Below are 115,343 nucleotides of genomic sequence, written 5' to 3'. Positions count from 1 at the left end.
AGGAAGTAAGCCACTTGTGCCATATACAGCTAACTGACCTTTTACTTCAAGTGTGTATGGGTCAATGAAGATGGCTTCATTTTGCAACCCTAATTCATGATCTGAAAAGATAATCCTTGTCGTCTGATTTACTGCTGGTGAAGGACGTACTTCAGTTATTTGTGATGTAGGGGGTAATATCTGTTTAGCTTTTTCAATTTGCAGGCTAAGAAGTTGTTCTTTTGAATTACTTTGCTTGATGTATAGAACATCTTTATAAATACTTTTTTCAATTTGTGGGGTAGCAGCATAAAAAAAACCAGTTAGGGCAGCTATAAAGATAAACGGGGCAATAAAAACACCAGCATACAGGTGTAGTAAACGGAAAAGTGTTGGCCAGAAATTGAAGTTCAAATTTATTCCTTAAAGTTGCTGTTCAACAGTTATAAGTTTAATAATCTTACTTGATGTTTATATATAGATAAATATTGGTCGGCTCTTGGTATATTTAAAATAAAAGTAGTTGTTTGCGATCATTTAGATGGATAGTTACTTTTAGTATTAAATTTTAAATATGGAATTTCATATATATGTTTATTCGTATATAAATATATGCAAAGATTCTGTTGAATTTGAGCAAATGACTGCTACTCCAAAAGTGAAGATCTATCACAACCCTGAATGCGGTACATCACGTAATACATTGGCGTTAATCCGTAATGCCAATATTGAACCTGAAGTGATTGAGTACCTTGAAACACCTCCCTCTAAAAATGAATTGATTCAAATGATTGCGGATGCGGGTTTAACGGTGAGAGATGCGATCCGTAAAAATGTTGCTCCATATACAGATTTAGGAATTGATCAAGAGGATTGGAGTGAAGATCAATTGCTTCACTTTATGCTTCAGCATCCAATTTTGATTAACCGTCCATTTGTGGTGACTGAATTAGGAACTCGTTTAAGTCGTCCGTCAGAACTGGTTTTAGAAATTCTGCCACTCCCACAAAAAGGTACTTTTACTAAAGAAGACGGTGAACAAGTACTGGATGCAAATGGGCAGCGATTGAAATAAAAATTTCATGGATATATGTGAATATTGATATATCCATATGTTTGAGTGAGTAAAAATATGGATCAAATCAATTTCTTTAAATGTTTGGCTGATGAAACGCGATTTAACATCGTCATGTTGGTTCTTGGAAATAATGAACAGTGTGTTTGCGACTTGACTGAAAAGCTAGAGTTGAGCCAACCCAAGATTTCACGGCATTTAGCCTTACTGCGCTCTTCTGGTCTTTTACAAGATCGACGCCAAGGGCAATGGGTCTATTACAGTCTCAATCCCAATTTACCCATTTGGTGCGTAGACGTACTTAACACCCTTAAAAATGCTGATTTACAGCCAAAAGCTGCTCCATCATTTCAACAAATCAATAGTTATTGCGAGTAGAACAAGATGAAATTCCTTTTTTTGTGTACTGGAAATAGTTGCCGTAGCATCCTGTCAGAAGTGCTGTTTAATAGTCGTGCCCCAGAGGGTTGGAAAGCATACAGTGCAGGTAGTAAGCCATCAGGGCAAGTACATCCATTGACCATTGAAACATTAGAAAACCTAGGTCTTTCAACAGATGGTTTGTGGAGTAAAACCATTGATGAATGTGAACAATATCAACCTGACGTGGTGATTACGGTTTGTGATTCGGCAGCGCAAGAAGCGTGTCCACTGTATTTAGGCGGAGCAATCAAGGCACATTGGGGCTTGGCTGATCCTTCGCATTTAGACTTGCCGAAAGAAGAGAAGCTCAAAGCATTCCAAGTGACTGTAGACCATATCAATCGTCGTTTAGATGCATTGTTGGCACTGGATACAGCGCATATGTCTCGTCCTGAATTGATTGCTGCAATCAATCACATCTCAGATATTGAATGAGAACATCATGGCTCAACAAAGACTGTCATTTTTAGATCGTAACCTCACGCTATGGATTTTCATTGCGATGGGGTTGGGAATTGCGATCGGTGTGTTCTTTCCACAAGCCTCAGTGGCATTGGATAAAATGAGTGTGGATTCCGTCAATATTCCAATTGCGATTGGTTTGATTTTGATGATGTATCCACCTTTGGCAAAAGTGGATTATGCAGCGCTACCACAAGTGTTTAAAGACAAAAAAACCTTAACTCTGTCTTTGGTACAGAACTGGGTGATAGCACCAGTATTGATGTTTGCATTAGCTATTATTTTTCTACATAGCTATCCAGAATATATGACAGGCTTAATCCTGATAGGACTAGCGCGTTGTATTGCGATGGTCTTGGTGTGGAATGGTTTGGCCTGTGGGGATAACCAATATGTTGCTGCATTGGTGGCTTTTAACAGTATCTTCCAAATTTTATTCTTTAGTACCTATGCTTGGTTGTTCTTGACCTTCTTACCACCGTATTTTGGTGTTGCAGGGCAAGTGATCAATGTCGATTTCTGGACGATTACCCATGCAGTATTAGTATATTTGGGAATTCCATTTTTCCTTGGCTTTATGACGCGATTCACTCTAGTGAAAGCTAAAGGTTTGGTTTGGTATCAAAACGTCTTCTTACCGAAGATCAGTCTACTAAGTTTGTTGGCGTTATTGTTCACGATTGTGGCGATGTTTAGCCTCAAAGGGAACGATGTGGTGAGCTTACCGATGGATGTCTTGCGTATTGCTATTCCATTGACGATTTACTTTATCGTGATGTTCTTCATCAGCTTCTTTATGAGCAAGTGGATGGGGAATGACTATCCTAAAACCACAGCAATTTCTTTTACTGCTGCGGGAAATAACTTTGAATTGGCACTTGCTGTAGCGATTGCAACTTTTGGTTTAGCTTCACCTGTGGCGTTTACTACTGTAATTGGTCCACTGGTTGAAGTCCCAGTATTGATTGCTTTGGTGAGCGTGTCTTTGTGGCTTAGAAAAAAGTTTTTTAAAGCAGAGGTGTAATTTCTATGACTCTCCCAAATGTAGATATGAATCTTCTCGATCAACCGACTTTAGAAAAGGTACAGGCTAAAGCGCTAGATCATCCACCGCGTATTTTGCTGCTGTATGGTTCTAACCGTGAGCGCTCATACAGCCGATTGGCGGTGATGGAAGCAGGGCGTATCTTGGAGCAGTTTGGCGCTGAAGTAAAAATCTTTCATCCTAAAGGTTTACCTTTACCTGAAGATGCGGATATGGAACATCCAAAAGCCAAAGAACTACATGAACTTTTGGCATGGTCGGAGGGCATGGTGTGGTGTTCGCCTGAACGTCATGGCTCAATGAGTTCAATTTTTAAATCGCAAATTGACTGGATACCTCTAGCAGGTGGTGCGATTCGTGCAACACAAGGCAAGACTTTGGCCCTGATGCAGGTAAGTGGTGGTTCGCAGTCCTTTAACAGTGTTAATCAAATGCGTATTCTAGGCCGTTGGATGCGCATGATCACCATTCCAAACCAATCCTCTATTCCTAAAGCTTTTTTAGAGTTTGAAGAGGATGGACGTATGAAGCCTTCAGCTTTTTATGATCGAATTGTTGATGTCATGGAGGAGCTGTATAAATTCACGCTACTGACGCGTGGGCAAAGTCAGTACCTCACAGACCGTTATTCAGAGCGAAAAGAGTCGGCAGCAGAATTATCTAAGCGTGTCAATCAACGTAGTCTATAGGATTAACTGAAAATAAATATGAGCACTGTATTCTAAGCTAACTATAGAATAGGGGCTTAGGAAGTTAAAGAGGGTTGTTATGGAGTAGTTTAAGAAAATCGAGGTATAAATGACCATTTCCTCTACTTCTAAGTCCTTATGGATATTCTACTTATAGAGGCAACTAAGATTTAAAAGGGCTAGTTTAACTAGCCCTTTTATTTGTGCTGAGCCCGTAAACCAGAGAAAAATCACAAAAAATTCATGATCGTATTATTATGCTTTTAGTTGAATTAAAGTTGACTCAAGTTATGTAAATGAGTTGATAGAACTTATTGAAGCTTCATAGTAATTAAAAATGAGAATGGCATGAATCAATTTTCTGAAGAAGACTTATCCAGAATTATCGAAATGGCCTGGGAGGATCGAACCCCATTTGAAGCCATTCAATGTGAGTTTGGTTTGAATGAAGCGGCGGTGATACGCTTGATGCGGCAAAATATGAAACCCAGTAGCTTTAAAATGTGGCGTGCACGTGTGACAGGCCGAAAAACCAAGCATCTGCAGCTGCGTTTACCTGATGTGATACGGGCCTATTGTTCACGCCAATACAAGCGTTTCTAAGTGTTTGATTTTGATTACCGTCTAGACTCACGTTTACATCGTTCAGAACAATATTGTAATTCCTCCCAGCAGCGGTGCCATTTCTTGCGCCAAGTAAAAGGGCGCAAACAGTGGATACAGATTTTTTCAGGGAGATGCTGTTTTTTCATCGTTTATAACTCATTGATCTGGCTAAGAAGTTGCTGGGCATGGCTGATAATCTGCTGCCGATCTTTAAGTTTATCTAGCTGTCGATAGATCATGCCCATACGTGGATGAGTACGAAATTTCGCCTCATTCCGGATCATGAAATACCAGTACAGGCTATTGAACGGACAGCTATCCAGTTCAGTGCGAGTTTTGACATTGTAGCTACAGTGCTTACAGTAATCGGACATCTTATGGATGTAATTGCCTGAGGCGGCATAGGGTTTGCTGGCCATCAAGCCGCCATCGGCATGCATGACCATGCCCAGTGTGTTCGGTAGTTCTACCCATTCATAGGCATCGGCATAGACTGCCAGATACCACTCGCTGATCTGCTGAGGGTCTATACCAGTTAATAAGGCAAAATTGCCAGTCACCATCAAACGCTGGATATGATGTGCATAGGCATGCTGAAAAGTATTACGGAAACACCCAGCCATACAGTTCATCCGAGTACGGCCAGTCCAATAAAATTGTGGCAATAGTGCTGAGTGCTGCAGTGTATTGCGGCTGGCATATTCTGGCATGTACAGCCAGTAAATTCCGCGAACATATTCGCGCCAGCCGAGAATCTGTCGGATAAAACCTTCCACTGCATTCAGTGGTGCATGACCGGCATGGTATGCAGCTTCTGCCGCATCACAGACTTCTTTAGGTAGTAGCAGACCACAGTTCAGATAAGGTGAGAGCAGGCTGTGAAACAGCGTGTCTGCACCCTGCGCCATAGCATCCTGATAATCACCAAAATAAGGCAAACTGTGGGTAATGAAATGCTCCAGTGCAAGCAGAGCATTGCTACGTGTGGTGGCCCAGCGGAAGTTGTTAAGGCTGCCAGAGTGACGGGAAAATTCACGTTCAACCAATTCAAGCACATCCAGATCAATCTGATCGTGTTCAAAGTGAAGTGGTGCAGGCAAAGGGGGATTGCCAGCCCAGGCCTTGCGATTGGCGCTGTCATAGTTCCACTGTTCTCCAAGCGGCTGTTGCCCCTGCATTAAGTAACCGGTCTGCTTGCGCATTTCCCGGTAAAAATATTCCATACGCAGTGTCTGGTAGTGGCTGGCCCAGTGTTGGAACTGCTCCAGACTACAGAAAAAACGTTCATCATTCAGGCACATTACTGGCAGTTGCAGCAGCTGGCTCCAATACTGTTCAATCTGCTGCTGTAAACGATATTCCCCGCAGTGCGTAATGACCAGTTCTGTGACTGGTAAGAGTTGTTGCTGTGACTCTACGAAATCCAGCAGGCTACGAATCGGACTATCAGATTGAAAAGCATGGTAACGTACACGCCAGCCTTCTGCTTTGAGTTCTTTGGCAAAATGACGCATGGCGCTAAAAATCAGGGCAATTTTCTGCGGATGATGGGTGACATAAGTAGCTTCCTCAACAACTTCGGCCATCAGGATCACATCCTGGGTACGATCCAGCGATTTGAGCGTAGTAAGCTGATGATGAAGCTGGTCACCCAGAATTAAACCAAAACGCATAGCCATTCCCGACCCTATGAAAGATAGTGCAGTGTAAGTCAAGACAGTTCAATTTTTTGTGAAAATAAAGATCATCCTGCATGTTGAATCAATCCAACTCGACCAGATGATCCGCTGACATCGCACAGAAATCATGAGTACTGCTATAACAAAATATTCATCCCTACAATGCTAAAGCCAGTTGATGAAACTCGCTTCACATGATTTCTTAATACATGAGTAGTGTGAAAATTATGTGATTTTAATCAAAAAGATAAAAATTATTATGGTTGTAATTCAAGTAGCTCACGCCTAGTATCTGGCTTGAAGTTACTCCATGTGAGCTTCCTTAGTTTTGTCCCATATACCCCTCTGTATGGGATTTTTTTAATCAGGGAATTGTCATGAGCATGCATTCAAAAGCTTATATTTTTAGACAGCAGCAATTACTAGTGGATGAGCATTTTCAGTTGCCGCAGGTAGAAAGACTGCAGCACGACCTAAACCTGTCGGAAAATTGCGAGATCATTGCTCGTGACCTGGAAGAAGACGAACCGGTGCCAGAAGGTTATCAACTGGTTCCAATCCAGCAACTGGTGCAAGTCTGGAGCAGATCGCAGTTTGAACAGGCAAGCCGTGCGGTACAGTTACTGGAATGGCGCCGTAACCACAGCTTTTGCAGTAAATGTGGTCATGCCACCCAGCAGCACGCCAGTCAGTATGCTATGGTCTGCCCATCTTGTGGTTATAACCAATATCCGCGTGTGAATCCTTGCGTGATTACCATCATTACCCGAGGTACAGATGAAATTCTGCTGGCGAAAAATGCCCGCAACAAAACCCAGATGTACAGTTTGATTGCTGGATTTGTTGAAGTCGGGGAAACCTTGGAAGACGCTGTACGCCGTGAGACGCTAGAAGAGGTCGGGCTTCAGATTAAAAATATTCAATATCTGGCCAGTCAGCCGTGGCCGTTTCCCAGCAATCTGATGATGGCCTTCAAGGCGGAATATCACGCAGGGGATATTCAGATTCAGGAAAATGAACTGAGTGATGCACAATTTTTCAAGTTTGATCAATTGCCCAAAATTCCGTTCAAGGGCAGTATCGCCCATGCAATGATTCAGCATGTGAGGCATGGAACACCTGTGGCAGATGATACCCAAGCGTGGCTTTGAAATTTTAAAAAGAGCAGGGTTTGAAAGTTTAGATGAAAATTTCTGGCTGAAATAAGAACGGAAATCTAGCTCATCTAGAAAAGGAACTCTCTCAGTATTTGCCATGGACTTTGCCCGTTTTCACCCTATATGCTGAAATAAAGAGCTAGGCAATGATGGTGCTGCATGGTTTTTAGTACGGTGTCATCGGCTCGATCATATGAATGCGCTGTATTTTACAGACCACTATAAACAGACACCATCCTGAATAGGCAGGGAATATTTAGATATACCTTGAATAACAGCAGGAAAGAGAAACCATTACATGGCTTCATCATTCAGAAGTTTTTTATTTAAATCACTTTATGATTTAACTTAAATAATTGATTCATAGATATATAAAATGTACGACCATCTAAATTTAAATCGACTTCAACGCCAGATTCTAGACGTACTTTTTTACCAACTTCAATCGCTTTAAACCCTTCACGTGTATTTTGCATTTTATTTAAGGGGATTAACGAGACAATAATTTCAGTACCATTTGTAGATTTTGCCACTAATTTATTAATTTTTAACAATGTGTATCCTGTTTTTTATGATTTTTTCGAAGAATATGATTAACAACTTTTTAATTAAAAAAGTACAGCGTCGTACTTTTTTAATTCATCTAATTACTTAGATCGCCGTAATATTAACTGCATTTGGGCCTTTTTGACCTTGAGCGATGCTGAATTCAACTTGTTGACCTTCAAATAAGGTTTTAAAACCTGAACTGGCAATTTCACTGAAGTGGGCAAAAACGTCTGGGCCAGATTCTTGTTGAATAAAACCAAAACCTTTAGTTTCATTGAACCACTTAACCGTACCTTTAACAACATTTGAGTTTGACATAATAAATCCTACTGATTTTTTAATAATTTTAGCCATTTGATTGACTGCTTATAACTTGGAAAATAATAATGAATGAGACTTAAAATCTAAAAAAACGAAGGATTATGAATAAAACGACGATACTTAACAGAGATTGAATGAAACAAGATTTTTTCTAGTTACGCTCACTATACCTTAAAAATAAAATTAATCAAGTTTTTTTTATATGTATATTTAATTATCTTATAAAAGATGACTGGATCGGGAAGGAATCTGTTGATCTGGTTGACTTTTTTTTAAACAAGGCTATCGACAGCACTGATACATTGAAACAGAAAAAACCAATTTACCGCTTTAAAAGGGGATCCAAGAAAAAATGATTTTCCCCATTTTCTCAGGCGGTAAGATTGAAATTTCGCCTACATTCATCCTGCATTTAATCTTCACACTTTGTTCACATCGACTTGGGTTATCTTAATCTTGCAATCAAACAAGGCTTAAAAATGAAAATGCTATTCAAGTCACTTTTTGCTGCTACATCGCTGGTCACCATTAGTTTAAGTATGACCACCCGAGCAGAAATGGTGAGGCCTCAGGCAGTAAATCAGGTGGACATTCAGAAGTATGGGGGTAAATGGTATGAAATTTCTCATTTACCGATGTATTTTCAGCGTAAATGTATAGCTAATATCACGGCACAATATAGCGTCAATGCCGATCAAACTATTGGGGTATTGAATAGCTGCCGAACTGCCAATGATGAGATGGTAAGTTCTGAAGGAGTTGCATATCCGCAAAATAGGGGGAATAGCAAATTAAAGGTCAGCTTTTTGCCTAAAGGTTTAAGATGGATACCCTTTACTAAAGGTCATTACTGGGTACTACGAGTAGACCCGGAATATAAAGTGGCACTGGTGGGTGGCCCAAGTAATAAATACCTATGGATTTTGTCACGTGAACCGCAACTAGATGAAGCAACTTATCAGTCATATATAAACACTGCGAAAGATTATGGCTATGACGTGACAAAACTTATCAAATTGCCACATTAATCTGCTAACCTTTTGCCGAACTGATAAATCTCTCAACAGTTCGGTTTTTTTATTTACTTCACATAAAATTCATACCTGACTGATTACACTCATCAAATAGAATAAATACAATCGCTCGAAAGTAGGATGAGTCCATGTTGAAAACTCTGATGCGATGGATAGACAGCTGGTCCACACCCACAGCGCCCAAAACACTGACAGCTGAAAACAGCAAGATTCAGTGGCAGCGGATTTTACCCTTTATTCTGTTGCATCTGGCTTGTCTAGCGGTGTTCTGGGTGGGAGTGTCGTGGTTTGCAGTGGGCTTTATGTTGCTGTTCTACCTGATTCGTATGTTTTCCATTACGGCTTTTTTTCATCGCTATTTATCGCATAAAACCTTTCAGACCTCGCGTCCAGTGCAGTTCCTATTTGTATTACTAGGCACCATGAGTGCACAGCGTGGCCCCTTATGGTGGGCAGCCCATCATCGTTATCACCACCGCTATACAGATTCTTCACAAGACCCGCATTCATCTACCCACGGTTTTTGGTATAGCCATGTGGGTTGGTTTCTGAATGAATATAACTTTGCCACGCGTAAAGAAGTCATCAAAGACTGGCTGAAATATCCGGAATTAATCTGGCTAGACCGGTTTAGTCTAATTGTGGTGCTGTTGACAGCGGGTGGAATTTATGTGCTAGGAGAATGGCTGGCAATAGCTTGGCCGCAACTGGGGACTTCCGGCTTGCAATTACTAGTCTGGGGATTTGTGGTGTCCACTGTATTGCTGATCCATGCAACCTTATGTATCAATTCACTGGCGCATCATTACGGTAGCCGTGATTTTGACACTGATGATCAAAGCCGTAACAATTTATTCTTGTCTATCATTACTTTGGGCGAAGGCTGGCACAACAATCACCATTATTATGCAGGCAGTACCCGACAGGGCTTTTACTGGTGGCAGATTGATGTGACCTATTACCTCCTAAAAATTATGTCTTGGCTCGGGATAGTCTGGGGCTTAAAGCCAATTCCAAAACGGGTCTATGACGTCAGTAAAATTGCTCAACTTAGAAAACAGAAAAAACTCACCACGACGGGCGCTCACACGATTCAATCGAAGGAATTACAATGAAAATCGCGATTATTGGTTCAGGTATTTCCGGTTTGTATGCGGCCTGGAAATTAAGCAAAGCACATGAGGTCACGGTCTTTGAAAAAAATAATTACTTTGGTGGCCATACCGATACCCATCAGTTGAATATAGATAGCGAACGGGTCGCAGTGGACAGTGGCTTTATTGTATTTAATGAGTATAACTATCCACTGTTCTGTGCAATGCTCAAAGAACTCGGGATTCAATCGCAAAGCAGTGACATGGGCTTTTCGGTCAACAATCAAGTCACTGGCTTGCAGTACAATCCTTCAAAAAAATTCTCGCTGTTGTTCCGACCACAAAACTTCTTTAACGCTGACTTTCGCGTGATGTTGTCGGATCTGTTCCGTTTCTATGCGGCGAATAAAGATATTGATATTGAACAGGTCGATGCACAGCTCAGTATTGATTCATATCTCAATCGACATGACTATTCCGAAGCCTTTCGTCAGGAACATCTCTATCCGATGTGCGGGGCGCTATGGTCCTGTCCAGTAGAGCAAGTTGGACAGATTCCGTATAAATTTGTGGTGAGCTTTTTTCAGCACCATCGTATGTTGCAGCTGAAAGAGCGACCTTCGTGGCTTACGGTCAAGGGTGGATCAGCTGGTTATGTTCGTGCCATTCAGGCCCAATCGAATATGACTTTCCGCAGGACAGGTGTGCTTCATGTATCCCGTAGTGCCAATGATGTAGTGATTGAAACTGGACAGGGCAGTGAACGTTTTGACTGGGTCATTTTTGCCAGCCATGCTGATGATAGCTTGAATTTACTTACAGACCCGTCAGCGCAAGAGCGGGAAGTACTTGGCAAGTTTCGTTATCAGGATAACCATATGGTGGTGCATTCCGATACTCATATCATGCCCAAATCCAGACGCCAATGGGCCAGCTGGCATGTACATGTGACACCTAGTCGTGCAAACGAATCAACTCCATTCCAGCATAGTGGCATGCATTATGGTTTCAGTTACTGGATGAACCAGTTGCAAAACCTGAATTGTAAAACCCAAATCTTTGCCACACTCAATCCTAACTTTAACCTCGATCCGAAAAAAATATGGGTAGAACGATATTACCGTCATCCAGTATTTGATGCTGCCGCGATTGAGGCACAACAACGTTGGGCTGAGGTTAATGGTCAGAACCGGACGTCATACTGTGGTGCCTACTGGGGCTGGGGCTTTCATGAAGATGGGGCGCGTAGTGCTTCATGGGTTGTAAATCAGTTGCTGCAACACACTGAGCAAGTGGCTTAGGAGTACAGAATGCAAATGTATCCACTGGCTATCGCTTCTACCGAAATTCGCCATCGTCGCTATTTGCCCAAATCGCATACTTTTGAGGTGAAGCTTAGCTATTTATGCTTTGATCCGGATCAACTGGCAAATTTTACCCAAAAATCTTGGTTCTGGTCTTCTAGTCGCTGGAATTTATTGACCTTGGATGAACGTGACTTTCTTAACATGGAATATGGCTCGATTCGGCAGAAAGTTGCACGGTTATTGATCAAGCTCGAAAACTATCATTTACCACATGCTGCATCTATTCGTGTACTGGCTTTACCACGCACACTGGGTTTTCGTTTTAATTCTGTGGTGTTTTATTTGATCTTTGATACGACCGATCAACTGATTTTTATACTGAGTGAAATCACCAATACACCGTGGAATGAACGTCAGGTGTACATTCACGATTGTCGGCACAATGTAACTAAACATACGCCTTACCAGAGCCACCAGTTTGACTTTAAAAAGGCCTTTCATGTGTCACCATTCATGCCGATGTCACTAGATTATCGTTGGCGTTTTAGCTTTTCAAAACAGCAAAATGTGATTCACATGCAGCTGTTTGAACAAGAAATATTGCAATTTGATGCCACGATGAAATTTAAGCTGCAAGCCATCACACTTCCTTCACAGCAACATCGATATGCTGTATTAAAAGTTCTTGAGCCCTTTAGGATGGTGAGCGGGATTTATCTACATGCTTTGCGCTTATGGAAAAAGAAAATTCCGTTTTATCGGCATCCTAAAAAAGAAAAAGGAAAGACATGACTATGAAAACCCTGTTAATGGGAGAGCATACCGAACTGCCGATAGTCCTACGCCATATGCTGAAATTGCGTCATGGTCAGCTAATATTTAAAGGTATCTGGAATGGTCTAGTCGGGGAAAATTACAGTGACTTGCATGCAGTAATTCAAGTTCACGACCAACGCCTTATCGATTTGCTGTTCCGTAATGGTGTACTGGGGGCAGCAGAAGGCTTTATTCGTGGTTATTGGAGCAGTGAAGATCTGGTCAACGTAATTCGTATTCTAGCACGTAATCGTGATGTGCTTGATCGGATGAATCAAAATGTAGTGGCAAAAGCTAGCCAGTTGGTACTCAAGGCTTGGTATAAATCCCGCAAGAATTCGATTGATGGTAGTCGTCAGAATATTGCTGAGCATTATGACTTGAGCAATGATTTTTTTAAATTGTTCTTAGATTCCAGCATGATGTATTCCAGTGCGGTGTTTAAAGAACCCTGTATGAGCTTGGAACAAGCTTCAGATTATAAAAAAGAACTGATCTGCCAAAAACTTCAATTGCAACCGATGGACCATTTGGTTGAAATTGGCAGCGGCTGGGGAGGCTTTGCCATTTATGCGGCTCAACATTATGGCTGTAAGGTGACCACCATTACCATTTCCAAAGCTCAGTACGATGAAGCACTCGCCCGAGTTGCTGAAGCAGGGCTGTCTCATCGGGTGTCTGTACAGCTTCAGGACTACCGTTTACTCGAGGGTAAATACGACAAATTGGTGTCGATTGAAATGATTGAAGCAGTTGGTGAGCAATATTTACCAACTTATTTCCGAAAATGCCGCGAGCTCCTCAAGCCGAATGGTCTAGCCTTGATACAGGCGATTACGATTGAAGATGCACGCTATGTTAAAGCTTTAAATACGGTAGATTACATTAAGCGTTATATTTTCCCCGGTAGTTTTATTCCATGTATCAGTGTGATGACGCAAACGGCTTCTGAGCAAAAACTTCGTCTCAAACATCTGGAAGATATTGGTCAAAGCTATGCACAAACCCTGAAGTGTTGGCGCCAGCGTTTTCTGGAGCAGCGTGATCAAGTACTGCAACTTGATTTTGATGAGCGTTTTATCCGCATGTGGGATTTTTATCTGTGTTATTGCGAAGGTGGTTTTAGGGAAGGTGTGATCAGTGATGTTCATTTGCTGTTTGAAGCCAGTGCTTACTAAGCAGAAATAAAACAGGAGGAGGGCGACATGCTGCTAGATTTATTTTTGCTCAATGTCTTCATCATGCTCTGTAGCTGGGTGTTGGTGACCTATAACCGCAGAGCAGGGCTAGTCGATGTCGCTTGGAGTTTCAGTATTGCCCTTAATGTGATTATTGCCGCTTGGGTGATTGACAGTGCGCCGATGTTGGTTCGGTTATTTCTGGGACTGGCGAGTGGGATCTGGTTTTCACGGCTGACTTGGCATCTGTTACGACGCTATGCCAATGAAACCCAAGAAGACACGCGTTATGCAAACATGCGCCGAGCGATGGGGGATTATCAGCATCTTGGTTTTCTGGTGTTTTTTATATTTCAGGCAGGTTTGGCTCTACTGTTTTCTTACCCAATGCTGAAGTTGTTAAGTATCTCGACCGAGCAGTGGAATGACTGGACTTTGGTCACTGTTATTGTGGCGGGCATGATCATGCTATCGGCTTTGATAGGTGAAAGCACTGCCGATCAGCAACTTTACAGTTTTAAGCTAGATCCACAAAGTCAAGGTAAAACCATGGATCAGGGCTTGTGGAAATATTCGCGCCATCCGAATTATTTTTTTGAATGGCTGCATTGGTTTGCCTATCCAGTGCTCGGTCTGGCAGCAGGATGCTATGGATTATGGATTTATCCACTGCTGATGTGGCTATTCCTGTACTACTTTACGGGGATTCCTTTTAGTGAAAAACAGGCGCTCGCCCACCGTGGTGACAACTATAAAGACTATCAACGACGAACTTCAATGTTTATTCCGTGGCCACCCAAAGAGTAGGTAAATACATGGACTTTATGATTCAAAAAACCTTAGAACTGATCGAAAATGGCAAGGTTCCAGACCCAGTGATTCGTGCTGGTATTAAAATCTTGAGCAAAAAACGTTTGGCACAAGAAGGTCGGTTTGACCCCGCATTGGCAGCGCAGCGCTATATGGATGTGCTGACCATGCTGAAAAACAGCGAAATTGCCATTGAGACAGACAAAGCCAATGAGCAGCATTATGAACTGCCGACCGCATTTTTTCAGGCAGTACTCGGTAAGCGTTTGAAATATAGCGCGAGTCTATTTGAACATGCCGATATGACGCTAGACCAAGCCGAAGAAGCTGCCCTTGCATGCTATTGCCAGCGAGCACAACTGAAAGACGGGCAGGATATTTTGGAAATTGGCTGCGGTTGGGGTTCTTTAAGTCTATATATGGCCGAGCATTATCCAACGGCCCGTATTACAGTCGTGTCAAATTCTTCAACGCAGCACGAGTATATTCAGGAACAAGCCCGTTTAAAAAAACTGGATAACCTTAATGTGATCACTTGTGATGTCAATGTGTTGCAACTTGAACCTGCGTCATTTGACCGTGTGGTATCGGTGGAGATGTTTGAGCATGTACGCAACTATCAAAAACTGTTTGAAAATATTAGTATTTGGCTCAAACCAGATGGCTTATTGTGGTGTCATATTTTCTGTCATCGTTTCTTGCATTATCCGTTTGAAGTCAAAAATGAGTTTGACTGGATGTCGCAATATTTCTTTAGTGGTGGTTTGATGCCAGCAGCCTCAACTTTCCTACATTTTCAGCAGCATTTACAGCTAGAACAGCACTGGCAATGGGCGGGTACGCAGTATGAACGTACCGCAAATGCTTGGCTAGAAAATATGGATGGTAAACAGGCCGAGCTAAAGCCCTTATTTGAAAAAACTTATGGCGCGGATGCCGCAATCTGGTGGCAGCGCTGGCGGATTTTCTTTATGGCCTGTGCCGAGCTATTTGGTTATGACAATGGACGCGAGTGGGTCATTGGCCACTTTCTGTTAAAGAAGAAAGCCTTATAATTGAACAGTGGGATTGGCCAGCGGGGAATGCATCAATGTTAAAGCTATTTAGGGATAAACGTGATCATCCTCTGAGTGAGGTGTTTAACCGCTACTACTGGCTGCAAATCGGATTCATTGCCTTGTCTGTGGTGATTGGGATTGGCTTCAGTGCCTGGGTGATTAAAGGTTCTTTGCTCAGAACGGCGCTAGAACAGGAAATGTCACACTACTGGCAGCGATTAGAACGTAATCCTGCTGCAGAATTGCCCGATACCAAAAACCTGTATGGTTACCGCTGGAACACTGTGCCACCCTCCCAATTTAAGAATATGTCACTTGAGCAAGGGGTGAATCGGCATTTTGTCGATGGTAAGGAACGCATGACCGTTTATGGCGAAAAAGATGGGCAGCATGTCCTGTTAGTCTTTGGCGAAAGCAATGTCAATAAACTGGTCTGGCTGTTTGGTCTGGCACCACTGATGGTCAGCTTGTTTGTACTTTATAGTATGTTATGGTGGTGGAACCGTCGTGCCCGGCGCTATTTTTCTCCCATTACAAGGCTTGCCAACGCACTGGAACATATTGATTGGGAAGATTATAAAAATCAGGCTTCACCATTTCATGACATACGGACTGATTCAAATCTGGAAGCGGAATATCTGAAGCAGGCGCTAGAAAAATATCATCAGGTATTAAGCGAGTTTATTCAGCGTGAACGTGAATTTACTGGTGATGTCAGTCATGAGCTTCGCACACCACTTACCATCTTAAAAGGCAATGTGCAGTTGTGTCAGGCACGCTATGGGGACAATAAATCATTTACTCGCTTGAACAACACCATTGAAGACATGCAACTATTAGTTGACACACTACTGGCTATCGCCCGCAATACCACCAATACTTTAACCGCTGAATCGACTATGCTTTCAGAATGTCTGGAGAATCTAGTTCAGGATCTGGATAGTGTTAGCCATAACAAAGGTATGCGGATAAATTTTCAAAAAGATCTAAACGAACAGCCACGTAAAATTTACCCGTCGATGACCAAAATGGTATTTGGCAATATTTTGCGGAATGCACTGAATTATTCACAAGGCACAGAAATTGATGTCATTTTGCAAAAAAATACAGTATTGATTGCAGATAATGGTGTCGGCATTCCTTTACCGAATAACTCAAAGGTGCAAGAACTGTCGGGGCAGCAATTGCAATTAGAGATCAAAGGTCATGGCATTGGACTGCAATTGGTACAGAAGTTGTGCAAGCAGCTTGGCTGGCGAGTGGAATTGTTTGATCGGCAGTATTATCTCAATACCCATCAGGATGTTGATCTGGCGATGACGACTGGACTGATTGTCGTCGTGTATTTAAATTAAGGCTTGGCTTCTAGAGCTTAAGGTTCTAAAGTGATCTTTAACCCTACACCAGATATGGTGTGAATTAGTTTTTGCTCAAAAGGCTTATCGACCATTTTACGCAAATTATAAATATGACTACGCAGGGCATCGCTTTCAGGCTCTTGATCCCCCCAAAGCTCTATCATAATTTCCTGTTTAGTCAGAACTTTAGGCGAATGACGCATCAGTAGTTTGAGCAGTTTGAATTGAATGGGGGGAAGTTCAATGGTTTGTCCTCCACGAGTCAGTTGCTGTGTTGCAGGGTCCAGAATAAGATCATGAATTTGAAGACGGCTAGAGGAGACTTCACCCTGTGAACGCTTGATCAGAGCTTTGACTCGAACCACCAGCTCATTAAAGTCAAATGGCTTGACTAGATAATCATCCGTTCCTGAATTAAAACCTTTAAGTTTGTCATTCAGCGTATCGCGTGCGGTGAGCATCAGCACGGGGAGGTCCATACCTTCTTTATTTCGTAGCCATTCACATAGTTCATAACCCGAACCATCAGGTAAGTTAATATCTAAAAGTAAAATATGATAGCGTTGCTGCTTGAGCAATTGGCGCGCAGCATTTAGGTTTCGAGCATGATCGACCACAAAACCATGCTCTTCTAGAAACTCGCATAGGGTAGATGCCAGTTCGTAATGATCTTCAACCATCAAAATAAAATGTTTAGACATAACTGTAGAGACTACTTTATTAATTGCTGTTTTAATTTAGCACTAAATGGCTGAGGACCTAGCCATATATTAAAATATTGCTGGGCTAATGGGTTCTGGAGTTGTCCCTGTAGTTTCTGGTTTAAGTATAGGCTTAATGTGTGTGTGGCATGGCTATATTTTAGTTGGTATAGATCTCCTGAGTTCACTGGACGATACAGATCGGTGATTGGATTGAAAACAGCCTGAATCTTTTGATCTTTGATATTACGTTGGAGTAGATGTCTGGCTGCACGTTTGAATGCCCATTCTGGAATATTCTGCATATAGGTAAAATCCATCTGCATGTTTTGGCCTTGCCAAGGCTGATTACAGTTTTGCGCAAAGTAACCAGCCACACCGACCTGTTTTTGTCCCACCATTAGTGGGCCATTACCACATTTATTTAAGGTCTGTGCATGCGCCCACGAACCGAAACTCCCGAGCATCAGTACAGTGGTTATGGCTACTTTTTGAAAGGCAGTACCCATGAATAGGTTCCTCCTACATAAGGCAAAGAACGATACAGACCATTGGCCGGATCCCAGAAATCTTGTTGGAAAATAATCTGATGGTTTGGGTTGACCTTTATTTCACTGATTCCAAATGAATCCATTGTTCGTGTCTTGCCGAACATTTTAAAATCATAAACCATATGCCAATGTACATAGGCAGAGTCTTGATGATATGAAGTATTTAATAGACTGACAGTTACATTACTCACCCGCTGGTTCATACCTTGAAAATGTTCAAGCAGTTTTTTACGCGATGAAAATTGCGACAGAGTATCGTTAATAAAAAGCTGATCTGCATACAGTGCTCCAGCATTTTCAACGAATTTAGGTGTGCCCAAGGTATTAAATGCCGAAGTGAAGCGGGTACCGATTTCTAGTGCTTTTGCATCATCTAAGGGTATTCCCTGAATACTCGCTCTGGCATTTGCATAATCAGAGGAATAACGAGGAACACTTTTACATCCTGACAGGAAAAGCACTGGTAAGGATAAGGCAATTGCCATTAACGTTTTGACTTGATTCATATTCACTGTCCATCTTCACAGTTTATCCTCCCACTTTAGAGAGGCTAAAGTGAACAGAATGTGAAGATAGATACTAAAGACAGTACATTGAATAGAATTTTGATGATTAAGGATTAAATTTCACTTTCTCTTTTTTCTTCAGTCATTAGCCAATGAATGATATTCATGACATCACGATTTTCGTTATTTTTTCTGACCATTGCATAAAAATTATAGTCACAATAGATAAAACCAAAAGGGGCAATGACCCTTCCATTTAATATTTCTTTTTCTACTAAAATTTGAGGCGCTATCGCAATTCCTAACCCAGACACAGCAGCTTCTATCATCAAATTGAGACGATCAAAATAACGATCATTCGCTTTTGGGGAAAAGTTAATTTTGGACTGATCAAACCATGTATGCCATGCACTTTTATTTGAGTGGGTATGAAGTAGTGGATAATCTAAAAGATCATGTTTTGTATGGAGAGGATTTATTTCCCGATTACAAATAGGCCCCATGTTATCGGGAAATAAAAGATATTTATTCAAAAAGTTGGAAAGTATATGATTCTCACTGATGCTATTGATCAATATGTCAACTTTCTCTTTTTCTAACAATTTTAAGTCATTACATGTCATTAATTTGATATGGATATTGGGATAAATGACTTCGAGCTTTTCTAATCGAGGAATCAGCCAATTTGCCATAAAACTATGAGAAGCACCTATTACCACCTCTACCTCTGACGTTTTATTTGTTAACTCAAAGACGCATTGTTCTAAACGATTAAAAAGCTGCGTACAAACGAGCGATAATTCTTCTGCGTCCGCCGTCAGAGAGATGGTCGAGGAATGTCGAATAAACAATTTTTTATCTAACCATTCTTCTAGCTGTTTTATTTGATGGCTAATCGCACTATGGGTGACACACAATTCTTCCGCAGCTAAGCTGAAACTTTTACTTCTGGCGACGGCTTCAAATGCTTTTAAAGCATTAAGGGGAGGTAATGTTCTGCGTTTCATGTTGTAAAATTTTCTAACATCATCAGCTCAAAATATATCAATTATCAGAAAAATGAAAATATTTTAAGATCAAACAAATTTTGATAGTAAAAGAGATATGAGATGACAACCCCTTATACAGGTAATGGTCCTGATGACTTGGGATTTTTTGGTAAGTTTGGCGGATGTTACATGCCAGAGAGCTTAATGCCAGCACTTCGAGAATTAGAGCAAGCCTTTAATACTGTTCGGCACAAACCTGAATTTTGGGCTGAACATCAGCAGATTTTAACGGACTTTGTTGGTCGTCCTAGTCCTCTTTTTTATGCAAAAAACCTAACAGCTTATGCGGGAGGTGCTCGAATATATCTCAAGCGAGAAGATTTGAACCATACTGGTGCGCATAAAATCAATAATTGTGTTGGGCAAATCTTATTAGCCAAATTTATGGGGAAAACTAGAATCATTGCAGAAACTGGTGCTGGACAACATGGTGTTGCAACAGCAACTGTTTGTGCACTGTTTAAGATGAAATGTACCATTTTTATGGGAGAAACAGACATTCAGCGCCAACAAGTGAATGTTGAACGCATGAAATTACTCGGTGCTGAAGTCAGAAGTGTTCAAAAAGGTCGTAGGACTTTAAAAGATGCGATGAACGAAGCATTACGTGACTGGATTAGTCATGTTGATACAACCTATTATCTGTTGGGTACTGGTGCAGGTCCTCATCCATATCCCATCATGGTCAGAGAATTTCAAAAAATTATTGGTCTAGAAGCCAGAAACCAAATACTCCTCAAAGAAAATAAACTGCCTGATGCTTTAGTTGCTTGCGTTGGTGGTGGATCAAATGCATTAGGGTTGATGCATCCTTTTCTAGAAGACCTGAATGTCAAAATGTTTGGCGTTGAGGCAGGTGGAAAAGGAACAAATAGCGGTGAACATGCGGCCTCTATTTGCAAAGGTCAAGTCGGTGTGCTACATGGTAATTTAACCTATTTATTACAAGATTTAGATGGACAGATTTTAGAGGGGCACTCTATATCAGCTGGCTTAGATTATCCTGGTATTGGCCCTGAGCATGGCATTCTGTTTGAAACAGGGCGTGTGACATATACGGCTATAACCGATCAAGAAGCTGTAAATGCATTTCAGCTTTTAAGCCAACAGGAGGGCATTATTCCTGCGCTTGAGAGTTCTCATGCCATTGCGTATGCGATTCAACTTGCTCAAGAAATGCAGCCAGAACAGATCATTATTGTCAATTTAAGCGGCAGAGGTGACAAAGACTTAAATACAGTCAAAAAATATCTTGCAGGAGCTACAGCATGAACCGTCTAGATCAAAAATTAGAGCAATTGAAACTGGAAAATCGAAGCGGTCTGGTTTGTTATTTTACTGCTGGAGATCCTAATTTTGCAGAAAGTTGTCGTCTGTTGAGCCAATTGGGTCAAGCTGGAGCTGACATTATTGAAGTTGGCATTCCTTTTTCAGATCCAGTGGCAGATGGCGAGATCATTCAGGCAGCACATATTAGAGCTTTAAGTGCAGGTCAAACGGTAAAACAGACCATTGAGTTGGTGAAAGCAATCAGGCTGCATGATGACAAGACACCAATAATTTTTATGACTTATTTAAATCCGATTATGCAATATGGTTTCGAGACACTTGTCGCCGAAACAGAAAATCTTATAGATGGAATATTGATTTTAGATGCTCCATATGGATATCGAGAAAACTTTGAAGTGCAATTAAATGAAAAAAATATGCATTTCATTGCAATGACAGCGCCGACTACCCCAGTTGAAAGGTTAGAGCAAATCTCAGCGCGCGCGACAGGTTTTTTATATCATGTTGCAGAAAATGGTTTAACAGGAGGAGACTTCAATCTGTCTAATCTTGAGAAAAAGATTGCTGAAATTAAGCCTATTTTTAATATTCCAGTTGCAATTGGCTTCGGGATCAAAAATGAAAGCCACGTTAAAGCCTTAGCCAATAAAGTTGATCTTATTATCATTGGCTCAGCGCTTGTCGATACTTTTTTTAATAAGGGAATGATCGCGACTTTAGAAAAGGTCACAGTTTTTTCGCAGATACTGAGAGAAAATAAATAATATCCTGTTTTTTAATCCGTATATTTAAAGTTAATTTATCAAGAACCATATGTGATAAAACCCTCTCCCGTAAGGGAGATGAAACTTTGTATGTGGATTTTTTCTGAAAGTGATCACTTTTTAAAAATCACTATTATCATACAGATGTGACATACGTTTTTGCTTTGTTTCGAGATAATTCTTATTAAAGCTATTTAAGCCTACTTTCAAAGGAATACGTTCAAGAACATTAATTCCCAAATCAGTTAAAGATTTAATTTTAAGTGGATTATTTGTAATGAGTTTTACATTTTTTATTTTTAAATAATCGAGCATAATGGTACACATATCATACTTGCGAGCATCCGCTGGCAGGTTTAATAATAAATTGGCGTCAAGGGTATCATGTCCTTGGTCTTGAAGTGCGTAGGCTCGAATTTTATTGGTTAGTCCTATGCCACGGCCTTCTTGGCGTAAGTATAAAATGACACCTTGACCTGCATCATTAATCATTTTCATGGTTGAGTGTAATTGTGGACCACAATCACATTTGAGTGATCCAAAAGCATCTCCTGTTAAGCATTCTGAATGTATTCTGACCAGTACAGGTTGATTCGAAATAGTATCCATGCCTTTGGCAAGAGCGATATGTTCTTCACCAGTCTTTTGATCTTGAAATGCTATAATTTCAAAATCGCCAAACGCAGTAGGTAACTTTGATTTGGAAACAAATTCTATAGCCATTTAACTATACCCCTGTATTTTAAGAATTTAGAAACTTGCAATTATTACTTTCCAGCTAAAATAGTTCTCAGATAGTGAAATTTATGTGAAAACACAAGAGTTTTTAGTGTGTGAAGTAAATTTCAATAAAAAATCAATAATTTACTTCTAATTTTAGATTTGACAAGTTTTCTAAAATTGTTTTTTAGTTGGATGTTAAATATACAATTTTTATATGCATAATAACTAAGATCGAAATTAACAGTCATTAGGAACGATATAGACTATTTTAAAAATGGTAACTTTTTTTACTCGTAATTGCTTTCTGAGTAGGTTGGTATGATAGTCTTAATAGTTAAGCTCTACATTCAGCTTGTTCTCATTTTTTAAATTTTTAATATTATGTACTTATTACAAAAGGAAGAGATTCATGGCTAGTCCTAAAAAAGAAGTAAAAGCAATAAAGATTGATATCGGTATTTCGCATAATGATCGAGAAAAGATTGTTTCTGGTCTGTCAAAATTACTTGCAGATAGTTATACCTTATATTTAATGACGCATAATTTTCACTGGAATGTTACAGGGCCTCAGTTTAATAGTTTACACAACATGTTTATGGATCAGTATACTGAACAATGGAATGCTTTAGATACTATAGCAGAACGTATTAGAGCATTAGGTTTCCCTGCCCCTGGTACGTACAAACAGTTTGCTAAATTGACCGCAATTAAGGAAGTAGAGGGTGTTCCAAAAGCACAAGAAATGGTTGGTTTATTAGTTAATGCTCACGAAACTGTTGCAAAAACAGCAAGAGGAATTTTTCCAATTGTCGATGAGGTAAACGATCAGCCATCAGCAGATTTAGTTACACAAAGACTTGAAGTACATGAAAAAACAGCATGGATGTTAAGAAGTATTTTAGAGGATTAATAAATATAGAAACCCTTGAATATATATTTATTCAAGGGTTTGAATAAACTAGAGATTAAGATGATTTTGGTTTATTTAAAACTTCATCTAGTACATCTTTCTCCAAAGCATTATCCCAACGAGCAACAACGATTGTTGCGCAAGCATTTCCTACAAGATTGGTTAATGCACGGCATTCTGACATAAAGCGATCAATACCTAAAATTAATGCCATTCCTGCAACAGGTACTGCTGGTACAACAGACAATGTAGCCGCTAGGGTAATAAATCCTGCACCAGTTACTCCAGCTGCCCCTTTAGAGCTAACCATTGCTACCAGTAAAAGAGCTATTTGTTCACCAATTGATAAGTCTACATTACATGCTTGAGCAATAAATAACGCTGCCATGGTCATATAAATATTAGTACCATCAAGATTAAATGAATATCCTGTCGGGATTACTAGACCCACTACAGACTTTTCACAACCAGCTTTTTCCATTTTTTGCATTAAAGTGGGTAGGGCCGCTTCTGATGAACTTGTACCTAATACAAGCCATAATTCATCTTTAATATATCGAATGAGAGCTAAAATTGAAAATCCATTGTAGCGAGCTACTGCACCTAAAATAATAAGTATAAACAACAACGATGTTATATAGAAAGTCATTATCAGTAATAGCAAATTACCTATAGCTTCAATACCATATGCGCCAATTGTAAATGCCATTGCACCAAAAGCACCAATTGGAGCTAACTTCATTAACATCCCGACTAAATAAAATACAGGGGCTGTCAAATTATTTAGAATATCAACAATTGGGCGGCCACGGTCACCAATTGCAGCTAAAGCAATACCGAATAAAACTGCGACAAATAAGACTTGTAGAATGCTTCCTTCAGCTAAAGGGCTTATTAGTGTCTTAGGAATAATATTCATGAAAAAGTCGACTAAAGTCGCATCATGTGCTTTTTCTACATAATCAGCTACTTTATCATTTGCTAATGTAGTTGGATCAATATTCAAACCTTTACCGGGTTGAATGATATTTGCCACTACCATGCCTACAATAAGAGCTAATGATGAGAAGGTAAAAAAGTACAACATCGCTTTACCAGTCACACGACCAACACGACTCATATTAGTCATGCCAGCAATACCCGTAACAACTGTTAGAAAAATTACCGGAGCAATAATCATTTTAACAATTTTAATAAATGCATCGCCTAATGGTTTTAGGCTTTCACCAAACTCAGGGTAAAAATGACCTAATAATATACCTAAGATAATTGCAAATATTACCTGGACATATAATATTTGATGAAACTTCTGTTTCTTTTTTATAACTTCTGGTTCAAGGGTACTGAATTCCATTATCTATATACCTTTTTAGATCAAATTTTAAATTACGCAACCATGCAACATTTGAAGCATGAAACCACTCTGTTTGAGAAGAGCAGGCAGTTTATAGAAAAAAAGAACCATCAGGTCATAAGATTTCGAAATGTTAATATGAAATCCATATATTAAAGACATGCTAAACAATTAATTATTAATGCACCAAATTGGCGCCAGTTAATAAATAATTATTGCACTATAATGAATCATAAATAGGATAGTATGGCACTAGTATAGTGCATTTTAATATTGGGAAATTACATGGAATATGTAAAATATTGATTTATATTTATTTTGTGTAAATTTTTCTAATGAAAGTAAATACCATAATATATAAAGTGTTTTTTTGTTTATTTTACTTAAATTTAATAAATATTTTATTTAGGATAATCACTATTTAAGAATTTGATTTACTTTTTAGTTGCATAGAGATAATTTGATTATATTAACCCTAATTCTACTTAAGCTGATATTTCCATAATACGAAGCATCGGCTTGTTTTAATGACATATTTCATAAGCAAACAGAGATGCATAAATACCAGCTGAATAGCCTGCAACACTTCTCGCTCTAGTCGTCACTAGATTGTAAGCCCCTTTAAGAAAACTGAATAAAGTTTCTATTTTATTGCGTTGTTTTAGATGGTATTCATCTGCTTTTGTCGTCAAAGTGTGGAATAATCTGGTGCTGTCCAACTTAACCACTGAGTTCAATTAGACTTTGCACAAAACCTGTGACTATACGCAAAGAAAGTCGAAAGATAGATTTGATCATCAAACAGCACTGAATTGCTGTATCAGAATAAGTTTGATTTCTTCCATGCTTAGCCTGTGGCTGAGCATACCATTTAGTCTGAGGATCGAACCAAGTTGAAATATTTCCTCGCTTGATTAGAGTTTGGTTATAAGAGGACCAATTCGTTGTACGATAGATTTTAGATGCAGGCTTCTTCATTTAGAAATTATATTACTGAAGAAGTCTTTAAGAATAGCTTTATACAACAAAGCCGAGTAGTGAACCAATAGATAGTAGACATCGATATTTTTGTGTAAATGGCAAACTAAATTGTAACAAAAAAAATGGGCGAAACATGGGCGCCAATAGTACCTAAATTGTTGATTTTTCATATGTGACCACCCATTGACATCGTAGAGGTCTCCAGTTCGAGTCTGGATATACCTACCAAAATTCGTTGATATTTCAACACATTAAAGCCCACTTAAAAAGTGGGCTTTTTGTTTTCGGGGGATATTCGGGGTATTTTCGGGGAATGGCGTAATTCCCCAATGTGGAAAACTCGCCCATTTAAAGTTAAAACCAATTATTAATGAGAACTAATCTACTCAGGTTTAGGCACTTCGTGACCTTCTAAATACTATACGTCATCTTCACATTTGCATAGCCAGCGAGTGCTTCTACACAGTTCTTTCCATAAATATTTCGATGGCTAAATACGATCCCAGCAAATGGTAGAGCCTAACAACATAGGGGGGATTTAACCGTACTCACATTTTTAATTTTATGCTTGAAAAGTAAACAATTCTAAGTGTAAAAGTATAGATCGCTTAAAAAAAATGAGATATTGAAATGCATCCTGTACATATACTTTTTGTTGCTGGATTTGGACCAATTACCAAAGAAGATCACGCAAGTAAATCTTTCTACCTCGACATTCTTAATCTTCCAGTTAAAGCGATGGAGGGAAATGAATCTTATATGAGTACGAATGATGGTGAGTTGGGTGGTGTAAAACATTTTGCACTTTGGCCTTTGACTCAAGCTGCGAATTCATGCTTTGGGCTAAACGAGTGGCCAGAGGAATTCAATATTCCTCAAAGTTGGATTGAATTTGAGGTAGAAGATATTGTTGTAGCTTCAGCTTATATGGTTTCTAAAGGTTACCAATTACTTGTCAATAATCGTATAGAACCTTGGGGACAATCTGTCACTCGCTTTTTAAGTCCTGAGGGTGTTTTGACAGGCTTAACGGTAACCCCATGGTTACGCTCATCTAAGTAGTGGGATTATGATTATATTCTTTTATTTATCAGTTTCTTGAAAGATAAATTCTTGCATACCGTGTGCATTCAGATGACTTTTATCGCAAAAAAATAAAGAAGTTCATCAGTACAAATGGCACCAGAAGTAGTGGTGGAATTTTTTCTTGATGTAATAAAATTTATGAAAATGAATTTTTCTCACTTATGGGTGAGATTAAATCATTTTTATTCATGTGAAGTTTCGGGTATAAATTACACCAAGCTCTTAATGATAGACATTCTTCATCGTTAATTACTAGCCAGACTATAGATAACACTGGATAGTGGTTAACGAGAAGTGTACCAAAAGAAAATTGGACTGTTTGAAAAGAGCATGAAAGAAATTCAGGTTTTATTGCAAAAATAGGGTAAAGGTCGCCATGAGTACAGAGTTTGCATGTTCAATTAAACGCATTCGTTTTGATGAAAACTATCAACCAGCAGATAGCACACGTCTAACAACTAACTTTGCTAACTTAGCGCGTGGTGAAAGCCGTGAGCAGAACCTACGCAATACACTTCGTATGATTAATAATCGTTTCAATGCTTTAGCACAAACAGATAACCCAAATGGTGATCGCTATTCACTTGAAATTGATATCATTTCTGCCGATTTAGATATTGAAGGTAATGGTAAAGCTTTCCCGATTATTGAAATGTTGAAAAGCACAATTACGGATCATCACACCAATCAACGTATTGAGGGCATGATTGGTAATAGCTTCTCATCTTATGTACGTGACTATGATTTCAGTGTAGTGCTTAAAGAACATAATAAAGAAAACTCAACTTCGTACGCACCTGAAAATTTTGGTGATTTACATGGCAAGCTTTATCAGTACCTCGTCAACTCAGATACTTTTAAAGCAGCGTTCAATCAACAGCCTGTGATTTGCTTGAGTGTCTCAACAGCAAGAACTTATCAGCGTACAACCAATGAGCATCCTATTTTGGGTGTTGAATATAAGCAAGACCAATATTCTCGTACCGATGAGTATTTCCATAAAATGGGCTTACAGGTTCGCTTCTTCATGCCGAAAGGTAGCGTTGCACCTTTAGCATTCTATTTTGCGGGTGATTTATTACGTGATTACACCGATTTTGAGCTGATCAGTGCGATTAGTACGATGGAAACGTTCCAAAAGATTTATCGTCCTGAAATTTACAATGCAAATTCTTCAGCAGCACAGGTCTATCAAGCAAGTTTAGAATACCCAGATTATTCATTAACACGAATTGTCTATGATCGTGTTGAACGTAGTCAGTTAGCGGTAAAACAAGGTAAATGGACGGAAGAAAACTTTATCAAGCCTTATCAAAACATCCTTGAGCAATGGGCTTCGAATTACACTGTAGACAGTAGCGCTGCTTAATTTACCTGAAATAGAGATAGAAGATTTAGAATGGCAATTTTATTACCAACATCAACCGCTGGCAGCTTACCGAAACCTTCTTGGCTTGCTGAGCCTGAGAAACTGTGGTCCGCATGGAAACTTGAAGGTGAAGAACTGCTTCAAGCCAAGCGCGATGCTTTAAGCTTATCGTTACATGAACAGTTGCAAGCAGGTATTGATATTGTTTCTGATGGTGAGCAAACGCGTCAGCACTTTGTGACCACTTTTATTGAACATCTTGAAGGTGTCGATTTCGAAAAACGTGAAACAATGCGAATTCGTAATCGTTACGATGCCAGTGTGCCATCTGTTGTGGGTGAAGTATCTCGTAAGCAACCTGTATTTGTTAATGATGCCAAGTTTTTACGTAGCCAAACTACACAACCAATCAAGTGGGCGTTGCCTGGCCCAATGACCATGATTGACACGTTGTATGATGGTCATTATAAGAGCCGTGAAAAATTGGCTTGGGAATTTGCCAAGATTCTGAATCAAGAAGCACTAGAGTTAGAAGCAGCAGGCGTTGACATTATCCAGTTTGATGAACCCGCATTTAATGTATTCTTTGATGAAGTGAATGACTGGGGTATTGCAACTTTAGAACGTGCGCTTGAAGGTTTGAAATGTGAAACTGCGGTACACATTTGCTACGGTTATGGTATTAAAGCCAATACTGATTGGAAGCAAACTTTAGGCAATGAATGGCGTCAATACGAAGAATCATTCCCTAAACTGCAAAAATCTAAGCTTGATATTATCTCACTTGAATGCCAAAACTCGCGTGTGCCGATGGACTTGATTGAACTGATTCGTGGTAAAAAAGTCATGGTTGGTGCGATTGATGTGGCAACCAATACGATTGAAACACCAGAAGAAGTTGCGGATACGCTACGCAAAGCACTTCAATTTGTTGATGCAGATAAACTTTATCCTTCGACTAACTGTGGTATGGCACCTTTGGCTCGTGAAGTGGCGAGAGGCAAGCTTAATGCGTTAAGTGCAGGTGCGGAAATCATCCGTAAAGAGTTATCGGCTTAGTATTAGTGGCCGAGTGATAAAAAGGGCTACTTTGATTTGTCGGATAGGCTCTTGCCTTGTTGATCAAACGGGTAGTCCTCATTTTCATTATGTCGCAGTTTTAGATATAGCCGATCTGATTGAAGTACGGTATCGCCAAATCTAAACAAAATGTACGGTTCAGTGTAGGAGTAAAATGATGATCGAAGCAACAGACTTTAGAAATGCGATGTCTTTATTGACCAGTGCAGTGAGTGTCGTGACCACGGCAGGTATGTCTGATCGTCATGGATTTACCGCATCAGCTGTGTGTAGTGTCACTGATACACCACCAACATTATTGGTTTGTATGAACAAAGCTTCTCGTTCACATGTACATTTTGTAGATAATAAAATTTTAACCGTGAATGTTTTAGGCGCACAGCATCAGCATATTTCTAACGTCTTTGCATCCAAAATGACTTCTGAAGAGCGTTTTAAACATGGTATTTGGACGGAGCTAGAAACAGGGGCACCTGTTTTAAAGGATGCATTGGTTAATTTTGATTGTGAGATTGATGACATTCAAGATGTTGGGACGCATACGGTGTTTATGTGTCGTATTGTCGCTATTCAGCAAAGCCAACAGGATCAAAGCTTGGTTTATTTTAATCGTGCTTATCATCAGGTGGGACAGACAGAAAATGTTTAAACTTGGTTTTATTGTACATGCAATAAAACGATTTATTCATAAATGAAACTTCTTTTATGTTTTCTACATGAGCCTTTTCTTGTTGTTTTGGTATTTCTTAATAATAGACGGTGGGTTGAGTAATTATCATGATTGAAGTACTCATTAGCTTATTTATATAGATAATGTGTTTTTTATTTGATTGTCTAATATGTATATTTTAAAGGGAAGTTGAACTTTAGAATTGCTATTTAGATAAGATATCAACGTAAAAAAATAGTACCAATACCATATTTTATTTTGTAATTATGAGAAATCTATAATTTATATCCGCATTATGGTATACATTTTCACTTTATTTTTTTCATATAGTTGATTGAAATATATAGATAAACCGTCCTTGTAGGCGGTATTTTTATGACATCAAAAAAAGTATCATTTTTTTTATCAATCATGTGAGGTGGCATTAGCAGTTTACATCACAAATTATAATGATAATAATTATTATTCTCACAAAAGTTAACTCAATCTACATTATGAATTCACAATTTCGAATAAAGACCCTTAGCTTTGCTGTTCAATCCATCTTAATTTATGGAGGAGTAATGCATTTTGCTTGGGCAACTGAGCAGGATCAAGTCACAGATACAGCAACACTTGCGACGATTAGTTCCAAGGCAACAATCACTGATCAAACTGAAGGAACAGGCAGTTTTAAAGCAAATAAATCAAAATCTTCATCGAAGTTAAATCTAAGTTTAAAAGAAACACCGCAGTCTGTGAGTATTGTCACGCAGGAACAGATTGAGCAACGTAATCTTGTGAGCATTGATGATGTATTGGCTGCGACACCAGGTGTCACTGTTAGCAAACAAGATAGTGAGCGTTCAAGTTATTATGCTCGTGGTTTTTCTATTACCAACCGACAAATTGATGGCATGCCAGTGGGCGATAATAGCCCAAGGGCAGACAGTTTTTTCTTTGATCGTGTTGAGGTAATTAAAGGGGCGAGTGGCTTAACGGGTTCAACAGGGAATCCGTCAGCGACGATTAATATGGTACGTAAACGCCCAGATAAAGACTTTTCCGGGAGTGTAAGTTCAACTTATGGAAGCTGGAATAATACTCGTGTAACAGCTGATGTCTCGATTCCCTTGACTCAAGATGGCAGTGTACGTAGTAGGGTAATGGCTGCATATACGGATAAAGAATCCTATATGGATTTCTATGAGCTAAAGTCAACTGCGGCCATGGCCATTGTAGAAGCAGATTTAACCGATAATACAACCGCATCGCTTGGATTTCAGTATCAAGACAATGACCCTAAGGGATCGACGTGGGGAACCGTTCCTTACTTTAATGCGGATGGTAGTCTTGCTCACTTGCCACGAAACTTTAGTTTAACGACAGACTGGAGTGCAATTAAGCATAAAGATGAAACTATTTTTGCAGATATTCAGCATCAATTTGACAACGGCTGGATGGTAAAAGCGGCTGCTGCACATAGTACATCGGATAATAGTTGGTTAGTTGCTTACGGCGGAAGTGGATTCCCAGATCCTTCAACAGGTAAAGGTCTGAGTATATGGACACAGGTAGCACCTTACTCAGAGAGTAAAAAACTCAATTTAGACTTATATGCAACAGGTCCTTTTCAGCTATTTGGTCGTGAACATGAGTTAATTGTAGGTTACAGTGGCTTTAAATCAGAGACGACCTCACTAAAAGTTGATCGAAAGATTGATTATCCAGCGGTGATTCAAGACTATCGTGATTGGACGGGGGATTTACCAAAGCCGACCTATGTAAAAACAGGGGCTGGGAGTAAAACCACCACTGAACTATTTGGTTATTATTCAACCCTGCGTTTAAATTTGGCCGATCCACTCAAGTTAATTCTAGGCGGTCGTTTTAATACCTATGATTATAAAACCAAGACATGGTTGATGAACCAAAAACCTGAAAAACCTCGGAGTTTTGAGCAGTTTGTTCCTTATGTGGGGTTACTTTATGATTTCAATGATCGCTACACAGCTTATGCAAGTTATACCGACATGTTTACACCTTCAAGCAAAAGGGATAGAAACGGTAATTATTTGGACCCAGAGATTGGTAGTAGTACAGAACTTGGACTTAAAGCTGAATTTTTTGATGCTCAATTATTAACAAGCGCTGCAGTATTTTGGTCATCAGTCAAAGATCTTGCCGTTACAGATGTTGAATATGACCAAGGCAAAGTTCCGAAAATAGATGATTTAGACACAGCCTATATGTCATCGGGTAAAGGATTAAAAATAAATGGTTTTGAAACGGAAGTTATTGGTAAGTTACAAGACAATTGGAATGTAAGTGCGGGTTATACCTATGTGAATAGTGTGAGTTCAGCAATATCAAACTCAACGACCACAATTCCACAAAACCAAGTTAAGTTTTTTACCAGCTATACATTGCCAGAAAATTGGTGGAATGGGGCTAATAAACTTACTGTTGGAGGCGGAGTCAATTGGCAAAGTGAAATTTTTCAAAACTGGGGAACCGCACCACAAAATGCTTATAATGGCGGAACAGTCGTACAAAAATCGTATTATTTAGCAAATGCCTTTGCGAGTTATAAGTTTAGTGATGAGTTGTCTGCAAGCTTAAATATTAATAACTTGTTTGATGAAAAATACTATCTCAATGTGGGCTTCTATAATGGCGTATATTGGGGGGAGCCAAGAAACGTAACGTTTACAGTCCGCGCAAAATTTTAAATTTTATTTAGTAAAAATAACCGCCTGGAAAGGCGGTTTTTTTATACAAAAATATTGCAAAATATTTACCAATCAATATAATTGCGAACGATTATCACTTATAATTATGAGCTTAATAATATGTTAAATAAAATTTTTTTTAATCGGGAAGTTTTGAGTGTTGCGATTCAAAGCATTTTAGGGGTGAGCATTCTTTCTACTACGGCTTTTGCAGATGAAGTGATCGCAGAGAAGTTAGCTACAATTACAGTCACAGCCAGTCAAACAGAGCATGACCAAAAAAGTGCACCAGCAACGATTAGTGTTATCACGCAAGAAGATTTAGCAAAACGTCCTGTTTATGACTTAGCAGATGCTTTACAACAGAGTGCGGGTATCCATATTAATACGTCCTCTGCGTATGGTCGTAAAGAAATAAAAATTCGTGGTCTAGACTCAGATTACACATTGATATTGGTCAATGGACGCCGTGTGAATTCTAGAGATGCATTAACCCCTAATTATTCAAATGATTTTGATTTGTCATCTATTCCTTTGGCTGCAGTAGATCGTATTGAAGTGGTGCGTGGTCCAATGTCATCCATATATGGTGCAGATGCCCTCGGCGGCGTCGTTAACATTATTTTAAAGAAACCAAGTGAGCAATTAGAGACCGCGTTTAACTATAGTTATGAGCTACCAACTGAAGGGGATGATGGGGCAATTCATAAAGCAAGTGCCTATATTGGTGGCAGCCTGATAGAAAACAAACTCTTGGCAAATTTGGTGCTTGAGGGTGTCGATCAGCAGGCTTGGCGTTCTGAACAAAGCATCTATAAAAATACAGATGCTGCTGAAAAACGTAAAGGCTTTAGCATCCTTTCAAATGTCAGTTGGCTGATTAATGATAACCAGACTTTAGATGTTGATTTAACCCATCGTTCAGATGACCGTAAAGCGGTATGGAACAACTACGGGTTGTCATTTCCGACCAATATTCAAGAAATGGACCGTACCAGTGTTGGGCTGACTTATTCTGCAAATTGGAATGATATTAACAGCAGACTGCGTTATTACTATGAAAACGTAGACTTGATGGATAACTCAGAAATCATCACCAATTTGTATAAAAAGACGGGAGATATTCAGCAGATCAATCATACGGTTGATGCCCAATTGAGCGGTCATATTGGAGAACAACACTTAGTGACTGGCGGAGCCGAGTTCCGTAAAACAGAGTTAGAGCATAATCAAAACTTGAATGGATCTGCATCGGTAAATCAAACAGCATTTTATTTACAAGATGAATGGAAACTTGACCGACTCGCTCTGACCTTTGCTGGACGCTTTGATGACTATGATAGTTTTGGCAGTGAGTTCAGCCCACGCTTTTATAGCGTTTATCAAGTCACGGATCAATTTAATTTAAAAGGGGGAATTGGTAAATCATTTAAAGCACCGAGTCTGTCACAATCCGATCCTACATATTCAGTATTGGCCTGCCGTGGCATGTGTCAGGTAGTGGGGAACCCGGACTTGGAACCAGAAACGGCAACAAGTTATGAGTTTGGTGGTGTGTATGAAAATGACCAGTTTTATGCAAGTTTAATGTACTTCGATAATGACATTAAAAACATGATTGTAAGCGATGGTTGGAGAGTAGGATACCGTCCTAAAGTCATGACTTATACCAATGTGCATTCAGCATCAGTCAAAGGTGTAGAACTTGAGAGCCAGTATGATGTGAATGATGCTTTAGGTATGAAGTTTAATTACACCTATTCAGATGCTAAAAATAAAGATACAGACAAAGAACTCGACTATAGCCCGCGTCATACAGGCAATATGGCTTTGGATTGGCGTGTGAATGATGCGTTGGGATTGAACCTCAACTATCAATATATTGGAAGTCAAATGCTTTATGTGCCTGCCATTTCTAAGAGTAAAAAATCAGATGATTACCATGTTTTAGGCCTAAGTGGGCAGTATCAATTTAACCCAAGTTTTACTATGCAAGCGGGGATTAAAAACTTAACCAATACCAAGCGCGATGATGTCGCACGTTCCATTGATTACATTTTAATGGGCCGAACGGCTTTTGTCGGGTTTAATTTTAAGTATTGATTTAAACGGTTATGAGCTAAAGAAGCGCATTAGGTGCTTCTTTAGCTCCATTTGATAAGAGGAATTATCTATAAAAGTGTTGAGCTAATAGCCTAGAAGTATTTGATTGATAAGATCAAATGAGTAGGCAATAGAACTTAGTTGAGAAATTACTTAAGATAAAAAGCTTGTATATGTAAATGGGTCTGTTATAGATGGTTTAGTACAACGTATAAAAAGTGATATCCGTGAAAATTGGGGTTATTGGTGGAGTTGCTGCTGGAAAAGTAAGGGAAAGTATTGCAGTGGGTTTTAATTCAACAGAATTAGAATGGGCATGTGAATACGAAAAACCCACGGCTCCTGTGATCTACAGTGCTGGATTTCAAAGAGTCATTGCTCGACCTGGGCTTGCAGAATTTGATAAATACAAACTCATGATTCTTGAAAGAGAAGGGGTGTTAAAACTCTTTTATGTTCTTGAGGGTATCTGTGAAGAAGAATTGAATCTTCAACTGAATCAGTACTGGGATAGGTCTGACCCTCTTGGGTATCATTATTGATAGACCACTGAACTTAATAAAATTATATGCTTGTGCCTGAAATATTGAGGGGATTGAAGATCAGTTGAGATACTCCATTTTTTAGATTAATCATTGTTTTAAGGGGAATTATTAAGCCTATTATTTGATATGTTTTTTTATTGTATTTCAAACTTAATGCATTGATTAATAAATAATATTGTAAAATTTTTCTTCATGGGTTAAAAACCCCACAATCGTTTGAAAAATGCACTTCCAAATTTTGTAATATTATAAGGTTTTTATAAATGAAAAAATCTGTGCTCTCATTTTTGCACTTATCTCGATAACATCATTTGCACAAGATTTAGAGTGCCCAAACCATTTAGTGCTATTCAAACAATTTATGCAAGAGGAACTGGATCTTCTCAAGCATGGTGATGTTCAGCAACTCATTAAATAAAATCAGAAATATAATTATTCTTCTCGTTTTAATAGGCTGCATAACGACCAATATTATGTGAATGGTAAATGGATTGAACGGGAGGTATATGAATCGCGGTTGGCCGATGTGTTGGATTTCGTTAGGGAGGGAAACTACTCTGTAACTGGATTTAAACTACAGCCTATAAAGGCGAATAGGCTGATTTCGGTGGGAGAGATTTGTGTGATTCCTGTAGAAATTCAAACGCGAATTTCTGGAGATATTGAGTTAAGTACGAATGATTGGATCTTCTTGAGAAGTCTAAAAAGTAACAAGTGGCGAACATTCACTTATTTAGCGACTGTTAGTGCAGAAGATTTTAAAGTTTTTTTCCCAGATTTCCCGTCTGATATTCAATTGAAATAACACTTAGTAAGTGAAAGATTTATATGAAGTACTACTGTACTGTTTTTAAACAGCCCACGTTAAAAGTGGGCTTCGGTGCATAAGTCTATGCGGTCAATCTTAGTGTTGAAGACTGTTTTTTTATTTTTTGAATTCAGTAATCTGGATCGGTTTGTCTTTGACAAACTCGACAATACCTTCAGCACCTTTGAAGTGAATAGATACGCCTTTACCATCTGTCATCAGGATGCCACTTGCAGCAGGTACATGTTTAAGCATATAAGTTCGATCAGAATTATCAGTCATCATTGCTGTTTCAAAGTTATCGGATGATTTTAGTTCAATGGTTAAATCCATGGGGCCAACAAAGTGAATCACTTGTGTTGATGTGCCTGCAGCGATTGATTCTTGCGTGACTTTTTCGGTTGGTGTAGAAGTACAGCCTACTAGGGCCAAAGTGACGAGTGTCGCAGCTAATATATTTTTCATGAAGTCTACCTTTTTCTATATAAATCATGTGTACATATATACTATTTGTTATATTTTAAGTTTTAAAGTTTCGTTTACATTTGCCTTACATAGTTGCATTAAATGCTTCATGGTAACGGACAATACCTTGAGGTATTTCTCCATTGAAACTCAGGGCTTGAAAGTATTCGCTAGGGACGTCAGGAAGGGTCAGTTCTAGAGAGGTACGGAAACCAAAGTGATGATAATAATTTGGGTCACCCAAGAGCACACAGCCATTTGCACCCAGTTGTTTTAATTTTTCAAGTGCTGTCTGTATGAGCTTTGACCCAATGCCTAAACCTTGTTTAGTCGGACAGACAGAAATTGGGCCTAAACCATACCAACCTGTTGCACCTGTCGAGATAGATCCAGGTGAAATAGCGACATGACCCACTATTTCCCCATTTTCAACAGCAACCAAAGAAATTGTGAGTTGGCCATGTTTTCTTAAGCTGTTCACAATGAACTGTTCGGTGTGGCTAGTATGTTCAGCATTTAAAAATGCAGCGCGAGTCAACGTATCAATGGCTTCAATATCTTTTGGCTGTTCGTCTCGAATTATGATGTTCATTCACAAATCCTTCTCGGTTTAGGGTTGAGCTGAAAATGCTCGTTAGTCTTTGCTCTTTAAGTGAGTGATTTTAACCAACTCTAAACAGCTCAGACCAGTTGGTCAAATAGGCAGGGGAGCGATTGCATTGATTCATTTGCCAGGGTTCTTTTTTCTCATGGCATAGCCCTAATGAGATTAGATTGTTGCCAAAACGCTCTGTAATAGCATCTATCGTATTGGACAGTATTTCACGGTCATTTTGATGGCTATAGTCAGTAAAAAGGTCATGTACAAATTGAGTCTTATCCATAATTTCCAACAAGACAATGCCAGCCTTTTTGTATTTGAACCCCGCCTTGTAAATTTGATCAATGCCCTTCATCGCTGCCTGTGTGATTTTGAGCAAATCATCGGTATGTTCATGCATGTGTATAATGGTATAGGGCGAGTAACGTTCCTGTTGATTAAAACGGCCAGTTTGAATATACACCCCGATCATTTTACAAATAGAGCGATCATGACGCAGACGTTTCACTGCACTGGCAACATATAAGCGTACAGAGGCTTTAATGTCATCAATATCATAAACAGCCTGTCCATAGGAGCGACTACTAATAATCTGTTTATGGGCAACCTTATCGCTCTCAATATTAATGCAAGATGTTCCCTGAAGCTCACGGACAGTCTTTTCCATGACAATACTAAAATGCTTTTTGATTTCACTAGGATTAGACTCAATCAAGTCTAAAACGGTATGAATGCCCATGGCATTTAGTTTTTTACAGTTCTGCCGACCAACGCCCCAGACCTCACCGACCTCCACATGTGCAAGCATGTATTCAGCCGTACACGGGTCCATGTGTGCCAAATTGCACACGCCATTTAGAGCCTTATTTTTTTTGGCTAGATGATTGGCTATTTTGGCTTCTGTTTTGGAACGACCAATGCCAACACAGCAGGGAAGTCCAAGCCATTGCCATGCTTTATCTTTCATGTCTTTGGCATAATCCGTGATATCGAATAAATGCTCATAGGCCGTCAGCTTTAAAAAGCATTCATCAATAGAATAGATTTCTTGTTCATCGGCTGCGACATATTGCCCGAGTAACTGCATGAAGCGGCTAGACATTGCACCGTATAAAGCGTAGTTGCTCGAAAATACCTGAATATTGTGCTGCTGGACGAGTTCTTGAATTTGGAAAAAAGGGACCGCCATACGAATGCCGAGATCCTTGGCTTCTTGACTCCGAGCAACGACACAACCATCGTTATTACTTAACACAATGACAGGATGGTCATTCAGTTTTGGGTTAAATACACGTTCACACGAGACATAGCAATTATTCACGTCAACGAGCGCGAATATTTCAGTTTCATTTTTCATGTTGCTTCTTCTTATTTTTTTAACGGTGGTGTAGACGTTTTAAGTTAAACGTCACTACTCCCCAAATGACAAAGGTTTGATTCTCTGTCGGAATAATATGTTCATACTCGGGGTTTTCAGCTTTCAGCCACATTTGAGGCAAAGGGTAATTTTCATCCCCAAAAATGTCTTTGATGTCCGACTTTGACATTTTGTTCGTAATCATCAACCTTTTAATGGTGGAATCTTTATTATCAATTAAAGCCACCACGATGTCGTAGTGTTTGGCTTCAATACTCCGATCAATAATAATCGGATCATTTACTTCAAGACCTACACCTAACATTGACTCACTGTCTACATAAGCCATGAACGTCGCAATTGGGTTTTGAATGAGAAAATCATTCAGATCAATGGCTTTGCCTTGCTCATCTTTTGTGCTGAAGGCTGGACCTGCGGGAATGCGTTCTAAAGAGACAGGAAGGGAGACTTTGGACTGAGGCAAAATAGGTGTCAGCCCAAGTTGATCCACAAATTCGGCTTGCTGCGCAATTTGCTCAAGCATACTATTGATGGTGGGGCTGGGTTTACCTTCGGGCCCCATGAGATCTTGTAAAGACGACCATGCGTCGTCCGAGAAGTAGATGGGTAACTTCTTTGACATGATAAATACTCCTACGCAACAAGGCGTGTTTGGAAGTGAAATCGGTCTGTTTAGAATATGCTGATGTGAGTCAAAATTCAAATTTTAAAACAGCTAATAAATAAGGCTACGTCAAATCTGGTCGTGAAAGATAAGCATAAGAAACTTTATTTGGAGTGAATAATAGCCCTTTGAGCAGGGCTATTACGGGAAGTGTTTATACCTTTAAGTCTATGATTTAACTAAAACTTATGGCTTGGTTCCTAAAAACTCAAATGGTTTGGTGACTTTAAAAGAAGCATTGGCTTTGCCTGCATAGGTCATCGCTTGGTCTGGGCCAAGTTCTAACTTTTTGGTTTGACCATCTTTAAAGTTAATCTCTTTTAAATCGACCCAAAACACATTTGGTGAAACGGCAGATTCAAAGAAATATAAACCACGTTTATGATCGACCACCGTACGCCAACGGGTTGAGGAAATATTCGGCTCTTCTTCAGTGTTTAGGCCAAAAGGGACTGAGGTGTTACGGATGACACTAAATACACTGGCAAGCGAATGGTCTGGGGTCGCATTTTTTGGAATCGCATTGATATAAAAAGAAGCACGGGCAAAACGATCGGATGCGCGGTTAGTGCCTGGAAGCATGGTTGTGCCACCAATTTGCTTCCAATAGCTATTTAAAGCGAGCTGTTGATCAAAGGTTGGTGAGTTGGTCATCACTTGGTACTGTCGACCATGATGAATCACTTGTTTACCGTTAATATACTCAATAATGGCACTATCACCCGTGGCATCGGAAATAGATAAGTGCAGTGTCGCTAAACGTTTCTCACCCGGAACTTGGTCAGTCACAACGATGAAAGGCTCTTTTTCGAGTGCCTGAATGGCTTCATTCACTGTGGCATAATTATCTAAAACATATTGTGCCCAAAGTGAAATACTTAAGGGTGGCTTTTTAGCGGTTTGTACATTTGGATATTCAGACTCGACTAGCCACAACAAGTTTGCCATGAGCCCTTTTTCATTGACGCCATCAGTGGTGGAAATGTCATAACCTGTTGCAACCACACTGCCATATTTTGATGTCCATCGAATAGATTTTGGACCTGCCATACCATTACGTTTGACATTATTGGGTAAGATCCACAAATTTGTCCCAACATCGCTTTTCCAGTCCATCGAGCGCGCAGTTATGACATCATTATTGCCCAGATAAACCACACGGGTACATGCCATAGCAGCTTCGGCTACTACAAATATTCCAGCGGCAAATAATACTCTTTTTAATACATTGTTCATTATCATGCTCTCTTAGAAAATAGGTAAATTAATGCCAATCACTGGCCCTTGTTGTCGAATGTCCCAATGAAAATTATTCGCTTTATAATCTTGGTCAAAATAACGATAACCCGCTCGGATGTTTAGGTTTCGATTCATGATTGGAATGCGATACCCCAAATAAGCATGTGCAGAAATTGTATTTTCAACGCCAAAAGTTATTTCTGATGCCAAGTTCCAAGCTGAGTCAAAGTTGTATTTAAAACGAGAACCCCAGAAAAACTCGTTCCATGAGGTATCCATATTTAATGTTTGGTTTAAAGCACTCAGGTTTGCTTCTGCTTTGGTGTGATTTATCCCAATGGTGGGTTCTATTACGAGTTTTGGATAATTCTGAGTAGTGGTTTCGGGAGAGATATAAGCTTGATAGTAAAGCCCATAGCTGGCTTGATTCAACTTGGTGCTGAGAGCAACAGGCACAGACATCGCACTTTTTTCTTGAGAGGTTTCAACCGTTTGGTGGTCGAGAAAAAGTCCCCAGCGACCTTTACTCAGATCAACGTGTGCCATAAAAGAATGATCTAGCTCCTTGATGGTTTCTTTGGCAGGTTGATCGACCTCATAACTCAAGTTTCCTTGGCTTATTTTTCCATCGACATCTGCACCAAAGGCATATAGATTCAGATTTAGTTTTGGTGCGCCGTGAAAGGTCTCTGTAAAGCTTTCTGCCATTGTACTTTGGCTTAGAGAAATACCGAGTGAAAGAAATAAATATGTTTTAAATTTCATGTCAGCCCCTTTTTTATGTATATTTTTTTACCACGTGATATAAAAATACAGTATGGCTGATTTGATCATTTTTAGTACAGATTTATTTTAATGATTTTTATTTTAAAAGGCATTTTCAAAATATAAGAAATTAAAGTGAAGCCAAATTTTAGCGAGATGACTTCGTATTTAATGATTAAAACTTTACTGCTTATCTTTTATCTAATTATTCAGGATGTCGGTAGTTAAGCAATCTGAATAATTAGATAGTTGTTGAAGTTATAAAACATCATAAATGAGTAAATAAAAGCTTTAGTGCCAGAGCGATTAATATGAGTCCCATCACTCGCTCAAATTTTTTGCCCATTTTTAAAAACTGCTGTCGAACGATGGGGCGAGAAAACAAAACAGCAACAAGCATGAACCAAAGTGCATTGACGCTACACATCCATACCCCATAAACAAATTGCACTTTCATCGGGGTTGTGGGGCTGACCAGTGTAGTAAAGATCGCCAGAAAAAAAATAGTCGCTTTGGGGTTAAGTGCATTGGTCATAAAGCCTGTCATAAAGGCTTTGCTTCGACTTAATGGGGTATTGGATGCCTGTTCAAATGAAGGATCAATATTGATAGAGGGGGCACGTAATAAGCTCCAACCTAAATAAATTAAATACAGTGCGCCTGCTATTCTCAAAATAAGCATGAACCACGGACTTTGTTGAATAACAATGCCCAAGCCTATAAGGGTATATAAAACATGAACGGAAATTCCTAGACCAATTCCAATAGCCGTGATGCAACCAATCGCATAGCCATAGCGCACGCTATTTCTAACCGTAATGGCGAAGTCGGGGCCGGGTAAAAGGACCGCAAGAAAATGTACCAAAGCCAAAGCTAAAAATTCTGAACTATATTGCATCCACATATTATTGATGCTCATCCGAAACGCGATAGCTCACGGTTAATTTATCTTTTTTAAGTTTATAGCTTGTAATTTCGAGCGTCCCAATTTCAGATAAATTTTGGACATGGGTTCCGCCACAGGGAAATGCAGGTAAATCGCCAAAACTGACTTCACGGTAGCCATCAGCATTTTGTTGAGTCAGTCGGACGAGTTGGCTTGAAATATATTGATTACATAGAAGCTCTAAAGTTTCTAAATCTTGGTCTTCAGAATGGTCTTGTTTGACAAATTGGACTTTGCATTCCTCTGGCCAGTGCTGTGCTTTGGTAGGTTCCCAGCCAAATGCTTGCATTACATGCCCGATTAAGTGTCCTGCGGAGTGTAGGCGACTGTGATAACGTCGTCGGTTGAGGTCAACTCGTGCTTGCGCCAGACCTAATGTAGTGGCGTGATTAGAATAATGAATAATTTGATCATTTTGCATGACAACATGAAGTACATCTACTTCATTGATTTTACCTACATCACTGGGTTGGCCACCACCTTGCGGGTGAAATGGTGTGTTGGAGAGCTGAATGGCAAATCGACCATCTTCAGTGGGTTCACACTTTAGAACCTCTACCTCAGCTTGAGTGATGTCGGATAGATATAAAGCTTGAGTCATAATTATCTCTGTCAAAATTTCGCAGAAAAGATTATAGGAGGCTTCATTATTGATGATAATCTAGTAAAAAATTAAATTACTTTTTCCTCATGAGCACAAATCAAAGTATAGCTTTACTCCAAGAAATGGCTATTTTTGTCAAAGTTGTGGAGACAGGCAGTTTTTCAGAAACTGCCCGACAGCTTGGAAATACACCGTCCGCAGTGAGTAAAGCCATTAGCCGATTGGAACGGGCTTTAGGAACACGGCTACTTGAAAGAACAACACGAAAACTACGTTTAAGTGAGAGTGGGAAACAAACTTATGATCATTGTCTAGAGATGGTCAGAGCCGCCCAAGCAGTGATTGAGCATTCAGGCAAATTCAATACTGAACCGAGTGGCACCGTTCGGATTAGTGTCCCAAAAGCCGTAGGGCATTATCTGATTCATCCCTATATCCCCGAGTTTCTTGAACTGTATCCGCAAATAGATATTCAACTGTTACTGGAAGATCGGTTGATAGATTTTATTGACGATGAAATTGACCTAGCTATACGTATTACCAATGAACCGCCGTTGGGCTTAAAGGGCCGACAGTTGATTCGTATTGATCATGTCTTAGTGGCGACAGCCGAGTATTTAAAAAAGAATGGAACGCCTCAGCAACCGAGTGATTTAAATCAACATCAATGTATTTTTTTAGGTGAACAAGTCAGCGATTCAAAGTGGAAATTTCAAAAAGGCAATAAAACCACCAGTGTAACTGTAAAAGGACGTTATTCAGCAAATCATACGGGTATCCGTCTAGATGCAGCTTTAAAACATATGGGCGTTGCAAGTTTGCCGTATTTTATGGCGAGACATGCTTTGAATAGCCAAGCACTGATCCAAGTATTACCAGATTGGCATTTCAAGACCTATTATAGTGGGGATGCTTGGTTGCTTTATCCGCCTACACGCTACTTAGCACCGAAAATTGAGGTTTTTATCCAGTTTATTGCAAAGAAACTAAGCCTAGAACCTGTTTTGAAAAATGAAGAGACACGGAGTTAATTTGTTAATATACGATTATTTAAAGATGGCGAGAGCATGATAAATACTCGTGTTGACCTAGAGTGTTGCTGAACAATAAAAATGGGCAGAGTATTTTTTAAAATAGCCTAAGCGGAAGATCAAGATTTAAGCCATCGTCTATACATCCAATGTATCGCATAATTTGTATAATGTAACGTTTAAGTCCTAGTCTTAAAAAGACTTTGAAAAGAGATAAGCATCTTAATAAGAGATACGCAATGAAAAAACATCTACTTTATTCTTCTATCTTGGGTTTAAGCATACCTGTTTTGAGCTATGCAGATACAACCAATATTCATGTTTTAAGTGCAACGGTAAAAGATCAAAATATTGCCGATGCACAAGTCATATTACAAAAAAATGGTGAACAGTCTGCATCAACCTCAACCAACGCAGACGGTCGGGCAACGGTGAACAGTAGCAGTGCAAATGGCGCAGACAATTTATTGATTATCAAAAAATCAGGCTATTCTACACTGGTGGCAAAATGTCCTTGTGATGGTATGACCTATGCTTTAAGCCCTGTATTGAAAGACTTAAACAGTATGCGAATCGTTTTAAACTGGGGGCAGAGTCCTTCAGATCTGGACTCACATTTAAGTTATAAAAATCAACATGTGTATTGGGACAATAAACAAGGGCAAGATGCCAATTTAGATGTTGACGACACAGACGCTTATGGCCCTGAAACGGTGACGATTGATAAACGTTTAGATGGGCAATATTATGTTTATTCAGTGCATGATTATTCAGACCGCGCGAAACCCAATACTGCGAACCTGTCGAATAGCCAAGCTAAAGTTATGGTTTATGTAGGCGAGTCTTTGATCCGCTCTTACTATATTCCAACGGGTTTGACAGGGAACTTATGGACTGTGTTCCGCATTAGTCCAGAGGGTGAAATCCAAGATATTAACCGTATTTCGGGGACAACCATTGGGGCAAGCCAAGTGGGTTCAACTGTATCGAGTTATCAAAGCCAAGCGATGCAGGTGCATTATGTTCCTGTTTCAGCCAATGCACAGGCAAGGGCTAAGGCACTGAATTTGAGAGCGGATAAGGCGTATAAAAACAATCAATTTGAACAAGCTGCACTGATTTATCAACAATCCATTGACTACAATCCGAATGTCGGGCAGACCTATAGCAATCTTGCTGTTGCTTATCAAAAGTTGAGTCGTTCATCTGAGGCATTATGGGCAAATCAAAAGGCGATTGCTTTAGCGTCCAATGACAATACCAAAGCGTATTCACATTACAATATTGGTAAAATTTATGAAAATAATCAGGACTATACTCAAGCTAAACAACATTACCAATTGGCAAATCAATACAAGCCAAGTGCGACCTATGAGGAAGCCATTCAGCGAGTGAGTCGCTAAGTCTCTTAACATCGTATTGGCTTAAACTGAATAAACCGTACCAGTACGAAATGCACCCCAGAAGTTGGATCATTGTGTCTAATTCAAAGGGTGCTTTTTTTATTTAAGATTTTCGTGATCTGTTTATGTTGTTACCATGGCAAATGGCGAAGGACAGAGTAGTTCTGCAACCCCGAATTTTTAGGTTCAATAAAAAAGACACCTACAACATTGGGATCAATACAGATCGAAATGTTGAAGATGTCTTGGGTTTCAGTGAGTAATCCACTATTTCGGTTCAGTAATCACCGATAATTTCTCTACACCAACACGCTCTATGCTGGCTAAGAGTTTAGCCACCGTACCATAAGGGACAGTTTCATCGGCATTTAAGTTTAATGCTAACTTCGCATTGGTATTTTTACGCTGTGTGATTTCTTGCTCAAAATTTTCGAGTTTGACTGGGTCTTTATCCAAAAAGATTGCACCATCAGGTTTTACGCTAATCACCAGCGCTTTGTTTTGATCTGTAGATTGTGTTGGTGCAGCTTTGGGTAAGTTGACCTTCACACTATTGGTTAATAAAGGCGCCGTGACGATAAACACGATCAATAACACCAACATCACGTCGACCAGTGGGGTAATGTTAATGTCACTGACGACATCGTCATCTTGAGAGGTTGAAATAGCCATATTAAGCCAAAGCCTCCTTTTCTTGAGATGACAGTTGATGTGCCGTCACTGGTTTTGCCGCAACATGTGTACTTTGGGTTTTGGTTGGAAGTTGGAAACCTACTTTTTGAGTGAGGCTGACAAAGTCTGTTGCAAAGTCATCTAAATCTGCACCAATGCCTTTTACTTTACGAACAAAATAGTTATAGGCAAGTACAGCAGGAACAGCCACAGCAATACCAATACCTGTTGCAACTAATGCCTGACCAATTGGACCTGCGACTACATCCATGCTGGCACTGCCTGATTGAGCAATCGCTTGTAAGGCGTGAATAATCCCAAACACGGTGCCAAATAAACCAATAAATGGGGCATTATTACCAATGGATGCAAGAACAGCCGAGCCTTTCGCCAGTTGGCGACGTTCAGCAAGAATTTGCTTGCGTAAGTGTCGTTCTAATAAATCCTGACGGCTCCACGTTTGTTGTAAGTCTTGATGGGTTTTTTCATTGGCATCAGTCAAAGTTTTAAAACCAGTTTGAGCAATACGTGCTGTAGGTCCCTGTGCATTTTCAGATTGGTTAATCGCCTCTGCTAAGTTTTGGGCTGACCAAAAACTGTCGACAAAGCGTTTACTTTCTTTGGTGGCTTTTGAGGTTTGTATGGCTTTCACCACAATCAACACCCACGTTACGATCGAAAAACCGATCAATAGCCAAATGGTTGCATCATGAATAATCGTATTAATATCAGACATATCGAATTTTCCTAAGATAAAATTTTACAGTTTAATTGGGTAATTTGAAGTGAATCGGAACATCGACCCAGCCTTCTATCGGGGTATTGCCACGCATTGCAGGCGAGAATTTCCAACGCTTCACAGTTTTGACAGCAGCATCATCCAGTGCTTTTTTACCGCTGCTATTTTTCAGGTTGATTTCTAAAGGACTGCCTGTGGGTGAGACTTTCACACGTAACATCACAACGCCTTCCCAACCTCGGTCTAATGCCACTTCTGGGTATTCAGGGGCAGGATTACTCAAATAACCGGCATAACCTTTGGCTGCCGTGACGGGCAAGTTTTCTTGAGCAGGCTTACTCACAGCTTCAGCGACTTTTTGGGTCGGTGCGACATTTTCTGCGGGTTCAGCCTGTGGTACAGCTTGAGGCGTTGATTTAGCGACTGGTCTAGGTTGCTCAATTGGCTTCTGCTCGACAGGCTTCTGAATGGATTTTTCAACCACAGGCTTTTGTACAGGTTGAGGCTTTGCTGACACAGGAGGAATAATCGGTTTTTGTATTTCCTGTTTAAGTTTGGGTTCAATCACCTTAGGTGGCTCTTCCTTGGGTTTTTCAATTACAACCGCAATTGGTTCAGGCTTTTTCACCACTAACGGCGGTGTTGGAAGATGCTCTGCAAGATAAAAAATGCTGTAATGCAATGCTAGAACAGCACCAATTGCCCAAAAGATCTTATGGGTTTGAACGGGTTTTTCTGCTGCGATCGGACTTGCCAAATGGGCAACAAATGGATCTGCAGCTGGAAATACATTGGACTGAACATTTTGAAGTTGTTCAAACAAAATTGCCTTTTTATAAGGACTTCGACTGACTTCACTCATATCAGTAAGGCACCATTCAATAAGATTTAATTTTCATTGCAGAATATTTTTTATTTCACCAATTAAATTGGTTTAATTTGAATAATAAAATATTCTTTCAATTTTAAGTTTTTTATTAATTCACAGGTGAGTGAATTAATTTGGTTAAATAAAACATTGAAAGCATAATGAGTGATTTTTGAAAAATATAGAAAGAATTTTTTTAGATTAGTATTTTTATAAAAAATGATAAAAGATAGATTTTTTTATTTCTTATAATAATTAAATATAATCTATTTTGTATTGATGATATCTGCTTATAAAGTTGAAATTACGCAATGTCTATTTTTGGATTTCATTTAAATATATTTACTAAATAAATCTATTTAAATGAAATAAGACTGTCCATATAGAACAGCCTTATTCTATTTAAAGCTAAAATTTTTTAAAATAGAGCAATAATGCTTAACTAAAGAACATTAGCCACTTTTAAAAAGTGCTCACGCGCTCTAATACGTTCAATCCATGCTTTTAAGTGTGTATGATCATGCTGACGTTCAACATCTAAATTGAACCAGTGATTAAGTGCTAAGGCCAAAGGAATATCGGCAACACCAAAATTAGAGCCAGACAGATAGGGCTGTTTAGCCAACTCAGCATTGGCAACATCCAAAATCTTTTCTAGTTTTTCTGCTGCGACTTTGACCGCGGCTAAATCTCTTTTGTCTGGTGCTTGACGAACCAAATTAAAAAATACAATCCCAAACACAGGCAGGACGGTGGTGGTGTACCAGTCAATCCATTTCTCTGCGCTAAAGCGTAAGCGTGGATCTTCAATCCATAATAAATTTTTTCCATACACTTCAGTTAGATAACGTAAAATAGTGTTGGACTCCCACAGAACTGTGTCACCGTCTTGAATGACAGGAATCAGGCCATTGGGATTGAGCGTTAAAAATTCAGCTGTATCCGTCAGGCCATACTGCTGACCCGCAGGAATGTGTTCAAACTCAAGTCCAAGTTCGGCTGCTAGCCATAGTACTTTGTGGACATTTAAAGAGTTAGGTCTACCCCAAATAGTGATGCTCATATATTTTTCTCAGAAATTTTAGAATGTAAAAGTGCGTTACTTTGGTGGAATCTAGCATTTAAGCAATCGTCATTCTGAACAGTCAAAAGACCTAAGCGATATTGCAATTTCACCAAAGTATTTAGATTTAAAAGATTTTAGAAGCGGTAATTAACACGTCCGTAGTAATAACCACCATAGAGTCCAAAAGGTGAAAGCTGTGCATAGTAATTCTCACCTAAGCCATCAACAATGTTCGATTTTTCAGGGTAAGTGTTGAACAAATTGTCTGCACCTAAAGTAAAGGATAGACTGTCTGTAAAGTTATATGTGGCATCTAGATCCACAATCCATTTGGCACCAAAAGTTTGATCTGTAGCTGCTGTTTCACTGCGTGCAATGTAACTACCATAGCGTGATAGGCGAGTATTTAAATCCAGTTTTGCGTATTGCCAATTTGCAGCCAACGTGAATTTGGTTTTCGGATCTGCATCGGTAATCATGCCCTTGGTACGACGGGTGATACGATCAATATTGATACCGTCCAATTGACTTGGATTATCCGCGATGGCTGTAATATCTGTTTCATTCCAGTTGAAACCTAAGCTCCAGCGGATACGACCATATTTCTCTAATTGTTGGGTGTAGTCTGCAATAACATCGACACCATTGGTTTCTGTATCAAATAAGTTGGCATAATAGGTGACATAGTTAACGTTGGAAAAACCGTTTGCTGCCAAGATGTTATTGATGCCCGTTCCTGTAAGACCTGCCGTAGACGCAATACGATCTTTCAGCTCTATACGATAAGCATCGACTGCAAGATTAAAGTTTTTAAATGGGCTATAGGTTAGGCCTAGTGAAAAGTTGGTCGATTTGGTTGGATCCAGTGCTTCTGCACCGAGAGCTTGACCTAACGCAGAGTCGGTACGTACCGACTTACTGTAGACATCGGAGCGAACACCATTGTTTACAGTACTGACAATACCTGTACTGGCAAAACCTTGTTGGTATAAAGAGGGTGCAATGAAGCCTGTACTGGCTGTCCCACGTATCGCCAGTTGAGGATTGAACTCATAACGGCTGTTAATTTTACCGTTAAAGGTATCGCCTGAACTGTCATCATAATGCTCAAAACGACCCGCTAAACCCACAAACCAGTTGTCAGTCACATCTAAACCTAAGTCTAAATAGGCGGCGGTGTTACTACGGCTAATATCGGCTTCATCTTCAGGTAACAGTACACGAGCACCAAAAGTTCCCACAGTCGCAGTTAAACCCGCATTATCACCTGTAGGAATAATATAACCGCCATTTTTATAGGCTAAAGGGTCGGTGGCTTTAGAAGACCAACCTTCTTTACGATAGTCTAGTCCCCAAGCAACATTTAGTGGCGTTGCACCAATTCCAATATCAAAGGTCTTTTTAAAATCAAGATTGCTGACCCATTGATAGGCATCGTATTTTTGTAAGCCAAATGATGTTGGGCTAGACGGACCAAGAGATGGATTTAAATTGTTTTCAGTGGAGTGGTCTTGTGTATTTTTACCATATGAACTACTCACATCCCATGCCCAACCGAGCACGTTATCTCCTTTTAGTCCCCAAACGGTTTGCACATCCGTTTCACTTAAAATGACATCGGGGGTTGTACCATTTGGAAAGATTTCAACAATGCCTGATCTGGAATTTGGACGACGGTAAGATGCACCAGTCGAGGCATCACGCCAGCCCGCGGTGGTGTAACTATATAACGTGGCTGCATCGCTTAGAGGAAGCTCAGCATTTGCAGAAACATTAAACTGTTCAACTGATGGCAGACCTAATTTATTTAAATTACGATCTACAGTTGCTTCACGTGGGTCATCTTGACCATTTACTTTTGAATAAATGTTGCCCGAAACGGCCCCTGCACGGGTGGTAGCATCCTGATTTTTTAGGTCAAAACCAAAATTAATAAATCCGTCTTGACCCAATGGTGCACCAACGTTGGCATTCAGTTGGAAGGTTTCTCCATTGCGGTCAGTGCCTGAATAATGCTCACGACCACCATAGGTGGCACTAATATTGCCACCATGATCTGCTGATTTGAGCACAATATTGATTACCCCTGCAATCGCATCGGAGCCATATTGAGCGGCTGCTCCATCACGTAAAACTTCAACTCGTGCAATAGCACCAATTGGAATCAGATCTAAGTCCGCTGCTTGGTAGCCCTCGCCAAAACCATATTTGTTAATGGCCAAAGCACCGACATGGCGACGTTTACCGTTGACCAGCACGAGTGTATGCCCACCACCCAAGCCACGTAAACCCGCAGAACGTGCAACAGCCCCATAACCATCGGGTTGGCTAGGTACGGTAGCCACACTAAAAGAGGGAATCACTTTTGCCAAAATATCTCTTAAAGCAAGGGTGTTACCTTGTTTGACGAGTTGTTCACCACTAATGATGTCCACAGGTGCGGGACTTTCAGTGATGGTACGAATACCACCACGGTTACCTACCACCACCACACTTTCGAGTTGTTGAACATCTTCTTTTTCAACAGGTGTTACATCTTTTTGCTGAATATCTTCAGCATAGAGAGAACCTGTCACTCCGCAAGTTAATGCAAAAAAAATGGATTGATAGAGAGGGGATATTTTAAAACCCGGCTTTTCAGGCAGAGGCTGTTTTAACTTGAATTGCAGCATTATGTTTTCCACTGATGTGATTTGGATGGCTTTGTTTGAATCAATAAACGAAAGAATGTGTATATTCTGTGAGTCAATATATAGACTGTTTTTTTATTGTTAAATATTAAATAGTCATTTTAATATCATTTTTAATTAAAAGTTTTTTTTGTGTTTTTAAATAAGTAATTCATTATTTTTTATAATAGATTATTTTTTTATTTAAAATTAGTTTTTGCTCTTTTTTATATAACTTTAAGTTTATTTAATATTTAATTTTCAAACCGTAAATTTGTTTAATAGGTTCCAACTTTAAATCTTCTGGAAAATAGAAAATGGGGCTGAGTTATAAATTAAGCATACTGGATAAATGCCCAAAAGCTGAAGGCATCAGTGCGGAACAGTCATTTAAAAATGCATTGCAAATTGCTCAAACAGCAGAAGCATTAGGTTTTTATCGTTATTGGGTTGCTGAGCACCATTCCACGGCTGTGTTATCTAGTCCATCACCTGAAATCTTGATTGCATGGTTGTTGGCACAGACTAAAAGTATTCGAATTGGCTCGGGTGGGGTGATGTTGCAGCACTACAGTCCTTATAAAGTTGCGGAAAATTTTAATGTTTTGGCCAGTCTTGCGCATAACCGCGTGGACTTGGGTGTAGGCAAAGCACCTGGTGGTTTTCCTGTTTCAACTCAAGCATTACAGCTGGGTTTAGATCAGACACAAAAGGGCGACTTTAAGGCGCAGTTACAAGCATTAGATCATTATTTACATGCAAAGTTAGATCGAAATCAGCCTGATCAGGTTGCTGCAACACCAGCACCTCAGCAACTTGCAGAAAAGTTCTTATTGGGTGCGAGCATTGAAAGTGCTCGACTTGCAGCAGATTTAGGCTGGAATTTCGTATTTGCTGCGCATTTGAATGGCGATGCCAACTTGCTTCAAGATGCTTTGCAAACTTACTCAAGCTACTCCTCTGGGAAAAAGGCGATTGTTGCTGCACAAATTATTGTGGCAGATAGCCGCGATCAAGCGGAAGAACTGGCAGCAGGACTATCTGTTTGGACGTTGGAGCTTGAGAATGGTCAACGCGTAAAGATACCGAATGAACAAAGCGGGCAAGAGTTTTCGAGACAAGCTCAATCTGCAATTAAAAGCCTTAAAAAAGAGCAACTGAATATTATCAAAGGGACGGTCGATGATGTTCATCAGCAATTACATGCTTTGCATCAACAATTTGGTATCCATGAATTTATTGTGGAATCGCCACTGTTGGATCATGCAACACGTTTGAAATCTCTAACTTTACTGGCACAGCATGCTGTGCTTGCAGCCTGAGTTGGGGAAATTGATGCCAAATAGATCATTACTGGAACAGCAGTTGCTCCGTTGGAGACATGAATTACATCGTCATCCAGAATTATCTGGGCAAGAGTTTCGAACCACCGATAAGTTAAAACAATGGTTGTCTGAATATGGCATTGAAACCTCAACTTGGGGTTTAAAAACGGGACTGATTGCGGATATTGGCACGGGTCATCCAATTGTCGCTATTCGAGCAGACATCGACGCTTTACCCATTCATGAAGAAATCGAACAAGACTTTCGTTCGACTCACGATGGGGTTATGCATGCCTGCGGACATGATTTACATAGCTCGACCATTTTAGGCGCTGCGATTTTACTTAAAGCGCAAGGGTCTGAACTAAAAGGTACGGTGCGCGTTATTTTTCAGCCCGCTGAAGAAACCTATAGTGGTGCTTATGAGGTAATCAATAGTGGCGCCTTGGAAGATGTATCCGCCATTTTCGGTTTTCATAATGTCCCTGAGTTGCCTCTAGGCACTTTTGCGACACGTGCTGGTGGATTTTATGCCAACGTTGACCGCTTCAAAATTGTGATTAAAGGCAAGGGCGGTCATGCAGGGCGTCCGCATGAAACCAAAGATCCAATCGTTGTCGCAGCACAGTTGATTAGTGCAGCGCAAACCATTGCCAGTCGCAGCATAAATAATTTGGATACCTGTGTGATCAGTATCACCCAAGTGCATGCAGGCACCAGTTGGAACATCTTGCCAGAAGAAGCGCACTTGGAGGGCACGGTACGAACCCATTCTCCAGAGGTTCGCCTAGCCGTTGAACAAAAACTTAAACAAATTGCACAAGGTATTGCACTTGCTCATTCAGTTGAGATTGCTGTGGATTGGGACAATGGCCCCGCTGCATTAATCAACACTGCAACATGGGCTGAACTGAGTCAAAGCGTTGCACATGCGCAAGGTTATGAGGTGCAAGAGGCGCCGCTTTATTTGATCGGTGAAGATTTTGGCGCCTATTTAGAACAGATCCCCGGTGCATTTGTCAGTATCGGCAGTGCCAGTCACTTCGGTTTGCATCACCCACAATATCAACCCAATGAATCCTTAATTTATCCAGCTGCTCAGTACTTTGCTGCCTTAGCAACACAAGCACTTGAGTCTATTCATAAAAACGCAGAGGTCTAACATGAGTAATAACAAACAAATTCGCCTTGGAACTATCTTACACGGTGCAAACGGAAATATGTCTGCATGGCGCCATCCTGAAGCGGTGGTCGATGCTAGTATTAATTTTGAATTTGCCAAAAATGTAGCGCTTCAGGCAGAACAGGCAAAGTTTGATTTTGTCTTTGTGGCTGATGGTCTATATATCAATGAAAAATCAATTCCTCATTTTCTCAATCGTTTTGAACCGATTACGTTGCTTTCAGCCCTAGCCAGTGTGACGCAAAATATTGGTTTGGTGGGTACGGTGTCGACCTCGTATAGCGAGCCGTTTACCATTGCGCGTCAGTTTGCCAGTCTGGATCATTTAAGTGGCGGACGTGCGGGATGGAATGTCGTAACGACACCACTTGAAGGTACTGCAAAAAATCATACCCGCAAACAGCATCCTGAGCACAGTCAACGTTATGAAATTGCAGATGAATATTTGCAAGTGGCCAAAGGGCTTTGGGACTCGTGGGGTGAGGGTGCTTTCGTTCGCAATAAAGGAACAGGGCAATTCTTTGAACGCAGTAAATTACATACGTTAAATCATAAAGGTAAACACTTTGAAGTGGCAGGGCCACTCAATGTAGAGCGTTCGCCACAAGACCGCCCGATTCTATTCCAAGCAGGGGCATCAGGTGCAGGTCGTGCATTAGCCGCGAAACATGCCGATGCGATTTTTACCCATCAAGCCTCTTTGGAAGAAGCACAAGCATTTTACTTAGATGTGAAACAACAAGTGATTAAGAATGGTCGTGAGGCAGATGATTTGCTGATTTTCCAAGGCATTGGAGTTTTGATTGGAGATTCTGCTGAGGACGTAGAGCGTCAATATCTTGAAACTGCTGCTTTGGTGACGATAGAGGACGCACTGAATTATTTGGGGCGCTTCTTTGAACACCATGATTTTTCTCAGTATGAACTCGATGCACCATTTCCAGAACTAGGCACACTGGGTGAAAACAGCTTCAAAAGTGGTACTGATGAAATTAAACGCAAAGCCAAAGCAGAGAGTTTAACCCTACGTCAGGTCGCACTTCAATCTGCCACACCACGTCCACCTTTTGCTGGAACGGTAGAAGAAGTCGCAGATCAGTTAGAACTGTGGGTAAAAGAAGAGGCGACAGATGGCTTCATCATTGCGGGTGCAACCCCTAAAACTTTAGATACCTTCATCGAAAAAGTTGTGCCATTGCTACAACAGCGCGGGCTATATCGTACCGAATATCCAGGGACCACTTTACGCTCTAGTTTTGGTTTAAAGCGACCAGAAAATCAATTTGAATCATCAGAAAAGGAACAGATTCATGCGGTTGAATAAAACACCTTTGACAATTGCTTTGGCACTGTTTCTAGGCATTTCTCTGGTTGGATGTGGTAAAGAACAAACATCTAATCAAACAGCTAGCTCAACAGCCGAGTCTACAAAATCGACCGATAAAACCGATTTTTATAGCCGTGAGCTTGCAAAGTTGAAAGAGAATATGACGCCGATTCATGTTGCTCACAATGCGGAAGCCAGTCAAAAAATTCCAAAAGATTTTAAGTTTGTAAATACGGGTTATTTTACCGTTGCGGCTATTTCAGGAGCGCCACCTTTAAGTGTATTGGGGCCTGATAATCAAACCTATATTGGTACTGAAATTGATATTGCCCGTTTGATTGCAGACAGTTTGGGTTTAAAGCTGAAATTAGTTCGAACGTCTTGGGAGGACTGGCCACTCGGGGTGATTAGTGGCAAATATGATGCTGCCATTGCCAATGTCACCGTGACCAAAGAACGTAAAGAGAAATTTGATTTTGCGACTTATCGCCAAGATGTACTGGCTTTTTACGTCGCAGAGAAAAGTAAAGTTAAAACGATCAAAGGCTCTGATGATATTTCTGGTTTAAAAGTGATCGTTGGTTCTGGTACCAATCAGGAAAAAGTACTGCTGGACTGGATTGAGGACAATAAAAAGAAAGGGCTGCCACCAGGGCAGGCTCTTTATTACGATGATGGTGCATCCGCAAGTTTGGCGCTCCAGTCTGGGCGAGTTGATGCTTTATTTGGTCCTAATGTTGCCTATGCATGGCAAGCGGCAAATGGTGCAAAAATCCGTTTGGCAGGGACAGCACTTGGGGGAGGAACACGATCTGCCGAATTGGGTGTCACGCTCAAAAAAGGCAGTGGTTTGGTTGATGCGGTACAGACGGCTTTAAACGGGGTAATTCAAACGGGAGAATATCAAAAAGTCTTAGAACGGTGGGGAGCACAGGCAGAAGCGATTCAACATTCTGTCATTAACCCGCCAGGGCTGGGAGACTAAAATGTATAACGCCCAGACAGCGGTGGCTTTTGGTCTGACACTGGCGACTTTAAGTGTGATGGGTTGCTATAACAATGAGACAGCAACTCATGTGCAAGAAAATCATTTGAAAACTGCTTTTTCGGAAAAAGAGCAACAGACTTTAAGAAATAACACGGTGGCTATTCATACGACTAAAAATCTAGAGGCAATTGCTCAATTGCCTCAAGGTTTTAAGTTTGTAAATGAGGGTTATTTTACTGTTGCTGTGGGAACCAACAGTTTTCCACCCCTCCATGTTCTGGCCGAAGATAACCAGACCCGTATAGGTAGTGAAATTGATATTGCACAGTTAATTGCCGACAGTTTAGGTCTCAAGCTCCGAGTGATTCCAACCTCGTGGGAAAACTGGCCACTTGGTTTGGCGTCGGGAAAATTCGATGCTGTATTCAGTAATATTGCGGTCACAGAACAACGTAAGCAGAAATACGACTTTGCAACCTATCGTCAGGATATGTTGGCTTTTTATGTGACCAAAGGCAGCAAAATCCAAGCAATTAGAATGCCTGATGATATTGCTGGACTCAAAATTGTGGTTGGTTCTGGCACCAATCAAGAACGGCTACTGTTGAACTGGATTGAAAACAATCGACAAAAAGGGTTGAACCCAGCACAGCCCATTTATTTGGAAGATGGTGCAGCTGCGGCTTTGGCATTGCAATCTGGCCGTGTCGATGCCTACCTCATTCCCAATGTAATGGGGGTATGGCAACAGGCCAATGGTGCCAATATTAAAGCCGTGGGCGCATTAGATGGGACGTGGTCGGTTGCTGTTGCTGTGAAAAAGGGTACAGGCTTAGTGAATGCTGTTCAATCATCTATAAACGGGGTCATTGCGAATGGGACATATGCCCAAGCCCTATCACGTTGGAATTTACAAAATGAAGGAATTCCACAATCAGTGATTAACCCACTGATTCAGGATAAATAAGAGGTCATTATGCAAGAAAAATTTATCCAAATGCCTGTTGATGTGCCTGAAGCACAGCCTTTACTGGATCAGTTATTTGCTGAATATGAAGAAATTTATGGTGATTTTTTTTCACGTCAAGATGCTCAAGTCATTGATGAACGTAAAAAAGCCACACATCGGGAACGCTATGAAGGGGCGGAAGATTTTTTACCGCCACATGGATTGTTTGTGGTACTGAAACGTGATGATGAAGTGATTGCAATGGGTGCCTATAAACGCTATGACGCAGAAACCGCAGAGCTGAAACGGATTTGGTCACATCAAAACTTACGTAAACAAGGGCTGGCTGCAAAAATAGTCAAAGAGTTGGAACGAAGTGCGCTTGCTGCGGGGTATAGCAAGATTTTTCTTACCACGGGGTTTAAACAAATTCCAGCCGTGAAATTGTATTTGAGCCTAGGCTATGAACCGCAGTTTGAACTCACCCCAGATTTTAATTTTGATCGCTATATCGGCGCACCTTTACACGGTGGGCTTCCTTTTAGAAAGACGTTACTGCAAAAGGAGGTCGCATGAGTTTAGAGCACTATAAAATCGTTCCAGCACGTCATCCGCTACGCTACATTGGTGTTGCATTTTCAGTATTAATTATTGCAGTGGTTGCTGAGTCGATTTTTTCCAACAAAAACTGGGGATGGCCTGTTTTTAGACAGTGGTTCTTTGACCCTGCGATTCTTCAGGGTTTGTTGATGACTCTGAAACTGACCTTTTGGTCAATCGTGTTTAGTTTAATTTTGGGCACCATTGTAGCCATGATGAGACTGTCTTCCTCATGGTTAATTCGCTCATTGGCATGGGTGTATATCTGGATGTTCAGATCATTACCACTGCTGTTGGTATTGATTATTCTCTATAACTTTTCTTATTTATATGAATATATCAATGTCGGTGTACCGTTTACCGACACGGTCTTTGCCCAGTTTAAAACCATCAATGCATTGGATCAATTTTCAACGGCTTTAGTCGGTTTGGTGATTGTACAAAGCGCTTATACCGCGGAAGTCATCCGTGGTGGGATTTTGTCGGTCGATCATGGTCAATTTGAAGCAGCGGCAGCGTTGGGTTTGTCATGGTGGCGTCGTACAACACGGATTATTTTACCGCAATCTATTCGCAGTATCATTCCAGCGATTATCAACGAATGTGTCGGTTTATCTAAAGGCACATCAATTGTGTATGTTTTAGCAATGCCTGAACTCTTTTACACCGTACAAATGATCTATAACCGTAACCAAGAAGTGATTCCATTGTTGATGGTTGCTGCCGTTTGGTATGTCATCGTCACCAGTGTTTTTTCCATCGTCCAATGGTATATCGAAAAAATATTGGCAAAAGGCGAGCGGAAATCAGCCATTAATAGTTTTGCTTTTTTCAAGAAAACGCAGCCACACACGACTCAACCGCGTATAGGAGCTAGTTATGATCATTAATCAAGCAACATCTCCTGCAAATGGTCATATTCAAGTGAGCCATGTATTTAAAAACTATGCAGGACATGCGGCATTACAGGATATTAGCCTTGATATTCCTGCGGGCTCTGTCACGGTAATTATTGGTCCTTCAGGGTCAGGTAAATCAACATTATTACGAACGATAAATCATTTAGAACGTGTGGATGCAGGATTTATTCAAATTGATGATGAGTTTATCGGCTATCGTAAAAAAGGTGATAAACTTTATGAATTAAAAGAACGAGATATTTTAAAACAGCGTAAATCTGTCGGTTATGTGTTTCAGAATTTTAATTTATTTCCACATTTAAATGTTTTGCAAAATATTATTGAAGCACCCTTGGCCCATAAAAAACTCAGTAAAGATCAAGCCATTTTAAAAGCCAATCAATTATTAGGTTTAGTGGGGCTAAGAGATAAAGTTGAAGCATGGCCCAAACAACTTTCTGGTGGTCAGCAGCAGCGTGTTGCGATTGCCAGAGCTTTAGCATTAGACCCCAAAGTGATCTTATTTGATGAGCCAACGTCCGCCTTGGATCCTGAGTTGGTAGGAGAAGTCTTAAATGTAATCAAAAGCTTGGCGAAATTAGGTAAAACCATGGTAATTGTAACGCATGAAATTGCTTTTGCACGAGAAGTTGCCGACCATGTGGTGTTTATGGATCAGGGGAGAATAGTTGAACAAGGTAGCGTTCAACAGGTTCTTGAGCATCCCAAAGAAGAGCGTACTCAAAACTTCTTGTCTCGGGTTTTATAATTTTAAATCTTATTTTTTTAAATATAAATCAGGTAATTTTCTATATTAAAATCGTTAGTGAATGTTAGAGCTGACGATTTTTTTATAAGTATAATATTGTTGATAAGGTATGATTAAATCCATATAAATAGAATAAATTTCATCCTTTATAATCATTCTAAATTTATTTTTAATAGTGATTAAAATGAGCAGATTAATTTATTTGGATTATGCAGCAACAACACCTATTCTCCCTGAAATCTCTCAAGCAATGATTCGATGTTTGTCTGTAGAAGGTGATTTTGGAAATCCTGCTTCACAATCGCATCATTATGGTTGGGATGCTGCAAAACATATCGCCACATCTAGGCAGCATGTGGCTGATTTAATTCGTGCTAATCCGCAAGAAATTATTTGGACTTCTGGTGCAACAGAGTCAAATAACCTCGCGATCAAAGGAACTTTAGATCGTTATAAAAATCAAAATAAACACATTATTACCAGCAGAATAGAACATAAAGCCGTTTTGGATACCTGTGCAGAGCTCGAAAACCTCGGTTTTCAGGTGACTTATTTACAACCTGAATTAGGTACAGGCGTGATTCACCCAGAACAGGTAGAACAGGCTATTCAACCCAATACGGTTTTAATTTCACTGATGATGGTCAATAACGAAATTGGTACATTAACTGATATTCAAGCCATTGGACTATTTGCGCATCAGCATCAAATTTTATTTCATGTTGATGCGGCTCAAGCTGCAGGAAAGACAGAGATTGATGTTCATGCGATGCATATTGATTTACTCAGCCTATCCGCCCACAAAATATATGGCCCCAAAGGCATTGGTGCGCTCTATGTGCGTCAAGGCATTCAAAAACACATCAAGACCCAAATTCATGGCGGTGGGCATGAACAGGGTTTGCGTTCAGGAACTTTAGCGACACATCAAATTGTGGGTATGGGGGAAGCCTGTAGACTGGCTAAAATAAACTTAGTTGAAGAACAACAACGTATTCAAAAATTAAGGAATCAATTTTTAACGAGTTTAGAAGAGTTAACTCCCATAAAACTGAATGGTCATCCGAACAAACATGTTGCCAATTATTTGAATGTCAGTTTTTTTGGTGAGCAGGCCAATTCTATTCTTTCAGCGGTTAAACAGGTTGCTGCGGTTTCGAGTGGATCGGCCTGTAATTCACATCATGCAACTCAGTCTCATGTATTAAATGCTTTAGGACTGAATGAGGAACTGGCTGCACATACGGTGCGCTTTAGCTTTGGAGCCTATACGACAGATGAGCATATAGAAACAATATTATATAAAGTCCAATTTGCTATAAATTCTAAAGATTTCTGTGTTCAATTATCAGCTGTTTAAAACATCGAAGTTTTGATGAGTTGCAAACGATAGGCGGTGTTAAAATACCCCTAATATAAAGAGGCATCGTCTCAATTCTTGAGTATGAATGAGTGTATTCGTTGTTTACTCAATTATTTTGGTTTTCTACAGATTGTAATATGACCAATCTGAGGAATATTTATGGAATACTAAGATGAGTGTAAAACGCAGGCTCCGATAAATTGATGAATAAGCAGGGTAAACAATTTAACATTACACCAGGAATGGTGGCAGTTGTGGATATTAAAACAGGGCACAAGACGGTGCTGGACTATTTAATTAAACCGTTTAACAAAGCCAAAGAAGCACTGCGTGAACGCTAATATCCATCCACTGTTTTGAAACAATAAAAAAGCCAACGCATGTAATGTCATCGTTGGCTTTTTATTAAGTTACGGGTTTTAAGGATAAGCGTTAGAGCTGAAAATTTTCCTGAAATAGACTCTATTGTTAATAATTTAAGCTTTGGTTTTGGTTGAAACCCAACATAATAAAGCGCCGAGACAGACCATCAAAGCACCTTGCCAAAAACTGAAAGTTAAATGCGTACTTAAAATGACGGCGGAAACCACAGCGGAAAACACAGGAATAAAATACGATGCTGCGGCCAATAGGGTGACATTGCCATGCAATATACCAATATTCCATGCACCATAGCCCATACCCATCGCAAAGGCTGCAAGGACTAAATAAATGGTGGGTTGCAGTTCAAAAATCAAAGTGCCTTCACCTAACAACAACCATTTAACCCACAGCACAATTGAAACTAAAATGAAAAAGAGCGTCACCCCATTTTTACCATTTGCCATTTTTGCGGTGATGGTGCAATAAGACGCCCAAAGTACGGTGCCGAGTAATGCTAAGCCATAACTTAGAGGGTTATTTTGAACGTTGCTTAGCATGCCCTTAAGGCTTAATCCTTGATCACCGCCTAATACCCAACAAATTCCTATTAGCGAGATAAAAAAGCCGGGTACGATGAGAAAATTGGCTTTTTGTTTATTAAATACAATCGCAAAGATAATGGTAAAGGTCGGCCACAGGTAGTTCACCATCCCAACCTCGATGGCTTGTCGACTACTGGTTGAGTAACCAATGGACAGGGCAAGGCAAATTTCATAAGAGACAAACAGTAAACTTCCCCATATCAGATAAGGAAGAGGAAATTCTTTTAACCGAGTCCAACCAAAGGAGAGCAGCAAAAAAACAGAAGCCAATGAATAAATGAGGGCGGCTCCACCAATCGCTCCAAAGCTGTTGCTCACCTCTTTAATCAGAGCAATAATTAAACTCCATAATACAATGGCAGCCAGACCAATCCATGTTGCTTTCGTCGAGTTCATTTTGTTTGTAGTCTTTAACATATTCATTTAATTTGTAAATTCTGGTGAGTATTTCCATTGTCTGGTTTAAATACAGATTTACAGAGCAATTTTAGGGCTACTGAGTGTCGCCGATATTATACGAAAAAATGGGGGCTAGTCGCTTATAAACCTGATGAAGAATCACGTGAATTTACTTCATCTCAAGGGGCCGTTCATGCTGCTTGAGAATATTTGCCAAGCTTTGTACAGCACGTTCCATTTGCATCAGCTCAAAATCTCCTAAACCAAGCACTAATCCAGAGCGTTTACGTTCCAACGAAAAGGTCGGGGAAACCGCTTTAATTGCAATGCCAGCATCTAGTGCCGCTTGAACGATTTCCCGATCATCCATGTAATCTGCAAGCCATAGCACCATATGCATGCCTTGATCTCCAGCTTGTAAATAGCCTAAGTGTTTTGGAATATAACGCTCAATCATGCCAATCAAATATCGACGGTTTTCAGCATAGACATTGCGAATTCGTCGAATGTGGCGTTCTAAATAACCTTCTTGAATAAAGGCAGCCAGAACATGCTGATCAGCAGAGGGAGGATGACGGTCGATCAGAACACGTAATCCACAAAAAGGGGACACCAAAGCTTTGGGCAGTACGGCATAGCCGAGGCGTAGTGATGGGAACAGTACTTTGCTAAATGTCCCTAAATAGATGACTTGTTCAGGTGCTAACCCTTGCAAGGCTGGAAAAGGCTGACCACTGTAGCGCAGTTCACTGTCATAATCATCCTCAATAATCCAAGCGCTTTGCTGTTTGGCCCAAGCGAGTAATGCGGTTCTTCTGGCTAAACTCATGGGCATCCCAATTGGATATTGGTGAGATGGGGTGACAAAGGCTGCACGGGCATTTGGCGCAAGGTTTATACCTGTATCGACTTGAATTCCTTCTTCATCTACGGGCACACGAACAATATGTAAGGGTTGTATTGAGTTTTCTAATAGGGCAGTTGTCCCTCTGTAAGCAGGGTCTTCGACCCAGACCTGATCTTGTGCTTTAAATAGAATCTGACTACAGATATAGAGTGCCTGTTGGATGCCACTAGTAATGACTATTTGTTCAGCTTCACAGTGTACAGAACGAGAGCGTCGTACATAGTCAGCAATTGCAACACGTAAGGAAAATACACCTTGTGGGTCATCATACCCAGAGGGTGCTGCGACGCCCCGTGCGCGGTAGCGATTGCCAAATTTTCTCCAAATATCATTTGGTTGGGTGCGACCAACAGGTACAGAGACTGCAAAGGGAAGATGGGGAAGCGGTTTAAATTCTTTCAATACTTCAGCATAGGCCTGAGCTGCTGGTGTTAGCTGAATTTGAGTAGCGTGTGTGTTTGTCCACTTCTGAGTTTGCTGACGCTTTGAACGTGCCAAGTTATCTGAAACAAAAGTACCTTGACGCGCACGTGCCTCTAAAACGCCCTCAGCCAAGAGCTGATCATATACTTCAATTATGGTGCCCCGCGAGACACTTAATGTCATCGCCAATTCACGTGACGAGGGTAAAGGGTCGCCCGCTTGTAAATCGCCATTTTGTACTGCCTGTCGTAAGGCTTGAATCAGTTGAGCGGCTATTTTTCCCTGTATTTTATTAAGCTTTGTGATAGAAGGAAGTTCTACGACTTTTGCCATTCTTGCCATAATTCTGGTCTACTCAAAGTAATACATACTGGTACTTTTGAATAATCCAATTAAACCAGAGAATTTACAACAACAAATACAGCAATAATGAGCTCAAGGAGGCAAAGCTGTGTATATCCCTGCAGAATTTGAAGTAACCCAAGTTGAAGAGCTACATCAGCTCATACAGAATTATCCATTGGGTATTTTGTTTACCCATGGACGAAGTGGTTTAGATGCAAACCATTTACCTTTTGAGTTACAAGTCGATCATACTGAACTTGGGATATTACATGCTCATGTTTCTCGACATAATCTTGTTTGGCAGGATGTGAATAATGGTGATGAAGTGATGGTGGTCTTTCGAGCGGGAGATGCTTATATCTCACCGCAGTGGTATCCCAGCAAACAAGAGCATCATCAGCAAGTGCCGACATGGAACTATCGAGTGGTACATGCTTATGGTCGAGTAACTATTCGAGATGATGAGCGTTATGTGCGTGGTGTGGTGGCACGTTTGACACGAACTCATGAAGCAACACAGCCAGAGCCATGGAAAATGTCGGATGCACCTAAGGATTATCTTGAACCCATGTTAAAAGCAATTGTAGGGATTGAAATTGAAATTACGCGTTTGCAGGGCAAATTGAAACTTGGACAAAACAAAGATCAGCGAGATGTTCTAGGTGTGGCAAATGCACTGAAAGAAACCGGGCAGGTTGAGATTGCAGGTGCGATGCATCTGATTGCAGCAGCAAAAAATACGTCCATATAACAATATTTTGAGCTGTGTTAAATAATTGAAATATAAGGAGTGAGCCATGCAGTGCTTCAAACCTGTAGTTTTACAGGGTGAACGAATTACATTAAAACCGCTTAAGTTGGAACATGCACCAGCACTGTGTGATGCAGTGCGTGATGGCGAGCTATGGAAACTGTGGTATACCCGCATTCCTTCACCTGAGCAGATGACGGCGGAAATCCAACGCCGCCTAGATTTACAGCAGTTGGGGAGTATGTTGCCATTTACGGTGGAAGAACGAAACAGTGGGAGGCTGTTAGGGATGACGACTTTTATGAATATAGAAGCCGAGCACCGCCGTGTTGAAATTGGTTCAACATGGTATAGCCAGTCCGCGCAGCGCAGTTATGTCAATACGGAGTGTAAAAATCTGCTGCTTACGCATGCATTTGATATTTTGAATTGTATTGCGGTTGAGTTCCGTACATCCTCTTTTAATTTTAAAAGTCGGACGGCAATTGAGCGTTTGGGGGCAAAATTAGATGGGGTGCTTAGAAGTCATCAAATTGTACAAAACGATATTTTAAGAGATACGTATGTGTACAGTATTTTAAAAACTGAATGGCCTGCAGTACAACAACATTTGAAGGCACTTTTGAACAAGAGATAACGTTTTGTCTAGCTGACGCGTTTCATTAGAGAAAAATAATACATAAAAAAGCGGCATTACTTTCATACAAAAATAATGCCGCAGATATAGAACTCAATGATGAGTGAAAGATTGGTATAACTTATTTCTTAGATTTAAGTTTACCAGTCGTATTTCAGACCTACTCTAAAGTTGGTAGGTGCACCATAATAGCTGTTGGTGGTTGATAGATGATATTTTTCATTAAATAAGTTATTTAAATTGAAGTTCAGCAGTAGGTTTTCATTGATCTTATAACGCGCCATCAAGTCAACCAATGCATAGCTGTCTTGTGTGAAACGAGTACCGTTTGGCCCATTATCTTGATAAATCTCACTTTGCCAGCGTAGTCCACCGCCTACTGTTAAAGCTTCGTTGAGATAAGGCAGGGTATAAGTGCTAAATAATTTAGCGGTATTATTTGGAATGTTGGTATTTAAATTATTACCATCTTTGTCCTGAGAGATATTTCGTGAAAAACTTGCAGAAACTTGCCATGTATCTGTTAACTTGCCTGTGCCTTCTATTTCAAAACCACGACTTTTTGTGCCAGATTCGGTACGGTAAACCGTATTGCCATCTGAATCTGGTTCATCTAAAGCAATGGCTTTATTATCTTCTTGGGTTTGATAGAGTGCGGCACCAATGTTTAATTGGTTATCAAAGAATTCACCTTTGATACCAAGTTCCGTACTATTTCCTACCAGTGGATCAACATAGCCACCTGAGACTGATTTCTTGTCTTGTGGTAAGAAAATATTGGTATAACTTGCATAACCTGTCCATTGCTCTGTGAAATCATAAGTAATGCCCACATAAGGAATGACTTTACCTTTTTCTTCGCGTTTTGAAGCATCCAGAGTTTGACTTGAGTACGTGTACTCATTATCTGTACGTTGCCAATTTTCAACACGTGTTCCTAAAATCACAGCTAGGGGATCTGCTAGTTTTAGACGTACTGCACCAAATACAGATAGGCTTTTCTCATCATTACTGTACCATCCTCCAATCGGCATTTCAGGGCGTGTAGGTGTATTTCCATCCCACTCGAAAATATTATCTAAAGTATTTACACTCCAACCCGAATAGGTTGGGCGTTTATTTTTACTTCTGGCATAGGTTGTACCTAAAACCACATCATGGGTTTGGTTGAGTAAGTCAAATGAACCATTTAAGGTTAAGTTAAATAAGTCCTGAGTTGGTTCATAGTCCCAATGAGATCCATAAAGTAAAGTACCAGCCCCTGTTTCTTTATTAATTCCTGAGCGTGAGTACCCATAACCGACAATTTCATCAGAAGCGGTAATTGTTCGAGATGCAGTGCCTTTCAGTTTCCAACGTTCGTTAAATTGGTGCTCAATATCTGCAAAATATGCAGTTGTTGTTCGGTCAGAACTACTCCAACTTGCAGCATTTGAATCTGAACGTGACCAGTTGATGAGACTACCATCGGTATAAAATGAAGGTAAACCACCACGAGCAATGCCTGAAATATCTATTTGTTGGTAGCTGACCCCTAAACTGGCTTTGGTTTTTTCTGTAAGGTCTGCTTCAACCACTCCATAGGCAATTTTACGTTCCTCACTATAACGGTCAATATAAGAATCACCCGTTTGGTAGGCTAGAACAGTACGTCCACGGATCGTGCCTGCTTGGTTTAATGGTGCAGAGACATCAATATCGGTACGATAGGTGTCCCAAGAACCTGCACTGGTGCTGACGGAAGCTTTGAAATCTTGCAAAGGTTTTTTCCGCACCATATTAATACTGGCACTGGCAGAGCCTGCACCAGTCATTAAACCATTGGCGCCACGCACCACTTCAACACGGTCAAATAAAGCAGTGTCTTGGCTTTGAAAGATACTGGTATATGAACTCATCAGCTTTACGCCATCAAGCAAATAGTTATCAACTGTTTGACCGCGTGCATAAATAGGTGAGTTATCACTGCCGATATTACCATTTTGGCTAATGGTTAAACCTGCGGCTTGTGAAACAACATCGGTCAGTTGCGTCAGGTTTTGATCTTCCATTTGTTGGCGGGTAATGACACTCACCAATTGTGGCGTTTCTTTTAGTGATAGTGCTAAACCTGTAGATGCAGTGGTTGCTTTAGCTGTATAAAGGCCAGAACCTTCGGTTGTTAAATTATTGCCTTGATCTGCTTTAAGGGAAATAGTTGCAAGTTGAGCTGATCCATCTGGATTCGTCGCCTGACTACTTTGAGCATTTTTATTGGCTTGGCTATGAATAGCTTCGAGTTGAACATCTCGTGTTTCAGCTTGAACTCGTTGTTTCGCTTGAATGCTGTAACCACCATGATTTACTTTTACTGCAACCAAAGCATAAGGCTGTAATAATACAGCCAGAGCCTCATCGACTGCATAATTACCTTTTAGTGCTTTGGCTTGCAAACTTGAGAGTGTCTTTGCGTCATAGCTGATCGTGGTACCCGTTTGGATTGCGAGTTGCTTCAATGCCTGATCCAAAGGGAGTTTTGTAATATTCACAGGATAAGTTGTGGCAGCATAAATAGCAGTAGTGGTAAGGCTTCCTGCCATTAGTGGCATGCCCCATAAAACTGCCCGAATAGCCATTGCTAATCTACTTTTTGCCTGATAATCCTTCATGCGGTGTTCTCGACTGGGAGTGTATTTCTGTATAAGTCGAGTCAGCTCAAAAAAAGGGTCATATTTTTATCTTTTTTTTATTTTTAATAGATATGAACTGTAATAATCCAGCTCAAGCTGATGGGTATAGGCCAAGTTCTCTAGGCTTTGTTTTGGGTTTTTTAATGAAAATACGCCTGAAACATGCACATTTTCAAGCTCAGGAGCGAGAAAATAGGTTCCATTTTGATAACGGTACAATTCATCTAGTACTTTTTTAAGTGGCCATTGCTCCACAACCAGTAGATGTTGCGTCCAATACGGTTGCTCATTCTTCAGTGGATTGATGGCTGAAATTGTATCGGCATCAAAACTGGTACGTTGGCCTTGTTGTAAAAGTTTGCGTGTATCTGTTTTGGCAGGATATAAGGCTACCGCATGCTCATAAACTTTGACTTTAGTGCGATATTCATCTTCTTGGCGAACTGTAAACTGTGTACCTAAGGCTTCAATCTTTCCATCTTTGGTTGTGACTATAAATGGGCGATGCTTCGGATCTTTTGCCGTCTGAATATAAATCTCACCTTCAACCAATTCAACTTGTCTGGTTTGTTTTGAAAAGTCGATATTGACATAACTATTACTGGCTAAAATCAATTCTGTGCCATCCGCTAAAGGCACAGTTTTAATTTCACCCACTTGGCTATGGTAATCAGCTTGTAGCTTTGCCCAAGGGATACAATAAAGGCTTAAGCCAATAATGCAGAACCCTGATAATCCAAACAGCATATTGTGCTTTAAAGAGGTGCTAAATGTATGTTTAGACTTAACTAAGGTATCTGGTTGGAAAGAATTGGGTAAATCAGACAATCCTTGTGTAAAACGTTCAATCTGTGAAATAGCCAAAGCATGTTCTTTATTTTTTGACTTCCACTGCTCAAATTGCTCTCGTTGTTCCTCGGTTACCTCTCCAGAATGAATCAGTACCAACCAATCGGCTGCTTCATCTAGGATATGATTAGGTAAAGAAGAGTGCTGTGGCATAAGTGTTATAATAAGATGAATTAATCAACAGGATTATAAAGACTTATACAAGCTAAAAAAGCCTGTTTCATATCTCTTTTTACCGTTGCTTCAGAAATATTCAATTTCTCACTAATCACCCGATAGGTGAGACCATCTAACTGGGACATTAGAAAGACCTGTGCTGTACGCGTCGGTAGCTTCTCAAGCATGCGATGTACTTGATAAAGCGTTTCTCGAATGCACACCTCATGCTCTGCCGAAGGGTAGTAGTTTTCAGGTAACTGAGCCAAAGCATCTAAATACAACCTTTCAACATGTTGATGTCGCCAGTGATCAATAATCACATGTTTTGCAATACCCAAGAGCCATGCTTGAGGCTCTTTAATTTTTTCAAAACAGTATTCACTTTTAAGTGCACGATAAAACACCTCCTGACTCAGGTCTTCAGACTGATGATGATGTTGCAATTTATGTTTAAACCATGACAACAGCGTGGTTTGGTGTGTGCTGTATATCTGGCTAAACCACATTTTTTTTTGGACATTTAAGTTCATATTTTCAACTCATGACCCTAGAAAAATATCCTGAATCTCAGCAGTAAAAGTGGAATAAGTAAATGAATGGTTGAATATTAATGATAATCATTATTAAATGCAATTACAAAACGCAACATTTACTGTGAGCTTTTTTAGGTTTTCATCCGTCTTATAAATAGATATGCGTGATTTGTAATAAGAAGTGTCAATTTTTTAAATACTTAATTTGATCAAATTTTAAAAAATTGTATGGGTCTTATCGTTTTGAACAGTACGTGTTGGGCGAGAATTTTTTGTAATGAATAGGAAATGTAATGAGTGAGCCATTGAACAATAACGACCCAGCAAAGCATTTTCTTCATCGTCGAACATATTATATTGGATTGATTATTGTCATTTTGTTGTTAGGCATGGGAGGGCTGTATTGGAAAAAAACTATGTCGCAGCCTAGCGAAGAATATAGTCAATGGGATAAACCTGTGCCTGTACGTATCGTGTCTGTACAGCGACAAGACTTGCAGGTGGAAATTAAAGCCATCGGTACAGTTGTTCCGACCCATACAGTGAATGTGCAAACTCAGGTTTCTGGTGTTCTCAAGCAGATTTATTTTAAAGAAGGTCAGACGGTTCAAAAAGGACAACTTCTTGCTCAAGTTGACCCTGCACCATTTCAAGTGGCTTTGGCACAGGCAGAAGGAACACAACAGCAAAACTTAGCGCAACTCCGAAATGCAGAAACGGAGTTAGCACGTTATCAACTGCTTTTTAAGCAAGACTCAATTGCTAAACAACAAGTAGAGCAACAGCAAGCTTTAGTCAATCAGTTGAAAGGGCAAATACAGGCCAATCAAGCTGAGGTTGATGCAGCCAAATTACAATTGTCTTATACCAAAATTTATTCGCCGATTAATGGTCGAGTTGGTTTTCAGCAGAAAGATACAGGTAATTTAATACAGGCCAATGACACGACAGGTTTGGTCAGCATCACTCAAGTTCATCCTATTTATGTACAGTTTTCAGTTGCTGAACATGATTTGGTTCATTTGCGTAACAACATGAAACAGGGACATCAAGTCCCAGTCAATGCATGGGATAAAGCAGAACAAAAGCAGCTTGCGGTTGGTCATGTACAGGCGTTGGATAACCAGATTGATGCCAATACAGGCACATTAAAGATCAAGGCCATTTTTGATAATCGTGATGATGTCTTATTTCCCAATCAGTTTGTCAATGTTCGTTTAAATGCACACACCATTCGAAACGCTGTTAGCATTCCAAGTGACGCCGTGCAACATGGGGCCAAAGGGACTTATGTGTATATCATCAATCCGAAGAAAAAAGCAGAAATTCGTATGCTCACTTTGGGTTTGAGTTCTAACGGTCAGATTCAAGTTTTAACAGGCTTAAATGGTACGGAGCAGGTGGTTTTAGAAGGGATTGATCGTCTTGCAGAAGGTAAAGAAGTTCAAATTGTCTCGGATCAACCTCAAGTGATGGAAACATCAAAACCTGCTGTTGGATAAGACATGAATATTTCAAAGTTCTTTATTGTCCGTCCAGTCGCAACCACGTTGTTGATGTTGGCATTGCTGTTTAGTGGACTATTGGTTTGGCGACTTTTACCCGTATCAGCCCTACCACAGGTCGATTATCCCATTATTCAGGTGTATACCTTTCAGCCTGGGGCAAACCCCGACACGGTACAACGGACTATCACCGCACCGCTTGAACGGGAAATGGGCAAAATTGCGGGCTTAAAACAAATGTCTTCGCAGAGTTCTGTCGGGGCATCTGTCATTACCTTACAGTTTGAGTTAAGTGCTGAACTGGGTGTAGTGGAGCAAGAAGTACAATCTGCACTAAGCACTGCCAGCAGTAAATTGCCAAGTGATTTGCCAACACCACCTGTATATCGAAAGGTCAATCCGGCCGATGTGCCGGTCATTACCTTAGCAATTAGTTCAGAAACTTTACCCCTCACCACGGTTTATGACATGGTGGATACTCGGGTGGCACAAAAGCTATCTCAACTGACCGGTGTGGGTATGGTGAGCCTTGCTGGTGGGCAACGACCAGCAATACGGGTGCAAATGAATCCTGCTGCACTTGCCGCTTATAAAATAAGTGCCGAAGATGTCCGCACGGCAATTAATGCCGCCAATGCCAGTCAACCCAAAGGCAGTTTTGATGGGCCATATCGCAGTACGATGCTGGATGCCAATGATCAAATTCGTTCAATTGGAGACTATGAAAGCCTTATTTTACGCTGGAATAACGGTGCCCCAATTCGATTAAAAGATGTGGCACAGGTGATTGAAGGCAGTGAAGACCGCTATATGGCGGCATGGGCAGACAGTCAAGCCGCCATTTTGGTGAATGTACAGCGCCAACCGAATGCCAACGTGATTCAAGTGGCCGATCAGATTAAGCAGTTGTTGCCTGAGCTGCAAAAGAACCTGCCCGAAAACGTCAAAATTCGTGTACTGACCGATCGTACCGAGAGTATTCGTAGTTCAATCCACGATGTACAAAAGGAATTGGTTTTTGCAGTCTGTTTAGTCGTCATGGTGACTTTTCTCTTTTTGAGAAATTTATCTGCCACCATTATTCCGAGTATTGCCGTTCCACTTTCAATCATTGGTACGTTTGTACTGATGTATTTTTTAGGTTTTTCAGTCAACAACCTGACTTTAATGGCGCTGACCATTGCCACAGGTTTTGTGGTGGATGATGCGATTGTGATGTTGGAAAATATTGCACGACATCGTGAAGCGGGTGAAAGCCTGATGCAAGCGGCATTTAAAGGGTCGAAGGAAATTGGTTTTACGCTCATTTCTTTAACCATTTCATTGATCGCAGTTCTCATCCCGCTACTGTTTATGGGTGATGTCGTCGGACGTTTGTTCCATGAGTTTGCGGTGACTTTGGCAGCTGCAATTGCGATTTCTCTAGTGGTCTCTTTAACCTTAACGCCGATGATGTGTGCTTATTTGCTCAAAGGCAAAGCTTCACTAAAAGAAGCAGAGCATCAAACTTCAGCGAATAGATGGAGTTTGGATGGCATCATTCAGCAGTATGGAAAAGCTTTACAATGGGTATTTCGGCATCAAACCCTGACACTGACAGTTATGCTCAGTACAGTGTTATTCGCAGGGTTCTTGTATTGGATGATTCCGAAAGGCTTTTTCCCTGTGCAGGACAGTGGCGTTATCCAAGTAGTGACCGAAGCCCCAGACGATATTTCATTTCAAGCCATGAGTGAGCGCCAGCAAGCACTAGTGGCTAAAATTTTAAAAGATCCCGCTGTTGAAAGCCTGTCTTCATTTATTGGTATTGATGCCAATAACCCGAAACTCAGTAATGGCCGAATTCTTATTAACTTAAAGTCCCATGCAGAACGAGCGGGTGCAGATCAAGTGATGGCACGTCTGCGTGAAGAGTTGGTTCATGTTCAGGGTATTCAAGCTTGGATGCAACCTGTGCAGGAGTTAAGTATTGAAGATAAAATTAGTCGAACCCAATATCAGCTCAGTTTGACAGCAGCAAAAAACACAGAGTTAGCGTTATGGACACCTGTCTTGGTAGATGCTTTACGCCAACAACCTGAGTTTGCAGAAGTGAGCAGTGAAAATGCTGGGCAAGGTTTACAGGCGTATATTGATGTCAATCGAGATGCAGCAGCGAGATTCGGCTTAACAGTAGAAGACATTAGTTTGGCTTTGCAAAATCTATTTGCACAGCGACAAATTGCAACTTTATATACCCAGTCGAATCAGTACCGCATTGTGCTCGAGCTGGCGCCAGAATTAACTCAAGGTATACAAGCTTTAGAACAAAGCTATATCCATAATGCCAGCGGAGAGCCGATTTTACTCAGTTCTGTGGCCAGTATTGTGCAAAAACGTGTCCCAATTATTTTACAGCAGCAAGCTCAATTTCCTGCCAACGGTATCTCTTTTAACCTTGCAACCGGCGTCGCTTTGGGAGATGCCATCCAAGCCATTCAACGTGTAGAACAGCAGCTCAATTTACCTGCTGAAGTTAAGCTTCAGCTACAAGGGGCTGCTGCTGCATTTGAAAACTCGCAACAGCATACCTTTTGGTTGGTGATTGCAGCGATTGTGACCATGTATATCGTGCTTGGAATGTTGTATGAAAGCTTTATTCATCCCATCACTATTCTTTCAACCTTACCATCTGCGGCAATCGGTGCTTTATTGGCGCTGTTTATGGTAGGTCGACCACTCGATATGATTGCTTTAATCGGCATTATTTTATTGATCGGTTTGGTGAAGAAAAATGGCATCATGATGGTGGACTTCGCTTTGGCAGCGCAGCGCCAAGAGGGTCTTTCGCCTCAGCAAGCGATTTATCAGGCGGCGTTGATGCGATTCCGCCCGATTTTAATGACGACATTGGCGGCATTGGTCGGTGCTATTCCACTCATGTTGGCATCTGGTTCGGGGGCTGAATTACGCCAGCCTCTAGGAATTGTCATGGTTGGTGGTTTGATTTTAAGTCAGGTGCTGACCCTATTTACTACGCCTGTGGTTTATTTGTTTTTTGACCGTTTACAGCATGCTTTTCAAAAGACGAAGCCGCCTTTACTAGAACTTGATGGAACAAGGAGCGAGTCTTGAAACTGCTCTCTGCTTTGGTTCATCGTCCTGTTGCCAGTGTGTTATTGGGCATTGCAATTGTGTTGCTTGGTGTATTGGCGTATTTCCGCTTACCCGTGGCGTCTTTACCTCAGGCAGATATTCCGACCATTGTGGTGCGGGCCAGTTTACCTGGGGCAAGTCCTGAAAGTATGTCGGCGACCGTTGCAACACCTTTAGAACGGGCTATGATGGGCGTTTCTGGGGTAAAAGCGATTAACTCTTCCAGTAGTCAAAATGCAACGCAAGTCACTTTGCACTTTGACTTAGATACGGACATTAATGAAGCGGCGAGAGAAGTACAGGCTGCGATTAATGCTGCAATGTCGCAACTTCCATCAGGGATGCCTAGCCCACCTGAATATTTCAAGGTTAATCCCAGCCAAAGCCCAATTTTTTATTTGGCATTGAGTTCAGAGCATTTATCTGCGGGTAAATTATATGAAATTGCCAGCAATCAACTTCAGCCCAATCTTGCGCAGATAAGTGGAGTTGGTGAGGTTGAAATTGATGGCGCGTCTATGCCTGCGGTGCGGATCACCTTAAATCCGAATGCACTCATTGCACAGGGTGTTTCATTGGAACAAGTTCGTACTGCAATTGAAAAAAGTAATACGGTACAAGCTTTAGGTGTGGTTGAAAGCGATCAACTTCGTTGGCAAGTTGCACTGTCGCATGATTTAAAACAAGCGCAAGATTTTGCCAACTTGGTGATTCATCGTAATGCTCAAGCAATTGTGCGTTTAAAAGATGTGGCGGAGGTGCAAGATTCTGTTGAAAACCGCTATGTCAGTGGTTTTCATAATGGTAAACCCGCGGTGATTATCAAAATCAGCCGTCAACCCAATGCCAATACCGTGGCGACCATTGATCAAATCAAAGAAAAACTGCCTGAACTAAAATCACTCATACCCGCAGACGCACAATTGACTACGGTAATGGATGGTTCTGAAATCATTCGCGCAGGCTTAGCGGAAGCCCGAGATACGCTGTTGTTTTCCATGCTGTTGGTGATTATTGTCGTTGCTTTAATGTTAGGGCGTGTACAAAGCGCCCTTGTACCAAGTATTGCCATGCTGGTGACTTTGGTCGGGGCGTGTAGTTTGGTGTATTTGGCAGGCTTTTCGTTAAACAACCTCTCTATTATGGCGGTGATTGTCGCTATTGGATTGGTGGTGGATGATGCGATTGTGGTGCTAGAAAACATTGAGCGTCATATTGAGCAGGGAGATTCTCCTGTACAGGCCGCCATTAAAGGGATTCAGGAGGTGGGGCTGACTTTAGTGGCCATGAATTTGGCATTGGTGGTGATTTTCATTTCAGTGCTGTTTATGGGCGGTGTGATTGAGCGGCTGTTCCGTGAGTTTTCACTGACCTTAGTTTTTATTGTAGTGTTATCCGTTTTGGTGTCCTTGGTACTAACACCAAGCTTATCTGCACGTTGTTTAAAACCGTTAGAGAGCGACCAACATCAGCCTTTATATCAATTTAGCCATCGTTGCATGCAGCAGTTCAATCATGCTTATTTAATATCTTTAAAATGGATGCTAGCACATGGCTATGTCGTGATTTTATTTTGGCTAGGTGCGATTGGGGCCTCATTCTATGTCTATCAGCACCTCCCTAAACGAGTATTGCCTGAGCAAGATACAGGACGAGTTGAGGCTTTTATTCGTGGTGATGACGGGTTTTCTTTTCAAATTATGCAACCCAAAATTGCAGCCTTTAGCCAAAGCTTGTTGAGTGATCCTGCTGTAAAAGATGTGGTTGGAACTTCAGGGGGAGCAGGCGGAACCACCAATTCCTTTTTCATGGTGAGTTTAAAACCCAAATCGGAACGTGAGGGGCAAAGCTCACATGCCATTGTCGAGCGTATGAAAAAAAATGCGCCGTGGCAGGCTGGAGCAATTTTCTCAGCGCGTGTGGAACAGGAGTTAGAACTGGATGATCCTTTTTCAAGTGGCAGTGGTCAAGATTATATGCTGTTACTACAGTCAGACGAGGTTGCACAGCTACGCAAATGGGTGCCGAAAGTTGCACAGGCCATGCAAAAACTGCCTGAACTTGAGGAGGTGGAAACCATGGGGGATGAAGGTGCACAGCATGTCACCCTAGATGTAGACCGTGAAGCAGCACGTCGTTTGGGCGTTGATATTGAAAGCATTTCGAGTGTATTGAATAATTCATTTTCACAGCGCCAGATTTCAACCATTTATGATCAGACCCAACAGTTTCATGTGGTCATGGAAGTAGATAAACACTTCACGGAACATCCTGAATCCTTAGCCAATAGGTTCCCAATAAAGATGGACAGGCTGTGCCACTGCGTAACTTTGCGACATGGTCTTATGGAATTACCAATGATCGGGTGTATCGACGTAATCAATACGCCGCGATGGGTATTGGTTATGTGGTGAAACAGGGCTATAGCTATGAACAGGCTGATGCCGCGATCCGATCTGTCCTCACTGAAGTGATGTTGCCAAACAACGTTTTTATGACCACAGATAAAGATGTCGAGGCAGAAAGTTTACAAGCGGGATTAAGCACCCCCTTACTGATTCTTGCGGTGATTGTGCTGATTTATATCGTGCTTGGGGTGACCTATGAAAGTGTGGTGCATCCATTAACGATTTTATCGACTATACCTGCTGTGGCTTTGGGTGCACTGTTGACCTTATGGATATTTAACTTTGAGTTTACCCTGATTGCATTATTGGGCATGTTTTTACTTATTGGTATCGTGGTGAAAAATGCCATTTTATTGATTGATTTTACTTTATATGAACGGCGTGCAGGAAAGTCAGCATATCAAGCTGTGTTGTCTGCTGCGGCTCTACGTTTTCGTCCGATTTTAATGACCAATACCGCAGCATTATTGGGTGCGATTCCGCTGGCTTGTAGTTGGGGTGAAGGGGCAGAGTTACGTCAACCTTTAGGTGTAGTCATTGTGGGTGGTTTGGCGCTTGGACAGCTTTTAACTTTGTATACAACGCCTGTTTTGTATCTGCTCTTTGAGAAATGGGCTGTATCTTGTTCAAGATTTAAACGTAAATTTATGCTGCAAAGCTTAGGCAAATAGATAAAGAAATAGGAAAATAGAATGTCAGGTTTGGTTTATAAAAATGTCTTCAGCCTAAGTTGTGTATTGTTGTTGACTGCATGTAGTTCTACGGCGGTCGTACGTCCTCCTGAATATAAAACACCGATAATTCAAGTGGCTGATCAATACAAATATGCGATGCTTAATTGGACAGAAACCGCAAAGTTAAAAGGTAAGGCAGTTGCATGGTGGGACATTTATCAAGACCCTATTTTAAGTCAACTGTTGCAACAGTTAAATGCAGAAAACTTAAATCTAAAACAGGCCGAAGCACGCTATAGACAAGCCAATGCTTTACTTGAGCAGCAAAAAGCCAGTCGTTCTGTCAATCTAAGCTTAGAAGGCGCTGCCAACCGTAATGGTGCAAAGCATGTTTCTCCAAATAGCCAGTTTAGTACAGGGGTTCAGGCCAGTTGGATTCCCGATGTGTGGGGACGTGTAGCAAAAGCGATAGAGGAACAACAGGCAAATTTAGAAGCGGTGCAGGCTGACTTAGCCGCAGTCAAGTTAAATCAGCAATTATTGGCGACTGAGGCTTATTGGAACATTCGTGTTTTGGATGCGCAGCTTGATGTATTACAGCAAACCCAAAAAAGTTACCTACGTTCGGTGCAAATTTTAAAAAATCAATATACAGCAGGGATGATTGCGCGGGCAGATGTGATACAGGCAGAAACGCAGTTGAAACAAGTGCAAATACAGCAAATCGAAACGCAGCGTGAACGCAATTTACAGGAAAATGTGCTGTCAGTCTTACAGGGTAAAAGTGTGGCTCAGTTTCAATTGGCAAAACGTCAGCAACGTTTGAGTATTCCTGCTGTACCTGCGCAGCTACCCAGTCGTTTACTCATGCAACGTCCCGACGTGATTCGTGCAGAGCGGGAGCTTGCGAGCACACATGCGCAGTTGGGTTTAGCGCAAACGGCTTGGTTACCAGATCTTAGTATTAGTCTTAATGCGAGTTTAAATAGTCAAGTGTTGGGCCAATTGTTCCAAGCCCCTGCATACTTATGGTCTACGGGATTAGAAGCGGCTTCGGTTATTTTTGATGGTGGAAAACGTCAAGCTGAAATTGCCCAAGCGCAGGCAAGCTATGACGAAAAATTAGCAGCCTATAAGCAAGCTGTACTTACGGGTTGGAAGGAAGTCGATGATGCCTTAATGCAGACTTCAAGTTTGAAGCAACAACAATTGGAACAAGCTCAGTTGCTACAACTGAGCAAAGAAAATGAACAAGTGGTGATGCGACGTTATAACGCAGGTTTAGTGAGTTATTTGGAAGTGGTCACGGCGCAGAATTTAAGGCTACAAGCTGAACAGAGCACATTAGAGTTGCAAAAAATCCAATTAAAAAATACAGCGCAATTAATCACTGCATTGGGTGGAAATATTTCCTAACCCTTGCTTTTTTCACATGTTTATTGACTAAAATGGCAAAGCCTTGCATCTTGGTTTTCAGATGCAAGGCTTAACTATTTATTTGAAAGTAACAGTGAAATAGAAAGTATGTGTAATTGGATACTGATTATAATAAACAGACTGTTTATAAAAACAGTGCGCCTGACACTGCTCCAAAGAGCATGACCCACAGTGGATGAATTTTTTTCACTAAGCTTAAACCAGTAGCGACGATAACGATTGCGATGAGTAACCAGTTCTGAGCAGATGCAGTGGCAATAATATAGGCACTAACCAAAACCAAGCCGACGGTAATTGGTTTCAATGCCTTTTCAAACATGCTACGTAGTGGGTGATCCTTAAACTGATTCCAAAATTTGAGTGCAAATACAGTCAGTACAGAAGAGGGACCAAACTTCGCCAGTGAAGTCACGAACAGTCCAGCAGGCCCAGCCACATGCCAGCCGACCAAAGGTACAATCATCATATTGGGGCCAGGAGCCGCTTGAGCCATGGCAAACATGGTGCTGAACTCTGTAGCAGTGAGCCAGCGATGCACTTCAACCACCTGATGTTGCATCTCAGGCAAAATGGCATTGCCGCCACCAAAGGCCAATATAGAAAGTTGGGTAAAAACGATGGCTAAGGTGAGTAAAATCATGCGTTTTTTCCTCTTTTTTTCAAGCTTAAGACCGCGACATTGATGCCTACTAAAATCAGTAAAGTCAGTGCCAGTGGAATTTTAATGATCAACATAAAGACGATGGTTAGCGCGATAGTAAAGATCGTGAGGTAACTTTTCAGAATAGGTTTCAACATCTTTAAACCCATGGCAAACAGTAAACCTGCTGCCGCTGCTGCCAGCCCCTGAATCATGTGCTGAATCACGGGGATACTTTGAAATTGTGCATAGAGTTCATACAGCAAAATCACAATCACCGTCGGTGCAAAAATTAATCCGAGAACGGCACTAATCGCACCTTTAACTCCCTGAAATTCATAGCCAATCGCAACAGCCATATTGATGATGTTTCCACCAGGGAGGATTTGACAGACACCCAATAAGTGTGTGAACTCTTCCGTGTTGAGCCATTTTTGGTCTTCTACAACCATTTGGTGTGCAAGTGGCAATACACCACCAAAGCCCATGAGTCCCAGCTTCATAAAGCCTGCAAATAGTTCCCGAGAAGTCGGGTGGGTTATTTGTTCAGCAGGGAGCACTTCAGTGTTCATGTCTTTCACCTTTTGTTGAATGAGCTCAGTATGAACCTGTAGAGATATATTGAAAAATGCTATTTTTGACGTTATATATACTGAAAAAGTATGTTTGATGGGGCAGACATGATTGATATCCATAAACTCAGAGCATTTGTTGCAGTGGTAGAAGAAAGTAATATTTCGCATGCCGCTGTTCGTTTGAATATGCAACAACCACCGTTGACACGGATTATCAAAAGCTTGGAAGAAGAACTGAATGCGCAGCTATTAAAGCGTTTGCCACGTGGTGTTGAAGTGACAGAAGCGGGCAAGGTTTTGTACAAAGAAGCCCTTGCGATATTGGCGCATGCACAGTTAATTCCCAAACGTGTGCAGGATATTTCTTTAGGGGTCGAAGGTCAGATTAATATTGGCTTTACCAACTCGGTTGGCTTACATCCATTTTTACCAGCGTTGCTGCGTAACTTTCGGGAAACTTTTCCACGTGTTTCAATTCATTTGGAAGAAGATGGCAGTAGCTCGCTGATTGATTCCATTAGCAATGAAAAAAATGACATTGTGTTCTTACGCAAACCGGCACCGATTGGCCTCGGTTTAACCAGTTTGCATGTACTGGATGAGCCGCTCATTGTGGCTCTACCCAACAATCATCCTTTGGCTGAACAAGCCGAACCGATTCATTTGCTGGATCTTGAACCGCATGATTTTGTGCTATACCGACGTTTAGCTGGGCAAGATTTATTTGATAATATTTTGGCCAGTTGTTATCAAGCTGGATTTAGTCCAAAAATCGTACAAGAAGCGCCACGCTTAACTTCAAGTTTAAATTTGATTGCTGCCGGAATTGGTTTATCCATTGTGCCTGAAGCCATCCGTGACTTTTGGAATAAGCAGATTGTTTATAAAGCGCTCAAGGCCAATAATCCGTGTATTGCACCGATTTATGCGGTGTATAAAGAAAATATAGATCACATCCGTTTGCAGCACATTTTAAAATTATTACAATAATCTGTTGTATATCTAGCACTTTATTCTGCCTGACAAGCGCTGACCTAAAGTGCTAAGGTAGAGTAATGATGTGATGTATCCAAGTTTTATAGATATAACGAATGCTCGTACAGAGTAAAAATATAATATTTAGTGATATGAGGTGTTTAGCCCATGTTTTTTAATAAAGTTTCTTTTGCACTCATAACTGTGCTTTCTTCCTCTGTGTTGTTGACAAGCGGTTGTACATCCAGTCCGTCTAGCACGGTTTCAAATACACAACAACAAATGAAAAATGCCTTGTTGGTCTATGGTGGCCCCATTTTAACCATGCAAGGCATGCAGCCCAGCTATGTCGATGCCATGTTAATTCAAGATGGAAAGATCCGTTATACAGGCGCATTGTCCACGGCTGAAAAGCTTGCGCCACATGCGAAACGTTTGAATTTGAATCACAAGACAGTCATCCCAGGCATTATTGATGCACATAGCCATTTAAACTCTGTCGGTATGCAGCAAACCGTGGCTAATTTATATCCGCCACCAGATGGCAAGGTGGTGAGTATTGCCACATTGGTTCAAGAAATGAAGGCGTGGGCAAAGCAAAATCCACAGTTTATAAAAGCCACTTCTGGTTGGATGATTGGCAATGGTTATGATGACGCCCAGCTACAAGAGAAAGCCCATCCGACAGCCTCGGACTTAGATCAGATTTCAACGACTCAACCCGTGCTGATTTTGCATCAGTCTGGACATTTGGCTTCTGCAAATCACAAGGCACTCGAATTGTTAGGCATTAATGAAAAAAGTAGCAATCCTAGTGGTGGGGTGATTCGACGCGTGGTCGGGACAAATATTCCAAATGGTGTACTGGAAGAAAGTGTCGTGATTGAGGCAATGATGCAAGCTTTTAAAACCGTACCACCTGAAATCATGCAACAGATGGCATTGACTGCAGTACAGACCTATATGGCAAATGGCTATACCACGGTACAAGAGGGACGAGCTGATCGTGGCACTTCAGAGCTTTGGCGTAGTTTGGCCAATCAAAACAAATTAGCGATTGATGTTGTCTCTTATCCCGATATTAGTTCTGAACAGGCATATATGCTTGAAAAAGGAGTAAGTAAAAATTATGTGAATCACTTTAGAATTGGTGGCGTGAAAATTAGTTTAGATGGTTCACCCCAAGGTAAAACAGCATGGTTAACCGAACCTTATGTAGTTCCACCTGAAGGGAAAGATAAAAACTATCGTGGTTATCCTGCATTTCCAGAACAAAAAACAGTTCAGCAAATGATTGATTTGGCTTTCGAGAAACAATGGCCTATTTTGGCACATGCCAATGGTGATGCCACGATTGATCAATACCTCAATGTGATTGCCAATGCGCAAAAGAAGTATGATGCTTCAAAGCGACGTGATGTGATTATTCATGCGCAAACCATGCGTGAAGATCAACTGGATCGGGCGAAACAGCTTCACCTAATTCCCTCATTTTTTTCTTTGCATACCTACTACTGGGGGGATTGGCATGTGGCACAAACATTAGGTGAAAAGCGTGCTGAACATATTTCACCGACAGGTTCGGCTTTAAGAAAAGGCATAATTTTCACCGAGCATCATGATGCTCCTGTCATCCCACCGAAAAGCATGATGGTACTGGATGCAACGGTTAATCGCACTACACGAACAGGCAAAGTTTTGGGTGAGGCGCAGAAAGTCAGCCCGTATATCGGACTTAAAACGATGACAGACTGGGCTGCATATCAGTATTTTGAAGAAGATATTAAAGGCACATTAAGTACAGGGAAATACGGTGACTTTGTTATTTTAAGCGCCAATCCAATCACTATTGAACCGTCTAAAATCAAAGACATCAAAGTCCTTGCAACTTATAAGCAAGGACAGTTGGTTTATCAAAGATAAAGTTGTTTAGCGGCGGCTAAACCTGCGACTGAAAAGGTCATGAGATGTTTGACCAAAAGCGCAGGTTCAACTTTCGAAACATTTTTAAGTGGTCCAGGTAAGTTTGAATCAGCGAGAATCAGCATCATGCACGGTGCAACTGTGCTCAAAACGCAGGCTAATAATGCAGGGTGGTTTTCATCAATACCTGAGACTTGGCTAATGATCTTTTTGATTAATAAAAATTTTCTTGCGCCCTCAGTTTGCATAAAATCGTATAAATGTGTGGTGGGCGAAAAAAGTTCACGAATAAATACTTTGCTGTGCCACACATCCGTTTCAACCAATTTGCTGATCAGGGTTTCAAAAAAAACTTCTAGTTTTTCAGTTGGGGTGCGGGAGCTGTTTAATAAAGCCAATAGCTTTTCTTCATCAATATAATGCGTATGTGCTTCGGCTAATACGGCACGATATAGACCATCACGACCGTCGAAGTGATAGTTAATGGCAGCCAAATCGACTTCGGCAAGCTTCGCAATCGCTTTGCTGGTGGTTTTTGCAAAACCATTCTGAGCAATTAAACGACCTGCTGCATCCAAAATTTTCGACTTGGTTAAGTCACCATCGCTACGTCCAGCTCTAGACATTGTTTACTCTGCGTAAAAAATTATGAGAGGAGTATATCTTTTTTTACTTAATTATTGTAGTTTAAATTTAATTTAAATTTAAACTTGTATTAAAAATAAGCAAAGGTCTGGTGTGCATGAAAAAGAGTCACGTCGCGGTGCTGATTGGATTGGTCTTGCTTGGATCGGCAGTCGCATATTGGTGGTTGAATCGAGATAAGGACGATGCACAGCACATCGTGTTGTATGGCAATGTTGATATTCGACAAGTCTCTCTTGCTTTTGAAACCGCAGGGCGTATTAAAAATATGACTGTTCAGGAAGGTGATCGTGTCAAAAAAGGCCAAGTGCTAGCGCATTTAAATACTGAATCTTTAAGTATCCAAGCCCAACAAGCGGATGCGCAATTGCAGGTTCAACAGCAAACTTTAAATGAGCAAGCCGCGGGCAATCGACCTGAAGAGATTGCCCAAGCAAAGGCACAAGTTGGATCAGCTAAAGCACAACTCGAAAATGCCGATAAACAATATCAACGTCTAGCGGTGTTAAACAATAGTTCGCTAGGCCAAGCGGTGAGTAAGCAAGAAGTTGATACAGCTAAAAGCACTATGAAAACAGCCGAAGCAGCTTTGCGTGAAAGTGAAGCCAATTTGCAGTTGCTGTTAAAAGGGGTGCGCAAAGAAGATCGCGAAGCGGCAAAAGCACAATATGATTCGACTAAAGCGAGTTTGGATTTGATCAAATATCAAATTGCACAAAGTGAATTACGCTCACCTGTGGATGGTGTTGTACGGGCACGCTTACAAGAGGTGGGCGATATGACGACATCTAGCAAATCGGTTTATACCATTGCTTTAACTGATCCAAAATGGGTACGCGTCTATGCCAGTGAGACAGAGCTTGGACAAATCAAAATGGGGTCAACGGCCACCATTCTGCGTGATTCACAACCAGATCAGCCGATCACTGGAAAAATTGGTTATATCTCGTCTGTTGCTGAATTTACCCCGAAAACCGTTCAGACCGAGGACATTCGTACCACGTTGGTCTATGAAGTTCGTATTTATGTCAATGATCCGAATGACCAGTTGAAAATGGGACAACCTGTGACGGTCAATATTGATAAATCTTCCAAAGCAAAAACAAGCGAGTAAGTCGATGTCTTCAGATTGCGTGATGATCGCTCAGGATTTAAAGCAAGTTTTCAAAGCTGAGCAAAAAGGCGCTGAAGATGTGTACGCGCTGCAAGGACTGAATATGCAAATCAAGGCAGGACAATTGGCTGCTTTGGTTGGGCCTGATGGCGCGGGGAAAACCACATTGCTGAGATTGATTGCAGGTTTGTATGAGCCTACTGCTGGAAGCTTGGAAGTTCTTGGGATTGATGTGGCCAAAGACCCTCAGTCTGTACAAGATCGTATCAGCTATATGCCTCAGAAATTTGGTTTATATGAAGATTTAAGCATTCAAGAAAATTTAGATTTATATGCCGACCTACATGGTGTACCTGCGGATGTACGTAAAGAACGCTTTGATCGCTTGCTTAAAATTACCGATTTAGCACGATTTTCAGAGCGACCTGCGGGGAAGTTATCTGGAGGGATGAAGCAAAAGTTGGGCTTGGCTTGTACTTTAGTTCGTTCACCAGAGTTATTACTCCTCGATGAACCCAGTGTTGGGGTTGACCCGCTATCACGCCGTGATTTGTGGATCATCATTGAACAGTTAGTGAAAGATGAGAACTTGAGTGTCATTATCAGCACAGCGTATATGGATGAAGCGGAACGTTGTCATGATGTGTATGTCATGTTGGAGGGGCAAGTCCTCAAACAGGGTTCACCTGAAGCACTGACAGACTATGCCAAAGGTCAAACATGGCAAGTGAAACCGAGTCAAGGGATGAAGGCGAGGGTGTTACAAGCACATCTACTGGATAATCACAAATACATTGCAGATGCAGTGCCTAAAGGCGATGTGGTACGTTTTATTACCCGAACTGAACATCCGATTCTTCCGCCTGATCAACTGCCACAAGGTGTTGTTGCAGAAGCGAGAGCAGCAGAACTTGAAGATGCATTTATGTTGCTTTTGCATGAAGCAAAGCATGTAGAAAAAAACACCGTAGACTCAGGTGTGGCTGAGAATAACGAACTGGCGATAACAGGATTAAACACAGATCAAAGCTATGCCCAAAGCAATGAGCAGAGCATTAATGCGAATATCGTTCAGACCAAGCCGATCAATGCTGAAAAAGTCCCCAATACGAAAGTGCGTTTAGACAGCAACGCAGATTTAGATAGTAACGCAGAAGCACCTGTCATTGTGGTTCAGGATCTCGTGCGTACATTTGGTGATTTTACAGCCGTGGCCAGTACCTCGTTTGATGTATCACGCGGGGAAATTTTCGGATTGCTCGGGCCAAATGGTGCCGGCAAAACCACGACGTTTCGTATGCTGTGTGGTCTGCTTCCTGCCAGTAGTGGTGTACTCGAAGTAGCGGGGATGAATCTGCGTACAGCACGTGCACAAGCGAGAGCCAAAATTGGTTATGTATCTCAGAAATTCGCCCTATATGGCAACTTAAGTGTTTTGGATAACTTAAAGTTTTTTGGCGGTGCGTATGGATTATCAGGCAAACATCTAAAGCAACAAATTGATCAGGCATTACATCAGTTTGAACTCAAGCCACATGCTAAAAGTGGTGATTTACCCAATGGCTTTAAGCAGCGTTTGTCGATGGCAGCAGCACTGTTACATCAGCCTGAAATTGTGTTTTTAGATGAACCGACCAGTGGTATCGACCCATTGGCGCGACGTGCGTTCTGGTACACCATTGGTGAGCTCGCCAATCAAGGCATTACTATTATTATCACCACACATTTTATGGAAGAAGCAGAATATTGCGATCGTATCGCGATTCAGGATGCAGGGAAAATGTTGGCACTTGGTACACCCAAAGACATCCGAAGTATGGTGCATGGTGAAGGTGTCAATGATATGAACAGTGCTTTTATTGCCATTGTGGAGCAATCTCGTGCGAGTCAGCAAGTAAAAGAGGCGAGCGTATGAGACGAGATCAAATGAGGAGAGCTGTATGAGTCATCGCTCAGCATTTTGGACAAGGCTCATTGCACTGACACGCAAGGAGACGAAGCAGTTATTGCGTGATAAAAGTAGCATGGCGATCGGTTTTATTTTACCCATTATTTTGATATTGCTTTTTGGATACGGCCTGTCTTTTGACTTGACCAATGGTCGTGTCGGTGTGGTCGATCAAAATCCGACACCACAAAGTAGCCAAGTCCTCAGTGGTTTAAACGGCTCGAAATATATCACAGTGATCCATTATCCAAGTTTTGCACAAGCGCAAGCGGCAATGGGGAATGATGATATTGATGCCATTCTCAATATGCCCAGTGATTTTGCAGCGCAATATGCCAATGGTTCTGCCACGGTGCAGATTATCAATAATGGTCGTTCCACCAGTATAGCGTCTTCACTACAGGGCTATATTGCCAGTGCTTTAAATACGGTGAGTTCAATACAAGCTGACCGTACTAACAGCAGTTCAACTACAGGTGTAATCAGTGTAGATCAGCGCATGTGGTTCAATGAGTCGGGCAATAGTACCTGGTTTTTAGTGCCTGGTTTGATTGTGTTGATTTTGACTTTGGTCGGTGCATTTTTAACGGGGTTACTGATTGCACGTGAGCGAGAACGTGGCACTTTAGAAGCAATGTTTGTAACGCCCATTCGCCCTTTGGAAATTGTTTTATCCAAGTTAGCCCCTTATATCGTGATTGGTATGGTCGATATTGTGGTCTGTCTGTTGGCGGCACATTACTTATTTGAAGTTCCTATTCGCGCATCACTTTTATCGGTGATCAGTGCATCATTTTTATATTTAATGGTGTCTTTATTACTAGGGTTAATGATTTCAGGGGTATCGCAAAGTCAGTTCCAAGCCAGTCAAATGGCACTTTTAGCGAGTTTCATGCCTGCCATGATGCTGTCAGGTTTTGTGTTTGATACACGAAATCTGCCTTTAGTGGTGCAGATTATTAGCAATGTATTGCCTGCAACACATTATATGACATTGGTCAAAACCTTATTTTTAGGTGGAGATGACTGGTCTTTATGGCTCAAAGAATGTGGCATTTTGTTGATTTATATTGTCGTGCTCACTGTGATTACAGCGCGTACATTGAAAAAGCGTCTGAGGTAAGAACATCATGCAACAATTCATGGCGACATTTCAGCGCTGGTTTCATTATCTTGTGGTGCTAACCAAAAAAGAATTTTTGACTATTTTGGTTGATCCTGCCAATCGGATAACATTGATTATTCCTATATTTCTGCAAGCTCTGCTCTTTGGTTATGCTGCCAGTTATGATGTCAATCATGTAGATTATGCTGTGCTGGACCAAAGTCATAGTCAGGCTTCGCAGCAAATACTATCGCATTTGGATGGTTCGGGTGTATTTAAACGCACAGCAGATTTGCAGAATACGGCCCAGATTCAACAGGTCATTAATGACCGTTCAGCACTTGCAGTGATTACGATTCCCGCAGATTTTGAGGATAAGCTCAATAATAATGAATCTTCAGCAATTCAAGTGGTCTTGGATGGTAGGAACTCGTCTACGGCAAGCATGGCGGGCTCTTATATCAGCAGTATAGTGACTCAGGTCAATCAAGAGCGGTTGGGTTCAACGTCTGCAGTTACCGTTCAGTCACGCACATGGTATAACCCAAATTTAGAGTCCAGATGGGGCATGATGCCATCTTTGATTGCAACATTAAGTATGATGCAGACACTTTTACTTTCCGCTTTATCTGTGGCGCGGGAGCGGGAGCAGGGAACGTTTGATCAGCTCTTGGTGACGCCTTACACACCGACGCAGATTATGATTGGTAAGGCAATTCCACCTATACTGATTGGTGTGATTCAGTCTTCGATTATTTTAGCGATCATCCTGTTTTGGTTTCAGATCCCGATGAATGGCTCATTGTTGCTGATTTATTTTGGATTGTTTGCTTTTAATATTGCAGTCGTTGGTGTTGGGTTGTCTATTTCGGCGATTGCGCTGAATATGCAACAAGCCATGCTGTATACTTTTTTTCTGATTATGCCTTTGACGCTTTTATCAGGTCTATTAACGCCAGTTCAAAATATGCCAAATGTGTTGAATTGGCTGACTTATGCCAATCCGCTTCGTTTCGGTATTGACTTGGTACAACGGGTATATTTAGAAGGTGCAGGCTTTAGTCAGGTGAAATGGGACTTTTTGCCAATGCTAATTTTGGCGTTGATCACCTTGCCTTTGGCTGCATGGTTATTTAAAAATCGTTTGTCATAGCGGAAATATGGGTGATACATATTTTATGTGATACGAGGAAGTTCATGTGTTTGTCGTTAAATAACGCATTCAATGTTGCTTAAGCATCAAAAAAAACGATTTTTGCATTGTATTTCTAGCTTAAGCTTTTTATTATTGCCCGCTTGTTTTCGCGATCAGCTTGGAATGGAACCTTGAGTAATTTTCTAACCGAACACCTGATTCATCGAGATGAAGACTTCATGGTCATCCATAAGCCTGCAGGTATACTCACCGTTCCGGGGAAGACAGAAGACTTACAAGATTGCATGATCAATCGTTTAGTCAGACTTGAACCAAAAACCCTACTGATCCACCGTCTTGACCGTGATACTTCTGGTATCTTGGTTTTTGCTCTCAGTCGTTGGGGACAAAAATCCATTTCTCGTCAGTTTCAAGAACGTCAAACCGATAAAACCTATCAAGCGATTGTGGCTGGTTATTTAGAGGGTCAGGGTATTGTTGATGTACCTGTTATTTATGATCCTGCACGTCCACCGTTACATATTGCAGAGCCCAGTCATAACAAGCCTGCTGTGACGGAGTGGAAGGCCTTAGAGCATTTTGAAATACAGGGCCAGTCCGTGACCCGCGTAGCACTCACCCCAATTACAGGGCGCTCACATCAACTTCGTGTGCACATGCAGTTTTTAGGTCATCCTATCGTTGGAGATACGCTTTATGCTTCTCCTGAACAGCAAGTAATCATGCCAAGATTGTGTTTACATGCAGAGCGTCTGAGCTTTCACCATCCTCAAACGGATGAACGTGTCGAATTTATTTGTCCAGTACCGTTTTAAGTCATTGGAATCATCAAATTTGCTCACTTTTTTAGTGAGCTTTATGTCAAAATATATTGCTTAAAGGTGTATAATTTTGCTCAAATATCAAACAGTGTTTGAGCATTAAATTTGCAGTCCTATACTTGTAGATAAAGGTGGAAAAATTGCAGCAGTTTGCTATTGGTCAACGTTGGTTATCAGATACTGAAACGGAACTAGGTCTAGGAGTTCTTATTGATGTAGATGAGCGATCTGTCAGCATCTTATTCCCTAAAAGTGATGAAACGCGTGTTTATGCACGAAATAATGCACCTTTATCCCGTATCATCTTCAACGTGAACGATGAGCTGCAAGATCAAGAAGGGACGAAGTGGATCGTTGAGTCTCAAGAAGACCGTCACGGCGTTGTGCGTTATAACGTTGTACGTCGTTTAGAAGATGGCACAGAAGAGCGTAAATCACTGAATGAAACTCGCATTGGTGCTCAAATTCAGTTGTCTAAACCGCTTGATCGCTTATTGGCAAGTCAAATTGACTATAAAGAATGGTACGACTTACGTATTGAAGCGATGTTGATGCAAGCCAATATGAAGTCGAGTCCTTTACGTGGCATGGTTGGTTCACGTGTCGGCCTGATTCCACACCAGTTATATATTGCACACGAAGTGGGTCAGCGTTTTGCTCCCCGTGTTCTTTTAGCCGATGAAGTCGGCTTAGGGAAAACCATTGAAGCTGGGTTGATCATCCATCAACAGCTTAAAACGGGCCGTTCAGAACGCATCCTAATTTTGGTACCCGATTCACTGCAGTATCAGTGGATGATTGAAATGCGCCGCCGTTTCAATTTGAACTTCTCGTTATTTGATTTAACCCGTACAGCTTCAATCAAAGAGCATGACCCTGATCTCAATCCATTTTTAACAGAACAATGCATCATTGCCTCAATTGATTTAATGATTGACCATGATGACTTACGTGAACAAGCCCTAGAAGCTGGTTTTGATCTGTTGGTGGTCGATGAGGCACATCACTTGATGTGGAATGAGGAAGACGGTGGCAATGACCGCTATGACTTGATCGAAGAGTTAGCAGAAAAAACACCGGGTGTTTTGCTGTTAACTGCAACCCCAGAACAGCTGGGTGTAGAAAGCCATTTTGCACGTTTACGTTTACTTGACCCACAGCGTTTTAGTTCTTTAGATCGCTTCTTGGATGAAGAAACCCAGTATCAGCAAACTGCAAAAATTGCTGAAGTGCTCATGTCAGATATGCCACTTGAAGAAGGGCATTTGACAGCGCTTGAAGGTTTGTTGGGGCACCGCATTGAAGATGCACCTGAACAACGCTTCCGTGCCATTCATGAGCTTTTAGACCGTCATGGTACAGGGCGTATTTTGTTCCGCAACACTCGTGAAGCTATTCAAGGCTTCCCAGGTCGTGATTGTCAGCCTGCACCTTTGCCTGCCCCAGAAAACTGGTCTAAAGACGGTAAATTACGTGAACAAATGTGGCCAGAAGAAGCACAACTTGACGGTGCTTGGATGGAAGCTGACCCACGTGTCATGTGGCTCATGGAAAAACTACGTACAGACTTAAAACACAAAAAAGTGTTGCTGATTGCACGTAGTGGTCCAGTGGTTGAAGCACTTGAAAATGTACTCCGCTTACATGCAGGTATTCGTACCGCGATGTTCCATGAAGGCATGAGTTTACTTGAGCGTGACCAAGCCTCGGCTTACTTTGCCGAAGAGTCTTATGGTGCACAAATTTTACTGTGCTCTGAAATTGGTTCTGAAGGTCGTAACTTCCAGTTTGCATCAGATCTGATTTTATTTGATTTGCCTGCAAACCCAGATGTACTTGAACAACGTATTGGTCGTTTGGATCGTATTGGTCAAGAAAACCGCATTCAAATTCATGTGCCATATCTAATTGGCACAGCGCAAGAACGCATGTTCCGTTGGTATAACGAAGCATTAAATATTTTCAGTAATATCTCTCCAACTGCGCAAACTTTACAAGAAAACTTTATTGTTGAATTGAAAGATTGCTTACTGGCAGATAAAGGTCAGCAGTTTGATGATTTACTCGAAGCGGTCAGCGTACAACGCGAAGCATTAGAGGCTGAGTTACAATCAGGTCGTGACCGTTTGCTTGAATACAACTCATGCCGCCCAATTGTGGCGCAAGAAATCGTGCAAGCGCTTGAAGAATATGATGACAATACCACTTTGCCAATGTTTATGAAGCGCTTTATGGCGTCGACAAATATTGATTTTGACGAGCAAAGCAATGGTACAGTCATCATTAAACCAACCGATCAAATGCAAGTTCAAGGTTTAACCTTGGATGAAGAAGGTATGACAGCGACTTTCTATCGTGATCAGGCTCAGGTACGTGAAGATGCTCAGTATTTAACCCTTGAGCATCCATTTACTGAAAGTGTGATGGAAATGATCAACACTCAAGGTTTTGGTAGTACTAACGTTGCAGTGTTGAAGTCAGCTGCTTTACCGCAAGGTTCGGTGCTGTTAGAAGTTTGGTTTAAGGTCGATGTGGTGGCACCGAAAGCATTGAATTTACCTTCAAGCTTACCGCAACAATTGGTTCGCGTCTTGCTGAGTGAAAAAGGTCAAGACCTGTCGCAGAAAATTGCGCCTGAAATTTTAAAACCGTATTTGCATCATTTGGATGGTAATAGCTGTCGCCAAGTGGTGAAAGCACGCCGTGAAGTGATTGAACAGCGTTATGTGCAAGCATTAGAGCTTGCACGTTCGGCTTTACCGAATTTTGTGCAACAAGCGAAAGAAGTCTACGGTAGTAAGTGGCAATACGAAATTGACCGTCTGACTTACTTAAAGCAGTTTAATCCGAGTATTCGTGAAGATGAAATTTTGCGTCTACAAAAACTGCAAAAAGAAGGTCTTGGTTTACTCGATGGCCTATCGGTCACACCAGAAGCCATTCAAGTGATGGTTGTAGTTAAACCATAATCGCAATTGCTGTATGAAAAGCACCTTCGGGTGCTTTTTTAATGAACTTCAAAAAGGGATGTCTACGTTGTATTTGAAAAGTAATCTATTGAAATTTTAAGCGCTTGCTTATGCTAGAATTTTCAGCATTAAAACTCTAACTTATCGAATAATAAATTATGCCTAAAGCTTTAATCACAATGGGTTCAAAAACAACACATGGTGGTGTAGTCATTGAGTGCGAAAACAGTTTCGTAATTAATGGTATCGCTGTGCACTTAAATGGAATGAAACACTTTTGTCCGAAGTGCCGAATGGTGGTTTCTGCGATTGCAACAGACCAGAGCACAACAGTCTTGGGGCGTGCTGTGGTGATTGCAGGAGACAAAACTAATTGTGGCGCTACTTTTCTAGGTAATCAGAACTTAACAGTTTCAGCCAAGTGATGTCATTTAGAATGCTTCTATTGCTAGTCATGAAACTGGCATAAATGCTCAAATGTTGGGACGTATGTTTCATGTCTTGCCATTCCGTTCATTTTCAAAAATGACTATGGTAAACACGGTATGAAAAAATAGATTTAAAGAGATATGAGCAAACCTGCCTTACACTTTACCCATGCAAATGGTATTCCATCTGCTAGTTATCAAAAGTTATTCCGTTTTTTAAGCAACGATTTTAATGTTAAAGCCATTCCGATGATTGGTCTAGATCCGCACTATCCTGTGGAATATCGTTGGGAAGCGTTGGTGGATCAAGTCATTTTAGATATAGAACAGCAGTTCCCCCAGCAACAAGTGATTGGTTTAGGGCATTCTTTTGGTTCCTTACTCACTTTGATGGCGGCCTATAAAAAACCACAGCTGTTTTCGCAAGTGATTATCATGGACCCACCATTTGTGATTGGGCCTAAAGCATTTTTATTTGAAGCTTTGCAAAAACTGGGTTCAAAGTCGGTTGATAAATTGACCCCAGCGGCAGTCACCGTTAAGCGTCGAGATCATTGGGAAAGCCTTGAACAAGCCAGTCAAACACTGAGACCGAATCGTATTTTTAAGGACTTTGATGAACAGTGTTTTGCTGATTTTATTGAGTGCGGTTTGAAAGTTGATCCAATACGAAGTGGCGTGACACTTGCTGTTCCTAAACAGACTGAAGCCAAAATTTTTAGAACAGTCCCTGCATGGTGGTGGCGTACCCCATGCAAAGCACCTAAGATGCCAATACATCTTATTACTGCAAAAAATAGTCATTTTTATAAGCAGGGTTTGCCACAAGGGATGAAAAAAACCTATGGCATCAACTATAGTGTGCTAGAAGGTAGCCACATGTTTCCACTTGAGAAACCTGAACAGACTGCAGATTTTGTACAGCAATTGATTGAAAAACAAGGCCAAGTTAACTAAACCCCTGAGTAAAGAATGTTCGCGTTAAGCCATCAACGAATCATGGCTTCGTCAAGATGACGTGAACCTTCTAAAATCATGCGGATCATGATCATGGTTTGTTCAGCCATTTTCTTGCGCTCTACACTTGGCATATCAATCACTTTGGCGCCCATATTGAATACCAATTGGGTGATTGCCATTGCGACTAATTCAGGGTGGAAGAGTTTACTGTTGTTTAAACGTTCTAAACGAATTAAGTCGTCTTTAAGTTCTTGCTGGAAATAGTTTAACTGTCGCTCTACTGCACTTTTGTACGAAGTGGAACCTGTATAACCTTCACGTAATAACAGACTCAAATTGCCATCGTCAGCATCTAACTGTTCAATAAATACTTCAACAGAACTACGAATAATACTTTCTTGGCGAATCGCCTTAATGCGTGCTTCATGCAAAATCTGACGTAGTACCACACCTGCACGCTGAATTAACTCAATTGCAAGTTCGTCTGTGTCCTTAAAGTGACGATAGAAACTGTTCGGTGCAATGCCTGCTTCACGTGCAACTTCACGCAAACTTAGAGATGCAATACTTTTTTCAGGACCAATTAAATTTAAAGCAGCTTGGAACAGTTCGTCTTTTGTGATTGTTGCTTTTCGACCGACACTACGTGCAAGCACTGGTGCATGGGGTTTTGAAGCTTCATGCTCGGTGTTGGTTGTATGAGTTTGAATGGTGGTCGGTGTCATATTTATCAAGCAATTAAATCAAGACTTTTATTATAGCCCCACTGGTCGGCATTGTGAAACGAAACGAAACAATTGGAATATATATACAAATATATATACATGTGTATAATAATTCAAAATCTATGGCGTGGTCGTTTACTATGCATATCCTTGAAAGAACAAAATCTCCTTTAACTGAATTTGCTGAGAGTGTTGTAGATAGACATACAGCAAACTTTTGGCTCCAGAAAATTAACCCACTATGGTCAATCCACCAAGCATTAGGCAAAGTGGTGAAAAAAGAAGAAGCAGCACATGACATGGTGAGTTTGACGATCCAAATTAACCGTCATTTTCAAATGGGCCAAGCGGGACAGCATCATCCCGTTTATGTTGATGTACAGGGCATTCGTTACGAACGAACTTACAGTTTGACTCAACTAGATGCTCAGCATGTGTTGCTTAGCGTGAAAAAAGTGGATCAAGGTAAAGTGAGTCATTGGCTGTGTGAACAGACTCAAATTGGCGATATTTTAGAGTTTGGCCAGCCTTATGGTGACATGAAGTTGACTGTAAATGATCCAGAATTGATCCTGTTGGCTGCTGGTAGTGGTATTACACCCATGTTGAGCTTACTTAAACGTTTGGATCATACTACTCAACTTAAAACACAGCCTGTACATTTGATGTATTGGGTGAAACAGCATGCAGATGCAGCATTCAAGACTTATTTTGAACAATTGGCTACACAATATCCAAGTTTTCAGTTCAGTATTTTCTACACCCAAGAACCAGATGCAGATCAGCGCTTAAATGCGGATCACTTAACTGGATTGACTCAGATTGATCAGGCTACGGTTTATGCATGTGGTCCTTCTGGTTTTGTTGCCACGGTTGATGCACTTTTCGGTGAAGCAAAAATCCTAAAAACCGAAGCATTTAGCATGAGCCAGTTTACAAATGATGAAGTCGGTTTTGTCAATATCACATTAACCAAGTCGAAGAAGATTTTAAGTATTCCAAAAGGGCAATCTATTCTTGCTAGTTTAGAACAGCAAAATGTCAAACCGCAACATGGTTGCCGTATGGGAATTTGTAATAAATGTGCATGTAATAAAGTAGAAGGTTCAACTCAAAGTTTGGTTAATGGTACGCAAAACTCTGAGCCTGGAAATTTTCTTAAAATCTGTGTGAATACAGCACAAACTGATCTTATTGTTGATTTATAAGGGGAATAAATACAATGAATATGCCAGTAAAAGTTGAATACTTTAAAAATCCAAAGAATCGTGAGTTGACTTCATTTGAGTTGGACGAGCTTGCACGTGAGCTTGATGCCATTAAACAAGAAGTGCTCGATGATATTGGTGAAAAAGATGCGCAATATATTCGTCGTGTGTATGCAGCAGTGCGTTACTCATCAATTGCAGGCCGCGCCTGTTTATTTGCTGGGTGGTTTCCGCCAGCATGGGTTCTAGGTACGGGGCTACTTGGTTTTTCCAAAATTATGGAAAACATGGAGTTGGGTCATAACGTAATGCATGGTCAATATGACTGGATGAATGACCCTAAATTTAATGGTCCAAACTATGAATGGGATATCGTAGGCACATCTGATAATTGGCGTCAAACCCATAATTATAAGCATCATACCTATACCAATATTAAAGGAATGGATGATGATATTGGTTATGGACTGCTTCGCTTATTCCCCGAACAGCGTTGGAAACCTGGCTTTTTATTACAACCCCTTTACAGCATTCCATTTTGTTTATTGTTCCAATGGGGAGTTGCGATTCAAAATTTGGAGTTGGGTAAATATTTCAAAGGTCGTAAGAGTAAAGCGCAAACTTTAGCTGAATGGAAACCGATGCAACGTAAGATTGGTAAGCAACTGTTTAAAGACTATGTATTTTTCCCACTGATTGCAGGTCCTGCTGCATTGCCTGTATTTGCGGGGAATATGGTAGCAAATGGCATCCGTAATATTTGGACTTTTAGTGTCATTTTCTGTGGGCACTTTACTAAGGATGTCGAAGTTTTCCCGAAAAAAGTACTGGAAAATGAAAGTCGTGGTCACTGGTATATGCGTCAAATTCGTGGATCATCAAATTTAACTGGATCAGAAGCGTTCCATATTTTGACTGGACATTTAAGTCACCAAATTGAACACCATTTGTATCCTGATGTTCCTGCACGTCGCTACCGTAAAATGGCGCCAAAAGTACAAGCAGTATGTGAAAAATATGGTTTAAATTACAATAATGCCAGCTTGGTAAAACAATATGGCAGTGTGATAAAACGTATTGTTAAATACGCATTTCCTTTTAAAAAGTAAGTTTAAAAGCCACTTCATATGAAGTGGCTTTTTTATGCTATTTACTAAATTGACGTAAGGTTTTTACTAAATGATCGTAATCACCTTGTTTTGCGATGTGGAGTACATGCTCAATTTCATGTTTTAACCATTTTTGTTTAGATGCATTAAAAGCAAACTGCGCCAATAGCACAAAAGGGCTCTCACCAAATTTGATAGAAAGACCCTTGACATACTTTGGTGGAGAAAACTGATCCATATTGATGCCTTTTTATAATAAAGTGGGATGGTTTTCAAAAATATTTTTATTCGTAAAAATTTATCATAAATATATTTTTTGGTAAATAAAGATGGCTGAATTTTAATAATAAATATATTTGAAATTTTAATATGCTTAAATATTAAGCAGTCCTTAATAATTAACTAATTTGCCGATGATTGGGGTGATTAGAGAGGTCAGGAAGCTGTGCATCTGTTCCAGCAAAATAAGTGAAATCGGCTAAGGACAACATTTGCATATCTTCAACACTGTTGCCATAAGCATAAACAGCATGGTAGCGATCAAGCTCATATTTTTCTTGGATACGGACAGCCTTTTGCTCACAGCTACAATCAGGAGTTAGATAGCGTCCCGTATAACGCTGTTGATTTTGTTCTACCTGCGTGCAGATCAAATCAATCGAGAGTATTTCACAAACATATTTTAAATAAATATCAATTGAAGCGGAGACTAAGACAACATCATCGCCTAAGTTTTGGTGTTGTTTAAGTTGGCTATACAACGCAGGATTAAGACCTTGCATGAGGCGCTCTGCATAGAGCTTTGCATGCATATCAATTTCCTTAATTTCGGCCTGTTTAAACATGGCCTGAAAAAGTTTCGGGCGCATTTGATGTGCAGGATAAAAACCTAAATAATAGCTTTGAATATAGGGGAGGACTTTTAGCCCTTGTAAAGCAATATGCCGCTTTGAATGCACATAGAAAATGAACCCTGTAAAACTGTCTTTTCCATACAGGGTGCCATCAAAGTCAAATAAAGCTAAATTTTTATGCGCTTTGAGCGTTGCATGCATGATTGGTAACGTCCATTGACACGGGTTGCAAACCAATTTGTATTGTAATCACGACTCAATTTTGGACCAGAAATCACGACTTCAGGCATCATGGCATAGAAAGGTTCCTTTTTTGTGACCTCTTGATAAAGTTTGGTTACTGCACGATAAGTTGCAGTATCTTCAAACTTTTTCTCTTTTTCTTTCTTTAAATCTGAGCGAATCTGACGGGGTGTAACCAAAATGTTATGTTGAGCAAACACCGTAATCAATTCACGTTCAGACTGGCTTTTTGCCGACTTAGGAGAGCCATCTTTGCCATAAAGTAACAAGTCGCCATCTAAATCAAGTTCTGCTTCAGTTAAGTCATTTAGCATGCTTTGGAACGCAGCATTTCGGCTAGAGTACATGCCTGAGTTATAGTCAGCAAAGCGATAAAGGGGTTTGTCATAGTCAGCAGGATACATCATGAGTCGATGGATACCATAGTAAAGCCCCCCATACTGGCTATAAAGGTCTGTACGCAAGTCAGCCATACTACCACCTTCGCGTTTATGTTCTTTAGCATAGCCAATGTGTACTTGCATTGATCCAAGGGTTGTAACGGGGTTCATTTTTTCACCAACGTCTTGCCCTACAAGTTTAGCGGCTCCAGTCAAAGCACTGACGTGATAATGATTAGACATATAGTCAAAAATTTCACGGTAAAGCTCATCCAACTGACGTTCTGTTTTGACACGACGCATTTGGCTTAAATAGTTATCTTCAGGGCTTGGCTGTTCTTTTAGTACCTGCTGAAAATAGCCTGCAATGGTGCCACCAATGGCATCACCCAGTTTATCTTTAAATTTTTCATCCAAGCGTTCTTGAACTTCTTTTACTGCTTTCTCGCCTAGACCATAGACCTCTGGGTCAGCCACAAAATTCGACTCTTGATCGACTACAGCAATAATTGAACACATATTCTCTTTGTTTTGAGGAATACCTAACTGTTCTGAAATTTCGTAGATGTCTTTTGCCCATGAGCTTCGATCATTGACACGTCCTGGAATGATACGGGCAATTTGCTCGGCATTGAGCTTTGGTTCATCATCTGTCCACCATGAGCGATCACCACAGGCGGTTAAGCCTATAGATATGGCCAAGACACTTAATGTTTTTAAACCAGAAGAAAGAAACAGCTTTTTATTCATAAATAGAGAACACATGATAAAAGACAAGCTAGAACAGCAGATGCAGTATACTATGTTGGTCGAAAAAGTGATGAATTTTATATGTATATTGGTTGATGATAACTGTCAAATCATTTGATTGAGTATGGTTGTCATGTGAGGTCTATAGCCAAAATAAGGATTAAGACTGTTCTTTGTTATATGTTGGAAATAAAGAGATTAGGTTTTCTCGTTTTATTTATAACTCAACAGAATACTGTACAAGAACTTTCTTTAAAGTCGAAAAAATGTGTTCATCCCTAGATTGGGCAACATTAAATCTTAAAAAGTTTTGAGCACTCAATGATTGGCTAAATGCATTTCCAGGGGCTAATACCACCCCATCTTTTAAACATTCTCTAGCAATAACGGCTGCATCCAAACCATCGGGAAGTTTACACCATAAAAACATACCTGATTGTGGCATGATCCATGGCTGAATTTTCAATGCTTCAAGTTTGGTAGCTACTTGCAGCATTTCATACGCTAATCGTGCGCGAATGTTTTCCATATGTTTTCGATAACCGCTGTCTTTTAATGCAATTAGCGCCATGTCAGCAGCCAGCCTTCCTCCCCCAAAAGAAGTGGCAATTTTTAAATCTATCAAATTTTCAATCCAAGATTCTTTGGCTGCAATGTAGCCACAACGTATAGATGCAGAAATTGTTTTGGAAAAACTACTGATGTGTATGACGCGATTTAGCCCATCAAAAGAGGCTAAACGAGGAGCGGGACTTTGTTCGAAGTCTGCGAAGATGTCATCTTCAACAATGACTAAATTAGTCTGATCAATTAGCTTTAACAAACGATGAGCGATTACTGGGGAAAGCACTGCACCTGTAGGGTTATGAATACCTGAATTTGTAATATACAGTCGCGGGGAGTGTTCTTCTAGAATGGATTCAAACACTTTTAGATCAGGGCCTATGGGGGTGTAAGGCACACTGATAATTTTAATACGATGGGCTTTTAGCAGAGCATGAAAGTTAAAATAACATGGGTCATCGACAATAACAGTATCGCCTGCTTCTAATAACAGCCGGCATATTAAATCAATTGCTTGAGTCCCTGATTCCGTGAGCATGATTTGATTGGAACATGCATCAATTTTAACTGAACTTAAGCGACGAGAAATAAATTGTCTTAATTCTGGGTGCCCCAGTGGTGTTGCGTATTCGACTAACGCTAGTGAATCTGCTTTTGCCATAGTCCGAAGTGCACGTCTCACCCCTGTTCCATATAACCAGTCTGGCGGGAGCCACCCACATCCTGGTTTTAAAACATTAACGCCTGTTTCAAGAGCTTGTCTAGAGACCCATAAAGGATCGACCTCCCGATCAAGCTGAGGTTCAATTTGAGTCAACGAAAGGGGAGCGATTGGTCCTGAGACATAAAAGCCAGAACCAGCTTTGGAAATAATTATGCCTTCCGCAATTAAACGTTCATAAGCCTCAACAACGGTAGAAATTGACACATGCATTGTTCGAGCTTGGAGCCGGACAGAAGGGAGCCGATGACCTGGTAAATAAGTACGAGAAGTAATTTTTAGCTTAATTTCTTGCATGACTGCATTAATACGGGTATGGCTTCGCATGACTTCACTCTAAGCTGTATTGGATTTATATACATAACAGTTTCTAATAATTGTACTGAATTGTTTCTGGTTTAAAAAGAGGGATTCATGTTCAATTTGAGTGGTTGAATATTTGAGACCTGTTAAATGAAAGTACTGAAAAATGGTTGGATCAATGGATTGATTGGTGTTGTAATTTTTGCTGGATCTCTACCTGCAACACGCGTAGCGATTGCAGACTTTACACCGATTTTTTTGACGAGTGCCCGTGCCACAATTGCAGGAGTATTTGGGTTAGCCTTACTCCTATTATTCCGTCAGCCACATCCACAGAAAAAGGAGATTCCTTCACTTGTGGTCACTGCAATAGGTGTAGTGATAGGTTTTCCATTGTTAACAGCTTTTGCACTACAGTCTGTTACATCTGCACATTCAATTGTTTTTTTAGGTCTTTTACCTATTTGTACCGCAATATTTGCTGTTATACGTGGTGGGGAGCGTCCCAAACCATATTTTTGGTTATTTGCACTTGCTGGAGCATCTTTTGTCGCAGGTTATGCGGCTACTGGGGATATGGGAGTTTCTTGGAAGGGGGATGTTCTCATGCTTATAGCAATTATTCTGTGTGGATTGGGTTATGCAGAAGGTGCGAAATTATCTCGAAATTTAGGCGGTTGGCAAGTAATAAGTTGGTCTTTGGTTTTATCTTTGCCGCCGATGTTATTTTTAACACTATTTACGATGCCAGCATCTTTTCATGCTATTAGTACATCTGCATGGATTGCATTGGGATATGTTTCATTTTTTAGCATGTTGTTGGGTTTTGTCTTTTGGTATCGTGGATTGGCACAGGGTGGAATTGCAGCTGTGGGGCAACTGCAATTATTTCAGCCTTTTATTGGGCTTGCATTGGCAGGATGGTTGTTACACGAAACAGTAAGTTGGATGATGTTAGTTGTAACTTTGGCTGCTGTACTTTGTGTTGTTGGGGCAAAAAAATATGCCTAAAGGAAAATTTTTATCCTCAGCAGTCGACTTTCAACATGGTGAGGGTTTTTTTTTGAATTTAAGCGTGGATCATAAAACTCCTTTAAAGCTTTGGACATGTATTGAGCTTCAGGATTTAGAGGGGTAGGACTACGAAAATTCAGATGCATTTGCTTGTATATTTAATTTGAGACTAGGGTGGAAATTTTGGTGATATGCAATTACGCCCATTTCTTTTCGATATATATAATTGTTCATCAGCTCTATGCAAAACACTCTTTTTCAATTCTTTCCTTTTCCAAGCAACAACTCCAAAAGACATCGTAACTTTTTGGACAACTGGAAATGTGCAAGAAGCAATAACTGTCCGTAAGCGTTCTGCCATTTTTAACGCTAAAACCAGTTTTATATCTGATAGTACTATCAAGATTTCATCTCCACCCCAACGAATGAGGGTGTCTCTGCTACGCAAATTTTTGGAGAGTTCATTGATTACTTGTTGTAATACTGTATCACCGAGGGCATGTCCGTATGAGTCATTGATCGTTTTAAAATAATCAATATCAGCCAGTAGTACACAACAAGAATTATCTTCAGCACACATATCTTTTTGAAGAGTATCTAATAAACGTTCACCATATCGACGGTTGAAAATATTGGTCAGACTATCATAATTGGCCCATTCTTCCAGTTGGCTCTTAAGCTGAATATGATGATTAATGTTTCTACCGATACTGACATAGTGGGTGATTTTTCCATTATGATCTTTTAGAGGAGAGGAAATCAGATCTAAAAAGTGCTTTTCAGAATGATCATTTTTATCTTCGGCATCACATGTATTCTCAACTTTCTGCTTTTTTATTTTGCTTATTTCTATAAGTTGTTGATTACTAGGGTATAGTTTTGTTATAGGTTCATCTTTTAGGTCAGCAAAGGTGTATCCTGAAAGTGTTTCTGTTGCATGATTAATAAATTGGATTTTAGCTTGATCATCTGTGATTACTATTGTATCTGGAGTTGTATTTATTGCCGCAATCAGCATTGTTTGATACTTCAGATTTTCATTCTTTTCACTAATATCCCGTTGAACAGATACAAAATGAGTGATTTTTCCAAACTCATTTTTTATAGGAGAAATATTCCATTCTACATGGTATGCAGTTTTGTCTTTACGATAATTAATTGTATTGTTATGAAAAAATTTCCCCTCGATTAAGCAACGTTTCAGCTCATGAATTACAGCAGGGTCTGTATCATGACCTTGTAAAATACGAGGTGATTGGCCAATTAGTTCATTTTCACTGTAGCCTGTCATTTTACAAAAAGCAGGGTTGCAGAAAATAATATTTGGACCTTCTTTTTCAAAAGAGGCATCTGTTATGACAATTGCATTAAATGATTGTTGGATTGCCATAGTCATTAAACTATTTAGCTCAGTTAGGCTGGGTTTTTTATATTCAAAATCTTGAGACATATTAGAGTTAGCCTCTATATTTCTTTATAATAAAAGTAGAAGATATTAATAACACAATCATGAATTTGGATTCAATTGGTGTAGATGATTTGCATGATTTTTCTTCTATGGGTGAGTATTTTTTAGGCTGATTTAGATGTTCTTGTATAAGTCTTAAAAGCTGAGAAGCATTTCATTTACAGTTTTTAATTAATTTTTTGTTTAATTTATTGATTTTATTATAATTTATTAGTTAATTGTTTTTGATATTGATTTTCTAACTATTTAGGCCTTCGGTTCTGGTAATGGGGAGATATTCTTTTTTTTGTGAGAGAGATGTGAATGTAATGATTTATGCATATTCTTTATTAGTTACAATGGTAATACCAATAGGGTTTTGGAACATGTTTTTTGTTCTTTGATTGTTGTGAAAATATGATTTTTATAAGTATAGAGAGTTCAAATCTTCATTGGTAATCTAAGTGATTTTCAGGTGGATTTATTTTTAAAAATAGCATTTGATACGCGCTAATTCTGATGAAAATATTAACTATCATTTAGTCATAATTTTTTGTATTAAAATAGGATTTATACACTTTTTTGAATATATAGGTATCAATGAATCAGAATAAGGAGTTTGTTTTATAGTCTAGGTTTAATTTTAAATCCTGACTTTTTTAGTTGGTATTTTATAAAGTTTTTTATAATTAATGTTGCTCTTGGACGTCGATAGACACCTTATAGTCACTGGTTTTTTATGTTTTAGTGAAAATTATAATAATATCAAATGTAATTGTTACTTTTTTGTTTAAAATTTAATTTTATTACGGCTAGATAATTAAATATAACTTTATATTGGGTTTATTTTCTTAATGATTTTTCTGTAGGAAATAAGTAAATATATTAAACAGAAAGTGTTATATTTAAAAGAACATAGACTATTATTACAATTAATATCCAGTTAGACAAAATGCACTTTATTATTAATATTTTATTAAGCTTAACTTAATAAAATATTTTATTGTTTAATTTGTTGAAAAAATGATTGGTTAATGTGATAATTTAAATTCTTTGTTATAAATCATATGTCTACTTCGTATGCATCCTAAATTTAGTGCTAATCTGCCTAAAATCTCTGGTTTTACCCTAATAGAGTTAATGATAACTGTTGTTATAGTCGCTATTTTGGCTGCAATAGCACTTCCTTCCTACCAAAGCTATATTAAGAAAACAAATATTAGAGCTGCTCAGACAGATCTTGTTTCATTAAGTTTGGTTTTTGAAAATTATTATCAACGTAATTTATCTTATCCTGATCAGGATTATGCAAATACGAATGCATTGATTGCTACTTCAGCTTTTCCTCAGTGGTCAGCCAGTAAAACAGATATTTTTGAGTTTTCTAGCAAAAAAGTGGATAGCGGTAAAGGATATGAATTAATAGCTACAGCTAAAGATTCGAGTAACTTAGTTGGTTGTACTTTAAAAATCAAAAATACGAATGAAAGAACAGCTACTACGAGTTGTAATGGTACAAGCACATGGTAATTCAGCGATCTAGGCAGTCAGGAGTTAGCCTGATTGAGTTAATGATTGCTATTACTATTTTAGCGATTCTGGTTATGGGAGCAGCGTCCTTAACTGGATTGTGGTCTAAACAAGCTGAATTAGATAAGGCAACAATGTCATTGAAAAGTGCTATGGGGTTAGCAAGAGCAACAGCGATCAGAAATGAATATGCTCAAACAGCTGATTTGGCTGCTAGCCAAATTTGTTTTGATTTAAGTGCTAAGAAATTATCAGTCCATAAAGCAACTTCAACAGAATCTGCAAGTTGTACTAGCCCTATAGTTTTTGCTTATGCATTAAACCAAGCAATAGAAATTAAGAATGTTAGTTCGACTGATTTCAAATGCTTCGCCTTTAATAATCTAGGGCAAGTCATTACTGAAGTCACGGAAAATTGTAAGACAAATTTATCTTTGGTGGTAAGTAGTGGATCCCTTAGTGAAGCATATGATCTTAGTTAAAAAAGTGCAAAAAGGCGTTGGTTTGTTAGAAGCACTCATTGCAGTAGCATTATCTAGTATCGTTATTTTGGGAGCAGTATATAGTACGGGGCGAATGCTGGTCAGCCAGCAACAAAATAATCTTCAATATATTGTAATTAATGAGCTACGTACAAAACTTCAAAATGCATCTGTTAGTGAAAAGGAAGATTGGTGCAGTGGTAGTGCTCATCCAACCATTAATTTGCCCAATGAAAAGAATGCGTTAGAAGTCACAGTAATATGTGAGGCAATGAATGTTACTGTAAATAGTACCAATGTAAGTCTTAATGGAACGGTTTCTGAGCGGCAACCAGTTAAATTTGAAATTGAAAGTACTTTACTTGGTGGCAAGGTCACTGTAGGGGAGTCTTTGTAGTGAATAATCAATCAGGTGTTACTTTAATTAGCCTTTTGGTTGGATTGCTCATAGGTATCTTATGTATTTTGGCTGTATTAAGTGCTTACAGGACTATCGTAAAAGCAGGTGTTGAGTCTCGCAAAGCATCGACGCATGATACTCAGTTGCAAAGTGGTTTAACGACAGCCCAAATGCTTTTACAAAATGCAGGATTTGGTCTTGATGGGGCATCAAACTTACTGTCAACGACTCTTCAGATGGAGTCAAAAAGTGTAAAGGTTGTTCTTTGGCGGTTAAAATTGGGAACAAAAATTTCCTGCCAAGGTTTAGCAGATGTAGAGAATTCTAACAATAAAAAGCGTAGGTTTGTATTGTTAAAAGGACTTTTAGATGATGCTGGAGCTGACTGTAATGAAACAGCGAATTTAGGTTCATTTAAATGGAAGATTCAGACAAATTTGGCTGAACTTGATGATTACTCTTCAGATCAGTCGAACCCGAATCAAATTAGCTTTGAACAAACGGTATCAACTTGCACGCCATTTGGTGTTGGTGGTTCAAGTGATAGTGTTTCTCACCCACTTATAATGATTTCAGCACAAACTAGCACACAAAAAATTGCAGGATTAGGCCAAGTAAAAGTACCTGTTTGTATTGTCAATATTGTGTCTTAGGAAAAGAAATGATAATCAGGAATAAACAGCGCCCAATGTCACAGCATGGCTTTGCAACAGTTTTAATCGTTTTACTTGTAGGATTAGCTGTTGCGGTATCAGCTTTAGGGACAGCATATTATATAAATATCTCGCAACGTACATTAGTATCGAGTCATGCATTGACTAATGCCCAATCTGGTGCGTGGTCTGGCGTCGAAATATTCCGCAAATATCTAAAAACGTTGAGTCAGGATGATTTTTCAAACTTGGAAAAATCTCCCCAAACATTTACCTTAAATATTCCAGAAGGTCGTACATTAAATGTAAATAATGTCAAAGTAAAAGCGCAGGGAACAACACCCGAAATATATCAAGTCACTGCGAACATTCAGAATATTAGCGATAAATCCGAATCATCATCAACTATACAAGTCGTTTATGAAATTTTGTTTTCAGAGGGTTCAGGTTCGGACCATCAAAGTTCTGGAAATACAACAAAGTTACCAAGTGCGATGAACTTCTATGGTGATCTTAATGCTAATGGTGGCATTACATTTTCTAATGTTGGAGATCGGGCTATTGTTAATGTTTCTGGCAATTTTTCGACTAGTTCAGGTTTAACTGGAATTAAAGAGCTCAAAGTACTCGGAGATGTGAACATTGGTGGAGGGGGGATTACAGGTCTGGAAAATATTTATTCAAATGGGAATGTAAATTTAAATGCTAGCGGGACAGCATCACTGGTTTCCGCAAAAGGGAGTGTTACGACAACAGGCGGTGTTGCTGTAAAAGATATTTATGCTGATGGTGATGTAAATATCAAAAGTAGTGGTAATTTTAATAGTATTGATACCAAGGGTTCCATCACTGTTGACACAAACCCAACCATTACTAAGGCGACAGCGGGAAATAAAATAACCGTTAACAATGGAACTATTTTGAATTCATTAGCAAATTCCGATATTAAATATAATGTTTGGAATCAGCTTAATACTGCAAAAAGTGGTGGTGTTTTTACCTGTGTAAGTCCTTACTGGAATAATTTTACAAATATCGCTGCCGTAAACTTTATGTCATGCCCTACGAATGCGGCTGATAAATTAACACAAGTAGCTACGGGCACAAAAGTTGCTTTTCCAACAGGAGCACTCGTTACGGTGACCATGGATGAGAAACCCCTTATCAATGCGTCTGCTTATGAGGAACAGGCAAATTATGTATTTAGTGTAAATAGTCAGAATCAAATTTTAGTTTATGTTAGAAATGTAAATGGCGTAGCCGAAGGTAGTTATCATTTAGGCAAAACAAAAATAAATTATTCTCAGTCATGGGGGTATTTATGTAAAGAGGTAGATTCGGATAACTTTTGTACAAGCAGTATTGTGGCAAACTTTGCCAAAAAATATGGCTGGGTGAACGAGATCATAAGTTATTCTAATGGTATTTGGACATTAAGAGATACGCAAAATTCAGAAAGTTCGATTGCTAGTGGTGTAATATTTTTTAAGGGCACATCTGTAAACTTAGAAATGGGGAACTATGCAAACACAATTATTTCAACAGGTAATATTAATTATGGTGGTAGCATATCTATGAAAGCACCAAACTATGCGGGTGCTTCTGTTGTGTGTGGATCATCGTATTTTCCAATGCCTACAAATTTGTGTGCATCAAAAGATACATTGAGTTTGGCTAGTATTGCTAACATCGCCTTAATTGCAGGCTCTTGTACGGATACCAGTTCCACAGCACAATGTTCTGCAACATATATAGGCGGAGATATAACTTTAACATCTCAAGCAACAATTGAGGGAAATGTTATTGCAGGTAATAGGCTTATTACTGGTGGGCAAACTATTGTAAAAGGTTCAATTCTCGCCGCAGCATTAGGAAAAAATACTGGTTCTACTTTAGGTGGTAGTACAACTATTGATTTTAATGGAACAACGAGTGATCAGAATACAATTACTGTTCCGAATACAGGTAATAATGATTCAGAAAGTAGTGATGAAACCGAAACAGTGTCTGTTAAATGGGCAAGGTATATTTGAGAGTTATTTATATAATTATGATGAATATTTTTAACTTTAATTATTTATATTTTAGGTAAATTTATCTAGGAGTTTTAAACTTCTAAATGAATTTATCGTTTAGATGGAAATGCAATTTAAAGGTGAATTTTGGTATTTTCGAAAATTCACATCATGTATTTATTAATTGTTAGACTTCATAGAATATTAAAGAACCCGCAACCTATTTAAGTCGATATTTCCATAATACGAATCATCGGCTTATTTTGATGACATATTTGATAAGCACATAAAGAAGTATGAATCTCGTCAAATAGCCTGCAATGCTTCTCGTCTAGTCGTCACTAGATTGTACGCCCCTTTCAGCAAACTGAATAAAGTTTCTATTTTATTGTGCTCCTATAGAGCTTCTTCCATGGGCGACAATAGTTGACTAAGACTTATAATATTGTATTTGCAGACTTTTACAAACTGGTCATGTAGTTAAAGCTTATATAAAGATTCTATACTTATAAATAGACATCACATCATAAAAGATGAGCCGAAAGAATAGATGCAGTATACTGTTTCGGTCGAAAATATGATGAATCTATATGTATATTGGCCCATACCAACTTTCAAATAATTTGATTGTTGCACCGATGGCAGGTGTTACTGATCGTCCATTCCGCACATTATGCAAATATTTTGGTGCAGGGCATGCGGTCAGCGAAATGATGACTGCAGATCAGACACTTCGCATGAGTAAGAAGAGTTTATACCGTGCAAATTTTGATGGTGAACTAGCACCGATTTCTGCACAAATTGCAGGATCAGATCCCAAAGAGCTTGCTGAAGCCGCGCGCTATCAAGTTTCAAATGGTGCGCAAATAGTAGATATTAATATGGGTTGCCCTGCAAAAAAGGTCTGTAATAAATTGGCAGGCTCTGCACTTTTAAAAGATGAAGACTTGGTGGCTCGTATTTTAGATGAAGTTGTTGCTGCGGTTGATGTTCCTGTGACGCTCAAAACGCGTTTAGGTTTTTTAAATGGCCATGAAAATATTTTACGGGTGGCGAAGCGCGCAGAAGAGGCGGGTATTGCAGCATTAGCACTGCATGGTCGTACTCGGGAAGATATGTATTTGAATACCGCACGTTATAGTCTGATTAAAGAAGTCAAACAAATATTGTCAATCCCAGTCATTGCCAACGGAGATATTGATAGTCCTGAAAAGGCTAAATATGTACTTGATTATACTGGCGCAGATGCGATTATGATTGGTCGTGCAGCGCAAGGGCGTCCATGGATCTTCCGTGAAATAGCACATTATTTGGACACAGGGGAGCATTTGGCTGCACCTAATATTCAGGAAGTTAAAGAGGTGTTGCAGGGGCATCTTTCTGAATTGTATAGTTTTTATGGTGAATACTCTGGCTGTCGAATTGCACGTAAACATATTGCTTGGTACACCAAAGGCTTACGCTCAAGTAATGAGTTCCGCCAAAACATGTATAAAGTTGAAAGCACAACTGAGCAATTTAAAGTGGTTGCAGACTACTTTGATCAGTTGCTTGCACATGGTGAAACAATGAGTGATGTGCAGGTGGAACAAGTTAATCTATTGGAAACCAAATAAAAAAAGCTCCATTATTGGAGCTTAGCTAAAAGATAGAATGACTTAATAATTGGCTTGTTGCATTTCGACTAAGAGTTGATTGATTAAATCACGAGCTTCAAGTTCACGAATCTGAGAAACATTGCTTCCAGCCCAAAAAGCACCAAAGCCGTGATCACCTTGTTGACTGGCAGCAGCATGTAATTGTTTTCCAAGATCATAAGCATATGGATAAGCAGCGACTGCAGGGCGGTTTGGTAAGTCGACTTGCGTATGCCAGTGACCTAGAAGTCCTCGTGCGGGACGACCTGAGATGCTGGCGCTAATTTGCGTAATTTGCTCATGAAATAACGCATGACGATAGGCATCATTTGCATTTGAACTTTTACACTGTACAAATGCTGTACCCAATTGGACTGCACTCGCCCCTAGGTTTAACATTTGTTGAGATTGCGCACCATTCATGATGCCGCCAGCGGCAATAATTGGACATTGACAGTGCTCTACCAAAAGCTGAACCAGATCGACAGTCCGAATTGCGCTATCAAAAAGTTCATTAAATATTCCGCGGTGACCACCAGCTTCAGTGCCTTGCGCAATGATAATATCTATACCTGCAGCTTCAATTGCCCGTGCTTCCGCTAAGTTTGTTGCAGAGACCATGGTTAAAATACCCGCATCCTTTAGGGCTTGTATTTGATGAGGGTGTGGGATTCCAAAATGAAAACTTACTGCTTTAGGGCGAGTTTCGAGTACGACATTTAAGTAGTCATCGTTGTCTAAAAAGCTTGGATAAATACAGTGCAACTGTGTAGGGGGTTCTGCATGGTATTGTTCAAAATGAGGTCTTAGAAAATCAATCCATGCCTGTGATGCTATGGGTTCAAGTTCAACACTTTGATGGCAGAAAAAGTTGACCTGAAACGGTTGCTCAGTCAGTTCTTGAGTTTTTAAAATTTGTGCATGAGCTGTTTCTATGGTGTTGGCACCTAAGCCTAGTGAGCCGAGTCCACCTTGATTTGAAACCTCTGCTGCAAGTTCTGGAGTAGAGACACCTGCCATAGGTGCGAGAAAGATAGGATGCTTAATTCCAAGGCGTTCTAATAATAAAGACATGTGCTTGCTCCTTTTTCATATCAACACTTTGCCCAAGCACAGCAGAATTGGCAAATAATATTCATTATTTTATCGAAAAATACAGAAACCTTGAGTATCACATTTTATTGTATAGCGACAAACAGTGTCGTTGAAAGCAGTCCTTCTACATGTTTTAGGACCGAAATTTTTTATACTTTTGTTTTTGATTTTACCGAAGTGAGTCATGAGCGATCGTATTCGTGAAAAGTTACAAATTTTAGCTGATGCAGCTAAATATGATGTGTCCTGCTCCTCTAGTGGAAGCAATCGTAAAAACAAAGCGAAAGGGTTGGGTAATACAGGAAATGGCATCTGTCATAGTTATACGGAAGACGGACGTTGTGTTTCATTACTTAAAATTCTATTTTCAAATGTATGTATTTTTGATTGTTCGTATTGTGTTTCTAGACGCTCTAACGATGTCAAACGGGCCGCTTTTACCGTACAAGAAGTAGTGGATTTAACCATCAACTTTTACCGCCGCAATTATATTGAAGGGTTATTTCTCAGTTCAGGTATTTTCAAATCAGCTGATTTCACCATGGAGCGAATGCTACAAGTGGTGAAAAAGTTACGCCTTGAAGAAAACTTTAATGGTTATATTCATTTAAAAACGATACCAGGCGCTTCCCAAGAGATTATTACCGAGGCTGGTTTATATGTAGACCGCATGAGTATTAACTTGGAAATGCCAACGGAAGTTGGTCTAAAGCAGTTTGCACCCGAGAAGTCACATGCTGAAGTACAAAAGGATTTAGCTATTGTACGCGATCGCTTAATTCAGTTGAGTGATGAACGACGTTTGATTCGGCACGTACCGAAGTTTGTACCTGCAGGTCAAACTACACAGATGGTGGTAGGTGCACATCAAGAAACAGACAAAGATATTATTTTAATGGCAGATCACCATTACAAAGTGTATCAGCTCAAACGAGTATATTTTTCAGGTTATATCCCAATCAATGAACAGGAGAAAATGCTTCCTGTCGTGGGTTCTACGCCACCATTATTAAGAGAAAATCGGCTGTACCAGTCGGATTGGCTTATGCGTTTTTATGGTTTTGATGCGCAGGAAATAGTGAGCGATGAGTATCCAAATTTGGATTTAGAAGTTGATCCAAAATTAAGCTGGGCACTGCGTAACCCTGAGCATTTCCCTGTCGATATTCAATATGCAGACTATCGTATGATTTTACGCGTTCCGGGTATAGGTGTTCAATCGGCTAAAAAAATTGTGCAAGCTCGGCGTTTTGGGCAGATTCATATCGATCAACTAAAGCGTATGGGCATTGCTTACAATCGGGCACAGCATTTTATCCGCTGTATTGATACCGCAAAATTTAAAAAAGAGCTCTCGACCAGTCAGATTCGTCAACAGATTTTACAGTCAGGTCTATCCAAATACCAAAAACGGCTTTCTCCTCAACTAGGTTTTGGTTTTTAACATGACAATGTACTGCTTTGATCAAACCATGACTGGGCTACTGAGTTGTGTGTATCGAAGTTTTCAGTTCAAAGACTTTGATGTGAGACTTATTACTGATAATACACAAGCGGGTCTGTTTGATGAATATATTGATGTTGCTTCAAATGAGGAGCATGCACAGCGAGTGTGGCAGGGCTTGAGACAAAGAGTCAGCCCCATCAGTTTACAGTATTTTTATTATTGTTTTCTGTCAGAGCAACAGCAGGCACATCAGCATCTTTTTAACTTTTGTATTTATATATTTAAAAATACAAAAGTAGTTGACCAAAACTATGCACATGCGGATGTGTTGGCTGTTTCGCAGTGGGCCAAACAGGTGGGTCGAGAGAAGCATCGTATGGAGGCTTTTGTGCGGTTTAAAAAATGCCGTGATGGATTATTTTTGAGTCTCATCCAACCTGATTTTAATGTTCTTCCCTTAATTGAACGGCATTTTAAAAATCGTTATCAAGATCAAAGATGGCTGATTTATGATGAAAAACGACATTTCGGTATTTATTATGATTTAACAACGGTGCATCAAGTGAAGATGGAGGTTGAGCAACTCGACCTTGCTCATAACGTAGGGCATAGTCAGTCGTTTAGTATTCAATTGGATGATGATGAACGACTGTATGATCAATTATGGAAAGATTATTTTAAAAGTATCAATATCGAAGCGAGAAAAAACCTCAAGCTGCATGTTCAATTTGTACCTAAGCGCTATTGGCGGTACTTGAATGAGAAAATAATATAACTGCCCATAAACAAGGCTTTAGGGCATAATGCCGCAGCATGATTATTTTTAGGTGTCTATCGCATGATAAAGTACATTTCCACCGCTGCGATTGTTTCAAGTCTAAGTCTTGTTGCATGTTCAGAGGCAGATCAAGCTAGCGTGAAAGTTAATCCGAGTCATTATCACGTTAAAGATGCTGCAAATTTGCAACAGCGCTTTAGTCAGCTTAATGAAAAATTAGTGCGAGATTTTCAACAATTAAAGAAAAAAGAAAGTGTTGCTTTTGCTCAGCAACTGCCTTTGGATGTAAATAATCTTCAAACATTGAATCAACATTTGGTTAGCCGTAGCGCGCTTAAACCCAGCAAAATTGCTTATTGTGATGTGATGAACGGTTATTTTGCTGAAATGTATCGTTTAGGGCATTATAATTTAGAGCTTATCAGTGATGTGGATATTCCACATACTGAACAAGAAAACTTAAAACAAAATTTTAGCTCACCTGAACAGTTTTATGATTTTATTATCAATCGTTATAGTACATATCGTCAGGTACAGCAGACGATGAATTATGGTTGTAACTTAAAAGCAGCATTGAATTGATACTGATGAATGAATGTAAAAAGCCCAAAATGTTGTGGGCTTTTTAAGAATTTTTTTATGAATGTTTAACGGATTGATAAATGTAGTATGGGTTTAGACATGCACATTAAAAAGTGAACCAATCCAACTTGCAAAGAGCATTGCAAAAATGCCCCAAAGGGTGACACGAATTGCACCTGTCCAGATTGCAGTGCCAGAAAAGTAGCTCGATAAAGCACCCAAACTTAATAAAGACAGTACTCCTGTAATGGCAACAGACTGTGCTAAATGCCCCTCTGGGCTTAAAAGAATAGCCAGCATTGGAAGCAATGCACCGAGTGAAAAAGCGAGGGCAGAAGAGCCTGCTGCTTGTAGTGGTTTTGCGCTGGTATTTTCATGGATGCCTATTTCATCACGTGCATGTGCTGAAAGTGCATCATGTGCACTGAGTTGCACAGCAACTTCATGAGCAAGTTCGGGATTGAGTCCGCGTTGTATGTAAATTTGAGTCAGTTCTTTTAGTTCTAAGTGTGGGTTTTTATCGAGTTCTCGAGCTTCAAGTTTTAAATCCGCTTCTTCAATATCGGATTGAGACTTAACTGAAATATACTCCCCAGCAGCCATCGAGCTTGCACCTGAAATGAGTCCAGCAATGCAAGTAATGAGCAAGGTTTGACTAGATGCACCACTCGCAGCCATACCCATAATTAAACTGGTCACTGAAATGATGCCATCGTTAGCACCCAAAACGGCAGCACGTAACCAACCTGTACGATGAATGAGATGTGGTTCAACATGGTGGGAGTAAGACATGGTGATAGATCATCCTCAAATTTTAAAATTATGATTTATTTGATAATACGCTCTGCATCTACTATAGCACAGACCATAAAAAAGCCTCCCAGTAGGAGGCCTTTTTATGGCATTAGATATTATTGTTGTGCTTTCTCTTTCACATCAGCAGCACCTTGTTCAACTGCACCAGCAACATGAGCGGTGGCTTCTTTAGAGGCATTTTTCACATCTTGAGCAGCAGCTTCTGTTTTTGCAGCAGCTTCATCAGCAGCAGCGCCAATTTTTGCAGATGCTTCATCAGCAGCTTTTTGAGTATCAGATACTGCTGTACTTGCAGCATTATTTAGATCATGACCTGCTTGTTCAGCAGCATTTTCAATGTGTTCGCCAGTTGTTGCACCCGTTTCAGGCGCTTTTTCTTTTGAACAACCAACAAGAGCAACAGTCGCAGCAAGACCTAAAGCAATAAGTAATTTATTCATTTTTCCTATCCTTTTCGTTTTATACCCAAAAGTAGGGGGTGGGCAAAATATAATCTAATTTGTGTGAAAAGCAGACTACATTATTGTTAAAAATATGTAATTTTTTATAAAAAACAGCGTGATAAAAAGGCTTATAAGCTGAGTTGCCTATAAGCCTTTAGGGGGGGTAGAGAGGGAGAGGGTTACAGCCCAGAACGAATAATATAGTCAAAAGCAGACAGAGATGCTTTCGCGCCTTCACCTGTGGCAATAATGATTTGCTTGTAAGGCACAGTCGTACAGTCACCTGCGGCAAATACACCTTTGACATTGGTTTCATTGCGATCGTTAATCACAATTTCATTACGATTTGAAAGCTCAACCGCTGTTTCTTTGAGGAAATCGGTGTTTGGCAATAAACCAATTTGTACAAAGATTCCTGCAAGCTCAACCGTATGTTCTACATCGGTTGCACGGTCTTTATATTTTAATGCCGTCACTTGTGAACCATCACCCACAACTTCGGTTGATAGGGCGTTCAGGATGACTGTGGTGTTAGGCAAGCTATGCAATTTGTCTTGCAACACTTGGTCAGCACGTAGTTTGGTATCAAACTCAACCAAAGTTACATGTTCTACAATCCCAGCAAGATCAATTGCCGCTTCGACACCTGAGTTCCCCCCGCCAATTACGGCAACACGTTTGCCTTTAAACAGTGGGCCATCACAGTGTGGACAGTAAGCAACACCACGGGTACGGTAT

105 protein-coding genes and 5 pseudogenes (1 of these 110 running past the window's edge) are annotated in these 115,343 nt (G+C 40.3%); 65 read left to right on the top strand and 45 right to left on the bottom strand.

Annotated elements, in window-relative coordinates; all coding sequences use genetic code 11:
• A protein-coding gene (locus tag ACE01U_RS00550) for a PepSY-associated TM helix domain-containing protein (protein ID WP_395553174.1) crosses the window boundary here: on the bottom strand, positions 1–399 show its start. The gene continues 945 nt to the left of window position 1, outside the view; only the first 399 of its 1,344 coding nucleotides appear in the window; its start codon is at positions 397–399; its stop codon lies beyond the left edge, outside the window.
• A gap of 220 nt (positions 400–619) precedes the next feature.
• Between ACE01U_RS00550 and arsC the strand changes: the two genes are divergently transcribed.
• From arsC to ACE01U_RS00520, 6 genes are all read left to right on the top strand, one after another.
• Positions 620–1,054 carry an arsenate reductase (glutaredoxin) gene (gene arsC, locus ACE01U_RS00545; RefSeq protein WP_395553027.1) on the top strand — a complete coding sequence of 145 codons (435 nt, stop codon included), beginning with the start codon at positions 620–622 and terminating at the stop codon, positions 1,052–1,054.
• A gap of 57 nt (positions 1,055–1,111) precedes the next feature.
• The gene (locus tag ACE01U_RS00540) at positions 1,112–1,432 is read left to right on the top strand and encodes a metalloregulator ArsR/SmtB family transcription factor (protein ID WP_086209440.1); all 321 of its coding nucleotides are present in this window, start codon (positions 1,112–1,114) and stop codon (positions 1,430–1,432) included.
• A gap of 6 nt (positions 1,433–1,438) precedes the next feature.
• Positions 1,439–1,912, top strand: coding sequence for an arsenate reductase ArsC (locus tag ACE01U_RS00535; protein WP_086209439.1), 474 nt, complete (start codon positions 1,439–1,441; stop codon positions 1,910–1,912).
• A 7-nt stretch (positions 1,913–1,919) separates the two neighbouring features.
• Positions 1,920–2,963, top strand: coding sequence for an ACR3 family arsenite efflux transporter (gene arsB / locus ACE01U_RS00530; protein ID WP_395553026.1), 1,044 nt, complete (start codon positions 1,920–1,922; stop codon positions 2,961–2,963).
• A 5-nt stretch (positions 2,964–2,968) separates the two neighbouring features.
• Positions 2,969–3,673: an arsenical resistance protein ArsH gene (gene arsH / locus ACE01U_RS00525; protein ID WP_086209437.1), complete on the top strand. Its 705-nt coding sequence runs from the start codon at positions 2,969–2,971 to the stop codon at positions 3,671–3,673.
• A 348-nt stretch (positions 3,674–4,021) separates the two neighbouring features.
• Positions 4,022–4,276 (top strand): TIGR03643 family protein, encoded by a 255-nt coding sequence (locus ACE01U_RS00520; RefSeq protein WP_058952279.1) that lies wholly within the window; start codon positions 4,022–4,024, stop codon positions 4,274–4,276.
• A 14-nt stretch (positions 4,277–4,290) separates the two neighbouring features.
• Here the strand turns inward: ACE01U_RS00520 and ACE01U_RS00515 are convergent, their stop codons facing one another.
• Together ACE01U_RS00515 and ACE01U_RS00510 are read right to left on the bottom strand one after the other, a co-directional pair.
• On the bottom strand, positions 4,291–4,425 hold the full coding sequence (locus ACE01U_RS00515) for a DUF2256 domain-containing protein (RefSeq protein WP_086209436.1): 135 nt from the start codon (positions 4,423–4,425) through the stop codon (positions 4,291–4,293).
• A 3-nt stretch (positions 4,426–4,428) separates the two neighbouring features.
• The gene (locus ACE01U_RS00510) at positions 4,429–5,952 is read right to left on the bottom strand and encodes a cryptochrome/photolyase family protein (RefSeq protein WP_395553173.1); all 1,524 of its coding nucleotides are present in this window, start codon (positions 5,950–5,952) and stop codon (positions 4,429–4,431) included.
• Positions 5,953–6,335: 383 nt separating this feature from the next.
• Between ACE01U_RS00510 and nudC the strand changes: the two genes are divergently transcribed.
• Positions 6,336–7,109 (top strand): NAD(+) diphosphatase, encoded by a 774-nt coding sequence (nudC, locus tag ACE01U_RS00505; RefSeq protein ID WP_395553025.1) that lies wholly within the window; start codon positions 6,336–6,338, stop codon positions 7,107–7,109.
• Between the two features lie 332 nt (positions 7,110–7,441).
• Here the strand turns inward: nudC and ACE01U_RS00500 are convergent, their stop codons facing one another.
• Both ACE01U_RS00500 and ACE01U_RS00495 read right to left on the bottom strand, forming a co-directional pair.
• Positions 7,442–7,669, bottom strand: coding sequence for a hypothetical protein (locus ACE01U_RS00500; protein ID WP_395553024.1), 228 nt, complete (start codon positions 7,667–7,669; stop codon positions 7,442–7,444).
• Positions 7,670–7,766: 97 nt separating this feature from the next.
• Positions 7,767–7,982 carry a cold-shock protein gene (locus ACE01U_RS00495; RefSeq protein ID WP_131262839.1) on the bottom strand — a complete coding sequence of 72 codons (216 nt, stop codon included), beginning with the start codon at positions 7,980–7,982 and terminating at the stop codon, positions 7,767–7,769.
• Positions 7,983–8,464: 482 nt separating this feature from the next.
• Here ACE01U_RS00495 and ACE01U_RS00490 point away from each other — a divergent pair, with 482 nt between their 5' ends.
• The 8 genes from ACE01U_RS00490 (at position 8,465) to ACE01U_RS00455 (ending at position 16,637) form a co-directional block, all read left to right on the top strand.
• A complete protein-coding gene (locus tag ACE01U_RS00490; RefSeq protein WP_395553023.1) occupies positions 8,465–9,013 on the top strand; it encodes a lipocalin family protein in 549 nt (182 codons plus the stop codon).
• Between the two features lie 134 nt (positions 9,014–9,147).
• Complete coding sequence (locus ACE01U_RS00485) at positions 9,148–10,134, top strand: acyl-CoA desaturase (protein ID WP_395553022.1); 987 nt, start codon at positions 9,148–9,150, stop codon at positions 10,132–10,134.
• A complete protein-coding gene (locus ACE01U_RS00480) occupies positions 10,131–11,414 on the top strand; it encodes an NAD(P)/FAD-dependent oxidoreductase (RefSeq protein ID WP_395553021.1) in 1,284 nt (427 codons plus the stop codon). Before ACE01U_RS00485 ends, ACE01U_RS00480 begins: the two co-directional genes overlap by 4 nt.
• A gap of 9 nt (positions 11,415–11,423) precedes the next feature.
• Positions 11,424–12,212, top strand: coding sequence for a DUF1365 domain-containing protein (locus ACE01U_RS00475; RefSeq protein WP_395553020.1), 789 nt, complete (start codon positions 11,424–11,426; stop codon positions 12,210–12,212).
• On the top strand, positions 12,209–13,414 hold the full coding sequence (locus ACE01U_RS00470; RefSeq protein WP_004981573.1) for an SAM-dependent methyltransferase: 1,206 nt from the start codon (positions 12,209–12,211) through the stop codon (positions 13,412–13,414). Before ACE01U_RS00475 ends, ACE01U_RS00470 begins: the two co-directional genes overlap by 4 nt.
• 27 nt (positions 13,415–13,441) lie before the next feature.
• The gene (locus ACE01U_RS00465) at positions 13,442–14,221 is read left to right on the top strand and encodes a DUF1295 domain-containing protein (RefSeq protein ID WP_395553019.1); all 780 of its coding nucleotides are present in this window, start codon (positions 13,442–13,444) and stop codon (positions 14,219–14,221) included.
• Between the two features lie 8 nt (positions 14,222–14,229).
• The gene (locus tag ACE01U_RS00460) at positions 14,230–15,279 is read left to right on the top strand and encodes an SAM-dependent methyltransferase (RefSeq protein ID WP_395553018.1); all 1,050 of its coding nucleotides are present in this window, start codon (positions 14,230–14,232) and stop codon (positions 15,277–15,279) included.
• 35 nt (positions 15,280–15,314) lie between these two features.
• Positions 15,315–16,637: a sensor histidine kinase gene (locus tag ACE01U_RS00455; RefSeq protein ID WP_395553017.1), complete on the top strand. Its 1,323-nt coding sequence runs from the start codon at positions 15,315–15,317 to the stop codon at positions 16,635–16,637.
• Positions 16,638–16,654: 17 nt separating this feature from the next.
• On the opposite strand, the gene ACE01U_RS00450 is transcribed toward ACE01U_RS00455, so the two are convergent.
• The 4 genes from ACE01U_RS00450 to ACE01U_RS00435 form a co-directional block, all read right to left on the bottom strand.
• Complete coding sequence (locus ACE01U_RS00450; protein WP_144583788.1) at positions 16,655–17,341, bottom strand: response regulator transcription factor; 687 nt, start codon at positions 17,339–17,341, stop codon at positions 16,655–16,657.
• A gap of 11 nt (positions 17,342–17,352) precedes the next feature.
• Positions 17,353–17,850 carry a chalcone isomerase family protein gene (locus ACE01U_RS00445; protein WP_395553016.1) on the bottom strand — a complete coding sequence of 166 codons (498 nt, stop codon included), beginning with the start codon at positions 17,848–17,850 and terminating at the stop codon, positions 17,353–17,355.
• The gene (locus ACE01U_RS00440) at positions 17,826–18,398 is read right to left on the bottom strand and encodes a nuclear transport factor 2 family protein (RefSeq protein WP_004981561.1); all 573 of its coding nucleotides are present in this window, start codon (positions 18,396–18,398) and stop codon (positions 17,826–17,828) included. The genes ACE01U_RS00445 and ACE01U_RS00440 overlap by 25 nt, the downstream gene beginning before the upstream one ends.
• 113 nt (positions 18,399–18,511) lie before the next feature.
• Positions 18,512–19,405 carry a LysR family transcriptional regulator gene (locus tag ACE01U_RS00435; protein ID WP_291372751.1) on the bottom strand — a complete coding sequence of 298 codons (894 nt, stop codon included), beginning with the start codon at positions 19,403–19,405 and terminating at the stop codon, positions 18,512–18,514.
• A gap of 102 nt (positions 19,406–19,507) precedes the next feature.
• Here ACE01U_RS00435 and trpB point away from each other — a divergent pair, with 102 nt between their 5' ends.
• Complete coding sequence (trpB, locus tag ACE01U_RS00430) at positions 19,508–20,719, top strand: tryptophan synthase subunit beta (protein ID WP_395553015.1); 1,212 nt, start codon at positions 19,508–19,510, stop codon at positions 20,717–20,719.
• Complete coding sequence (gene trpA / locus ACE01U_RS00425; RefSeq protein ID WP_291372755.1) at positions 20,716–21,501, top strand: tryptophan synthase subunit alpha; 786 nt, start codon at positions 20,716–20,718, stop codon at positions 21,499–21,501. The genes trpB and trpA overlap by 4 nt, the downstream gene beginning before the upstream one ends.
• A gap of 120 nt (positions 21,502–21,621) precedes the next feature.
• On the opposite strand, the gene ribA is transcribed toward trpA, so the two are convergent.
• The gene (gene ribA, locus ACE01U_RS00420; RefSeq protein WP_291372757.1) at positions 21,622–22,224 is read right to left on the bottom strand and encodes a GTP cyclohydrolase II; all 603 of its coding nucleotides are present in this window, start codon (positions 22,222–22,224) and stop codon (positions 21,622–21,624) included.
• 409 nt (positions 22,225–22,633) lie between these two features.
• Here ribA and ACE01U_RS00415 point away from each other — a divergent pair, with 409 nt between their 5' ends.
• Positions 22,634–23,134, top strand: coding sequence for a Dps family protein (locus ACE01U_RS00415; RefSeq protein ID WP_086209422.1), 501 nt, complete (start codon positions 22,634–22,636; stop codon positions 23,132–23,134).
• Between the two features lie 55 nt (positions 23,135–23,189).
• Here ACE01U_RS00415 and ACE01U_RS00410 read toward each other — a convergent pair whose 3' ends face one another.
• The 3 genes and pseudogenes from ACE01U_RS00410 to ACE01U_RS00400 all read right to left on the bottom strand — a co-directional run.
• Positions 23,190–24,488, bottom strand: coding sequence for a dicarboxylate/amino acid:cation symporter (locus tag ACE01U_RS00410; RefSeq protein WP_086209421.1), 1,299 nt, complete (start codon positions 24,486–24,488; stop codon positions 23,190–23,192).
• A 524-nt stretch (positions 24,489–25,012) separates the two neighbouring features.
• Positions 25,013–25,168, bottom strand: a pseudogene (locus ACE01U_RS00405) (IS982 family transposase); the annotation flags it as partial.
• An 11-nt stretch (positions 25,169–25,179) separates the two neighbouring features.
• Positions 25,180–25,466 (bottom strand): annotated as a pseudogene (locus ACE01U_RS00400) (transposase); the annotation flags it as partial.
• 633 nt (positions 25,467–26,099) lie between these two features.
• On the opposite strand from ACE01U_RS00400, the gene ACE01U_RS00395 reads away from it, so the two are divergent.
• From ACE01U_RS00395 to ACE01U_RS00365, 7 genes are all read left to right on the top strand, one after another.
• Positions 26,100–26,531 (top strand): VOC family protein, encoded by a 432-nt coding sequence (locus tag ACE01U_RS00395; RefSeq protein WP_395553014.1) that lies wholly within the window; start codon positions 26,100–26,102, stop codon positions 26,529–26,531.
• Between the two features lie 400 nt (positions 26,532–26,931).
• Positions 26,932–27,924 (top strand): DUF1852 domain-containing protein, encoded by a 993-nt coding sequence (locus ACE01U_RS00390; protein WP_395553013.1) that lies wholly within the window; start codon positions 26,932–26,934, stop codon positions 27,922–27,924.
• 30 nt (positions 27,925–27,954) lie between these two features.
• Positions 27,955–28,983: a methionine synthase gene (locus ACE01U_RS00385; RefSeq protein WP_291372762.1), complete on the top strand. Its 1,029-nt coding sequence runs from the start codon at positions 27,955–27,957 to the stop codon at positions 28,981–28,983.
• 178 nt (positions 28,984–29,161) lie between these two features.
• Entirely contained in the window at positions 29,162–29,653 is a 492-nt protein-coding gene (locus ACE01U_RS00380) for a flavin reductase (protein ID WP_395553172.1), read from the top strand.
• A gap of 515 nt (positions 29,654–30,168) precedes the next feature.
• Positions 30,169–32,385, top strand: a complete 2,217-nt coding sequence (locus tag ACE01U_RS00375; protein ID WP_395553012.1) for a TonB-dependent siderophore receptor — start codon at positions 30,169–30,171, stop codon at positions 32,383–32,385.
• A 120-nt stretch (positions 32,386–32,505) separates the two neighbouring features.
• Entirely contained in the window at positions 32,506–34,488 is a 1,983-nt protein-coding gene (locus ACE01U_RS00370) for a TonB-dependent receptor domain-containing protein (protein WP_395553011.1), read from the top strand.
• Between the two features lie 227 nt (positions 34,489–34,715).
• Positions 34,716–35,030 (top strand): hypothetical protein, encoded by a 315-nt coding sequence (locus ACE01U_RS00365; protein ID WP_086209408.1) that lies wholly within the window; start codon positions 34,716–34,718, stop codon positions 35,028–35,030.
• Positions 35,031–35,958: 928 nt separating this feature from the next.
• On the opposite strand, the gene ACE01U_RS00360 is transcribed toward ACE01U_RS00365, so the two are convergent.
• From ACE01U_RS00360 to ACE01U_RS00325, 8 genes are all read right to left on the bottom strand, one after another.
• On the bottom strand, positions 35,959–36,306 hold the full coding sequence (locus ACE01U_RS00360; protein WP_151707358.1) for a putative periplasmic lipoprotein: 348 nt from the start codon (positions 36,304–36,306) through the stop codon (positions 35,959–35,961).
• Positions 36,307–36,391: 85 nt separating this feature from the next.
• Positions 36,392–36,898: a GNAT family N-acetyltransferase gene (locus ACE01U_RS00355; protein ID WP_395553010.1), complete on the bottom strand. Its 507-nt coding sequence runs from the start codon at positions 36,896–36,898 to the stop codon at positions 36,392–36,394.
• 70 nt (positions 36,899–36,968) lie between these two features.
• Positions 36,969–38,264 carry a Y-family DNA polymerase gene (locus ACE01U_RS00350; protein ID WP_395553009.1) on the bottom strand — a complete coding sequence of 432 codons (1,296 nt, stop codon included), beginning with the start codon at positions 38,262–38,264 and terminating at the stop codon, positions 36,969–36,971.
• Between the two features lie 19 nt (positions 38,265–38,283).
• Positions 38,284–38,907 carry a LexA family protein gene (locus ACE01U_RS00345; RefSeq protein WP_395553008.1) on the bottom strand — a complete coding sequence of 208 codons (624 nt, stop codon included), beginning with the start codon at positions 38,905–38,907 and terminating at the stop codon, positions 38,284–38,286.
• Positions 38,908–39,135: 228 nt separating this feature from the next.
• Entirely contained in the window at positions 39,136–40,185 is a 1,050-nt protein-coding gene (locus ACE01U_RS00340) for a linear amide C-N hydrolase (protein WP_086209402.1), read from the bottom strand.
• A gap of 12 nt (positions 40,186–40,197) precedes the next feature.
• Positions 40,198–40,953, bottom strand: coding sequence for a hypothetical protein (locus ACE01U_RS00335; protein WP_395553007.1), 756 nt, complete (start codon positions 40,951–40,953; stop codon positions 40,198–40,200).
• A 268-nt stretch (positions 40,954–41,221) separates the two neighbouring features.
• Positions 41,222–41,857: a LysE family translocator gene (locus tag ACE01U_RS00330; protein WP_395553171.1), complete on the bottom strand. Its 636-nt coding sequence runs from the start codon at positions 41,855–41,857 to the stop codon at positions 41,222–41,224.
• Position 41,858: 1 nt separating this feature from the next.
• Positions 41,859–42,500, bottom strand: a complete 642-nt coding sequence (locus tag ACE01U_RS00325) for an alanyl-tRNA editing protein (protein ID WP_395553006.1) — start codon at positions 42,498–42,500, stop codon at positions 41,859–41,861.
• An 89-nt stretch (positions 42,501–42,589) separates the two neighbouring features.
• Here ACE01U_RS00325 and ACE01U_RS00320 point away from each other — a divergent pair, with 89 nt between their 5' ends.
• Both ACE01U_RS00320 and ACE01U_RS00315 read left to right on the top strand, forming a co-directional pair.
• Complete coding sequence (locus tag ACE01U_RS00320; RefSeq protein ID WP_395553005.1) at positions 42,590–43,534, top strand: LysR family transcriptional regulator; 945 nt, start codon at positions 42,590–42,592, stop codon at positions 43,532–43,534.
• Positions 43,535–43,773: 239 nt separating this feature from the next.
• A complete protein-coding gene (locus ACE01U_RS00315; protein WP_395553004.1) occupies positions 43,774–44,937 on the top strand; it encodes a DUF2135 domain-containing protein in 1,164 nt (387 codons plus the stop codon).
• 267 nt (positions 44,938–45,204) lie between these two features.
• Here the strand turns inward: ACE01U_RS00315 and ACE01U_RS00310 are convergent, their stop codons facing one another.
• From ACE01U_RS00310 to ACE01U_RS00290, 5 genes are all read right to left on the bottom strand, one after another.
• The gene (locus tag ACE01U_RS00310; protein ID WP_086209396.1) at positions 45,205–45,609 is read right to left on the bottom strand and encodes an ExbD/TolR family protein; all 405 of its coding nucleotides are present in this window, start codon (positions 45,607–45,609) and stop codon (positions 45,205–45,207) included.
• Between the two features lies 1 nt (position 45,610).
• Positions 45,611–46,345, bottom strand: a complete 735-nt coding sequence (locus tag ACE01U_RS00305) for a MotA/TolQ/ExbB proton channel family protein (protein WP_395553003.1) — start codon at positions 46,343–46,345, stop codon at positions 45,611–45,613.
• A 31-nt stretch (positions 46,346–46,376) separates the two neighbouring features.
• Positions 46,377–47,210 carry an energy transducer TonB gene (locus tag ACE01U_RS00300; protein WP_110975327.1) on the bottom strand — a complete coding sequence of 278 codons (834 nt, stop codon included), beginning with the start codon at positions 47,208–47,210 and terminating at the stop codon, positions 46,377–46,379.
• Positions 47,211–47,658: 448 nt separating this feature from the next.
• A complete protein-coding gene (locus tag ACE01U_RS00295) occupies positions 47,659–48,279 on the bottom strand; it encodes a glutathione S-transferase family protein (protein WP_395553002.1) in 621 nt (206 codons plus the stop codon).
• A gap of 137 nt (positions 48,280–48,416) precedes the next feature.
• Complete coding sequence (locus ACE01U_RS00290; RefSeq protein WP_395553001.1) at positions 48,417–50,954, bottom strand: TonB-dependent receptor plug domain-containing protein; 2,538 nt, start codon at positions 50,952–50,954, stop codon at positions 48,417–48,419.
• 314 nt (positions 50,955–51,268) lie between these two features.
• Between ACE01U_RS00290 and ACE01U_RS00285 the strand changes: the two genes are divergently transcribed.
• From ACE01U_RS00285 to ACE01U_RS00240, 10 genes and pseudogenes are all read left to right on the top strand, one after another.
• Positions 51,269–52,273 carry an MsnO8 family LLM class oxidoreductase gene (locus ACE01U_RS00285; RefSeq protein ID WP_291372776.1) on the top strand — a complete coding sequence of 335 codons (1,005 nt, stop codon included), beginning with the start codon at positions 51,269–51,271 and terminating at the stop codon, positions 52,271–52,273.
• 13 nt (positions 52,274–52,286) lie between these two features.
• The gene (locus tag ACE01U_RS00280) at positions 52,287–53,438 is read left to right on the top strand and encodes an amidohydrolase (protein WP_395553000.1); all 1,152 of its coding nucleotides are present in this window, start codon (positions 52,287–52,289) and stop codon (positions 53,436–53,438) included.
• A 1-nt stretch (position 53,439) separates the two neighbouring features.
• Positions 53,440–54,783, top strand: a complete 1,344-nt coding sequence (locus ACE01U_RS00275; protein WP_395552999.1) for an LLM class flavin-dependent oxidoreductase — start codon at positions 53,440–53,442, stop codon at positions 54,781–54,783.
• Positions 54,770–55,771, top strand: coding sequence for an ABC transporter substrate-binding protein (locus ACE01U_RS00270; RefSeq protein ID WP_395552998.1), 1,002 nt, complete (start codon positions 54,770–54,772; stop codon positions 55,769–55,771). Before ACE01U_RS00275 ends, ACE01U_RS00270 begins: the two co-directional genes overlap by 14 nt.
• 1 nt (position 55,772) lies before the next feature.
• Complete coding sequence (locus ACE01U_RS00265; RefSeq protein WP_395552997.1) at positions 55,773–56,741, top strand: ABC transporter substrate-binding protein; 969 nt, start codon at positions 55,773–55,775, stop codon at positions 56,739–56,741.
• Positions 56,742–56,750: 9 nt separating this feature from the next.
• Complete coding sequence (locus tag ACE01U_RS00260; protein WP_086209386.1) at positions 56,751–57,299, top strand: GNAT family N-acetyltransferase; 549 nt, start codon at positions 56,751–56,753, stop codon at positions 57,297–57,299.
• Positions 57,296–58,213, top strand: a complete 918-nt coding sequence (locus tag ACE01U_RS00255) for an amino acid ABC transporter permease (protein ID WP_086209385.1) — start codon at positions 57,296–57,298, stop codon at positions 58,211–58,213. Before ACE01U_RS00260 ends, ACE01U_RS00255 begins: the two co-directional genes overlap by 4 nt.
• Entirely contained in the window at positions 58,203–58,991 is a 789-nt protein-coding gene (locus ACE01U_RS00250; protein WP_110975435.1) for an amino acid ABC transporter ATP-binding protein, read from the top strand. The genes ACE01U_RS00255 and ACE01U_RS00250 overlap by 11 nt, the downstream gene beginning before the upstream one ends.
• Before the next feature lie 184 nt (positions 58,992–59,175).
• Positions 59,176–60,351: a cysteine desulfurase family protein gene (locus ACE01U_RS00245; RefSeq protein ID WP_395552996.1), complete on the top strand. Its 1,176-nt coding sequence runs from the start codon at positions 59,176–59,178 to the stop codon at positions 60,349–60,351.
• Between the two features lie 194 nt (positions 60,352–60,545).
• A pseudogene (locus ACE01U_RS00240) lies at positions 60,546–60,695 on the top strand (secretion protein HlyD); the annotation flags it as partial.
• Positions 60,696–60,830: 135 nt separating this feature from the next.
• Here the strand turns inward: ACE01U_RS00240 and yddG are convergent.
• Positions 60,831–61,715 carry an aromatic amino acid DMT transporter YddG gene (yddG, locus tag ACE01U_RS00235; protein WP_395552995.1) on the bottom strand — a complete coding sequence of 295 codons (885 nt, stop codon included), beginning with the start codon at positions 61,713–61,715 and terminating at the stop codon, positions 60,831–60,833.
• A 172-nt stretch (positions 61,716–61,887) separates the two neighbouring features.
• A complete protein-coding gene (gene pdxR / locus ACE01U_RS00230; RefSeq protein WP_395552994.1) occupies positions 61,888–63,390 on the bottom strand; it encodes a MocR-like pyridoxine biosynthesis transcription factor PdxR in 1,503 nt (500 codons plus the stop codon).
• A 109-nt stretch (positions 63,391–63,499) separates the two neighbouring features.
• Between pdxR and ACE01U_RS00225 the strand changes: the two genes are divergently transcribed.
• Complete coding sequence (locus ACE01U_RS00225; RefSeq protein ID WP_395552993.1) at positions 63,500–64,144, top strand: FMN-binding negative transcriptional regulator; 645 nt, start codon at positions 63,500–63,502, stop codon at positions 64,142–64,144.
• 46 nt (positions 64,145–64,190) lie between these two features.
• Complete coding sequence (locus ACE01U_RS00220; protein ID WP_395552992.1) at positions 64,191–64,781, top strand: GNAT family N-acetyltransferase; 591 nt, start codon at positions 64,191–64,193, stop codon at positions 64,779–64,781.
• Between the two features lie 140 nt (positions 64,782–64,921).
• Here the strand turns inward: ACE01U_RS00220 and ACE01U_RS00215 are convergent, their stop codons facing one another.
• The 3 genes from ACE01U_RS00215 to ACE01U_RS00205 all read right to left on the bottom strand — a co-directional run bounded on the left by ACE01U_RS00215 (position 64,922) and on the right by ACE01U_RS00205 (position 68,988).
• On the bottom strand, positions 64,922–67,429 hold the full coding sequence (locus ACE01U_RS00215) for a TonB-dependent siderophore receptor (protein ID WP_395552991.1): 2,508 nt from the start codon (positions 67,427–67,429) through the stop codon (positions 64,922–64,924).
• Positions 67,430–67,495: 66 nt separating this feature from the next.
• On the bottom strand, positions 67,496–68,452 hold the full coding sequence (locus ACE01U_RS00210; protein ID WP_086209377.1) for a FecR family protein: 957 nt from the start codon (positions 68,450–68,452) through the stop codon (positions 67,496–67,498).
• A 20-nt stretch (positions 68,453–68,472) separates the two neighbouring features.
• A complete protein-coding gene (locus tag ACE01U_RS00205) occupies positions 68,473–68,988 on the bottom strand; it encodes a sigma-70 family RNA polymerase sigma factor (RefSeq protein ID WP_395552990.1) in 516 nt (171 codons plus the stop codon).
• A gap of 296 nt (positions 68,989–69,284) precedes the next feature.
• Between ACE01U_RS00205 and ACE01U_RS00200 the strand changes: the two genes are divergently transcribed.
• The 4 genes and pseudogenes from ACE01U_RS00200 (at position 69,285) to ACE01U_RS00185 (ending at position 78,129) form a co-directional block, all read left to right on the top strand.
• Entirely contained in the window at positions 69,285–70,493 is a 1,209-nt protein-coding gene (locus ACE01U_RS00200; RefSeq protein WP_395552989.1) for an efflux RND transporter periplasmic adaptor subunit, read from the top strand.
• 3 nt (positions 70,494–70,496) lie between these two features.
• Positions 70,497–73,610: a multidrug efflux RND transporter permease subunit gene (locus ACE01U_RS00195; protein WP_395552988.1), complete on the top strand. Its 3,114-nt coding sequence runs from the start codon at positions 70,497–70,499 to the stop codon at positions 73,608–73,610.
• Positions 73,607–76,710: pseudogene (locus ACE01U_RS00190) on the top strand (efflux RND transporter permease subunit). The gene ACE01U_RS00195 and the pseudogene ACE01U_RS00190 overlap by 4 nt, the downstream one beginning before the upstream one ends.
• Before the next feature lie 21 nt (positions 76,711–76,731).
• Entirely contained in the window at positions 76,732–78,129 is a 1,398-nt protein-coding gene (locus ACE01U_RS00185; RefSeq protein ID WP_395552987.1) for an efflux transporter outer membrane subunit, read from the top strand.
• A gap of 145 nt (positions 78,130–78,274) precedes the next feature.
• Here the strand turns inward: ACE01U_RS00185 and ACE01U_RS00180 are convergent, their stop codons facing one another.
• Positions 78,275–78,790 (bottom strand): chromate transporter, encoded by a 516-nt coding sequence (locus tag ACE01U_RS00180; protein ID WP_395552986.1) that lies wholly within the window; start codon positions 78,788–78,790, stop codon positions 78,275–78,277.
• Positions 78,787–79,362, bottom strand: coding sequence for a chromate transporter (locus ACE01U_RS00175; protein ID WP_086209370.1), 576 nt, complete (start codon positions 79,360–79,362; stop codon positions 78,787–78,789). Before ACE01U_RS00175 ends, ACE01U_RS00180 begins: the two co-directional genes overlap by 4 nt.
• A 108-nt stretch (positions 79,363–79,470) precedes the next feature.
• Here ACE01U_RS00175 and ACE01U_RS00170 point away from each other — a divergent pair, with 108 nt between their 5' ends.
• Together ACE01U_RS00170 and ACE01U_RS00165 are read left to right on the top strand one after the other, a co-directional pair.
• Positions 79,471–80,355, top strand: coding sequence for a LysR family transcriptional regulator (locus ACE01U_RS00170; protein WP_086209596.1), 885 nt, complete (start codon positions 79,471–79,473; stop codon positions 80,353–80,355).
• Positions 80,356–80,508: 153 nt separating this feature from the next.
• Positions 80,509–82,263, top strand: coding sequence for an amidohydrolase (locus ACE01U_RS00165; RefSeq protein WP_395552985.1), 1,755 nt, complete (start codon positions 80,509–80,511; stop codon positions 82,261–82,263).
• On the opposite strand, the gene ACE01U_RS00160 is transcribed toward ACE01U_RS00165, so the two are convergent.
• Entirely contained in the window at positions 82,254–82,889 is a 636-nt protein-coding gene (locus tag ACE01U_RS00160; RefSeq protein ID WP_291373887.1) for a TetR/AcrR family transcriptional regulator, read from the bottom strand. The genes ACE01U_RS00165 and ACE01U_RS00160 overlap by 10 nt on opposite strands.
• Before the next feature lie 116 nt (positions 82,890–83,005).
• On the opposite strand from ACE01U_RS00160, the gene ACE01U_RS00155 reads away from it, so the two are divergent.
• The 8 genes from ACE01U_RS00155 (at position 83,006) to ACE01U_RS00120 (ending at position 93,406) form a co-directional block, all read left to right on the top strand.
• A complete protein-coding gene (locus tag ACE01U_RS00155; RefSeq protein WP_110975448.1) occupies positions 83,006–84,022 on the top strand; it encodes an HlyD family secretion protein in 1,017 nt (338 codons plus the stop codon).
• Positions 84,023–84,026: 4 nt separating this feature from the next.
• Positions 84,027–85,937: an ATP-binding cassette domain-containing protein gene (locus ACE01U_RS00150; protein ID WP_395552984.1), complete on the top strand. Its 1,911-nt coding sequence runs from the start codon at positions 84,027–84,029 to the stop codon at positions 85,935–85,937.
• Between the two features lie 25 nt (positions 85,938–85,962).
• A complete protein-coding gene (locus ACE01U_RS00145) occupies positions 85,963–87,093 on the top strand; it encodes an ABC transporter permease (RefSeq protein WP_395552983.1) in 1,131 nt (376 codons plus the stop codon).
• Positions 87,094–87,112: 19 nt separating this feature from the next.
• The gene (locus tag ACE01U_RS00140) at positions 87,113–88,228 is read left to right on the top strand and encodes an ABC transporter permease (RefSeq protein WP_395553170.1); all 1,116 of its coding nucleotides are present in this window, start codon (positions 87,113–87,115) and stop codon (positions 88,226–88,228) included.
• A gap of 131 nt (positions 88,229–88,359) precedes the next feature.
• Positions 88,360–89,046, top strand: a complete 687-nt coding sequence (locus ACE01U_RS00135) for an RluA family pseudouridine synthase (RefSeq protein ID WP_228157006.1) — start codon at positions 88,360–88,362, stop codon at positions 89,044–89,046.
• Positions 89,047–89,183: 137 nt separating this feature from the next.
• The gene (gene rapA / locus ACE01U_RS00130) at positions 89,184–92,021 is read left to right on the top strand and encodes an RNA polymerase-associated protein RapA (protein ID WP_086209363.1); all 2,838 of its coding nucleotides are present in this window, start codon (positions 89,184–89,186) and stop codon (positions 92,019–92,021) included.
• 158 nt (positions 92,022–92,179) lie between these two features.
• Positions 92,180–92,446 carry a PAAR domain-containing protein gene (locus ACE01U_RS00125; RefSeq protein WP_086209362.1) on the top strand — a complete coding sequence of 89 codons (267 nt, stop codon included), beginning with the start codon at positions 92,180–92,182 and terminating at the stop codon, positions 92,444–92,446.
• Between the two features lie 144 nt (positions 92,447–92,590).
• A complete protein-coding gene (locus tag ACE01U_RS00120) occupies positions 92,591–93,406 on the top strand; it encodes an alpha/beta fold hydrolase (protein ID WP_395552982.1) in 816 nt (271 codons plus the stop codon).
• 32 nt (positions 93,407–93,438) lie between these two features.
• Here the strand turns inward: ACE01U_RS00120 and fabR are convergent, their stop codons facing one another.
• Complete coding sequence (gene fabR / locus ACE01U_RS00115; RefSeq protein WP_291373882.1) at positions 93,439–94,134, bottom strand: HTH-type transcriptional repressor FabR; 696 nt, start codon at positions 94,132–94,134, stop codon at positions 93,439–93,441.
• Positions 94,135–94,274: 140 nt separating this feature from the next.
• Between fabR and ACE01U_RS00110 the strand changes: the two genes are divergently transcribed.
• Both ACE01U_RS00110 and ACE01U_RS00105 read left to right on the top strand, forming a co-directional pair.
• A complete protein-coding gene (locus ACE01U_RS00110; protein WP_279683379.1) occupies positions 94,275–95,342 on the top strand; it encodes a ferredoxin reductase in 1,068 nt (355 codons plus the stop codon).
• Positions 95,343–95,356: 14 nt separating this feature from the next.
• On the top strand, positions 95,357–96,451 hold the full coding sequence (locus ACE01U_RS00105) for a fatty acid desaturase family protein (RefSeq protein ID WP_086209358.1): 1,095 nt from the start codon (positions 95,357–95,359) through the stop codon (positions 96,449–96,451).
• A gap of 37 nt (positions 96,452–96,488) precedes the next feature.
• Here ACE01U_RS00105 and ACE01U_RS00100 read toward each other — a convergent pair whose 3' ends face one another.
• The 4 genes from ACE01U_RS00100 to ACE01U_RS00085 all read right to left on the bottom strand — a co-directional run bounded on the left by ACE01U_RS00100 (position 96,489) and on the right by ACE01U_RS00085 (position 100,290).
• Positions 96,489–96,689: a hypothetical protein gene (locus tag ACE01U_RS00100; protein WP_086209357.1), complete on the bottom strand. Its 201-nt coding sequence runs from the start codon at positions 96,687–96,689 to the stop codon at positions 96,489–96,491.
• A 160-nt stretch (positions 96,690–96,849) separates the two neighbouring features.
• Entirely contained in the window at positions 96,850–97,506 is a 657-nt protein-coding gene (locus ACE01U_RS00095) for an HAD-IB family hydrolase (protein ID WP_119063822.1), read from the bottom strand.
• A complete protein-coding gene (locus ACE01U_RS00090) occupies positions 97,473–98,678 on the bottom strand; it encodes a DUF1615 family protein (protein ID WP_086209355.1) in 1,206 nt (401 codons plus the stop codon). The genes ACE01U_RS00095 and ACE01U_RS00090 overlap by 34 nt, the downstream gene beginning before the upstream one ends.
• 217 nt (positions 98,679–98,895) lie before the next feature.
• Entirely contained in the window at positions 98,896–100,290 is a 1,395-nt protein-coding gene (locus ACE01U_RS00085; protein ID WP_395552981.1) for an aminotransferase-like domain-containing protein, read from the bottom strand.
• A gap of 126 nt (positions 100,291–100,416) precedes the next feature.
• Here ACE01U_RS00085 and ACE01U_RS00080 point away from each other — a divergent pair, with 126 nt between their 5' ends.
• A complete protein-coding gene (locus ACE01U_RS00080) occupies positions 100,417–101,277 on the top strand; it encodes a DMT family transporter (RefSeq protein ID WP_395552980.1) in 861 nt (286 codons plus the stop codon).
• A 172-nt stretch (positions 101,278–101,449) separates the two neighbouring features.
• Here ACE01U_RS00080 and ACE01U_RS00075 read toward each other — a convergent pair whose 3' ends face one another.
• On the bottom strand, positions 101,450–102,730 hold the full coding sequence (locus tag ACE01U_RS00075; protein ID WP_395552979.1) for a sensor domain-containing diguanylate cyclase: 1,281 nt from the start codon (positions 102,728–102,730) through the stop codon (positions 101,450–101,452).
• Positions 102,731–103,807: 1,077 nt separating this feature from the next.
• Here ACE01U_RS00075 and ACE01U_RS00070 point away from each other — a divergent pair.
• The 5 genes from ACE01U_RS00070 to ACE01U_RS00050 are packed head-to-tail and all read left to right on the top strand — an operon-like array spanning position 103,808 to position 107,825.
• Entirely contained in the window at positions 103,808–104,257 is a 450-nt protein-coding gene (locus tag ACE01U_RS00070) for a type IV pilin protein (protein WP_395552978.1), read from the top strand.
• Positions 104,251–104,739 (top strand): pilus assembly FimT family protein, encoded by a 489-nt coding sequence (locus ACE01U_RS00065; RefSeq protein WP_395552977.1) that lies wholly within the window; start codon positions 104,251–104,253, stop codon positions 104,737–104,739. Before ACE01U_RS00070 ends, ACE01U_RS00065 begins: the two co-directional genes overlap by 7 nt.
• Positions 104,726–105,136, top strand: a complete 411-nt coding sequence (locus ACE01U_RS00060; protein ID WP_395552976.1) for a PulJ/GspJ family protein — start codon at positions 104,726–104,728, stop codon at positions 105,134–105,136. Before ACE01U_RS00065 ends, ACE01U_RS00060 begins: the two co-directional genes overlap by 14 nt.
• Positions 105,136–105,792 carry a hypothetical protein gene (locus ACE01U_RS00055; RefSeq protein WP_395552975.1) on the top strand — a complete coding sequence of 219 codons (657 nt, stop codon included), beginning with the start codon at positions 105,136–105,138 and terminating at the stop codon, positions 105,790–105,792. The genes ACE01U_RS00060 and ACE01U_RS00055 overlap by 1 nt, the downstream gene beginning before the upstream one ends.
• 35 nt (positions 105,793–105,827) lie before the next feature.
• A complete protein-coding gene (locus tag ACE01U_RS00050; RefSeq protein ID WP_395552974.1) occupies positions 105,828–107,825 on the top strand; it encodes an autotransporter outer membrane beta-barrel domain-containing protein in 1,998 nt (665 codons plus the stop codon).
• A 206-nt stretch (positions 107,826–108,031) separates the two neighbouring features.
• Here the strand turns inward: ACE01U_RS00050 and ACE01U_RS00045 are convergent.
• Positions 108,032–108,203: pseudogene (locus ACE01U_RS00045) on the bottom strand (IS982 family transposase); the annotation flags it as partial.
• Positions 108,204–108,397: 194 nt separating this feature from the next.
• On the opposite strand from ACE01U_RS00045, the gene dusB reads away from it, so the two are divergent.
• Positions 108,398–109,423: a tRNA dihydrouridine synthase DusB gene (gene dusB / locus ACE01U_RS00040; RefSeq protein ID WP_395552973.1), complete on the top strand. Its 1,026-nt coding sequence runs from the start codon at positions 108,398–108,400 to the stop codon at positions 109,421–109,423.
• 42 nt (positions 109,424–109,465) lie between these two features.
• Here dusB and ACE01U_RS00035 read toward each other — a convergent pair whose 3' ends face one another.
• The gene (locus ACE01U_RS00035; protein ID WP_395552972.1) at positions 109,466–110,518 is read right to left on the bottom strand and encodes an NAD(P)H-dependent flavin oxidoreductase; all 1,053 of its coding nucleotides are present in this window, start codon (positions 110,516–110,518) and stop codon (positions 109,466–109,468) included.
• Positions 110,519–110,723: 205 nt separating this feature from the next.
• Between ACE01U_RS00035 and ACE01U_RS00030 the strand changes: the two genes are divergently transcribed.
• From ACE01U_RS00030 to ACE01U_RS00020, 3 genes are all read left to right on the top strand, one after another.
• Positions 110,724–111,983, top strand: a complete 1,260-nt coding sequence (locus ACE01U_RS00030) for a putative DNA modification/repair radical SAM protein (protein ID WP_395552971.1) — start codon at positions 110,724–110,726, stop codon at positions 111,981–111,983.
• A gap of 1 nt (position 111,984) precedes the next feature.
• Positions 111,985–112,761, top strand: coding sequence for a TIGR03915 family putative DNA repair protein (locus tag ACE01U_RS00025; RefSeq protein ID WP_395552970.1), 777 nt, complete (start codon positions 111,985–111,987; stop codon positions 112,759–112,761).
• Between the two features lie 63 nt (positions 112,762–112,824).
• On the top strand, positions 112,825–113,346 hold the full coding sequence (locus ACE01U_RS00020; protein ID WP_395552969.1) for a hypothetical protein: 522 nt from the start codon (positions 112,825–112,827) through the stop codon (positions 113,344–113,346).
• A 93-nt stretch (positions 113,347–113,439) separates the two neighbouring features.
• On the opposite strand, the gene ACE01U_RS00015 is transcribed toward ACE01U_RS00020, so the two are convergent.
• The 3 genes from ACE01U_RS00015 to ACE01U_RS00005 all read right to left on the bottom strand — a co-directional run.
• Entirely contained in the window at positions 113,440–114,138 is a 699-nt protein-coding gene (locus ACE01U_RS00015; protein ID WP_110975879.1) for a VIT1/CCC1 transporter family protein, read from the bottom strand.
• Positions 114,139–114,257: 119 nt separating this feature from the next.
• Positions 114,258–114,602, bottom strand: a complete 345-nt coding sequence (locus ACE01U_RS00010; RefSeq protein ID WP_086209346.1) for a hypothetical protein — start codon at positions 114,600–114,602, stop codon at positions 114,258–114,260.
• 182 nt (positions 114,603–114,784) lie between these two features.
• Positions 114,785–115,343, bottom strand: a 559-nt coding sequence (locus tag ACE01U_RS00005; protein ID WP_395552968.1) for an FAD-dependent oxidoreductase, incomplete at its 5' end; no start/stop codon positions are given.

Origin of the sequence: Acinetobacter halobius, assembly GCF_044130335.1 — a bacterium.
Taxonomy (GTDB): Bacteria; Pseudomonadota; Gammaproteobacteria; order Pseudomonadales; family Moraxellaceae; genus Acinetobacter.
Note: the sequence above shows the minus strand (reverse complement) of the source record. Positions and strands in the feature narration are given on the sequence as shown.

Excerpts from the sequence above, each read along its gene's own strand:
- arsC (WP_395553027.1), top strand. The coding sequence starts at position 620 with ATGACTGCTACTCCAAAAGTGAAGATCTATCACAACCCTGAATGCGGT.
- ACE01U_RS00540 (WP_086209440.1), top strand. The coding sequence starts at position 1,112 with ATGGATCAAATCAATTTCTTTAAATGTTTGGCTGATGAAACGCGATTT.
- ACE01U_RS00535 (WP_086209439.1), top strand. The coding sequence starts at position 1,439 with ATGAAATTCCTTTTTTTGTGTACTGGAAATAGTTGCCGTAGCATCCTG.
- arsB (WP_395553026.1), top strand. The coding sequence starts at position 1,920 with ATGGCTCAACAAAGACTGTCATTTTTAGATCGTAACCTCACGCTATGG.
- arsH (WP_086209437.1), top strand. The coding sequence starts at position 2,969 with ATGACTCTCCCAAATGTAGATATGAATCTTCTCGATCAACCGACTTTA.
- ACE01U_RS00520 (WP_058952279.1), top strand. The coding sequence starts at position 4,022 with ATGAATCAATTTTCTGAAGAAGACTTATCCAGAATTATCGAAATGGCC.
- ACE01U_RS00515 (WP_086209436.1), bottom strand. The coding sequence starts at position 4,425 with ATGAAAAAACAGCATCTCCCTGAAAAAATCTGTATCCACTGTTTGCGC.
- ACE01U_RS00510 (WP_395553173.1), bottom strand. The coding sequence starts at position 5,952 with ATGCGTTTTGGTTTAATTCTGGGTGACCAGCTTCATCATCAGCTTACT.
- nudC (WP_395553025.1), top strand. The coding sequence starts at position 6,336 with ATGAGCATGCATTCAAAAGCTTATATTTTTAGACAGCAGCAATTACTA.
- ACE01U_RS00495 (WP_131262839.1), bottom strand. The coding sequence starts at position 7,982 with ATGTCAAACTCAAATGTTGTTAAAGGTACGGTTAAGTGGTTCAATGAA.
- ACE01U_RS00490 (WP_395553023.1), top strand. The coding sequence starts at position 8,465 with ATGAAAATGCTATTCAAGTCACTTTTTGCTGCTACATCGCTGGTCACC.
- ACE01U_RS00485 (WP_395553022.1), top strand. The coding sequence starts at position 9,148 with ATGTTGAAAACTCTGATGCGATGGATAGACAGCTGGTCCACACCCACA.
- ACE01U_RS00480 (WP_395553021.1), top strand. The coding sequence starts at position 10,131 with ATGAAAATCGCGATTATTGGTTCAGGTATTTCCGGTTTGTATGCGGCC.
- ACE01U_RS00475 (WP_395553020.1), top strand. The coding sequence starts at position 11,424 with ATGCAAATGTATCCACTGGCTATCGCTTCTACCGAAATTCGCCATCGT.
- ACE01U_RS00470 (WP_004981573.1), top strand. The coding sequence starts at position 12,209 with ATGACTATGAAAACCCTGTTAATGGGAGAGCATACCGAACTGCCGATA.
- ACE01U_RS00465 (WP_395553019.1), top strand. The coding sequence starts at position 13,442 with ATGCTGCTAGATTTATTTTTGCTCAATGTCTTCATCATGCTCTGTAGC.
- ACE01U_RS00460 (WP_395553018.1), top strand. The coding sequence starts at position 14,230 with ATGGACTTTATGATTCAAAAAACCTTAGAACTGATCGAAAATGGCAAG.
- ACE01U_RS00455 (WP_395553017.1), top strand. The coding sequence starts at position 15,315 with ATGTTAAAGCTATTTAGGGATAAACGTGATCATCCTCTGAGTGAGGTG.
- ACE01U_RS00450 (WP_144583788.1), bottom strand. The coding sequence starts at position 17,341 with ATGTCTAAACATTTTATTTTGATGGTTGAAGATCATTACGAACTGGCA.
- ACE01U_RS00445 (WP_395553016.1), bottom strand. The coding sequence starts at position 17,850 with ATGGGTACTGCCTTTCAAAAAGTAGCCATAACCACTGTACTGATGCTC.
- ACE01U_RS00440 (WP_004981561.1), bottom strand. The coding sequence starts at position 18,398 with ATGAATCAAGTCAAAACGTTAATGGCAATTGCCTTATCCTTACCAGTG.
- ACE01U_RS00435 (WP_291372751.1), bottom strand. The coding sequence starts at position 19,405 with ATGAAACGCAGAACATTACCTCCCCTTAATGCTTTAAAAGCATTTGAA.
- trpB (WP_395553015.1), top strand. The coding sequence starts at position 19,508 with ATGACAACCCCTTATACAGGTAATGGTCCTGATGACTTGGGATTTTTT.
- trpA (WP_291372755.1), top strand. The coding sequence starts at position 20,716 with ATGAACCGTCTAGATCAAAAATTAGAGCAATTGAAACTGGAAAATCGA.
- ribA (WP_291372757.1), bottom strand. The coding sequence starts at position 22,224 with ATGGCTATAGAATTTGTTTCCAAATCAAAGTTACCTACTGCGTTTGGC.
- ACE01U_RS00415 (WP_086209422.1), top strand. The coding sequence starts at position 22,634 with ATGGCTAGTCCTAAAAAAGAAGTAAAAGCAATAAAGATTGATATCGGT.
- ACE01U_RS00410 (WP_086209421.1), bottom strand. The coding sequence starts at position 24,488 with ATGGAATTCAGTACCCTTGAACCAGAAGTTATAAAAAAGAAACAGAAG.
- ACE01U_RS00395 (WP_395553014.1), top strand. The coding sequence starts at position 26,100 with ATGCATCCTGTACATATACTTTTTGTTGCTGGATTTGGACCAATTACC.
- ACE01U_RS00390 (WP_395553013.1), top strand. The coding sequence starts at position 26,932 with ATGAGTACAGAGTTTGCATGTTCAATTAAACGCATTCGTTTTGATGAA.
- ACE01U_RS00385 (WP_291372762.1), top strand. The coding sequence starts at position 27,955 with ATGGCAATTTTATTACCAACATCAACCGCTGGCAGCTTACCGAAACCT.
- ACE01U_RS00380 (WP_395553172.1), top strand. The coding sequence starts at position 29,162 with ATGATCGAAGCAACAGACTTTAGAAATGCGATGTCTTTATTGACCAGT.
- ACE01U_RS00375 (WP_395553012.1), top strand. The coding sequence starts at position 30,169 with ATGAATTCACAATTTCGAATAAAGACCCTTAGCTTTGCTGTTCAATCC.
- ACE01U_RS00370 (WP_395553011.1), top strand. The coding sequence starts at position 32,506 with ATGTTAAATAAAATTTTTTTTAATCGGGAAGTTTTGAGTGTTGCGATT.
- ACE01U_RS00360 (WP_151707358.1), bottom strand. The coding sequence starts at position 36,306 with ATGAAAAATATATTAGCTGCGACACTCGTCACTTTGGCCCTAGTAGGC.
- ACE01U_RS00355 (WP_395553010.1), bottom strand. The coding sequence starts at position 36,898 with ATGAACATCATAATTCGAGACGAACAGCCAAAAGATATTGAAGCCATT.
- ACE01U_RS00350 (WP_395553009.1), bottom strand. The coding sequence starts at position 38,264 with ATGAAAAATGAAACTGAAATATTCGCGCTCGTTGACGTGAATAATTGC.
- ACE01U_RS00345 (WP_395553008.1), bottom strand. The coding sequence starts at position 38,907 with ATGTCAAAGAAGTTACCCATCTACTTCTCGGACGACGCATGGTCGTCT.
- ACE01U_RS00340 (WP_086209402.1), bottom strand. The coding sequence starts at position 40,185 with ATGAACAATGTATTAAAAAGAGTATTATTTGCCGCTGGAATATTTGTA.
- ACE01U_RS00335 (WP_395553007.1), bottom strand. The coding sequence starts at position 40,953 with ATGAAATTTAAAACATATTTATTTCTTTCACTCGGTATTTCTCTAAGC.
- ACE01U_RS00330 (WP_395553171.1), bottom strand. The coding sequence starts at position 41,857 with ATGTGGATGCAATATAGTTCAGAATTTTTAGCTTTGGCTTTGGTACAT.
- ACE01U_RS00325 (WP_395553006.1), bottom strand. The coding sequence starts at position 42,500 with ATGACTCAAGCTTTATATCTATCCGACATCACTCAAGCTGAGGTAGAG.
- ACE01U_RS00320 (WP_395553005.1), top strand. The coding sequence starts at position 42,590 with ATGAGCACAAATCAAAGTATAGCTTTACTCCAAGAAATGGCTATTTTT.
- ACE01U_RS00315 (WP_395553004.1), top strand. The coding sequence starts at position 43,774 with ATGAAAAAACATCTACTTTATTCTTCTATCTTGGGTTTAAGCATACCT.
- ACE01U_RS00310 (WP_086209396.1), bottom strand. The coding sequence starts at position 45,609 with ATGGCTATTTCAACCTCTCAAGATGACGATGTCGTCAGTGACATTAAC.
- ACE01U_RS00305 (WP_395553003.1), bottom strand. The coding sequence starts at position 46,345 with ATGTCTGATATTAATACGATTATTCATGATGCAACCATTTGGCTATTG.
- ACE01U_RS00300 (WP_110975327.1), bottom strand. The coding sequence starts at position 47,210 with ATGAGTGAAGTCAGTCGAAGTCCTTATAAAAAGGCAATTTTGTTTGAA.
- ACE01U_RS00295 (WP_395553002.1), bottom strand. The coding sequence starts at position 48,279 with ATGAGCATCACTATTTGGGGTAGACCTAACTCTTTAAATGTCCACAAA.
- ACE01U_RS00290 (WP_395553001.1), bottom strand. The coding sequence starts at position 50,954 with ATGCTGCAATTCAAGTTAAAACAGCCTCTGCCTGAAAAGCCGGGTTTT.
- ACE01U_RS00285 (WP_291372776.1), top strand. The coding sequence starts at position 51,269 with ATGGGGCTGAGTTATAAATTAAGCATACTGGATAAATGCCCAAAAGCT.
- ACE01U_RS00280 (WP_395553000.1), top strand. The coding sequence starts at position 52,287 with ATGCCAAATAGATCATTACTGGAACAGCAGTTGCTCCGTTGGAGACAT.
- ACE01U_RS00275 (WP_395552999.1), top strand. The coding sequence starts at position 53,440 with ATGAGTAATAACAAACAAATTCGCCTTGGAACTATCTTACACGGTGCA.
- ACE01U_RS00270 (WP_395552998.1), top strand. The coding sequence starts at position 54,770 with ATGCGGTTGAATAAAACACCTTTGACAATTGCTTTGGCACTGTTTCTA.
- ACE01U_RS00265 (WP_395552997.1), top strand. The coding sequence starts at position 55,773 with ATGTATAACGCCCAGACAGCGGTGGCTTTTGGTCTGACACTGGCGACT.
- ACE01U_RS00260 (WP_086209386.1), top strand. The coding sequence starts at position 56,751 with ATGCAAGAAAAATTTATCCAAATGCCTGTTGATGTGCCTGAAGCACAG.
- ACE01U_RS00255 (WP_086209385.1), top strand. The coding sequence starts at position 57,296 with ATGAGTTTAGAGCACTATAAAATCGTTCCAGCACGTCATCCGCTACGC.
- ACE01U_RS00250 (WP_110975435.1), top strand. The coding sequence starts at position 58,203 with ATGATCATTAATCAAGCAACATCTCCTGCAAATGGTCATATTCAAGTG.
- ACE01U_RS00245 (WP_395552996.1), top strand. The coding sequence starts at position 59,176 with ATGAGCAGATTAATTTATTTGGATTATGCAGCAACAACACCTATTCTC.
- yddG (WP_395552995.1), bottom strand. The coding sequence starts at position 61,715 with ATGAACTCGACGAAAGCAACATGGATTGGTCTGGCTGCCATTGTATTA.
- pdxR (WP_395552994.1), bottom strand. The coding sequence starts at position 63,390 with ATGGCAAGAATGGCAAAAGTCGTAGAACTTCCTTCTATCACAAAGCTT.
- ACE01U_RS00220 (WP_395552992.1), top strand. The coding sequence starts at position 64,191 with ATGCAGTGCTTCAAACCTGTAGTTTTACAGGGTGAACGAATTACATTA.
- ACE01U_RS00215 (WP_395552991.1), bottom strand. The coding sequence starts at position 67,429 with ATGAAGGATTATCAGGCAAAAAGTAGATTAGCAATGGCTATTCGGGCA.
- ACE01U_RS00210 (WP_086209377.1), bottom strand. The coding sequence starts at position 68,452 with ATGCCACAGCACTCTTCTTTACCTAATCATATCCTAGATGAAGCAGCC.
- ACE01U_RS00205 (WP_395552990.1), bottom strand. The coding sequence starts at position 68,988 with ATGAACTTAAATGTCCAAAAAAAAATGTGGTTTAGCCAGATATACAGC.
- ACE01U_RS00200 (WP_395552989.1), top strand. The coding sequence starts at position 69,285 with ATGAGTGAGCCATTGAACAATAACGACCCAGCAAAGCATTTTCTTCAT.
- ACE01U_RS00195 (WP_395552988.1), top strand. The coding sequence starts at position 70,497 with ATGAATATTTCAAAGTTCTTTATTGTCCGTCCAGTCGCAACCACGTTG.
- ACE01U_RS00185 (WP_395552987.1), top strand. The coding sequence starts at position 76,732 with ATGTCAGGTTTGGTTTATAAAAATGTCTTCAGCCTAAGTTGTGTATTG.
- ACE01U_RS00180 (WP_395552986.1), bottom strand. The coding sequence starts at position 78,790 with ATGATTTTACTCACCTTAGCCATCGTTTTTACCCAACTTTCTATATTG.
- ACE01U_RS00175 (WP_086209370.1), bottom strand. The coding sequence starts at position 79,362 with ATGAACACTGAAGTGCTCCCTGCTGAACAAATAACCCACCCGACTTCT.
- ACE01U_RS00170 (WP_086209596.1), top strand. The coding sequence starts at position 79,471 with ATGATTGATATCCATAAACTCAGAGCATTTGTTGCAGTGGTAGAAGAA.
- ACE01U_RS00165 (WP_395552985.1), top strand. The coding sequence starts at position 80,509 with ATGTTTTTTAATAAAGTTTCTTTTGCACTCATAACTGTGCTTTCTTCC.
- ACE01U_RS00160 (WP_291373887.1), bottom strand. The coding sequence starts at position 82,889 with ATGTCTAGAGCTGGACGTAGCGATGGTGACTTAACCAAGTCGAAAATT.
- ACE01U_RS00155 (WP_110975448.1), top strand. The coding sequence starts at position 83,006 with ATGAAAAAGAGTCACGTCGCGGTGCTGATTGGATTGGTCTTGCTTGGA.
- ACE01U_RS00150 (WP_395552984.1), top strand. The coding sequence starts at position 84,027 with ATGTCTTCAGATTGCGTGATGATCGCTCAGGATTTAAAGCAAGTTTTC.
- ACE01U_RS00145 (WP_395552983.1), top strand. The coding sequence starts at position 85,963 with ATGAGTCATCGCTCAGCATTTTGGACAAGGCTCATTGCACTGACACGC.
- ACE01U_RS00140 (WP_395553170.1), top strand. The coding sequence starts at position 87,113 with ATGGCGACATTTCAGCGCTGGTTTCATTATCTTGTGGTGCTAACCAAA.
- ACE01U_RS00125 (WP_086209362.1), top strand. The coding sequence starts at position 92,180 with ATGCCTAAAGCTTTAATCACAATGGGTTCAAAAACAACACATGGTGGT.
- ACE01U_RS00120 (WP_395552982.1), top strand. The coding sequence starts at position 92,591 with ATGAGCAAACCTGCCTTACACTTTACCCATGCAAATGGTATTCCATCT.
- fabR (WP_291373882.1), bottom strand. The coding sequence starts at position 94,134 with ATGACACCGACCACCATTCAAACTCATACAACCAACACCGAGCATGAA.
- ACE01U_RS00110 (WP_279683379.1), top strand. The coding sequence starts at position 94,275 with ATGCATATCCTTGAAAGAACAAAATCTCCTTTAACTGAATTTGCTGAG.
- ACE01U_RS00105 (WP_086209358.1), top strand. The coding sequence starts at position 95,357 with ATGAATATGCCAGTAAAAGTTGAATACTTTAAAAATCCAAAGAATCGT.
- ACE01U_RS00100 (WP_086209357.1), bottom strand. The coding sequence starts at position 96,689 with ATGGATCAGTTTTCTCCACCAAAGTATGTCAAGGGTCTTTCTATCAAA.
- ACE01U_RS00095 (WP_119063822.1), bottom strand. The coding sequence starts at position 97,506 with ATGCATGCAACGCTCAAAGCGCATAAAAATTTAGCTTTATTTGACTTT.
- ACE01U_RS00090 (WP_086209355.1), bottom strand. The coding sequence starts at position 98,678 with ATGAATAAAAAGCTGTTTCTTTCTTCTGGTTTAAAAACATTAAGTGTC.
- ACE01U_RS00085 (WP_395552981.1), bottom strand. The coding sequence starts at position 100,290 with ATGCGAAGCCATACCCGTATTAATGCAGTCATGCAAGAAATTAAGCTA.
- ACE01U_RS00080 (WP_395552980.1), top strand. The coding sequence starts at position 100,417 with ATGAAAGTACTGAAAAATGGTTGGATCAATGGATTGATTGGTGTTGTA.
- ACE01U_RS00075 (WP_395552979.1), bottom strand. The coding sequence starts at position 102,730 with ATGTCTCAAGATTTTGAATATAAAAAACCCAGCCTAACTGAGCTAAAT.
- ACE01U_RS00070 (WP_395552978.1), top strand. The coding sequence starts at position 103,808 with ATGCATCCTAAATTTAGTGCTAATCTGCCTAAAATCTCTGGTTTTACC.
- ACE01U_RS00065 (WP_395552977.1), top strand. The coding sequence starts at position 104,251 with ATGGTAATTCAGCGATCTAGGCAGTCAGGAGTTAGCCTGATTGAGTTA.
- ACE01U_RS00060 (WP_395552976.1), top strand. The coding sequence starts at position 104,726 with ATGATCTTAGTTAAAAAAGTGCAAAAAGGCGTTGGTTTGTTAGAAGCA.
- ACE01U_RS00050 (WP_395552974.1), top strand. The coding sequence starts at position 105,828 with ATGTCACAGCATGGCTTTGCAACAGTTTTAATCGTTTTACTTGTAGGA.
- dusB (WP_395552973.1), top strand. The coding sequence starts at position 108,398 with ATGTATATTGGCCCATACCAACTTTCAAATAATTTGATTGTTGCACCG.
- ACE01U_RS00035 (WP_395552972.1), bottom strand. The coding sequence starts at position 110,518 with ATGTCTTTATTATTAGAACGCCTTGGAATTAAGCATCCTATCTTTCTC.
- ACE01U_RS00030 (WP_395552971.1), top strand. The coding sequence starts at position 110,724 with ATGAGCGATCGTATTCGTGAAAAGTTACAAATTTTAGCTGATGCAGCT.
- ACE01U_RS00025 (WP_395552970.1), top strand. The coding sequence starts at position 111,985 with ATGACAATGTACTGCTTTGATCAAACCATGACTGGGCTACTGAGTTGT.
- ACE01U_RS00020 (WP_395552969.1), top strand. The coding sequence starts at position 112,825 with ATGATAAAGTACATTTCCACCGCTGCGATTGTTTCAAGTCTAAGTCTT.
- ACE01U_RS00015 (WP_110975879.1), bottom strand. The coding sequence starts at position 114,138 with ATGTCTTACTCCCACCATGTTGAACCACATCTCATTCATCGTACAGGT.
- ACE01U_RS00010 (WP_086209346.1), bottom strand. The coding sequence starts at position 114,602 with ATGAATAAATTACTTATTGCTTTAGGTCTTGCTGCGACTGTTGCTCTT.